The sequence below is a fragment of the Streptomyces sp. NPDC087901 genome (assembly GCF_044742205.1).
In the GTDB taxonomy this organism is placed as follows: domain Bacteria; phylum Actinomycetota; class Actinomycetes; order Streptomycetales; family Streptomycetaceae; genus Streptomyces.
Genome location: NZ_JBIUUC010000002.1, coordinates 225,563 through 340,905 on the forward strand (window position 1 = coordinate 225,563; position 115,343 = coordinate 340,905).

General features: G+C 70.1%; 93 protein-coding genes and 2 pseudogenes (2 of these 95 running past the window's edge). 56 read left to right on the top strand and 39 right to left on the bottom strand.

Going from position 1 to position 115,343, the window contains the following annotated elements; genetic code table 11:
* From ACIOEW_RS06590 to ACIOEW_RS06600, 3 genes are all read left to right on the top strand, one after another.
* Positions 1 to 403, top strand: the 3' portion of a protein-coding gene (locus tag ACIOEW_RS06590) for an ATP-binding cassette domain-containing protein (RefSeq protein WP_401961906.1). It extends 458 nt beyond the left edge of the window; 403 of the gene's 861 nt are visible here — the last part of the coding sequence; the start codon falls outside the window, past its left edge; the stop codon is at positions 401 to 403.
* Between the two features lie 175 nt (positions 404 to 578).
* Positions 579 to 1,742, top strand: coding sequence for an ROK family glucokinase (locus ACIOEW_RS06595; RefSeq protein WP_123527511.1), 1,164 nt, complete (start codon positions 579 to 581; stop codon positions 1,740 to 1,742).
* A 14-nt stretch (positions 1,743 to 1,756) separates the two neighbouring features.
* A complete protein-coding gene (locus ACIOEW_RS06600; protein WP_362548958.1) occupies positions 1,757 to 2,347 on the top strand; it encodes a hypothetical protein in 591 nt (196 codons plus the stop codon).
* A 305-nt stretch (positions 2,348 to 2,652) separates the two neighbouring features.
* On the opposite strand, the gene ACIOEW_RS06605 is transcribed toward ACIOEW_RS06600, so the two are convergent.
* The gene (locus tag ACIOEW_RS06605; RefSeq protein WP_401961909.1) at positions 2,653 to 3,879 is read right to left on the bottom strand and encodes a metallophosphoesterase; all 1,227 of its coding nucleotides are present in this window, start codon (positions 3,877 to 3,879) and stop codon (positions 2,653 to 2,655) included.
* A gap of 294 nt (positions 3,880 to 4,173) precedes the next feature.
* On the opposite strand from ACIOEW_RS06605, the gene ACIOEW_RS06610 reads away from it, so the two are divergent.
* From ACIOEW_RS06610 to ACIOEW_RS06655, 10 genes are all read left to right on the top strand, one after another.
* Entirely contained in the window at positions 4,174 to 4,818 is a 645-nt protein-coding gene (locus ACIOEW_RS06610) for a LysE family translocator (RefSeq protein ID WP_362548943.1), read from the top strand.
* Between the two features lie 461 nt (positions 4,819 to 5,279).
* Positions 5,280 to 5,624, top strand: a complete 345-nt coding sequence (locus tag ACIOEW_RS06615; protein WP_401961912.1) for a hypothetical protein — start codon at positions 5,280 to 5,282, stop codon at positions 5,622 to 5,624.
* A gap of 343 nt (positions 5,625 to 5,967) precedes the next feature.
* Complete coding sequence (locus ACIOEW_RS06620) at positions 5,968 to 6,156, top strand: hypothetical protein (protein ID WP_401961915.1); 189 nt, start codon at positions 5,968 to 5,970, stop codon at positions 6,154 to 6,156.
* Between the two features lie 95 nt (positions 6,157 to 6,251).
* Positions 6,252 to 7,112, top strand: a complete 861-nt coding sequence (locus ACIOEW_RS06625; protein WP_401961918.1) for a DUF4132 domain-containing protein — start codon at positions 6,252 to 6,254, stop codon at positions 7,110 to 7,112.
* Complete coding sequence (locus ACIOEW_RS06630; protein ID WP_401961921.1) at positions 7,109 to 12,301, top strand: hypothetical protein; 5,193 nt, start codon at positions 7,109 to 7,111, stop codon at positions 12,299 to 12,301. The genes ACIOEW_RS06625 and ACIOEW_RS06630 overlap by 4 nt, the downstream gene beginning before the upstream one ends.
* Positions 12,298 to 13,530 (top strand): AAA family ATPase, encoded by a 1,233-nt coding sequence (locus tag ACIOEW_RS06635; RefSeq protein WP_401961924.1) that lies wholly within the window; start codon positions 12,298 to 12,300, stop codon positions 13,528 to 13,530. Before ACIOEW_RS06630 ends, ACIOEW_RS06635 begins: the two co-directional genes overlap by 4 nt.
* A 3-nt stretch (positions 13,531 to 13,533) precedes the next feature.
* Positions 13,534 to 17,406 carry a DUF5682 family protein gene (locus tag ACIOEW_RS06640; RefSeq protein WP_401961927.1) on the top strand — a complete coding sequence of 1,291 codons (3,873 nt, stop codon included), beginning with the start codon at positions 13,534 to 13,536 and terminating at the stop codon, positions 17,404 to 17,406.
* Positions 17,403 to 19,319: a hypothetical protein gene (locus ACIOEW_RS06645; protein WP_401961929.1), complete on the top strand. Its 1,917-nt coding sequence runs from the start codon at positions 17,403 to 17,405 to the stop codon at positions 19,317 to 19,319. The genes ACIOEW_RS06640 and ACIOEW_RS06645 overlap by 4 nt, the downstream gene beginning before the upstream one ends.
* 854 nt (positions 19,320 to 20,173) lie before the next feature.
* On the top strand, positions 20,174 to 21,112 hold the full coding sequence (locus ACIOEW_RS06650; protein WP_401961932.1) for a universal stress protein: 939 nt from the start codon (positions 20,174 to 20,176) through the stop codon (positions 21,110 to 21,112).
* Positions 21,113 to 21,162: 50 nt separating this feature from the next.
* Entirely contained in the window at positions 21,163 to 22,065 is a 903-nt protein-coding gene (locus ACIOEW_RS06655) for a universal stress protein (RefSeq protein WP_401961934.1), read from the top strand.
* A 275-nt stretch (positions 22,066 to 22,340) separates the two neighbouring features.
* Here the strand turns inward: ACIOEW_RS06655 and ssuE are convergent, their stop codons facing one another.
* The 8 genes from ssuE to ispH form a co-directional block, all read right to left on the bottom strand.
* On the bottom strand, positions 22,341 to 22,892 hold the full coding sequence (ssuE, locus tag ACIOEW_RS06660) for an NADPH-dependent FMN reductase (protein ID WP_401961936.1): 552 nt from the start codon (positions 22,890 to 22,892) through the stop codon (positions 22,341 to 22,343).
* 66 nt (positions 22,893 to 22,958) lie between these two features.
* A complete protein-coding gene (locus ACIOEW_RS06665) occupies positions 22,959 to 24,290 on the bottom strand; it encodes an NtaA/DmoA family FMN-dependent monooxygenase (protein WP_401961940.1) in 1,332 nt (443 codons plus the stop codon).
* Complete coding sequence (locus ACIOEW_RS06670) at positions 24,287 to 25,975, bottom strand: dipeptide ABC transporter ATP-binding protein (protein ID WP_401961942.1); 1,689 nt, start codon at positions 25,973 to 25,975, stop codon at positions 24,287 to 24,289. The genes ACIOEW_RS06665 and ACIOEW_RS06670 overlap by 4 nt, the downstream gene beginning before the upstream one ends.
* Positions 25,972 to 26,823 carry an ABC transporter permease gene (locus ACIOEW_RS06675; RefSeq protein WP_401961944.1) on the bottom strand — a complete coding sequence of 284 codons (852 nt, stop codon included), beginning with the start codon at positions 26,821 to 26,823 and terminating at the stop codon, positions 25,972 to 25,974. The genes ACIOEW_RS06670 and ACIOEW_RS06675 overlap by 4 nt, the downstream gene beginning before the upstream one ends.
* The gene (locus ACIOEW_RS06680; protein WP_362548903.1) at positions 26,820 to 27,848 is read right to left on the bottom strand and encodes an ABC transporter permease; all 1,029 of its coding nucleotides are present in this window, start codon (positions 27,846 to 27,848) and stop codon (positions 26,820 to 26,822) included. Before ACIOEW_RS06680 ends, ACIOEW_RS06675 begins: the two co-directional genes overlap by 4 nt.
* A complete protein-coding gene (locus ACIOEW_RS06685; protein WP_401961947.1) occupies positions 27,845 to 29,404 on the bottom strand; it encodes an ABC transporter substrate-binding protein in 1,560 nt (519 codons plus the stop codon). The genes ACIOEW_RS06680 and ACIOEW_RS06685 overlap by 4 nt, the downstream gene beginning before the upstream one ends.
* Positions 29,405 to 29,540: 136 nt before the next feature.
* On the bottom strand, positions 29,541 to 30,785 hold the full coding sequence (locus tag ACIOEW_RS06690; protein WP_401961950.1) for a cytochrome P450: 1,245 nt from the start codon (positions 30,783 to 30,785) through the stop codon (positions 29,541 to 29,543).
* Positions 30,786 to 30,858: 73 nt separating this feature from the next.
* The gene (gene ispH, locus ACIOEW_RS06695; RefSeq protein ID WP_401961953.1) at positions 30,859 to 32,202 is read right to left on the bottom strand and encodes a 4-hydroxy-3-methylbut-2-enyl diphosphate reductase; all 1,344 of its coding nucleotides are present in this window, start codon (positions 32,200 to 32,202) and stop codon (positions 30,859 to 30,861) included.
* Between the two features lie 194 nt (positions 32,203 to 32,396).
* On the opposite strand from ispH, the gene dxs reads away from it, so the two are divergent.
* Together dxs and ispG are read left to right on the top strand one after the other, a co-directional pair.
* Positions 32,397 to 34,364 carry a 1-deoxy-D-xylulose-5-phosphate synthase gene (dxs, locus tag ACIOEW_RS06700; protein ID WP_401961956.1) on the top strand — a complete coding sequence of 656 codons (1,968 nt, stop codon included), beginning with the start codon at positions 32,397 to 32,399 and terminating at the stop codon, positions 34,362 to 34,364.
* A complete protein-coding gene (ispG, locus tag ACIOEW_RS06705; protein ID WP_362548888.1) occupies positions 34,361 to 35,518 on the top strand; it encodes a flavodoxin-dependent (E)-4-hydroxy-3-methylbut-2-enyl-diphosphate synthase in 1,158 nt (385 codons plus the stop codon). The genes dxs and ispG overlap by 4 nt, the downstream gene beginning before the upstream one ends.
* Before the next feature lie 11 nt (positions 35,519 to 35,529).
* Here the strand turns inward: ispG and ACIOEW_RS06710 are convergent, their stop codons facing one another.
* From ACIOEW_RS06710 to ACIOEW_RS06725, 4 genes are all read right to left on the bottom strand, one after another.
* On the bottom strand, positions 35,530 to 36,354 hold the full coding sequence (locus tag ACIOEW_RS06710) for an IclR family transcriptional regulator (protein WP_362548884.1): 825 nt from the start codon (positions 36,352 to 36,354) through the stop codon (positions 35,530 to 35,532).
* Positions 36,355 to 36,390: 36 nt separating this feature from the next.
* Positions 36,391 to 37,437, bottom strand: coding sequence for a polyprenyl synthetase family protein (locus ACIOEW_RS06715; protein ID WP_401962946.1), 1,047 nt, complete (start codon positions 37,435 to 37,437; stop codon positions 36,391 to 36,393).
* Positions 37,438 to 37,466: 29 nt separating this feature from the next.
* Positions 37,467 to 40,100 (bottom strand): cytochrome P450, encoded by a 2,634-nt coding sequence (locus ACIOEW_RS06720; protein WP_401961959.1) that lies wholly within the window; start codon positions 40,098 to 40,100, stop codon positions 37,467 to 37,469.
* Between the two features lie 378 nt (positions 40,101 to 40,478).
* Positions 40,479 to 41,915, bottom strand: a complete 1,437-nt coding sequence (locus tag ACIOEW_RS06725; protein ID WP_362548877.1) for an MFS transporter — start codon at positions 41,913 to 41,915, stop codon at positions 40,479 to 40,481.
* A 261-nt stretch (positions 41,916 to 42,176) separates the two neighbouring features.
* Between ACIOEW_RS06725 and ACIOEW_RS06730 the strand changes: the two genes are divergently transcribed.
* Positions 42,177 to 42,599: a helix-turn-helix domain-containing protein gene (locus ACIOEW_RS06730; RefSeq protein WP_362548874.1), complete on the top strand. Its 423-nt coding sequence runs from the start codon at positions 42,177 to 42,179 to the stop codon at positions 42,597 to 42,599.
* Between the two features lie 55 nt (positions 42,600 to 42,654).
* Positions 42,655 to 42,858 carry an FUSC family protein gene (locus ACIOEW_RS06735; RefSeq protein ID WP_401961963.1) on the top strand — a complete coding sequence of 68 codons (204 nt, stop codon included), beginning with the start codon at positions 42,655 to 42,657 and terminating at the stop codon, positions 42,856 to 42,858.
* 50 nt (positions 42,859 to 42,908) lie between these two features.
* Here the strand turns inward: ACIOEW_RS06735 and ACIOEW_RS06740 are convergent, their stop codons facing one another.
* A complete protein-coding gene (locus tag ACIOEW_RS06740) occupies positions 42,909 to 44,138 on the bottom strand; it encodes a TetR family transcriptional regulator (protein ID WP_401961966.1) in 1,230 nt (409 codons plus the stop codon).
* 65 nt (positions 44,139 to 44,203) lie between these two features.
* Positions 44,204 to 45,310 carry an XdhC family protein gene (locus ACIOEW_RS06745; RefSeq protein WP_401961969.1) on the bottom strand — a complete coding sequence of 369 codons (1,107 nt, stop codon included), beginning with the start codon at positions 45,308 to 45,310 and terminating at the stop codon, positions 44,204 to 44,206.
* Between the two features lie 142 nt (positions 45,311 to 45,452).
* On the opposite strand from ACIOEW_RS06745, the gene ACIOEW_RS06750 reads away from it, so the two are divergent.
* The 4 genes from ACIOEW_RS06750 (at position 45,453) to ACIOEW_RS06765 (ending at position 49,948) form a co-directional block, all read left to right on the top strand.
* Entirely contained in the window at positions 45,453 to 46,325 is an 873-nt protein-coding gene (locus tag ACIOEW_RS06750; RefSeq protein WP_401961972.1) for an FAD binding domain-containing protein, read from the top strand.
* On the top strand, positions 46,322 to 46,858 hold the full coding sequence (locus ACIOEW_RS06755; RefSeq protein WP_401961975.1) for a (2Fe-2S)-binding protein: 537 nt from the start codon (positions 46,322 to 46,324) through the stop codon (positions 46,856 to 46,858). The genes ACIOEW_RS06750 and ACIOEW_RS06755 overlap by 4 nt, the downstream gene beginning before the upstream one ends.
* Positions 46,859 to 46,863: 5 nt before the next feature.
* Positions 46,864 to 49,251 (top strand): xanthine dehydrogenase family protein molybdopterin-binding subunit, encoded by a 2,388-nt coding sequence (locus ACIOEW_RS06760; protein ID WP_401961978.1) that lies wholly within the window; start codon positions 46,864 to 46,866, stop codon positions 49,249 to 49,251.
* A gap of 61 nt (positions 49,252 to 49,312) precedes the next feature.
* Positions 49,313 to 49,948 (top strand): SRPBCC family protein, encoded by a 636-nt coding sequence (locus tag ACIOEW_RS06765; protein ID WP_401961980.1) that lies wholly within the window; start codon positions 49,313 to 49,315, stop codon positions 49,946 to 49,948.
* 701 nt (positions 49,949 to 50,649) lie between these two features.
* Here the strand turns inward: ACIOEW_RS06765 and ACIOEW_RS06770 are convergent.
* Both ACIOEW_RS06770 and ACIOEW_RS06775 read right to left on the bottom strand, forming a co-directional pair.
* Positions 50,650 to 51,186 (bottom strand): hypothetical protein, encoded by a 537-nt coding sequence (locus tag ACIOEW_RS06770; protein WP_362548854.1) that lies wholly within the window; start codon positions 51,184 to 51,186, stop codon positions 50,650 to 50,652.
* Between the two features lie 41 nt (positions 51,187 to 51,227).
* Positions 51,228 to 59,879, bottom strand: a complete 8,652-nt coding sequence (locus tag ACIOEW_RS06775) for a DNRLRE domain-containing protein (RefSeq protein WP_401962949.1) — start codon at positions 59,877 to 59,879, stop codon at positions 51,228 to 51,230.
* A 402-nt stretch (positions 59,880 to 60,281) separates the two neighbouring features.
* On the opposite strand from ACIOEW_RS06775, the gene ACIOEW_RS06780 reads away from it, so the two are divergent.
* The 3 genes and pseudogenes from ACIOEW_RS06780 (at position 60,282) to lepB (ending at position 61,908) form a co-directional block, all read left to right on the top strand.
* A complete protein-coding gene (locus ACIOEW_RS06780) occupies positions 60,282 to 60,827 on the top strand; it encodes a hypothetical protein (protein WP_401961983.1) in 546 nt (181 codons plus the stop codon).
* A gap of 240 nt (positions 60,828 to 61,067) precedes the next feature.
* Positions 61,068 to 61,253: pseudogene (locus ACIOEW_RS06785) on the top strand (hypothetical protein); the annotation flags it as partial.
* Between the two features lie 13 nt (positions 61,254 to 61,266).
* Complete coding sequence (lepB, locus tag ACIOEW_RS06790; protein WP_401961986.1) at positions 61,267 to 61,908, top strand: signal peptidase I; 642 nt, start codon at positions 61,267 to 61,269, stop codon at positions 61,906 to 61,908.
* On the opposite strand, the gene ACIOEW_RS06795 is transcribed toward lepB, so the two are convergent.
* The 4 genes from ACIOEW_RS06795 to ACIOEW_RS06810 all read right to left on the bottom strand — a co-directional run bounded on the left by ACIOEW_RS06795 (position 61,896) and on the right by ACIOEW_RS06810 (position 65,027).
* On the bottom strand, positions 61,896 to 62,615 hold the full coding sequence (locus ACIOEW_RS06795) for a hypothetical protein (RefSeq protein WP_401961989.1): 720 nt from the start codon (positions 62,613 to 62,615) through the stop codon (positions 61,896 to 61,898). The two genes, lepB and ACIOEW_RS06795, sit on opposite strands and share 13 nt — an antisense overlap.
* The gene (locus tag ACIOEW_RS06800) at positions 62,612 to 63,241 is read right to left on the bottom strand and encodes an RNA polymerase sigma factor (RefSeq protein ID WP_401961991.1); all 630 of its coding nucleotides are present in this window, start codon (positions 63,239 to 63,241) and stop codon (positions 62,612 to 62,614) included. The genes ACIOEW_RS06795 and ACIOEW_RS06800 overlap by 4 nt, the downstream gene beginning before the upstream one ends.
* Before the next feature lie 118 nt (positions 63,242 to 63,359).
* Positions 63,360 to 63,683, bottom strand: a complete 324-nt coding sequence (locus ACIOEW_RS06805) for a hypothetical protein (RefSeq protein ID WP_401961993.1) — start codon at positions 63,681 to 63,683, stop codon at positions 63,360 to 63,362.
* A gap of 432 nt (positions 63,684 to 64,115) precedes the next feature.
* The gene (locus ACIOEW_RS06810; RefSeq protein ID WP_401961996.1) at positions 64,116 to 65,027 is read right to left on the bottom strand and encodes a LysR family transcriptional regulator; all 912 of its coding nucleotides are present in this window, start codon (positions 65,025 to 65,027) and stop codon (positions 64,116 to 64,118) included.
* 291 nt (positions 65,028 to 65,318) lie between these two features.
* Between ACIOEW_RS06810 and ACIOEW_RS06815 the strand changes: the two genes are divergently transcribed.
* The 3 genes from ACIOEW_RS06815 to ACIOEW_RS06825 all read left to right on the top strand — a co-directional run bounded on the left by ACIOEW_RS06815 (position 65,319) and on the right by ACIOEW_RS06825 (position 67,725).
* Complete coding sequence (locus ACIOEW_RS06815; RefSeq protein WP_401961998.1) at positions 65,319 to 65,951, top strand: NADPH-dependent F420 reductase; 633 nt, start codon at positions 65,319 to 65,321, stop codon at positions 65,949 to 65,951.
* Positions 65,952 to 66,046: 95 nt separating this feature from the next.
* Positions 66,047 to 66,985 (top strand): SDR family oxidoreductase, encoded by a 939-nt coding sequence (locus tag ACIOEW_RS06820; RefSeq protein ID WP_401962001.1) that lies wholly within the window; start codon positions 66,047 to 66,049, stop codon positions 66,983 to 66,985.
* Positions 66,986 to 67,065: 80 nt separating this feature from the next.
* Positions 67,066 to 67,725 (top strand): NADPH-dependent F420 reductase, encoded by a 660-nt coding sequence (locus ACIOEW_RS06825; protein ID WP_401962951.1) that lies wholly within the window; start codon positions 67,066 to 67,068, stop codon positions 67,723 to 67,725.
* 598 nt (positions 67,726 to 68,323) lie between these two features.
* Here the strand turns inward: ACIOEW_RS06825 and ACIOEW_RS06830 are convergent.
* Positions 68,324 to 68,947 carry an NADPH-dependent F420 reductase gene (locus ACIOEW_RS06830; protein WP_401962004.1) on the bottom strand — a complete coding sequence of 208 codons (624 nt, stop codon included), beginning with the start codon at positions 68,945 to 68,947 and terminating at the stop codon, positions 68,324 to 68,326.
* Positions 68,948 to 68,979: 32 nt separating this feature from the next.
* Entirely contained in the window at positions 68,980 to 69,714 is a 735-nt protein-coding gene (locus tag ACIOEW_RS06835) for an SDR family NAD(P)-dependent oxidoreductase (RefSeq protein WP_401962007.1), read from the bottom strand.
* A gap of 139 nt (positions 69,715 to 69,853) precedes the next feature.
* On the opposite strand from ACIOEW_RS06835, the gene ACIOEW_RS06840 reads away from it, so the two are divergent.
* The gene (locus ACIOEW_RS06840; protein WP_362548839.1) at positions 69,854 to 70,465 is read left to right on the top strand and encodes a helix-turn-helix domain-containing protein; all 612 of its coding nucleotides are present in this window, start codon (positions 69,854 to 69,856) and stop codon (positions 70,463 to 70,465) included.
* Positions 70,466 to 70,784: 319 nt separating this feature from the next.
* Here the strand turns inward: ACIOEW_RS06840 and ACIOEW_RS06845 are convergent, their stop codons facing one another.
* The 4 genes from ACIOEW_RS06845 to ACIOEW_RS06860 all read right to left on the bottom strand — a co-directional run bounded on the left by ACIOEW_RS06845 (position 70,785) and on the right by ACIOEW_RS06860 (position 76,318).
* On the bottom strand, positions 70,785 to 71,369 hold the full coding sequence (locus ACIOEW_RS06845) for an NUDIX hydrolase (protein ID WP_362548836.1): 585 nt from the start codon (positions 71,367 to 71,369) through the stop codon (positions 70,785 to 70,787).
* Between the two features lie 342 nt (positions 71,370 to 71,711).
* Positions 71,712 to 73,046, bottom strand: a complete 1,335-nt coding sequence (locus tag ACIOEW_RS06850; protein ID WP_401962011.1) for a class I SAM-dependent methyltransferase — start codon at positions 73,044 to 73,046, stop codon at positions 71,712 to 71,714.
* A gap of 229 nt (positions 73,047 to 73,275) precedes the next feature.
* Positions 73,276 to 75,240 carry an ATP-binding cassette domain-containing protein gene (locus tag ACIOEW_RS06855; RefSeq protein WP_401962014.1) on the bottom strand — a complete coding sequence of 655 codons (1,965 nt, stop codon included), beginning with the start codon at positions 75,238 to 75,240 and terminating at the stop codon, positions 73,276 to 73,278.
* Between the two features lie 199 nt (positions 75,241 to 75,439).
* Positions 75,440 to 76,318, bottom strand: a complete 879-nt coding sequence (locus tag ACIOEW_RS06860; RefSeq protein WP_401962017.1) for a phosphotransferase — start codon at positions 76,316 to 76,318, stop codon at positions 75,440 to 75,442.
* Between the two features lie 410 nt (positions 76,319 to 76,728).
* On the opposite strand from ACIOEW_RS06860, the pseudogene ACIOEW_RS06865 reads away from it, so the two are divergent.
* A pseudogene (locus tag ACIOEW_RS06865) lies at positions 76,729 to 76,854 on the top strand (ABC transporter ATP-binding protein); the annotation flags it as partial.
* Positions 76,855 to 77,012: 158 nt separating this feature from the next.
* Here the strand turns inward: ACIOEW_RS06865 and ACIOEW_RS06870 are convergent.
* Positions 77,013 to 77,636, bottom strand: coding sequence for a TetR family transcriptional regulator (locus ACIOEW_RS06870; RefSeq protein ID WP_401962018.1), 624 nt, complete (start codon positions 77,634 to 77,636; stop codon positions 77,013 to 77,015).
* Between the two features lie 122 nt (positions 77,637 to 77,758).
* Between ACIOEW_RS06870 and ACIOEW_RS06875 the strand changes: the two genes are divergently transcribed.
* A complete protein-coding gene (locus ACIOEW_RS06875; RefSeq protein ID WP_401962021.1) occupies positions 77,759 to 78,751 on the top strand; it encodes an aldo/keto reductase in 993 nt (330 codons plus the stop codon).
* 55 nt (positions 78,752 to 78,806) lie between these two features.
* On the opposite strand, the gene ACIOEW_RS06880 is transcribed toward ACIOEW_RS06875, so the two are convergent.
* Positions 78,807 to 79,739 carry a helix-turn-helix domain-containing protein gene (locus tag ACIOEW_RS06880; protein WP_401962024.1) on the bottom strand — a complete coding sequence of 311 codons (933 nt, stop codon included), beginning with the start codon at positions 79,737 to 79,739 and terminating at the stop codon, positions 78,807 to 78,809.
* Between the two features lie 88 nt (positions 79,740 to 79,827).
* Here ACIOEW_RS06880 and ACIOEW_RS06885 point away from each other — a divergent pair, with 88 nt between their 5' ends.
* The 5 genes from ACIOEW_RS06885 (at position 79,828) to ACIOEW_RS06905 (ending at position 83,238) form a co-directional block, all read left to right on the top strand.
* Positions 79,828 to 80,223, top strand: a complete 396-nt coding sequence (locus ACIOEW_RS06885) for an MmcQ/YjbR family DNA-binding protein (protein ID WP_362548813.1) — start codon at positions 79,828 to 79,830, stop codon at positions 80,221 to 80,223.
* The gene (locus ACIOEW_RS06890; RefSeq protein ID WP_401962028.1) at positions 80,220 to 80,588 is read left to right on the top strand and encodes an MmcQ/YjbR family DNA-binding protein; all 369 of its coding nucleotides are present in this window, start codon (positions 80,220 to 80,222) and stop codon (positions 80,586 to 80,588) included. The genes ACIOEW_RS06885 and ACIOEW_RS06890 overlap by 4 nt, the downstream gene beginning before the upstream one ends.
* A gap of 100 nt (positions 80,589 to 80,688) precedes the next feature.
* Complete coding sequence (locus ACIOEW_RS06895; protein ID WP_401962031.1) at positions 80,689 to 82,002, top strand: replication-associated recombination protein A; 1,314 nt, start codon at positions 80,689 to 80,691, stop codon at positions 82,000 to 82,002.
* A gap of 261 nt (positions 82,003 to 82,263) precedes the next feature.
* Entirely contained in the window at positions 82,264 to 82,641 is a 378-nt protein-coding gene (locus tag ACIOEW_RS06900) for a VOC family protein (protein WP_362549211.1), read from the top strand.
* 114 nt (positions 82,642 to 82,755) lie between these two features.
* The gene (locus ACIOEW_RS06905) at positions 82,756 to 83,238 is read left to right on the top strand and encodes a DUF5959 family protein (protein ID WP_401962034.1); all 483 of its coding nucleotides are present in this window, start codon (positions 82,756 to 82,758) and stop codon (positions 83,236 to 83,238) included.
* Between the two features lie 521 nt (positions 83,239 to 83,759).
* On the opposite strand, the gene ACIOEW_RS06910 is transcribed toward ACIOEW_RS06905, so the two are convergent.
* From ACIOEW_RS06910 to ACIOEW_RS06935, 6 genes are all read right to left on the bottom strand, one after another.
* A complete protein-coding gene (locus tag ACIOEW_RS06910) occupies positions 83,760 to 84,002 on the bottom strand; it encodes a hypothetical protein (RefSeq protein WP_359713116.1) in 243 nt (80 codons plus the stop codon).
* 710 nt (positions 84,003 to 84,712) lie between these two features.
* Positions 84,713 to 85,084, bottom strand: a complete 372-nt coding sequence (locus ACIOEW_RS06915; RefSeq protein WP_399403134.1) for a DUF6193 family natural product biosynthesis protein — start codon at positions 85,082 to 85,084, stop codon at positions 84,713 to 84,715.
* Positions 85,085 to 85,092: 8 nt separating this feature from the next.
* Positions 85,093 to 86,988, bottom strand: coding sequence for an RHS repeat-associated core domain-containing protein (locus ACIOEW_RS06920; protein WP_401962039.1), 1,896 nt, complete (start codon positions 86,986 to 86,988; stop codon positions 85,093 to 85,095).
* Between the two features lie 123 nt (positions 86,989 to 87,111).
* A complete protein-coding gene (locus ACIOEW_RS06925) occupies positions 87,112 to 87,765 on the bottom strand; it encodes a hypothetical protein (protein WP_401962041.1) in 654 nt (217 codons plus the stop codon).
* Between the two features lie 37 nt (positions 87,766 to 87,802).
* A complete protein-coding gene (locus ACIOEW_RS06930) occupies positions 87,803 to 89,173 on the bottom strand; it encodes a S8 family serine peptidase (protein ID WP_401962044.1) in 1,371 nt (456 codons plus the stop codon).
* Between the two features lie 175 nt (positions 89,174 to 89,348).
* Entirely contained in the window at positions 89,349 to 90,587 is a 1,239-nt protein-coding gene (locus tag ACIOEW_RS06935) for a helix-turn-helix domain-containing protein (protein WP_362557655.1), read from the bottom strand.
* A gap of 172 nt (positions 90,588 to 90,759) precedes the next feature.
* On the opposite strand from ACIOEW_RS06935, the gene ACIOEW_RS06940 reads away from it, so the two are divergent.
* Both ACIOEW_RS06940 and ACIOEW_RS06945 read left to right on the top strand, forming a co-directional pair.
* Positions 90,760 to 92,178 (top strand): alkyl sulfatase dimerization domain-containing protein, encoded by a 1,419-nt coding sequence (locus tag ACIOEW_RS06940; RefSeq protein ID WP_401962047.1) that lies wholly within the window; start codon positions 90,760 to 90,762, stop codon positions 92,176 to 92,178.
* Positions 92,175 to 93,521: an MFS transporter gene (locus ACIOEW_RS06945; protein WP_401962050.1), complete on the top strand. Its 1,347-nt coding sequence runs from the start codon at positions 92,175 to 92,177 to the stop codon at positions 93,519 to 93,521. The genes ACIOEW_RS06940 and ACIOEW_RS06945 overlap by 4 nt, the downstream gene beginning before the upstream one ends.
* A 38-nt stretch (positions 93,522 to 93,559) precedes the next feature.
* On the opposite strand, the gene ACIOEW_RS06950 is transcribed toward ACIOEW_RS06945, so the two are convergent.
* Positions 93,560 to 94,054, bottom strand: a complete 495-nt coding sequence (locus tag ACIOEW_RS06950) for a sodium-independent anion transporter (protein ID WP_401962053.1) — start codon at positions 94,052 to 94,054, stop codon at positions 93,560 to 93,562.
* A 989-nt stretch (positions 94,055 to 95,043) separates the two neighbouring features.
* Between ACIOEW_RS06950 and ACIOEW_RS06955 the strand changes: the two genes are divergently transcribed.
* The 6 genes from ACIOEW_RS06955 (at position 95,044) to ACIOEW_RS06980 (ending at position 99,080) form a co-directional block, all read left to right on the top strand.
* A complete protein-coding gene (locus ACIOEW_RS06955) occupies positions 95,044 to 95,262 on the top strand; it encodes an HD domain-containing protein (protein ID WP_362554270.1) in 219 nt (72 codons plus the stop codon).
* A gap of 288 nt (positions 95,263 to 95,550) precedes the next feature.
* Positions 95,551 to 95,937, top strand: coding sequence for a hypothetical protein (locus tag ACIOEW_RS06960; RefSeq protein ID WP_401962056.1), 387 nt, complete (start codon positions 95,551 to 95,553; stop codon positions 95,935 to 95,937).
* A gap of 25 nt (positions 95,938 to 95,962) precedes the next feature.
* Complete coding sequence (locus ACIOEW_RS06965) at positions 95,963 to 96,268, top strand: tyrosine-type recombinase/integrase (protein ID WP_401962058.1); 306 nt, start codon at positions 95,963 to 95,965, stop codon at positions 96,266 to 96,268.
* 30 nt (positions 96,269 to 96,298) lie between these two features.
* On the top strand, positions 96,299 to 97,576 hold the full coding sequence (locus ACIOEW_RS06970; RefSeq protein WP_362554265.1) for an alpha/beta fold hydrolase: 1,278 nt from the start codon (positions 96,299 to 96,301) through the stop codon (positions 97,574 to 97,576).
* A gap of 13 nt (positions 97,577 to 97,589) precedes the next feature.
* Positions 97,590 to 98,252, top strand: coding sequence for an MBL fold metallo-hydrolase (locus tag ACIOEW_RS06975; RefSeq protein ID WP_362554262.1), 663 nt, complete (start codon positions 97,590 to 97,592; stop codon positions 98,250 to 98,252).
* A 48-nt stretch (positions 98,253 to 98,300) separates the two neighbouring features.
* On the top strand, positions 98,301 to 99,080 hold the full coding sequence (locus tag ACIOEW_RS06980) for an exodeoxyribonuclease III (RefSeq protein ID WP_401962060.1): 780 nt from the start codon (positions 98,301 to 98,303) through the stop codon (positions 99,078 to 99,080).
* 13 nt (positions 99,081 to 99,093) lie between these two features.
* Here ACIOEW_RS06980 and ACIOEW_RS06985 read toward each other — a convergent pair whose 3' ends face one another.
* A complete protein-coding gene (locus ACIOEW_RS06985) occupies positions 99,094 to 100,281 on the bottom strand; it encodes a Cmx/CmrA family chloramphenicol efflux MFS transporter (protein WP_401962063.1) in 1,188 nt (395 codons plus the stop codon).
* A 610-nt stretch (positions 100,282 to 100,891) separates the two neighbouring features.
* Between ACIOEW_RS06985 and ACIOEW_RS06990 the strand changes: the two genes are divergently transcribed.
* From ACIOEW_RS06990 to ACIOEW_RS07010, 5 genes are all read left to right on the top strand, one after another.
* Complete coding sequence (locus ACIOEW_RS06990; protein ID WP_362554253.1) at positions 100,892 to 101,332, top strand: DUF6278 family protein; 441 nt, start codon at positions 100,892 to 100,894, stop codon at positions 101,330 to 101,332.
* A 133-nt stretch (positions 101,333 to 101,465) separates the two neighbouring features.
* Positions 101,466 to 102,209, top strand: a complete 744-nt coding sequence (locus ACIOEW_RS06995; protein ID WP_362554250.1) for an amino acid ABC transporter ATP-binding protein — start codon at positions 101,466 to 101,468, stop codon at positions 102,207 to 102,209.
* A gap of 14 nt (positions 102,210 to 102,223) precedes the next feature.
* A complete protein-coding gene (locus tag ACIOEW_RS07000; RefSeq protein WP_362554247.1) occupies positions 102,224 to 103,135 on the top strand; it encodes a glutamate ABC transporter substrate-binding protein in 912 nt (303 codons plus the stop codon).
* A gap of 17 nt (positions 103,136 to 103,152) precedes the next feature.
* Complete coding sequence (locus ACIOEW_RS07005; RefSeq protein ID WP_362554244.1) at positions 103,153 to 103,797, top strand: amino acid ABC transporter permease; 645 nt, start codon at positions 103,153 to 103,155, stop codon at positions 103,795 to 103,797.
* Positions 103,794 to 104,666, top strand: coding sequence for an amino acid ABC transporter permease (locus tag ACIOEW_RS07010; RefSeq protein WP_362554241.1), 873 nt, complete (start codon positions 103,794 to 103,796; stop codon positions 104,664 to 104,666). The genes ACIOEW_RS07005 and ACIOEW_RS07010 overlap by 4 nt, the downstream gene beginning before the upstream one ends.
* Positions 104,667 to 104,805: 139 nt before the next feature.
* Here ACIOEW_RS07010 and ACIOEW_RS07015 read toward each other — a convergent pair whose 3' ends face one another.
* Entirely contained in the window at positions 104,806 to 106,047 is a 1,242-nt protein-coding gene (locus ACIOEW_RS07015; protein WP_401962067.1) for an Ig-like domain-containing protein, read from the bottom strand.
* 225 nt (positions 106,048 to 106,272) lie between these two features.
* Here ACIOEW_RS07015 and ACIOEW_RS07020 point away from each other — a divergent pair, with 225 nt between their 5' ends.
* From ACIOEW_RS07020 to ACIOEW_RS07040, 5 genes are all read left to right on the top strand, one after another.
* Positions 106,273 to 107,436, top strand: coding sequence for a lipid II:glycine glycyltransferase FemX (locus ACIOEW_RS07020; RefSeq protein ID WP_401962069.1), 1,164 nt, complete (start codon positions 106,273 to 106,275; stop codon positions 107,434 to 107,436).
* Positions 107,433 to 109,124 (top strand): murein biosynthesis integral membrane protein MurJ, encoded by a 1,692-nt coding sequence (gene murJ / locus ACIOEW_RS07025; RefSeq protein ID WP_401962071.1) that lies wholly within the window; start codon positions 107,433 to 107,435, stop codon positions 109,122 to 109,124. Before ACIOEW_RS07020 ends, murJ begins: the two co-directional genes overlap by 4 nt.
* A gap of 110 nt (positions 109,125 to 109,234) precedes the next feature.
* Positions 109,235 to 109,918 carry a response regulator transcription factor gene (locus ACIOEW_RS07030; RefSeq protein WP_362554229.1) on the top strand — a complete coding sequence of 228 codons (684 nt, stop codon included), beginning with the start codon at positions 109,235 to 109,237 and terminating at the stop codon, positions 109,916 to 109,918.
* A complete protein-coding gene (locus ACIOEW_RS07035; RefSeq protein ID WP_401962073.1) occupies positions 109,915 to 111,351 on the top strand; it encodes a sensor histidine kinase in 1,437 nt (478 codons plus the stop codon). The genes ACIOEW_RS07030 and ACIOEW_RS07035 overlap by 4 nt, the downstream gene beginning before the upstream one ends.
* Entirely contained in the window at positions 111,348 to 111,881 is a 534-nt protein-coding gene (locus ACIOEW_RS07040) for a hypothetical protein (RefSeq protein ID WP_401962075.1), read from the top strand. The genes ACIOEW_RS07035 and ACIOEW_RS07040 overlap by 4 nt, the downstream gene beginning before the upstream one ends.
* A gap of 332 nt (positions 111,882 to 112,213) precedes the next feature.
* On the opposite strand, the gene ACIOEW_RS07045 is transcribed toward ACIOEW_RS07040, so the two are convergent.
* On the bottom strand, positions 112,214 to 112,570 hold the full coding sequence (locus tag ACIOEW_RS07045; protein ID WP_362554221.1) for a MerR family transcriptional regulator: 357 nt from the start codon (positions 112,568 to 112,570) through the stop codon (positions 112,214 to 112,216).
* A gap of 294 nt (positions 112,571 to 112,864) precedes the next feature.
* Here ACIOEW_RS07045 and ACIOEW_RS07050 point away from each other — a divergent pair, with 294 nt between their 5' ends.
* The 3 genes from ACIOEW_RS07050 to ACIOEW_RS07060 form a co-directional block, all read left to right on the top strand.
* Complete coding sequence (locus tag ACIOEW_RS07050) at positions 112,865 to 113,770, top strand: NADP-dependent oxidoreductase (RefSeq protein WP_401962954.1); 906 nt, start codon at positions 112,865 to 112,867, stop codon at positions 113,768 to 113,770.
* Positions 113,771 to 114,231: 461 nt separating this feature from the next.
* Positions 114,232 to 114,879 (top strand): RNA polymerase sigma factor, encoded by a 648-nt coding sequence (locus ACIOEW_RS07055; RefSeq protein WP_362554215.1) that lies wholly within the window; start codon positions 114,232 to 114,234, stop codon positions 114,877 to 114,879.
* A gap of 77 nt (positions 114,880 to 114,956) precedes the next feature.
* Positions 114,957 to 115,343, top strand: partial view of a hypothetical protein gene (locus ACIOEW_RS07060; protein ID WP_401962077.1) — the 5' end (the start) only. Its footprint extends 438 nt past the window's final position; only the first 387 of its 825 coding nucleotides appear in the window; it begins with the start codon at positions 114,957 to 114,959; its stop codon lies beyond the right edge, outside the window.

Genomic DNA, 115,343 nt, shown 5'->3' on the forward strand with positions numbered 1-115,343 from the left:
CGACCAGCCCATCGGCACCCTGTCCGGCGGTGAGCGCCAGTGCGTCGCCATCGCGCGTGCCGTCCACTTCGGTGCCAAGGTCCTCGTCCTGGACGAGCCGACCGCGGCGCTGGGCGTCAAGCAGTCCGGTGTGGTGCTCAAGTACGTCGCCGCCGCCCGGGACGCGGGACTCGGCGTGGTTCTCATCACGCACAACCCGCACCACGCGTACCTCGTCGGTGACCGCTTCGTGCTCCTCAAGCGGGGCGCCATGGCGGGCAGCCACGCGAAGGGCAGCGTCACGCTGGACGAGCTGACCCGGCAGATGGCGGGCGGCAGTGAGCTGGAGGAGCTCAGCCACGAGCTGGAGCGTGCCCCGGGCCCGCCGGCCGGCCGGCCGGACGAGGACGACACCTCCGCGTGACCGTGTCCACAGCTGTTCCCGCCCGCCCGACGGGCCCGGTCTCCGGGCCTGCCGGGCGGGCGGCGGCAGGCCGGTTGCCGCACGGCCCCCGGCCGTCAGTGGCAGAATCGACTCCGGCGGGCACCGTCCGCCGCCGGAAGCACGACGAGCCGGCCCCCCAGACCATGCAGGGACGATGAGCACGTACCGCGACTTCACGCACCGCGGCTCCGCCCGCGCCACCGTCCTGCGGACCGTCGGCACCAGGGAGCGGCGCTCGCACCTCACCGCGCCGCGGGTCCCCACGGTCGGGATCGACATCGGGGGGACCAAGGTGATGGCCGGCGTCGTCGACGCCGACGGCAACATCCTGGAGACCCTGCGCACCGAGACGCCCGACAAGTCCAAGAGCCCCAAGGTCGTCGAGGACACCATCGTCGAGCTGGTGCTGGACCTCTCGGACCGCCATGACGTGCACGCGGTGGGCATCGGAGCGGCCGGCTGGGTCGACGCCGACCGCTCCAAGGTCCTGTTCGCCCCGCACCTGGCCTGGCGCGACGAGCCCCTGCGCGACGCCATCGCCTCCCGGCTCGTGGTCCCGGTCATGGTGGACAACGATGCCAACACCGCCGCCTGGGCCGAATGGCGCTTCGGCGCCGGCCGCGGCGAGGACCACCTCGTCATGATCACGCTCGGCACCGGCATCGGCGGCGCGATCCTGGAGGACGGTCAGGTCAAGCGCGGCAAGTACGGCGTCGCCGGTGAGTTCGGCCACATGCAGGTGGTGCCCGGCGGCCACCGCTGCCCCTGCGGGAACCGCGGCTGCTGGGAGCAGTACAGCTCCGGGAACGCACTCGTCCGGGAGGCCAGGGAACTGGCCGCCGCGGACTCCCCGGTGGCCCACGGAATCATCGAGCGGGTCAAGGGCAACATCCCCGACATCACCGGACCGCTCATCACCGAACTGGCCCGCGAGGGCGATGCGATGTGCATCGAGCTCCTCCAGGACATCGGCCAGTGGCTCGGCGTCGGCATCGCCAATCTGGCCGCCGCGCTCGACCCCTCCTGCTTCGTCATCGGGGGCGGTGTCAGCGCCGCCGACGACCTGCTGATCGGACCGGCCAGGGACGCCTTCAAACGGCACCTCACCGGCCGCGGCTACCGTCCCGAGGCCCGGATCGCGAAGGCGCAGCTCGGCCCCGAGGCAGGTATGGTCGGCGCGGCCGACCTCGCCAGGCTGGTGGCCCGCCGCTTCCGGCGCACCAACCGCCGACGCGTCGAGCGGTACGAGCGGTACGCCCAGATCTACGACCAGGCCGCCAGCACCATCCGTAACACGCGCAACACCCGCACTTCCTAGGGATCCCCACACCCATGACCGCAGCCGAGCACCCCGTCGTGCCGCGCCAGTCCCCGCCGCCCGGCGAGGGACCGACGCCCGAGGAACGGCGCCGGACTGTCCGCCGGCGCCTGATCACGGCGACCATCATCGTGCTGCTCATCGGCATCCCGGCCGGCTACCTGCTGATCTCCGCAGGACAGAGCCGCCGCTCCGGGCAGGACAAGGCCGCCGAGGCGGCGGCGCAGGGACTCCGCGAGGGCTGGCCGTCACGCATGCTCCGCCGGATCTTCGAGGTGCCGATCCCCATGGACGCCAAAGAGGTCCAGTACTACGAGACCAACAACTGGAAGGCCAGCCGGATGTACGTGCAGTTCCGCACGACGTCCAACGGCCTCGACCGGTTCCTGACCCAGGTGGGCACAGGACGTGCCGCCCTGGAGACGGGCAAGGTCACCGTGGGCGAGCGCGACACGAAGATCGCGGGCTGGTACTTCGGCGACGGCGTCTCGTGGGCGGGCACCACGCACACCAACAAGGACCCGCGGCCGACCCAGGACATCACCGTCGACATGACCGACCCGGTGGCGCCTGTCGTGTACGTCGTCTCCGCCGCGACCCCCTGACCCAGAGCCGACGGGCCGCTCGCACGGGCGCGACGCGGTAGGCCCGGGGCACGGTCGCGACCACCCGGCCCGGGCGGGGGCCTACCCGGCCGTCCTGTTCGCGCGGATCAGTGTCTGCTGGCCGTTGGCGACGACCAGGGCGAGTACGGCGAGAAGCTCAACAGCCTCACCGAGTCCGTCGCCCCGTCCAGGCTGGAGGGCGCCCCTGGGGCGGCTTTCCCGCCGCTGCCGTGACGCGTGACCCGGCCGCTGCCTTCCGGGAGCTCAAGGAGCATGACGGCAGGGACATCTGGCTGCGGCCCTGCTCAGAAGGGCTGTGTGGGAGGCCGCTGCGGGGAGCGGAGTACGAGCAGGGTGATCTCGCTTGGGGCGAAGACGCGGAACGGCGGGCCCCAGAAACCGGTGCCGCGGCTGGTGTAGAGGAGGGTGCGCGTGCCGTGGCGGCTGAGGCCTGCGAGGGCGGGCTGGTCGATGCGGACGAGGTGGTGGAAGGGCCAGATCTGGCCGCCGTGGGTGTGGCCCGAGAGCTGGAGGTCGATGCCGCCCGCTGCGGCTCGGTCGACGAACTTGGGCTGGTGGGCCAAGAGCAGTACGGGCAGGTCGGGGTCGGCGCCGTTCAGGGCCCCGGCGAGGTGGGCGCGGTGGCCGGCCAGGCCGGAGGACTCGGCTGTGACGTCGTCCACGCCGGCGACTACAAGGGTGTCGCCGCCGCGTTCGAGCAGCAGATGACGGTTGCGCAGCGGCTCCCAACCCAGCTCGTCCATCAGGTCGACCCAGCCCTGGGCCTCGCTGTAGTACTCGTGGTTTCCGGTGACGTAGACCCGGGCCCGGGTGGCTTGCACGGTGCCGAGCGGAGCGGCCTGGGCGCGGCGGCGTTCGGCCGTGCCGTCCGCGATGTCGCCGGTGTGGCAGACCAGGTCGGCTTCCAGGGTGTTGACCTTCGCGCAGACCCGGGCAGACCAGCGGGCGCGGTCGAGCGGGCCGTAGTGGGTGTCGGTGATGAGGACGACGCGGGTTCCGTCCAGTCCGGCTCCCAGTCGCGGCAGTTGAACGTCGAGCCGGCGTACCCGTGGTACCCGGCGGGCCTCGGCGTACCCCCAGGCGAGCAGCACGGCGGCTACGCCGAGGACCACCCAACTGACGATCCGGGCCCGGTTCTGCCCGTCGCCCACGCCGGCCACGGTCAGGGCGAGGCGCAGCAGGACGCCGAGCAGGACGGACCAGGTGAACAGGACCCAGCCGGCCCCAAGGAGGGTGTCTCCGATGATCGCCGCCCAGTCCTGCTGCCGCCGGCCGTGGCCGCGCATCATCGCGAGCGGCATGGCGACCAGACCGAGGACGAACAGGGCGGTGCCGCCCAGCGCCACGGGGAGCGGCCAGTGCTGGCCGGCGTGGAGCAGCACCCAGCAGGGCACAGTCCACAGCAGGACGGGGGCGATCAAAGGGATGTAGCGCATCAGGCGGCGCAGCCGACTCTCCTGGGCCGCATGCGCTGCACCCTCCGCGGACCGGGCTTCGCTGGTGTCGGTCACGTTTCCCCTCCTCGAGTAGCCGGACTGCCGGCGCGCACTGTACCCGGTCGCCCTGGTGACCTGCGTCGGAGATCCGTTGAACAAGTGGCGACCTCGTCGAGGATCTCGTCGGCGGTCCGGAAGAAGGGGCGCCTCAGGAACGGGGCCGGGGCCGGGGCGCATGAAGGCGCCGAGTGGCAAGGCCGTAAGCTGCAGCGGCGCGGTAGGCGCTGCGCATGCGTCGTACCCGTCCCCTTGCGGTCGGGTATCCCCGTTCCGTATCGGGTACTTGACGAACGACCTGGAGGTTGACCGGTGATCACTCTGACCGCAGTCGGAGGAGTCGCACTGGTCGAACTGGGCATGGCGCTCACTCCCGGGCCGAACATGATCCACCTTGCCTCCCGCGCGATCACCCAAGGCCGCAGGGCGGGTCTGGTCAGCCTCAGCGGGACCGCCGTGGGATTCGTGTGCTACCTGCTGGCCGCGGCTGCGGGCCTGTCCGCGTTGTTCGCCGCCGTGCCGGTGGCATTCACAGTGGTCAAGCTTGCCGGAGCCGCCTACCTGGCCTATCTCGCCTGGAGCATGCTCAAGCCCGGCGGCCGCTCACCCTTCGCCCCGGCCCAGGACCTGCCTCCAATCTCCGACGCCCGCCTGTTCTCGATGGGGTTGCTGACCAACCTGCTCAACCCCAAGATCGCTCTCATGTATGCAGCCCTGCTGCCCCAGTTCCTGGACCCGCAGGCAGGCCCGGCCTGGGGGCAACTGCTCCAGCTCGGTGGCGTGCAGATCGTCGTGGGGATCTCCGTGAACGCTCTGATCATGCTGAGCGCAGCGCGGGTGTCGGGGTTTCTGGCCGCCCGGCCCCGCGCCATGGCCGCCCAAAGGCTCACGGCAGGCGGCCTGCTCGGTGCCTTCGCGCTGCGCACCGCCCTGTCCCGCACTGCTGCCTCCGGCTGAGCCCCGGGCCTGCGTCTCGCCGTGACCTGCTCGCCGGTGCCGAGCGCGACCTCGGCGACCTCCTGACGCCGGCGGGCCGGGATTGGGCCTCCACACACCTGCCCGGCCACTGCGCTCCCGTCACAGCCGCCCTCGCCCGCGTTGTCGGCCTTCCCGCGCCGGCCATGCCACCTGAGGCGTCACGGCGGCGTTCCGAGCCGTGCGGTCCATCATTGAGGCGGGAATTCGCACCGCGCTCAGTCAAGGATGGCAATCCACTGGTGCAGGGCCCAGCTTCCGTCCGAAAGGGCCGGTTCAGGGCCGTGGCGAAGCCTCGGTCTCCCCGTCCACAGGACGTGGCGGCCCTTTGGGGGAATGCAGGTTCGTTTCCTCGCCATCCGTACGAGTGAAGCGCGGATGCAAGGTCCGATGACTGGGCAATGAGGATCACGGCAACGTCCCCACCAGCAGAAAGACCCACGATGCGTCTTCGCTCCGCTTTCACGGCCGTTCTCGGCGCCACCCTGCTCATCGCCGTCACCCCTGCTTCCGCCTCGGCCGCGACCGGACAGTTCCGCTACGACTACGTGACCATCGAGGGATACGAGGCCGTCGGCTTCCTCAACAGCCCGCCCAGCGGCGAGTGCCTCGATCTCCCCGGCGTAGGCCAGGACAACCCCCAGCCCGGTCACTCACCGAAGAACCGCACGGATGCCTGGGCGACGGTCTTCACCGAGCTCAACTGCGAGGGTGACTCCTTCATGCTCCGTCCGCACACCGGCGGGGCCTCGGAGCGGCTGAAGGTGCGCTCGGTCGTCTTCGGCTGACCCACCGCCACCCCGAAGAACTCGGTCCCCCGGGACCGGACGACGCTCCGGGGCCGACCGGCCCCGGAGCGGGCGCGGCAGCCGGGATGCGAGGCCCGGCGTGCCTCGGATCGTCGCTCCCGACACCGGCGTCCCGCGAGCCCCACGACCCGAGCCTCCTCGAACTCGGCCCGGGCCCGCACGGTTTCCCAAGGGCTGCTGTCCCGCAGCCCAGACCGTTCAGGCACTTGCCGGCCCATCTTGTTCGTCGGAGACGACCGGACGCTCGGGGCCGACCCGGCATTCGACCGGGCTCATCAACACGCCGCGGCCGGGACAGGACACCACCGCCACCGGCCGCAGCTTGAGCGGGGCTCCTGCCGCCGAGGGCGAGCCGACCGGCCAGGCCTGGCGCTCGGTCAGTCGCGCCGGCGCGTTCCGCGATGTCGCGGGCCTCGGCGGGATGGTGGGCACGGCCGGGCGGTTCGTTCTGGGGGCGGGCCCGTACGACGAAGCGGAGGCGCCCGAACTGATTGTCACTGGGGCCGCCTAGAGTTTCTCCCACTCGTCACGGTGCGTTGCCGCTGACGGGTTTCATCAGCGTGCCGCCGGTTCGGCGGCCGTCCGGAACAACGGGGAGAACAGCGCATGGGGTGGGTGCAGGCGGGCGACTACGAAGTCGCCCTGGAGGCCGGCAAGGTGGTCTGCCGCAACGGGAAGGGCCGACGGCTGAAGTCCGTCCCGGCCGGATTGAAGGACGACCCGGCGGTCATCGGGCTCCGGCAGTTGACCGAGTGGCTGGAGCGGCACGAACACCGGTGCCTGACCGACGTCGAGCAGTGGATGGTGCGTTCGTTGCCCGTCCCCACGGCCGTGCTCGCCCAGGTCTGGCCCGACCCGTCGTGGCAGGCGGCCCTGCGGGACGTGGTGGTCACCGGCGCGGACGGCGGGGTCGCAGGGTTCCTGCGTGATGTCGACCCCGACCGCGGTCTCGGCCTCGTCGACCTGGACGGCGACACGGTCCGCATCACGCCGGACGTCGTCAGCCTGCCCCACCCCGTCCTCCTCGACGACCTCGACGACCTGCGGGAGTTCGCGGTCGAACTGGAGGTGCGCCAGAACGTGGCGCAGTTGTTCCGCGAGGTGTGGCACCGCCCGCCGGGCCTCGCCCCGGACACCACATCCGTGGACACCTACGCCGGCGGCGCATTCAAGGAACTGCGCTTCCTGCACGGCCGCGTCACCCAACTCGGGTACCGGTCGCGCGGCGGATACGCGGTCTGCCCGGTCGTCGAGGACGGTGTCACCGCCGAAGCGCGCATCTGGATCGGCGAGCACGACGGATACGACGAGTACGGCACCGAGACGGGCCCCCTGGGCTGGACCGACCCTGCGGGGCGCGCGCTGACGGCCGCCGAGGTCGGCCCCGTCGCGTGGTCCGAGGGCATGCGCATGGCGGCGGCGCTCTACGCCGGCCGCGACGTGGCGGACGAGGAGCGGGCGGCATGAGCATCACGACGACGAACACCAACGCGAACACGACGACAGCGGGCGCGGCGTTGCTCCCGGCGCAGGCCCGGGGCGAGAGCACCTCCGCCGCCGAGGCCCGCGCGGCGGCTTTGCTGGACGCGGGCACGATCCTCCCGGCCGGCACCACCGACCGGGACGACGCCGACGCGCTGACTGCCCGCACCTACACACACCCCGCCCTCGGCGACCGCCCCGTGGTCCGGCTCGTGCCCGGCACGCTCGGCGAAGCCGAGGACCTGGCCCTGGAGTTCCTCGGGCTGACCCGGACCGCCGAGGCCCCCGTGGTGGGCCAGGTGCGCCGCGAGACACTGGGCTTCCCTGCCTGGGCGCTGGTCAACGACCCGGCCAACGGGCACCACGCCCTGGCCCTCGTCAAAGACATCGAGCGGCTCGGCCGACAGGCCAGGACCCGCGCCGGAGCGGCCAAAGAGGGCTTCGACGCACTCGGCAACCGGCTCGGCCGGGCCGTGCCCCACTTCCTCCCCACCTACTACGAGCAGGTGGCACGCCTCTTCCTCCAGGCCGAGAACACCACCTACGCCGCCTCCTTCTTCGGTAAGGCCCGCGAGGCCGAGCGGGTGCACGGGCTGGTCGTGGACGAGGACCGGCAGCGGGCCGTCTTCCTGGAGTTCGCCTTCGCCGGCGCGCTGACCGTCAAGGCGCTGCGGCAGTACGTGCGGGACTTGGTGGCCCGGCTCGCCCCGGCGGACGCCTGGGCGCAGTTCCGCCGTCTGCTGGTCGAGCGCTGCGCCGCCGGCATGCCGCCGTACGCGGCGCTGCCGCAGGACGTACGCGCGCTGGTCAAGGCCGCCGGGCTGGACCGCGAGGCCGCCGAACGCGATCTGGTGGCCGATCTGATCGGCTCCCCGGGAGTCGTCCGCGCCCCCGCCTCGTTCTGGGCGGCCTACCGCTCCGCGCTCATCGCCCTCGCCCGGCGGGACGCGGCCGTGCGGGGTCGGCTCCTCGGCTTCTTCCCGGAAACCTTCAGTGAGAGCGGCCGGGAGAAGGCCGGCGAATCCGACTGGCTGGCGCTGCTGGCCGAGTCGGGCGCCGAGGACCTGCTGACCGCCCTCCCGGACACCTCCGGCAACGGTCCTTCCGACTCCGCCGCCCCCTGCGATCCTTCCGTCTCCCCGGCGGACTGGCTCGCCCGCTGGGAGGCCCACCGACGGCGCCACCGGGCCACCGCGGGCCGCAGCCCGCGGACCCTCGACCTGGCCGCCCGGATGGCAGACCGGCTGCGCGCCGACGGGCGCCCCGTCGAGCTGTTTCAGGGCCGCTGGCAGCGCAACGCCGACCTGGACCTTCTCGACCTCTGCCTGGCCTCCGGCATCCCCGTCGCCGAGCCCGACGACCAGGACACGGGCGCGGCGCATTCTCCGGGCATCCCGGTCGGCCCGTGGCTCATCGACCAAGCGCCCGGCGCACGCGATCTCACCGCCGTCGCCGAACGCCCGGTCTTCCGCGCCCTTCTGAGCCGGAACGTCGGCGGCCTCGGCGACGGACACGGCCAGCGGCTGAGCGACGCCGGTATGGCGAAGCTGGCGGCACACCCGGTGCTCTCCGTAGTCCTCGGGGAGTGGCTGACCGACCGCGCCGAGGAGTACGCGGCAGCGCGAGGGCTTCCCGGGCTGCGTACCGCTCTCAACAGGCTCTCGGCGTTCCGCACCGTCGTCGCGGACGTCGCCCCGGAAGCCGTGCGACTCCTCGAGGCCCACGATGTCGTGCCGTTGCTCGCCTCCACCCTGCGTACCGGCGTCCTCGACGAACTGGGCTGGTCCGCGCTCGACGAGACCTACGCCGAACTGGCCGCCGAGGCCGCCGCCGCCACGGGTCAGCAGCGCCACCGGTCGAAGGACGTCGGTGTCACCGGTGCCTGGCCCGCGCTGATCCTCAACACGCTCGAACGGGCCGTCGTCGTCGGCCCGGAAGGCGTTCTGCTGCGGCACACCCTGCGGCTGCCCGCCACCGTCGACCACTGGCGACAGCTCGCTTTCCGTTACGTCGACGGCGAGTTGCTGGTCATCTGGTGGGAGGACGGCAAGCTGCACGGCTACTGGTCGCACCGTCCCTCCGAGGTGTTCACCGTCGGCGGCGAGCAGATCCCCCGCTGGGGCGGCTCCGGCCCCTCGGACGAGGTCTCCCTGCCGCTGCCCGGCGGCGGCCGCGCCACCGGTGGCAAGGCCCTGCACGCGGGCGACACCTCCCTTCCGCCTCAGCACGCCGTCATCTCCGACGGCACCGGTCTCTGGCGGGAGGGCCACCAGGGCACGCAGCGGGTGTGGCTGGAGTACGACCCGGCCGGCGGCACGCACGGCCGGGCATCCCTCCCCGCCTTCCTCCGCTCCGGGGTGCAGGACGGCACCCGGCTCCTCACCGACCACTGTCAGGTGCTGCCCCTCCAGCCCGGTCTGGAGACCACCCCGTTCGGCACGGACGGCACGGTCCTGGGCCGCTGGGTCCGCCATACGGTCACCGAGCCCGGCACAGCAGCCCCTGCCGACGGGCACCGGATCGTCGCGGGCACCCCAGACGGCCACACGGTCACCCTGCCGCACCCGCTGCCCGACGGCGGCTCCCCGGTGCCGCTCGGCGCCCTCACCCTGCCCGGCGGGTCGCGGCCGGTCGCTGCCCTGCACTACCGCTCCGTCGAAGCGCACCCGGCGGACACGGACGGCACCGGTGGCAGCCTGTGGTCCGTCACCCCCGGCTCCTCCGGCGGGAACGACGCGGCGGGCACCCCCTACGTGCCTCCCGTCGCTTACTGGCACGCCCTGCGCCCGAGGGACGAGCGGGGCTCCACCGCCCTGCGGAACCTGACGGACTCCCGGGCGGGAGAGCTGTTCAACGAGGTCGTCGACGCGGTCGCCCGGCACCTGGAGGCGTTCCGGGCTGTCGAGAAGTACACCGGGCCCTCGGCGCAGGAGCTGAGCCAGGAGGCCCTTGCCAGGGTGCTGCCCGAGGTGTCCGACGCACGGCTCCTCGCGGGCGTCACCGCGCTCGTCCGGAACGCGGTCGACCGGGCTGTCGCAGCCGTCCGGTACCTGGAACCGCCCAAGCCCGTGGAGCCGGCCACTCCCCGGAACACCGCGCGCACCCAGGGCATGTTCTTCGATCACGAGCCCGAGCACGCCGACGACACGACACTGCAGACCGCCTCTGCCTGGGACTCCGAGCGGATGCGGGGCGGTCGGTGGGGAGCCGGGCGCCGATGGACCGTGATCCGGCAGATCCTCGCCGTCAACCACGTCTTCGGCGGCGAGCCGGCGTTCGGCCCACCCATCCTGTCCACGGTTCCGTTCACTCCCGTGGACGGGTGGCAGCGGGACGAGTACACCGTGCCCGTTGACTCCCTGACCTGGACCGATCTCCTCGGCGATCTGCCCGAACTGGCCTACCGGGCAGCCTCGGCGACCACCTCCCCCGAGCACCGCACCGGGCTCCTCGTGTTCCTGGAGACCCTCGCCGCGGGCCCTCTGGCCGACCCGGCGGGCACCGTCCGGCAGGTGGAACTCGTCGAGCCGATCTCCCGAGGGGCGACCGGATCGGGACGCCCCGAGGCCGTGCACCGCCTCGGCCAGGTGCTGCGCAGGGGCGCCCGCACCATCGTGGTCCTCGCCGGCCACGGATGGAACTCCCGGAACGACGCGGTACGTTGGCTCGCCCTGGACCACGACCCGACCGGAGCCTTCGGCCCCGTCCCCGGCTTCACCCTGGACCACGAGAAGGTTCACCGACAGGGCATCGACCGCGACCGGCTCTCCCGGCTCATCGCCCTGGTACGGGAGCAGGGCCCGGCACCCTGGCGTCAGGAGGCCGCCGAGGCGTTCCACACGGCCACAGGCATCGGTCCCCTCCAGTCCGCCGCCCTGCTGTCGGCAGCCGTCGAGGAGCCCGGCGCCGAATCGCTCGCGCTCCTCGGGGTGAAGACGCGTGCCTTCGAGGCGGCCCAGTCCAGGCTGGACGCCCTGCCCCGTGACGACCGGCACGCCCTGCTCCAGGCACTGCTGCCCGCGGACCCGGCCGAGCTGTGGTCCACGGGCCCCGACGTCCGGGCCGCCGCCGAGGTCTGGCAGACGCGCCTGGCCTCCCTCGTCCGCGTCCCCGAGGAGCTGGACCTCGACCTGTCGGGCACCACTTCGGGCGCCGTCGACCTGATCCTCAACGCGGGCGCCCGGACCTGGCTCGCCCACGGCACCGATGTCCCGGACGGCACCGGCCGCCCGGGCCTGCGTCGGGCGGCCGCACGCGGCGCGGTCTCGTCGGCACTGACCGCCCTGCGCACCCTCGCCTACACGCTGCCGTACGGGCACCCCCTGCGGGCGCACCTGCCCGTCGGGCTCACCGCCTTGCGGGACCGCCTCGCCGACCCGGACCTGGTGCTGGACCTCGGTCTGGAATGGGCGGAGTCGGGGAGCTCGATCGGCCTCGTGGTCCGAGCCGCCTACGGGCTCCCCGAGTCCGGCGGTGCCGATGCCGACGGTCTGGTCCGGGCCGGCACGGCCCTGCTCCTCGCCCCCGGCTACGCCAACAACGAGAAGCTCCTGATCCGCCCAGCCGGTCTGGCGGGCCCCGACGACCCGGCGTTCGGCCTTGTCGAGGGCACCGTCAGCCACTACGGCACCTGGGATCTGCTCGCGCTGCGCACCCTGCTGGACGAGGAGACCGACGCGTTGGCCTCGGCGGGCACGCCCGACGGCTCCCCGCTCCACCCGGCCCAGGACCCGGCGCGTGCGGTGCCGGACCTGGTGACCGAAGCCGCGGACGCCCTCGGCCTGAGCGCGGACGCCGCCGCCCTCTACCTGATGCTGCTCGCCCTGCCCGACCCGACGGACCGCAACTGCGCCCGTTGGACCGAATGGAAGCCTGCACGGATCAAGAAGGCCCGGGCGGAACTCGCCGCCACCGACCTCGTCGTGGAGGCGAAGCGCTCCCGCGCCGGCCGCACCCTGTTCCTCCCCTGCGGCTGGCTCGAACGCGGCGCCCCCGGACTGCCGTTGGAGACCTGGAAGGAACGCCTGTACCCCGTGGCAGGCTCCACCCGGACCCTGCCCGACCTCCCTGTGCCCGCGCTGTTCGCAGCCGCCTGGGCACGGGTCCGCGGCGGCGACGCCCCCGCGTTCGAAGAACTGGACACCCGCGCAACCCGGAAGGGCCGCCGCCGATGATGAACGACACCACGACCACCACGACCACCATGGACAGCACCACCACGGGTGGCGTCCCGGACCAGGCGACGGCCCCCGGCCGGGAGCCCCGCCAGATCACGCTGCCCGAGGACCGGTACGCCACCGAGCTGGCCTTCCTCGCCGTCCACGACTCCGGGCCCCGCCCACCCGGCTGGCTGCTCACCCCGCGCGCCGTCGTCACCTTCGTGATGGGCAGCGCGGGCGAGGCACTGGGCCTGCCGAAGGGCGCCCGACCGGGAGCCGGGGTGCCGTCCCGCCTGGTGATCGAGCAGAAGTTCGTCGGCGAGCGCGCCCTGGTCGAGCGGTGTGTGGTCACCCTCGCCGGAGAGCGCGGGCTCCTCCTCGTGGGCGAACCAGGCACCGCCAAGTCCATGCTCTCCGAGCTGCTGTCGGCGGCAGTCTGCGGGACCAGCGCGCTCACCGTGCAGGGCACCGCGGGCACCACCGAGGATCAGCTCAAGTACGGCTGGAACTACGCCCTGTTGCTCGCCCAGGGCCCCACCGAGCAAGCCCTGGTGCCCTCCCCGGTGCTCGCCGCCATGACCCGGGGGGCCGTCGCCCGCGTCGAGGAGGTCACCCGCTGCCTGCCGGAGGTGCAGGACGCTCTCGTGTCACTGCTGTCCGAGCGGCGGATCGCGGTCCCCGAACTCGCGGGCGGCGAGGGCGCCCAGGTGTACGCGGCCCCCGGGTTCACCCTCATCGCCACCGCCAACCTGCGGGACAAGGGCGTCTCGGAGATGTCCGCCGCGCTGAAGCGGCGCTTCAACTTCGAGACAGTGGGCCCCATCGGGGACGTGGACGCCGAGACCGCGCTCGTGCGGCGCCAGTCGCGGGCGGCCGTCGAACGCGTGGGCGCCGCCTACCAGGTGGACGACGCGGTCCTCGAAGCGCTTGTCACCGCCTTCCGGGACCTGCGCGAAGGCCGCTCCGCGGAGGGCTGGGAGGTCGAGCGCCCCTCCACGGTGATGAGCACGGCGGAGGCGGTCTCCGTCGCGGGGGCTCTGGGCCTGGCCGCCGCCTACTTCCCTGGTGACCGGGACGTGCTCTCCCTCCTGCCCGGCCATCTGCTCGGCGTCGTCCGCAAGGACGACCCCGCCGACGCGGCACGGCTGCTGGGCTACTGGGACGGGCCGGTGCGCAGGCGCGCGGAGCAGGGGTCGGCCACTTGGCGGGCCCTGTGGGACCTGCGCGCGGTGCTGGAGAACTGACGGATGAGCGACTCGACCATCCCCGGGACGCGGTTCACCGTCGAGGTGTCGTCCGCCGCCGGAGCGCCGGCCGCTTCCCCGGCGCTGGGCCCGGCGGCCGGGCCCGCCACCGCGGAAGCCGCGGTGGCGGCCCTCGCGGCGACCGGCCCCGGGCTGCCGTTCCTGATCGGGGTGCGCCACCACGCGCCCTCGCTGGCGGCCGCCCTCCCGGCACTGCTGGACGCGGCGGCCCCCGACGTCCTCCTCGTCGAACTGCCCGCCGAGTTCCAGCCCTGGCTGGGCTGGCTCGCCCACGAGGAGACGGAGGCCCCGGTGGCGCTGGCCGCCGTGCCCGCCGACGGGCCCGGGACCGGCTCCGCAGGCCAACGGGGGCCGGCCTTCTATCCGTTCGCGGATTTCTCGCCCGAACTGGTCGCTCTGCGCTGGGCGGCGAGAAACGGGGTCCCGGCTGTGGCCTGCGATCTGCCGCTGGCCGACCGGGCGTGGGCGGGGGGCCGTCCGGACACCCCCGCCTCCGCCCCCGTCCCGGGCGCCGCCTCCGTGCCCGTGCCGGGCGAGGGGCAGGGACTGTCCGTCGCGCTCCGGTCCCGGCTCACCGGCCGGGACGGCGACGACCTGTGGGACCGGCTGGTGGAGGCCTTCGCGCCCGGATCGACACCCGAAGCGCTCCGCCGTGCCGCCCTGCTCACCGGCTGGGCCCTGCGCCACGAGGCCGAGGCTGGGGGCGGGGTGCAACGCACGGACCTGGTGCGCGAGGCGTGCATGCGCGGACACGTCGCCGAGGCCCTGGCGAACGGGCGGCGGCCCGCCGTGGTGGTGGGAGCCTTCCACACCCCGGCGCTGCTGCCGTCCGCCGCCGGAGGCCCCGCGCCGGACGCGCCGGCGCGTCCGGCGCGTCCGGCGCGTCCGGACACGTCCGCCGTACCCGAGCCCGGCGCGGACGGCCACGTGAACGGAGCTGCCGGGACGGCGGCGGAGTGCACGGTCTCCCTGATCCCGTACACGTACCCGCTGCTCGACTCACGGTCGGGCTACCCGGCCGGCATCCGGGACCCGGAGTGGCAGCACACCGTCCTGGACGCCGCCGGGGACCCGGTCGCGCTGCACGAGGCGCTGATCCGCACCGCGGTCCGCGTCTGCGCCGCCCTGCGCGAACAGGGCCACCCCTACGGTCCGGCAGAGGGCCGGGAGGTCGTCCGGGTGGCCGGTGACCTGGCCCGCCTGCGCGACCTGCCCGCCCCAGGCCGCGGTGAACTCCTGGAAGCCGTGCAGACGGTGCTGGGGCGCGGCGAGACCTACGGCACGGGCCGTGCCGTCGCCCGGGCACTCGAACGCGTACTGGTCGGAGCCCGCACCGGACGGCCCGCACCCGCCGCACCGCGCAGCGGACTGGGCCCCGCCGTCGAGGCCGAGACCGTGGCGCTCTCCCTCCCCGGCCCCGAGGACGCGCACGAGAAGACACCGCGCGACCTCCGGCTCGACCCGGCGCGCTCCGCCCTGGACCGGCGCCGCGAACTGCTGCTGCGCAGGCTGACGGTGTGCGGTATCCCTTACGGACAGGAGCAGGGGGTGACCGGTGCGGCGGGCACGGAAGGACTCACGACGCGCTGGCAGGTGCGGTGGACACCGGCGACGGCCGCGATGCTCACCGCGGCCGGGGCCCGCGGCGTCACCCCGGCCCAGGCGGCCGCGGGCGTGCTGCGGGAGCGGCATGCGGCCGAGCGCGCGGACGGCGGACCGACGGCCGCCCAGGTCGTCCGCGGCCTCACGGAGGCCGCCGAGTGCGGGCTCCCCGCCCTTGCCGACGAACGGCTGACGGAACTGGCCGTCGTACTCCCCGCGAGCGGCTCCCTTCCCGAACTCCTTGCCGGGCTCGACCTGCTGGATCGCATCCACGCCGGCCACCTGCCGGGCCTGGCCGCGCCCGACGACCCCTCGACCACGGACGCCACCGCCACCGCCGTCGTCTCCGCCCGTGGCACCCGCACCGCGCGCGCGGCCGAACTCCTGACCTCGGCCGCGGTCCGCCAGGTCGACGGCCTGACCGGTTCCGAGGAGCCCGAGGACGCCCGGGCGCTGCTCGAACTGGCCCAGCGGGCCGACCGGGTGGGCGGCATCCGGCTCACCGACGCCCTCGCCCGGCTGGCCGCCGACGGCACCCCGTTGATCGCCGCGGCCGCCGGAGCGGTCAGGGTGCTCACGGGCCACGAAGAGGCCGAGGCCTTCGGGGGGCGCGTCGCCTCCTGGGTGGACGGAGCCGTGGACAGCACCTCACGGGCCGCGCTCGCAGCCCGCCTCACCGGCGTCCTGACGGTGGCGGGCCCCCTCCTGACCGTCGGCGTCGGCGCCCTGGACCCGTTGCTGCACCGGGTCGTCGAGCTGGACGACACCGCTTTCCTGGCCCGGCTGCCGGCCCTGCGCGGTGGCTTCGACACCCTGAGCCCGGCCGCCCGGGACCGGCTGCTGGACACCGTCGAAGAGCGGCTGGGCGAACGGGTGGACACCCTTGACGCGGGCGATCCGGCCGAGCTGGCCCGCCTGACAACAGCCGACCTCGCGGCCCGCGAGCTCCTGACCGGCCTCGGCCTGCCCGTCCCGCCACCCGCGCACGACGACCGGTTCCCACCGCTGTCGGGCCATCCCACCGCTCCCTCCGCTCCCTCCACCGAGGCCGCACCCGCAGCACCCACCGCTCCCTCCACCGAGGCCGCACCCGCAGCACCCGCCGAACCCCCCACCGCGGCCGCGCCCGCGCGGACCCTCGCGCCCGCCGACCGGTGGCGGCTCGTGCTCGGCCGGCGCCCGGACCAACTGCCGGCCGCCGCCGGCCGCCTGGCGACCGCTCTGGACGAGCTATACGGCGCGGGACACGGCGAGGGATCCCGCAGCGGCCTCCCCGGTCACGGTGGCGGCTCCGGACCGCGCGGCGGCCGGGAGCCGTCATTCCCCGGCGTCCGCGAGTGGTCCGAGGAACTGGCCGCGCTGTTCGGCCCCGGCATCCGCGAAGAGGTCCTGGCCGCCGCAGCCGCGACAGGTCGGCAGGACGTCCTCGCCGAACTCGACCCAGCGGCCGCGACCCCCTCCGTGGAACTGCTCCGGACGATCCTGCGGTACGCCGGCGGCCTGCCCGAAGCCCGCCTTGCGGCGCTCCGGCCCCTGGTCCGCCGCTTGGTCGACGAACTGACCCGGCAGCTCGCCACCCGGCTGCGACCCGCCCTCACCGGCACGATGCTGGCCCGGCCCACCCGCCGCCCCGGCGGTCGGCTGGACCTGCCGCGCACGCTGCGCGCCAACCTGGCCACCGCCCGGCGGACGGCCGACGGAACGGTCCAGGTGATCCCCGAGAGGCCGGTGTTCCGCAGCCGCGCCCGCCGGTCGGCCGACTGGCGCCTGATCCTGGTCACCGACGTCTCCGGATCCATGGAGGCGTCCACGATCTGGTCCGCGCTGACCGCCTCCGTGCTCGCCGGGGTGCCGACCCTGAGCACCCACTTCCTGGCCTTCTCCACGGAGGTCGTCGACCTCACCGGCCATGTGCACGATCCCCTCTCCCTCCTGCTGGAGGTGAGCGTGGGCGGGGGCACACACATCGCCGCCGGGCTGCGGCACGCCCGCAGCCTGATCGCGGTGCCCACCCGCACCCTCGTCGTCGTCATCAGCGACTTCGAGGAGGGCGCACCACTCGGCGGACTGCTGTCCGAGGTGCGGGCCCTGGTGACCACCGGCTGCCACGTCCTCGGGTGCGCGAGTCTCGACGACGCCGGCCGGCCCCGCTACTCGACGGGCGTCGCCGGGCAGCTCGTGGCCGCAGGCATGCCCGTGGCGGCCCTCAGCCCACTCGAACTGGCCCGCTGGATAGGGGAGAAGACCGCATGAACGCCGCCCAGCTGCCACCCGTCGCGCCGGAGGTCACGGCCATGCTGGTGGAGGAGCTCTCGCCCCGGCTGCGCAAGCGGCTGGACGCGACAGTCACCAAGCTCGGCGCCCGCCCGACGCACCGTGACGGGGACACGGTGACCATCGCGGTCGACGACGAGACCGAGTTGCGGCTGCATGCCCCGGGGGGCGTGGTGGCGACGGCGGAAGCCATCACCTGCGGTTGCCTCCTCGCCCCGGCATGCGCCCACCGCGCGGCCGCCGCCTGCGCCGCTCCCGCGGCGGACCTGGCGCCGGAGCGCACCGACGAGCCCACAAGTGCGGTACCCGAACCCGCCTGCGCAACGGACCCCGCCTCCGCAACGGACCCCGCCCCCATCTCCGACCCCGCCTCCACCCCCGACTCTCCCGCCATCCCCGGCCTCACCCCCGACTCCGCCTCCTCGCCCGAGGTGGCGAGCTCAGCGCAGCTGGCCGCGGCCGCCGCCCTGTGGTCGGCGGGCGCCGCCGTGCTGGAGGCCGGAGTCGACGGGGCCGGTGCCGTCACCCAGTCGGCCATTCTCCGCGCCGCGCACACCGCCAAGCTCCGGTACCTGCCGCGCGCCGCGGGCGCTGCGCTGTCCGTCGTCACACTGCTGCGCGCAGCCCGCGCCGGGGACCCGTCCTACCGCACCGCCGACCTCGTCACGGCCCTGGCCGAACTCCTGGGCACCGCGCACCGAGTGGGGACGGCGTCCGGAGCGGAGCTGGCCGCAGTCAGAGGCCGCGCGCGCCGCCCCTACAGCCCGGACGGCTCGCTGCGCCTGTACGGCCTGTTCACCGAACCCGTGGTCACCGACTCGGGGCACGGCGGCGTCCGTACCTGGGTCGCCGGCTCCGACGGCCGCCTCTTCACGGTCGGCGACGTGGCACCCGGCGGCGTCGGACGCGCCCTGGGCGTGGCCGACCGGGCCGTGCGCCTGGGGGACAGCGCGCTCACCCATCGGGAGCTGGGCCGGGCCGGCCTGGCCGTCTCGGGGGCGACGGTCTCGCCGGACGGCAGACTGGGTGCCGGCAAGGGAGTCAAGGCCGTGACCGCCCGGGGCGCGGCGTGGACGGAGCTGCCGCTCGCCGCCCTGTGGGAGACGCCGCCGTCCGAACAGGCCGCCCGCGCGCTGCGGTCCACCTCCCGCTACTCGGACCCGGACGGCGGTGGCAGCGACCTGCTCTTCCTGGATGTCGAACTCATCGGCGCCGTACGGGAGTCGAGTGGCATCTGCCTGCTCGCGCGGTGCGAGGGAGGCATTCCCGTCCGGCTCACCGTCGCCGATGATGACCCCGCGCTGGCCTACCGCGACAACCTGATGCTGCTGGCCATGGCGCCGGGGGCACGGCTGAGGATCATCGGCCGCTTGGTGCCCTCCCTCCACCCCCGTCTCACCCTCCTGGCCTGCACGCACCCCACGGGCGAGGGCACGATCGACCTTGGCCTCGACCGCCTGCGCCGTGCCGACCTCCCGGACCCGGGTGCCCCCGTGCACCCAGCCCCGCCACAGCCCGGAGGGTCCGGCGAGCACTCGCCCCTGTACCTCCTGGAGCGCCGCGTCGAACAGACGGTCCCGGCAGGCCGCGCCGCCCTCGGCATGCTCGGCGACGTCACCGCCGAGGTCCGCCGCATCCGCCGCGCGGGCCTCCCCACGGCCGCCGGACTCCTCAGCGCCCTGTGCGCATCGGCGGCTCAACGCGAGCGCGACCTCTTCGGCCGCCTCCTCCCTGCCGACACGGACGGCTTCGCCACCTACTGGCTCACCGCCGCCCGTTACACAGCCGCCGTGGCCGAGTCCCTGTGCGCGGCCGCCTGGCAACCGACGCAGGAGGGCCAGGGGGCCGCGCCATCCGTCCCGGACCAGGGGCCAGGACGGGTCGTCGCGTAGACCGCCCGGTCCCAGCGGGTGCGGGTCCGGTTCCCGCCCTGTCCGTCCGGGAATACCGTCACCGATCAGTCTCGCGGTCATCGCCCTCGTCCTGGCAGGGTCCGTGGGGCCCGGCCTCGCCCGGCCCGCCCCGGCAGGTGCTGTGGAGCAGGCCGGCGAGCCGAGAGTCGCTTCCGGGACCGCCGAGCAGCCCGGCTCGCCACCTGTGATGGAGGACCAGCGAGGAGGCAGGGCACTTTCCGATGAGGCAGTACGGGCATATCGTAAAAATATGGTCAAAGTTAGCCGTAAGCGAGAAGCGTATGTGTGTCCAACCTGCAAACAGACCGTGCCGGCCGCAGTGCACCGCCACAAGACTCTCGGCATATTCGTCCCCGCTTGGGGCCCGGGCGCATGCCGGAACCACGAGTGCCCCGACTTTCAGCCGGACCCCAGCCATAAGCAGCCCCAGGCCCGGTAGCGCCATCGACGCGCGGCGGTGAGCGGCCTGTCCGGACCGCATCGGCGGCCACTCGGTACCGCCCCCGCGACCCAGGCTGCGGTCTGCTCGACGGCTCCCTCCGTCCTGCCGCGGATGCCCGCAGGAACCGTTCCGGAGAACGGCGCCCGGTGGCCTGGAGGGGAATGAGCTGAATCAGGGCCAAGGTCTCGGGGAGCCGGCGGCCGACTCGGCGCGGTCCTCGCCGACCAGATGCGCCACAGCCGTACGGCGCCTTGGTCCTGTGCCCCGGCGACCCTTGTCACTGCGGGGTTCGGGACGGCCTCGGATGTTGCTCCTCGGGGGCCGCCGTCCGCGTCGCTCAGGACGGCGAACAGACCGACAATGTAGGCAGACGCATGTACGAGGAGCCGTGATGCGTACTGACATGGTCGGCGCCGGTGAAGCCCCGAAGACAGTCGTAGGCGTGGACGGTTCGGAACATGCCAGAACTGCCGCGCTCTGGGGGGCGGCCGAGGCCGTCCGCCGTCAGCAGAGTCTGTGCCTCGTACACGCCGTCGACCTGGACCGCCTGGATCGCTTCGCCTCGTTCGAGACATCGCAGCACGTCCTGGAACACGGCCGCGGGCTGTTGCGAGGGCTGGCGGGAGAGATAGCACACCGCTTTCCCGCACTGGTCGTCGCGCTCGAACTCAGACGCGAAAGGCCGGTTTCCGCGCTCCACGCGATTGCCCGGCCGGGCGACACCGTCGTTGTCGGCAGCAGGGGCAGTGGTGGATTCGGCCCTCTCCTCCTTGGATCGGTGGGTCTCGGCGCTGTCGCCGGCAGCCGGGTGCCCGTGGTCGTGGTGCGGGGCAGGACCAAGCGGGGGGACGGCGTGCCGATCGTGGCCGCGGTCGTGGCCGCAGTCGCGGATGAACGGGACGCGGAATGGGTCGTCCAGGCCGCGCGGGAGGCGCCGGTTCGCGCAGGTGTCCTTCGGCTGCTGCATGTGCGGAGCACGCTGACGCGATCCGGGACCCGTCGCGACCTGTCGGACGAGGCCGGGCACCTCGACGGCCCGGGCCAACGGCTGCTGGCCGGTCTTGCCGACCGGATCCGGGCAGACCGGGACGGTCCGACCGTGCGCACTGAGGTCATCACTGCCCGGTCGGCCGCCGCCGGGCTGGTCGAGGCCAGCCGGGACGCGGACCTGCTGATCGTGGGGAGCCGTAAGCGGCGAACTGTCCCGCCGCTCGGGCTCGGGCATGTCGTTCACGCGCTGCTGCACCATTCCCACTGCCCCGTGCAGATCGTGCCCTACACGGGTGAGGCGACAGCCACGACCGGAAATCAGCTCGGGGACGACCGCTGACCTCGGCCCCAAAAGGAGGGTGCGTCGTCCCACCGCGTCGAGGAGGGACCATGCAGAACAATCGGCGAAGTCCGACTCTGGACGGGCCCGTGGTCGTGGGAACCGACGCCACGCCGGATGCCCACCGGGCCGTGCGCTGGGCGGCAGCCGAGGCCGACTCCAGGGGGCAGCCCCTGACCATCGTGCACGCCACCAGGACCGAATCGGGGCATCCTCATCTGTCCCGCAAGGGGATTCGGCAGGCGAAGGACCACGCCGTCGACGTGCTGGCCGAGGCGGAAGCGCTGGCAGGAGAGACTGCTCCCGGTGTCACCGTCGCGACGGCCTCGTGCCCGCACGAGACTGCGGCCTGTCTGCTCGGTCAGGCCGGTCAGGAGGGCACGGTCGTCGTCGGGACGCGCGGGCACGGTTTCCTGGGACTGCTCGTGGGCTCCGACGCCCTGCGGGTCGCGGCCCGCGCCAAGGTGCCCACCGTCGTGGTTCCCCCGTGTGAGCGCGACCGTCCGGCCGGGGTCGTGATGGTCGCCGCGCGGGATGACCGGGACCGTGAGGCAGTACGTCTCGCTGCGGATCTGGCGCTGCGCCGCGGAGCCCTGCTGCGCGTCGTCAGCGTGTGGATCTTCCTGGAGAACGTCGGCAGTATGGCGACGATGTTCGACGACCCGTCCGAACTCGCGGCCACCGAGAGCGCCGAAGTCGCGCGTCTCGTCGCGCGACTGCGCGAGGAGCGACCCGGCCTGGACGTCGCCCACAACGTCGTGCGTGCCGCATCGTCCGCCGCCGTACTGGTCGCGGCGACCGCGGAAGCGGACGCTGTGGTCATCGGCTCCCGCCGCAGGTCGCTCCCGGTCGGTGCGCCCCTGGGCCACGTCACCCACGCCGTACTGCACCACGCACACTGCCCGGTACTTCTGACCCCGCAGTCCGACCATGAACCGCCCGAACAGACGTGACCAACGGGGCCCAACAGCAAGGGGGCCCAATAACGCGTGCGCCGAAGAACGGGATCCGGGCAGGGTCGTGAGTGCCGGCCCGACGGGACGGCGGGCGCGGGCCCCGAATGGGCCTTCCGCACGTACACGCCCGACGTGGAAGGCATCGCGTTCTGTGTGAGCGCGGTTGTCTGTGACGCGGGGCTTGGCCGGCACCCTGGACCGAGATCACCACGATGCCCGACCCCGAGCCCTTGCCGCGGTCAACGAGGCCCTCGCATCGGCAGAATGACGTCTCACCCCGCGGGCAGTGGCTGCGATTCCGACTGCTCCAGCCTCAACTGCAGCGAACCCACGCATCGTTGGAGACGCGCGACCGCCGACGGGGTCAGTGGCTGCTCAGCTCCCGCGGTCACGTCCGAGTCGGCGAAGAAGGCACCCCTGGCGATGTGCGAAGCACCCAGGGATATCAGGACCGGACGCAGTGCGTAGTCCACCACCAGTGAGTGGGCCAGGGTGCCGCCGGTGGCGAGCGGGAGTACCGAGCGGCCGGCGAAGGCCTCCTGGGGCAGCAGGTCGAGCCAGCACTTGAGCAGCCCCGAGTAGCCGGCCTTGTACACCGGAGTGCCGATGACCAACACCTCGGCCCACTCGACCCGTTCGGCTGCGGCGCGCAGGCCGGGGGCGGCCGGATCCGCTCCTGTCAGTGCGGCCGCGGGCAGGTCGCGTACGCGGAGCAGGTCGGTCCGGTGTCCGGCCCGGGCCAGTGCGGCGGCCGCGGCCTCGACCAGTGCCGACGTGCGCGAGCGCGCGGTCGGACTGCCGGCAACGGCAAGGACGCGAGCCATGGTGATCTCCGATCGAGATTCGGTGCTGTGTGCTGGGTTGCGCGTGCCGGGTGGTGCGTGGGCTCGTCAGCGGATCGCCGCGGCGCGGCTGGCCGGGATCTCCAGACCGTAGTGGTCGCGCATGGTCGACCCGCGGTACTCGGTGCGGAAGAGGCCGCGGCGCTGCAGGACCGGCACGACGTGGTCGACGAAGGCCGGCAGCCCGTCGTCCATCACATCGGGCATCACGTTGAATCCGTCGGCCGCGCCACCGGTGAACCACTGCTCGATGATGTCGGCGATCTGCTCCGGCGAACCGGCGGCCACCAGGTGCCCGCTGCCGCCGCCCCGGCGCAGGATGTCGCGTACCGTCAGGCCCTCGTGCGCGAGCTGCGAGACCTTTCTGTGGTGTCCGTGTACGGGGTTGTAGGCACCGGTGAGCAGTGTCTCCGGAACCGGTTTGTCCAGCTCGAGCTCGCGCGGGTCGACCGTCAACTGTGTGGCGAGTCGGCGCAGTTGGTCGCTCCGGTCCTCCAGTTCGTCCAGGCGCTCGCGCCGTTCGAGGGCCTCGCGCTCAGTCCCTCCGACCGAGGTGGTGAGTCCGGGCAGGATCACGATCGAGCTGCCGTCCCGGCCCGTCGCGGCCACCCGGCGGCGGATGTCCGCCCGGTCGGTCCGCGCCGCCTCGATGTCGAGGGCACCGGAGAACACCGCGTCGGCGGTGGCGGCCGCCAGGGTCCGGCCCTCGTCCGAGCCGCCGGCCTGGAGGATCACCGGGTGGCCCTGTTCCGACGGCGGCAGGCAGAGCGGCCCCTCGACGGTGAAGTACGTTCCCTTGTGGTCGATCGGCCGGATGCGCGACATCTCGGCGTAGTGTCCGCTCTGCACGTCGGCCGGCACCGCCCCCGGTTCCCAGCTGGTCCACAACTGGCGCACCACGTCGACGAACTCGCTCGCCCTGGCATAGCGCTCCCGCCGGTCGGGCGGGGTCGGCACGAAGTTCCTGGCCACGTTGGGGGCGTAGGTGGTGACGGCGTTCCACGCGGTGCGGCCATGGCTGATCAGATCCAGGGCCTGTAGCCGGCGGGCGAGGTTGTACGGCTCGTTGTAGCTGGTGGATGCCGTGGCGATGAGCCCGATGTGCTCGGTGGCACGGGCGATCGCGGTGAGGATCAGGGTGGGTTCCAGAGCGTTGAACTGGGGGTGGGTGGTGATGTTCTCGACCAGACCGGGGATGTCGCCGAGGAAGACGGCGTCGAGAAGCCCGCGTTCGGCGATGCGCGCGGACTCGACGTACCGCTCGACGTTGATGAAGGTGAGCGGGTCGGCGCCGGGCCAGCGCCAGGAGCCGTGGTGGGTGCCCGTGCCCAACAGGTTGACATTGAGGTGGAGTTCACGGGTGTGAGGGCGGGCGTTCACAGTCTCTCCTTCGGACGCTTCGGACGCTTCGGACGGGACACGGCCGGCTGCGGTGCGGCATGCAGCAGGGCCTTGGTGTGTTCGTGCTGGGGGCTGGTGAAGAGGCGTTCGGTCTTGCCGGACTCCACGATCCGGCCGTCCTTCAGGACCAGGACCTCGTCCGCGATCTGCCGTACGACAGCCAGGTCATGGGTGATGAAGAGGTACGCGATGCCGAGCTCTGCCTGGAGCTCTTCGAGGAGGGCGAGGATGCGGGCCTGGACCGAGACGTCGAGCGCCGAGAGCGGCTCGTCACAGACCACGAGACGGGGTTCGAGCGCCAGGGCGCGGGCGATGGCGACGCGCTGCCGCTGCCCTCCTGAGAGCGTGGCGGGGCGCCGTTCGTGCAGGTGAGCGGGGAGCGCCACCCGGTCGAGCAGGGCGCGGACCCGGGCCAGTCGCGCGGTGCGGCCCTCCGTGCGGAAGACCCTGAGCGGTTCCTCGACGATTCGCTCGACGCTGAGCCGTGGGTCGAGTGCGGCGTACGGGTTCTGGTGGATCAGCTGGGCGCCGCGGCGCAGCGCACGCAGCTCGCGCTCGGGAGCCGCGGTGATGTCCCGGCCGTCGAACTCGATGCGCCCGGCGGAGGGCCTCAGCAGGCGCAGCGCAAGCCGGGCCGCGGTGGACTTGCCGGATCCGGACTCCCCGACGAGGGCGACCGTGCGTCCGACGGGGACGGTGAAGCCGACCCCGTCCAGGGCCCGCAGCGTACGCCCGCCGCTGCCGCCGGTGCGCGGCAGCGGATAGTCCATGACCAGGTCTTCGGCGACCAGGAGAGGGCGGGGCCCCTCGGTGGCCGCTTCGCGATCCCGGGCCACCGTGCGTCGCTGGTTCGGGGCGCCCGGTACGGCGTCGAGCAGCAGCCGCGTGTACTCGTGCCGGGGCTCCGCCGTCACCTGCTCGGCCGGACCCGCCTCAACGACCTCGCCGCCGCGCATCACGATGATGCGGTCGGCGCGCGCGGCGGCGACGGCCAGGTCGTGGCTGATCAGCAGCACGGCTGTGCCTGATTCCCGGCTGAGCTTCTGCAGGTGGTCGAGGATCCGCTGCTGCACCGTCGTGTCCAGCGCGCTGGTCGGCTCGTCCGCGACGATCAGCCGCGGCCGGCCTGCCAGGGCGATGGCGATGAGGGCGCGCTGCCGCATGCCACCGGAGAGCTGGTGCGGGAAGTTCCGTGCGCGTAGGGCCGGTTCGGGCATTCCGGCGAGTTCGAGGATGTCGGTCGCGGCGGCGGCGGCCTCCTTCCGCCCGGCCAGGCCGTGGATGAGCAGGACCTCGGCGACCTGGTCGCCGACCCGCTGCACCGGGTTGAGGGAGACCGCCGGATCCTGCGGGACCAGGGCGATGTCGCGGCCGCGGACCTTGCGCAGCCTCCGGTCGTCCAGGGCCGTCAGCTCCTCGCCGTCGAAGCGGACCGTGCCCGCCGTGATGCGGCCACCGGCCGGCAGCAGCCCGAGCAACGCGTGTGCGGTGGTCGACTTGCCCGACCCGGACTCACCCACGACGGCCACGGTCTCGCCGGCCGCGATGGTCAGGTCGACGCCGGACACCGCCTGGGTCGTACGGCCCCTGGAACGGTAGGTGACGCACAGGCCTCGAACGTCCAGGAGCGGTACGCACCTGCCGTCTGCGCTCTGCCCGGTCACTCCGGCTCCCCGCTCTCCCCGTCCAGGGCCCGCGCCACCCGGTTCGCGGCCAGCGCCACGAGTGCGACGCACAGTCCCGGCAGGGTGGTCAGCCACCAGGCGTCCGCCAGGTGGTCACGGCCCTGGGCCACCAGTGATCCCCATTCGGGGGCGGGTGGCGGTGCTCCGTATCCGAGGAAGCTCAGGGCGGATACCGCGAGCACGGAAGTCCCCAGACTCAGTGCGGCGAGGGCGAGTACCGGGCCCCGGGCGTTCGGCAGTACGTGCAGGGCCAGCACCCGGTGGCGCCCGGCGCCGTACGAGCGGGCCGCCTCGACGAACAGCGAGCCGCGTACCCGGAGCACTTCGGAGCGCATCACCCGGGCGAAGGCGGGGACGTTTCCGAACCCCACCGCGAGCGCGGTGTTCACCGTTCCGTAGCCGAGGACGGTGACCAGGGTCAGTGACAGGAGCAGGCCCGGAATCGCCAGGAGTACGTCCACGCCGCGCATGATCAGCCCGTCCACGGCGCCGCCGTCGAAGCCGGACACCGCGCCGAGCAGACCGCCTACGACGACACCCACCACCACCGCGATCAGCGCGGCCAGGAGCGACGGCGCGGCTCCGTGCACCATCCGGGAGAGCATGTCGCGGCCCAGCTGGTCGGTGCCGAGCAGATGCCCGCCACCGGGCGGGAGCAGCCGGTCGGCGGGGGCCACTTCGAGCGGGTCGCGCCCGGTGAACAGACCAGGGAGGACGGCCGCGCAGGCCGCGATCAGGAGGACGGCGGCCGACCACAGGAGGCCGGGGCGCAGCCGTCGGCGGGAGGCCCCGGCGAGGTTCGTGCCGGGTAAGGAGAGCAGCGTCATGGCGCGGCCACCTTCGCCGGGCCGGACCTCGGGCCGGATCCCGATCCCGAGCCCGACCCCGACCCCGACCCCGAGCCGGAGCCCGAGGTCACCCAGCCCGCGGCCCGCGGGTCGAGCACCGGGTGGACCAGATCGACCAGCAGGTTCACCGACACCACCACCAGCGCCGTCAGGACCACCACGGCCTGCACCACCGGGATGTCCTTGGCCCCCACAGCGGTCACGGTGACCCGGCCGAGTCCGGCCCGCGAGAACACCGTCTCCACGACGACCGCGTTGGTGAGCAACTCTCCCGTCAGCAGGCCGACCACGGTCAGCGCGGGCAGCGCCGCGTTGCGCGTGGCGTGCCGCAGATGCACCCGGGCCCGGCCCGCTCCCTTTGCCAGGGCGGTGGTGATGTACGGCTCGGAGAGCGTCCCCCGCAGGCTGCGCGCGAGCACCTGGGCGATCGCGGCCGCCGCGGGCAGCGCGATGGTGACGGCCGGCAGGACCAGGCTCGCCGCGCCCTCGTCGCCGGTGGCGGGAAAGAGGCGCAGCCTGAAGGAGAAGAGCTGGATGAGGATCAGGCCGACCCAGAACGCCGGCACCGACACCCCGAACGGCGGCGCCGCGAGCAGCAGTGCGCTCAGCCGGCGGCTGCGCGTATAGGTCGCGGCCAGTGCGAGACCGGCGCCGGCCAGGACAGCCAGCGGGAGGGCGACGAGCATGAGCTGGGCGGTCGGCGGTACGGCGGCGCCGATGATCCCGGACACCGGCGTGCCGGAGGCCACCGACTGCCCGAAGTCGCCGCGCACCACAGCGAGCAGCTGATGTCCGTACTGCTGAGCCAGCGGCTTGTCGAGGCCATAGCTCGCCCGCAGTTCGGCGATGCGCGCCGGGTCCACGGTGCTCTGCCCGGCCCCGCCGCCCGCCATGATCTCGACGGGGTCGCCCGGCAGCAGGTAGAGCAGGGCGAACGACAGGGTGAACGCCGCCCACAGCACCATGAAGGCCTGCAGTACGCGGCGCGCGAGGTAGTGCCTCACTTCGCCACCCAGGCGTCGTGCAGCAGGAGTTGGGCAGCGGCGTCCAGGCGGAGTCCGTGCACGTGCGGGGCGAGGCCGACGACCGTGGCGTACTCGAACACGGGCAGCGAGTAGGCGTCCCGCACGATGATCTGCTGCGTCTGCGCGATCTGCCCGGTGCGGAGCTTCGGGTCCCCCTGCACGGCCTGCGCGTCGAGCAGGCCGGGCAGCGGGCCTCCGGTGACGCGTACGGCGTTGAGGGCCTTCGGCGAGTAGTAGGCGCGCAGGATGTCGGGGTCGGGGCTGGTCGCGTTGGACCAGGACAGGTCGTAGTCACCGGACCGGTAGGCCTGCTGTCCCTGGCCGATGCCGTACTCCTTGAGCTTCAGCTCGACGCCCGCCTTCTTGAACTGCTGCTGGATCAGTTCCAGTGCGGTCCGCCCGGGCGCGAACCCGGTGAAGAAGTTGGCCTTGAGGGAGAGCCGCTTGCCGTTCTTGGTGCGGATGCCGTCGTCGCCGGCCCGCCAGCCCGCGCCGTCCAGCAGCTTGCGGGCGCCCGGGAGGTCGGTGGCCAGATCCACGCTCAGATCCGTGAAGTCGGCGGTGGAGCCCGCCAGAATGCTTCTCGCCGGCTTGAAGGAGGGGCTGAGGACGGTGTCCACCACCTCGCGGCGGTCGATGATCTTCTGCAGGGCGCGCCGGACGGCCACATCCTTGGTGAAGGGCCGGGACACATTGACGCCGAAGCTGTAGACGATGCCGGGATTGCTGCGGGAGAGCACGGTGAACCCGCTCTGTTTCAGCGCTGTTTCCTCCTGGGCCGAGACCCCGAACGTGCCGTCGACCTGTCCGGAGGTGAGGCTCCCGGACCGTACGCCCTGCTCCGGAACTATCTTCAGGGTGACCTGGTCGAGGCGGGCTGCGCCCTTGGCCGTCCAGGCCGCGGAACCCCAGGCGTATCCGGCCCGCTTCTTCAGGACCACCTCCTGGTCGGGTGTGAACCGGCCGAGTGTGAACGGGCCCGAGCCGACTACGGCCGCGCACCGCCGGCCCTGGTCGCGGGTGAGCCCGGAGGGTGCGAGGAGGCCGAGGGTGGTGGTCGAAGTGGCGTGCAGGAATTGAGCGTTGGGATGGTCGAACTCGACGCGCGCGGTGTGCTGGTCGACCACGGTCGTACGCCGGTAGCCGGCCAGGTAGTTGTTGCCGAGAATGGCCTTGGCGCCCAGCTTCACCACATCGTCGAAGTTGGCTCTGACGGCCTGCGCGTCGACGGGTTTGCCATCCGAGAAGGTGGCGTCGGAGCGCAGGTGGAAGGTGAACTGCCGGGCGTCGGGACGTACTTCCCAGGAGGTGGCCAACCAAGGCAGCGTCTTGCCGGTCTTGGGATCCTGCCCGGTCAGCGAGTCGACGAGCTGGCGGGCCGTGGACAGGCCGTCGCTGTTGCCGACCTGGTGCGGGTCGAGGCATTTGGGGTCGGAGCCGAGCGCGAGCACCAGGCTCCCGCCGGACCGGGGCTCGGCGTCCGAGGTCCGGCCGCTCACGGCCGGGTCGGCGGTACAGGCGGTCAGCGCGGCCATCAGCAGTGCTGCCGATACGATTGCGGGGCGGGCATACCTACGAGTGCTGACGGCAGTGCTCCTTGTCTGGAAAAGCTGCGGGTGAGCGCCTGTCGCCCAACCCCGGCCGGAGTCCGGCAACAGGCTCCGACGGTGGTCAGGACCGGGTGAGCGGAAGCTCCGACAGTGCGTGGAAGATGAAGCCGCCCGGCAGGTACTCCGGCTCGAAGCCGTCCCGAAGCCGCAGGTCGGGCGCCAGCTCGACCAGCGCCTCCACGGCGATCCTGGCCTCCAGCCGGGCCAGTGCCGCGCCCGCGCAGAAGTGCATGCCCTGGCCGAAGCTCAGGTGCCGGGGCAGCCCCTGACGGTCCAGGCGGAAGACATCGGGGTCGTCGACCCAGTCGGGATCCATCCCGGCAGCCGCGAACATCACCCGCAGCCGGGCCCCGGCAGGGAGCTCTGTGGCGCCGACGGTGACGTCCTCGGTGGTGACCCTCAGCGCACCCTGGACCGACGAGTCGATCCGTAGCGTCTCCTCCACGGCGGCGCCGATCAGCGCCGGATCGGCGACGACCGAATCCCACAACTCCCGGTTCTTCAAAAGCTGGTGGACGGTGTTGGCAATGAGATTGGTGGTGGTCTCATGACCTGCGGCGATCATGAAGCGGAGCGCCACCACAGCCTGGTCCTCGGTGCAGACCGGATCGTCGGACCGGCTGGCCCGGGCGAGCCCGGTGGCCAGGTCGTCCGTGGGCCGCTCGGTGCGCCGCGCCAGCAGATCGCGCAGATACGCCTCGTAGACGGGGACGGTCCTGGCCGCCTGCAGCTGCTGCTCCGGCTCCAGTGGGACGACCTGCAGGCCGAGCCAGGTGTCGTTCCACACCTTGACGGTGTCCCGGTCGTCGGCGGGGATGCCGATCAGATCGCAGATCACCGTGTACGGCAGCGGATACGCCAGCTGCTTGAGCAGGTCCCCGTGGCCTGCGTCGGCGAGCTCGCCGGCCAGCCGCCGGGAGATCTCCCGGATGCTCGGCTCCAGCCGCCGCAGGTTGCGCGGCGTGAAGTACTCGCTGATCAGGTTGCGGAAGCGGGTGTGGGCGGGCGGCTCGACGTTGTAGATGGCGTTCTGGAAGAACAGCGACTCGTCCAGGACCTGTTGGCTCTCGGGGCTGAAGGGATAGGACCCCTCCAGGTTGTGCCTGCTGGTGAAGCGGGCGGGATCGCGCAGCACGGCGTCCAGCTCTTCTCGCCCGGTGACGATCCACTCGTCGAACCCCTCGTGGTGCGCGACGGGCATGTCGCGGCGCCCCACCTCGTAGGCGGCATAGGGGCACTTGCGGTACTCGGCCGAGCCCGGGTCGAATATCTCGTGGACCGGGGGGTGCGGCGCTGGATCCGTCATGCGGTGACTCTCTTTCCCAAGTGCTTGGATTCCGTACGGTGGTGGGGTGCTGGGGCGGTGCGGACCGGTGCGCTCAGCCGGTGGGCTCGCCGAGGCCGCTAGGCAGACCGAAGGTGACCGTCTCCGTCGCGACCCGCACCTCCTGGGTACGGACCGGACCCAAGGCCTGCAAGCCCACGACGATCTCGTCCACGAGGGCGGGCGCGGCGGACGCACCAGCCGTGACGCCGATGGTGCCGGCCCCGGCGAGGAGGCCGAGCGGCACATCACCGAGATCCTCGACCAGCAGTGACTTCGTGCCTTCCGCAACCGAACGCTCCACTAGCCGTACCGAGTTGGAGGAGTTGGCGGAGCCGACCACCAGGACGAGATCCGCCTCGGCAGCCACTTCCCGCACGGCGTTCTGGCGGTTGGTCGTGGCATAGCAGATGTCGTCGGAACCCGGGCCTCGGATTCCGGGGAAGCGGTCGTGGAGCGCGGCGGCGACCGAGTCCGCCTCATCGGTTCCCAGGGTGGTCTGCATGACGTAGGAGGCGGCCCCCTCCCCGTCGGGGAGCGCTGCCACATCGTCGGCGGTCTGCACCAGTACGGTCCGCTCGGGTGCCTCTCCGATGGTGCCTTCGCTCTCCTCGTGCCCCGCATGCCCGATGAGGTAGATCCGGTCGCCACGGGCGGCGTACCGGCGGACCTCCGCGTGCACCTTGGAGACCAACGGGCAGGTGGCGTCGTAGACATCGAGGCCGCGCAGCTCCGCATCCCGGCGCACCGCGGGGGCGACACCGTGCGCGGAGAAGACGACCGTGGACCCCTGCGGCACCTCGTCGAGCTCCTCGACGAACACCGCACCCCTGGCCGCCAGATCCCGGACCACATGAGTGTTGTGCACGATCTCCTTGCGTACGTAGACGGGGTGCGGGCCACGGTCGAGCAGGCGCTCCACGATCTCGATGGCCCGGTCGACACCGGCACAGAACGACCGCGGCTCGGCCAGCAGGACGGTGCGCGGGCCGAGTGCCGCGCACCAGGCCTCGATCGCGCGGCCGACCGATCCGTCAGGATCCGCGTTGTAGTCGGCGTTCCCTCCCGCGTTCCAGTTCGCGGGTCCAGCGGTCAGCACCACCGCCGTCGGCCGGCCGGGAAGCGCGGCACGGAGCCCGGCCGCCACCACCGGCTCGCCCACCGGGACACCGAGTTCCGCAAGCGTTCCGGCCCGCACCCTGCGGCCGGCCCGGCGCAGCTCCCCGGTGAGCAGCGGGGCCGACGCGCAGGTCACCGTGGAGAACTCGGTGGCCACCAACACGTCACCCGGCCGGACATCGAGGCGCGACGACGTGACCGTGCCGGTCACCACCAGTGGTGCGGCAGTGGAACCGGCCGCCGTCCGCGCCGACACGTCCTTCGTCTCGTCCTGCGCCACAGAAACCGCCTCCTGTCTCGTGCTCGCATCGGATTCGGACGCGGCACACATTAGGCAGCGCCGCGACGGCCCGTCATCGCACCGTCCCGCCCGGCGGGACGGCCATTCGCCAACGACCCGTCCAAGGACCTGCAATGCCTCTACGCGCCGTGGCCGGCGCAGTTCCGCCCGGCGGAAGGAGCGGAAGGAGCCCCATGACTGTCCTGGAGAACATCCACAGTCCGCACGACCTTCGAGCGCTGTCCCCGAACGCCCTGCGCCGTCTCGGCGCGGAGATCCGCGAACTCCTCATCGAATCGGTGAGCAGCACCGGTGGCCACCTCGGCCCCAACCTCGGTGTCGTCGAGCTGACCATCGCCCTGCACTGCGAGTTCGACTCGCCACGTGACCGCATCGTCTTCGACACCGGCCATCAGACCTACGTCCACAAGATCCTTACCGGACGCGCGGCCGGCTTCGACCGGCTGCGTCGCCGCGGCGGTCTGTCCGGCTACCCGGCGCGCGAGGAGTCGCCGCACGATCTGGTGGAGAACTCCCACGCCTCCACGGCGGTCAGTTACGCGGACGGCCTGAGCAAGGCCCATCTGCTGACGGGCGAACCCGACCGTCAGGCCGTGGCGGTGATCGGAGACGGAGCCCTGACCGGCGGCATGGCCTGGGAGGCGCTCAACAGCATCGCCGCGGGCAACCGGCCGAACGTGGTCGTCGTCGTCAACGACAACGGCCGCTCCTACGCTCCTACGGTCGGCGGACTCGCCGAGCACCTCGACGCGCTGCGCACAGCCGCGACGTACGACAGCGTCCTCGACAGCGGCGGCCGGGCCCTGCGCAGCATCCCCGCCATCGGCGACCTGGCCTACCGCGGGCTGCACGGTGCGAAGGCCGGACTGAAGGACTTCACCACGCCGCAGTCGTTGTTCACCGGACTCGGCCTGAAGTACCTCGGCCCTGTCGACGGGCACGACCTGGCGGCGCTACGGCGTGCGCTGCGCAACGCCCGCAGGTACCAGGGTCCTGTGCTGGTGCACTGCGTGACGCGCAAGGGCGCCGGATACGCCCCGGCCGAGAACGACGAGGCGGACCGCTTCCACGGCATCGGCGTCCACGACCCGAAGACCGGCCGGCCGCTGCCCGCGCCGGCCAAGGTGTCGTGGACCTCGGTGTTCGGCGACGAGCTGGCCAAGGCGGGCGAGGAGCGCGAGGAGATCGTGGCGATCACCGCCGCGATGCTCAAGCCGACCGGCCTCGACCGGTTCGCCGCCGCGCACCCGGACCGGGTCTTCGACGTCGGCATCGCCGAGCAGCACGCCGTCACCTCGGCCGTGGGCCTCGCCATGGGCGGGCTGCATCCGGTGGTCGCCGTGTACGCCACGTTCCTGAACCGGGCCTTCGATCAGCTGCTCCTGGACGCTGCGCTGCACGGCGCGGGCATCACGCTCGCCCTGGACCGGGCCGGGGTCACCGGTGACGACGGGCCTTCCCACAACGGCGTATGGGATCTGGCGGTGCTCCAGGTGGTGCCGGGGCTGCGGATCGCGGCGCCGCGGGACGGTGCGACGCTCCGTGCCGAACTGCGGGAGGCGCTCGCCGTCTCGGACGCGCCGACCGTGGTCCGCTTCCCCAAAGGCGCGGTGCCCGCGGACATTCCGGCAGTCGGACGGTGCGGCGGGACGGACATCCTCGCCGAACCGGCCGCGCCCGCCGCACTCGGCGATTCCACCGACTCCGCCGATCCCGCCGCGCTCGTCCGGGACGTACTGCTCGTCGCGGTCGGTGCCATGGCCCCTCTCTGCCTCGCTGCGGCCGAACTGCTCACCGAGGTGGGCCTCGCCGTGACCGTGGTCGACCCGCGCTGGGTCAAACCGGTCGACAACTCCCTGCTGTCCCTTGCCGCCGAGCACCGTCTTGTGGCCACGGTCGAGGACGGCAGCAGGGCCGGCGGCGTCGGCTCCGCCGTCGCCCAAGCGCTGCGCGACGCCGACGTGGACGTGCCGCTGCGGGACTTCGGGACGCCGGCCCGCTTCCTGAACCACGGAACACGCCAGGAGGTCCTGGAGGAGTCGGGGCTCACGGCTGAACAGCTCGCCGCCGCGGTGGAGAAGGCCTGCCGACGGCTTCCGGTCGATGCGCCGCACCCCACGGAACGGAGTTCGCACTCATGACGGTCGCCCTCGGTCTGCCCGCCCTGCCGCCCCAAGCCCTGGCCACCCGCCGCCGTTCCCGGCAGATCATGGTCGGGAAGGTCCCGGTGGGCGGCGACGCACCCGTGTCGGTGCAGTCGATGACCACCACCCTGACCTCCGACATCAACGCCACCCTTCAGCAGATCGCCGAACTGACCGCAGCGGGATGCCAGATCGTCCGGGTCGCCTGCCCGTCCCAGGACGACGCGGACGCCTTGCCGGCCATCGCGCGCAAGTCACAGATCCCGGTGATCGCCGACATCCACTTCCAGCCCAAGTACGTCTTCGCGGCGATCGATGCCGGATGCGCGGCGGTGCGGGTGAACCCGGGCAACATCCGGCAGTTCGACGACAAGGTGCGCGAGATAGCACGGGCGGCGTCGGCGGCCGGTGTCCCGATCCGGATCGGTGTCAACGCCGGTTCGCTGGACCGACGGCTGCTCGCCAAGTACGGCAGGGCCACCCCCGAGGCGCTGGTGGAGTCAGCGTTGTGGGAGTGCTCGCTCTTCGAGGAGCACGGCTTCGGCGACATCAAGATCTCGGTCAAGCACAACGACCCGGTGGTCATGGTCAACGCCTATCGGCAGCTCGCCGCCGCCTGCGACTATCCGCTGCATCTGGGGGTGACCGAGGCGGGTCCCGCGTTCCAGGGCACCATCAAGTCCGCTGTCGCCTTCGGGGCATTGCTGAGCGAGGGCATCGGGGACACCATCCGGGTCTCCCTGAGCGCGCCCCCCGCCGAGGAGGTGAAGGTCGGTACCCAGATCCTGCAATCCCTCGGCCTGCGGCAGCGCGCCTTGGAGATCGTCTCGTGCCCGTCCTGCGGCCGGGCCCAGGTGGACGTCTACAAACTGGCCGACCAGGTCACCGCGGGCCTGGACGGTATGAAGGTACCGCTGCGGGTCGCGGTGATGGGCTGTGTGGTCAACGGCCCGGGTGAGGCCCGGGAGGCCGATCTGGGAGTGGCATCGGGCAACGGCAAGGGACAGATCTTCGTCAAGGGCGAAATCATCAGGACCGTACCCGAGTCGAAGATCGTGGAGACGCTGATCGAGGAGGCCCTGAAGCTCGCCGAGCAGCTCGAGGCGGACGGCGCGGAGCCCGGCGAACCGACCGTCGTCGCCGGGGCGTAGCCGCCGAGCCCTTACCGGCAGACGTGGCCGGGTACGACACCGGCCGCCAGCTCCCGGGCCGCGGTGTGCGCGGCCCGGCGAAGCTGGCGCGACGCCGCCTGTACGTCGAGACCGTGGGCGGGACCGGCGACGGCGATGACCGCGGCCACGGTGCGCGCGGAGCCCCAGACCGGGATGGCGACGCTGGTCACGTTCCGGGCGGGGCCGCCGAGATCGACGGCGATCCCGTCGCGCCGGATGCGTGCCAGTTCGGCGCGCAGCCGTGCGGGCAGCTCGTCACCGGCCTCGTCCGAGTGCGCGGCCAGGACCTTGCCCATCGCCGTCGTGTGGCGCGGCAGCACCGAGCCGGTCCTGATCGGGAGCGGTAACCCCCGGTGCCCGTGCAGGTGTTCAAGGCAGAGCACCCCGTGTTCGTGCTCCACCCCGAGGTGGACGGCGAGCCCGGTGGCCTGGAAGAGGTCCAGGAGATGCGGCAGCAGACGGTCCCTGAGTGCCAGGGCCCGGCCGCCGGAGGCCTGGCGGGCAAGGCTCAGCATGCGCGGGCCCAGCCGGTATCCGGCGGCCTGCCGGTCCGCGAGCCGTAGATCGGCCAGGACGCCCAGGAGCCGGTGCACCGTCGACTTCGGCAGGCCGGTGCACCGCGCCACCTCCGATGCACCGATCCAGTCGCCGTCCACGGGGAGCGCGCCGAGCACGAGGTAGGACTTCTCCACCACGTTCCGCGCCGCCGCCGGTTCCTGCCGGACCGCATCCGGTCCTGATTCGGGCCAGCGGGGTCCGGCCTCGGCCCCGGCCCCGGCTGTTCTCGCGGTTGTCGCGGTACCACGGTCGAGCATGTGAATCCCCCTGTTCTGTGCTGTGTGTACGGCGTCTCAGTGCGAGCGGTCGGCGACGAACCGTGCCAGTTCCGTCAGTTCGGCCGCGGCGGTGGGGTTCACGGCCGTGGCCTCGATGATCTCCAGGGCCTGCCGCAGATGCCCGTCGGACTGGTCCGCGCCGAAGGCCCGGCCGCCGACGTGGGCGATCAGGTCGGCGGCCCGCTGCAGGTCGAGGTCCCGCTCCGGTGCGTCGGGCGCGGTGTTCAGGAGGTGCCCGAGGAGTCCCGCGTGTGCCCCGCCGTCGACGGTGGCCGCGAAGACCACCGGCAGTGTCTTCTTGCGCCGCCGCAGGTCGCTGAAGACCGGCTTTCCTGTGACCAGCGGGTCGCCCCAGATGCCGAGCAGGTCGTCGATCGCCTGGAAGCCCAGGCCCAGGTGCCTGCCCGCCGTGGACATCGCGGCGGCGGCGTCGGGCCCGCCGCCGCCGAGCAGGGCACCGAGTCCGGCGGCGCAGGCGAGCAGCGAGCCGGTCTTGTCGGCGGCCATCGCGGTGTACTCGTCCACCGTCACCGCGTGTGCGCCGGCCCATGGCCGGCCCTCGAAGGAGATGTCCGCCGCCTGCCCCTCGACCAGTTCGATCAGCGCGTCGGACAGCATGGCCGCCGCCGCACCGGCCGTGGAGCCGATGGTGCTGAGGGCGAGTGCCAGCAGGGCGTCGCCCGCGAGGACCGCGGGGCCCACGCCGAACGCCTTCCACAGGGTCTCTTGGTGCCGTCTGCGTTCGTCGCCGTCCATGATGTCGTCGTGCACCAGCGAGAAGGCGTGCACCAGCTCGACCGCGACCGCCCCGGCCACCGCGTCCTCGGAGGAACCTCCGACGGCCTCGGCGCAGAGCACCGCGAGGGCGGGCCGTAGACCCTTGCCACCACTCCCGCCCCGGCGCACACCGTGCACGTCGCACCAGCCGAACGCGAACGACGCCATCCGCGCCACGCTCGGGTGCAACCGGTCGACCGCGTCGTGCAGCGCGGGCAGCACGAGGGTGCGGCAGCGCTCCAGGGACTCCAGTGCGTCAGGCAGAGCCGTCTGGGTCAGTCGCATCTGATCCGCCATGTCGTACGGGATCCCCTTCAGGCTATGTCGGACAGCACGAGGCCGTCCTGGCTCGGAGTCGGGTGCCGCGGACTGGGCACCATGAGCAGCGGACCGGTGCCGAGCGAGGCCTTGGGCACGGCCACATTGGGCTTCGCGCCCGGCGCGGGCCGCAGCCGCCAGCGCGAGGCGATGGTGGCGAGGGTCAGCGTGGTCTCGGCCTGCCCGAAGGCGTCCCCGATGCACTGCCGGTTGCCCGCGCTGAACGGCACCATCGCGCCGCGCGGCACCTCGCCGGAGCGTTCGGGCAGCCAGCGGTCCGGGTCGAACTGCCTCGGGTTGTCGAAGTGGACGGGATTGCGGCCCAGGGCGTACGGGCTGTACATCACGATGGTGCCGGGTGACAGCTGCTTTCCTGCCAGTTCGGTCTGCCGGGTGGTGGTGCGGGTGAGCAGCCAGGCCGGCGGGAACATCCGCAGCGTCTCGTTGAGTACCCGCCAGGTGTAGTCGAGCCGGGGCAGGTCTTCGAAGGTGGGGGCCCGGCCGTCCGCGAGGACCTCGTCGAGCTCCGCGTGCAGCCGCTTCTCCACCTGGGGGTGGGCGGCGAGCAGATGGAAGACCCAGGCCATGGTGTTGCCGGTGGTCTCGGTGCCGCCGATGAGGAGCGTCATGACCTGGTCGTAGATCTCCTCGTCGGTCAGGCCCGCACCGGTCTCCTCGTCCCGCGCGTTGACCAGGATGGACAGCAGGTCGCCGCGGTCGGTGCCGGCCTCGCGCTGTTCCTCGATGGTCTCGCTGATGACGTTGTGCATCCGTGACTTGACCGCCTCGTACCGCCGGTTCCCCGGGGTGGGCAGCCGCTCCTGCCAGCCGGTCGGCGCGACCATCCGCTGGTAGACGCCTCGCATGATGATCGGCATGCAGTACGCCACTTCGGGTATCGCCCGGTCGGCGACGGTGGTGGCGAACATCGTCCGTGCGGTGATGCGCAGGGTCAGGGCGTGCATGGCGTCGCTGACGTCGAAGGCCTTGCCGCTCTGCCAGCCCTCGATGACGTCCTCGACCTCCTCGCCCATCAGTGAGACGTAGCCGGGCATCCGGGAGGGGTGGAAGGCGGGCTGCAGCAGACGGCGCTGCGTGCGGTGGTCCTCCCACTCGGAGCTGACCAGGCCGTTGCCGACCAGCGCGCGCGCCTTCTCGAAGAGGGGGCCGCCCTTGTCGAAGGTGCGGGCCTCCAGGAGCACCCGCATGACGAGGTCCGGATGGCAGGCGAGGTAGGCCTTCTTGGGGCCCAGGCGGATCTCGACCAGGTCCCCTCTGGCCGGCAGGTCTTCGAGGAACTCCAGGGGGCGACGCCAGAGTTGGAGGGCGTGGCCAAGTGCGGGGACGGCGCCGGGTGCGGTCGCGACCCGGTAGGTGCGGTCCGTGGCCGGTCTGCGGGCAGGGGTACGGGACGACGCGGCGGCCCCGTGGTCGACCGGGCAGTGCGCGCCGGAAGCGGGTGCGGATGCGCTCTCCGCTGCGCTGCCGGATTCGTCGCCGGCCTTGCTCACGACGCCCTTCCGGCCGCCCACGCTCGTGAAGTCGGCCCCGGCCGTCGCCGCTGCGGTGGGGCGTTCCGGCTGGAACCGTACGATCGGAGCGTCCAGATCCAGCCAGCCGGACGTGCTGCCGTCCCACACCGATCCGTCACCGTAGTAGCGTGGCGTGAGGTACTCGAACTCCTGGCTGCCGCCCATCAGATGGTCGACTGCGGTGAGGTATTCGACGACATCGTCGCGGGATCCGAGCGGCCCGGCCAGCAGCGCGTCGCGCGTCTCGATGTACTTCCTCTCGTGGTGCTCGACCAACTCGCTCAGCCGGTGCACGGCGTCCTGGGGGCTGTGGCCCTCGCGCTCGGTCAGCACCCTGACCACCGTCATCTTGTCGTCCTGTGCCTGTTCCTTGCGCCAGGACAGCAGGTCGTTGATGATGATCATCTGGCGTCTGCAGTGGTAGTGCAATTCGGCCAGTTCCGGCAGGTGTTCACTCATGTCGACGGCTGCTCCGTACTCCGTCATCAGCTCGATGAAGTCGCAGCCGAAGCTCTCCAGGCGCACTTGGACACAGGCCTCGTAGTCGGGCACGCTGTCCGTCAGCTTGGCCTCGATCTCCGTGGTGCAGCCGCGCAGAAAGGCTTCCAGGCTCACGCCGAACCGCTTGACCTGCGCGGGAGACAGTCCGGGACTGATGCGCCGCCAAAGATCCTTGGCTGCGGTGCCGTACGCGATCTCCTGCGGGCTCGGGGCGTGGCCGGCCTGGCCCGCGGTGTCCCGCGCACCTCCGGTGAACTCGGCGAGAACGTTCCCGAAGATCCGTCGCGCCACCCCGCCGTCGGCCCCGAGGGCCGACCGGTCGGACACGGAGCTGTCGATGACCGTGACGTACTGGTACCAGTCGGCGATGTCGAGCGCGCGTTGGTCGCTCGCGCGGGGCACCGTCAGCGGCCCGTAGATTCCGTTGCGCTGACGGAGGAAGAAGAGGAGGTCGCTCTCGTCAGCGAAGCACACGGCGAGATTCTTGCGAATCCAGCCATTCGAAGCGATTTCGATCTGGGCAGATTTCGGGTGGTAGGCGCAGGGGAGCAGTCGCGGCAGCTCCGGGTAGAACAGGAAACGGGAATATGGTGACATGATCAACCTTTCTTCCGTCGCACAACTCTTCGAATGCTCCGTCACTGAAGAGGTTCAGGTCAATGACTCCCGGGCAACTTGGCCTATACCTACAAGGCGATGAAAAGGGAATTAAAGACTTCGCAAAGTGATGCATGTTCAACTATTTGATCGCCACACCCGCCCCCACCTCGGATGATGGGTGATTCCCTTGCAGTGTTCTGTGCCGAATCCGAGGGCGCGTTAATATAGTGGGAATTGTTGTTGCAAGCGCGAAACACTTGATTCATACGAGCTGGAAAGGTGACAGTGCTTTTCGGCCATTTGCTTGTTTCGTCTGGGAACACAGAAAGGCCCGACAGCTCGGCTGTCGGGCCTTTCTGTGTTCTTGCTGCGAAACTATGTACGCGGCTTCGTCTTGATCATTGTGGCCACAAGGATCAGAGCCACCACGACGAATGCGCTGCCGACGAGGAGCGCATTGCCGACCCCGTCGGCCATCGCGGTCGTGGCCGGCGCTCCGGTCGAGGCGTCATCGGCCCTGGCTCCGTACACGGTGACGAGCACGGCGAGCCCGAGGGCGCCGCCGATCTGTTGCATCGTCTGCAGGATGCCGGCGGCCACCCCGGAGTCGCGCGGCGCGACTCCGCCGAGGATCAGTGCGGTCAGGGGCATGAGGAAGGTGCCGATGCCGATGCCGACCAGGATCAGCGGCAGCAGCAGCCCGGCCGTGTACGAGGTGCCGGCGTCGAGCGCCGAGAGCCAGAGCACCCCGGCGAGGATCAGTACGAGTCCGGCGAGGATGAGCCGGCGGGGGCCGAACCTGGGCAGCAGCTTCGGGGTGGCCCTGGACATGGCGAACATGGCAAGCCCCATGGGCAGGAACCCGAGTCCCGCCTTCAGCGCGCTGAACCCGAGCACTTCCTGGAGGAATTGCGGAACGAAATAGAAGACGCTGAAGTTGCAGGCGAGCACCAAAAGCATGACTGCATATCCGGCACCGCGGAGGCGGCTGGCGAGCAGCCGCATCGGCATGATGGGATTCTTGATGCGGAATTGCGTGACGAGGAAGGTGGCCAGAAGGACCGCTGCGGCCACGAGCGATCCGATCGCCACCGCGTCGGACCAGCCTTCGGCCTCGCCCCTGATCAGTCCGTATACCAGTGCTGTCAGCCCCACCGTCGCAGTGAATGCCCCCACCACGTCGACGCGCCCGGGGTGCTTGTCGGGTGAAGTGATGAATTTCGGCGTGAGGGCAACCGCGGCGATTCCGATCGGCACGTTGATGAAGAGCACCCACCGCCAGGATGCCCATTCGGTGAGGATGCCGCTGAGGATCATTCCCAATGCCATGCCGAGGCCCGCGAGGGTCGAATAGACGGCAAGGGCTTTGTTCCGTGCGTTTCCCTCCTCGAAATTCGTGATGAGCAGGGACATCGCACCCGGTGCGGCGAACGCCGCACCGACACCCTGTGCCGCGCGGGCGGCGAGCAGCTGCCAGTCGTTCACCGCGAACCCGCCGAGCAGTGAGCAGACCGTGAACAGCAGTACGCCCGCCATGAAGGTGTTTCGGCGCCCGAAGATGTCACCGAGCCGGCCGCCGAAGAGCAACAGCCCTCCGTAGGCGAGCACGTAGGCGTTGAGGACCCAGGAGAGTCCGGTGGCCGAGAACCCTAAGTCGGCCTGGATCTGCGGGAGTGCGACGGTCATGGCGGTGGTGTCGACGACCACCATCATCTGACAGGACACGATGATGGCGAGGATGACGCCGGGATGCCGCACCGCCTGCCCGGCGGCACCCGCCACCGCAGTGGAGGAAGTCGTGGAGGAAGTCAACTCTGTTTCCTATTCGGTCTGTTGTGCTCCGAGTGGCGGTGTGGATGGGGATCGGACTCCACCGCCACCCCCTCAACGCACCGTAGATCTCTGACGGTTGGCTACGAACCAAAAGAGAGTAACACTTGAATGGGGGGCTGTGGGGGAGCGGCGGCGAGTCGTCGCGTGGGTGGGCGCTCCACCGCCGGCTCCCGGGGAAGAGTTACTCTCTTCGGGTACGTGCACACTCGGCAGCGCGCAGGACACCCGGAGGTGAGAGGCATGGCAGCTACGGCCACGGCGCGGCAGCGCGCCAAGGAGGACGCGCCGGACGGCGCGGCGGACAGCGCCTTCGTGAAGGACTGCCCGACCGGTCAACTGCTCGCGCGGGTCAGCGACAAGTGGGTCAATCTGGTCGTCAACGCGCTTGGCGAGCAATCGCCCATGCGCTACAGCGATCTGGGACGCAAGATCCCCGGGGTGAGCCAGAAGATGCTCACCCAGACCCTCCGCTCGCTGGAGCGCGACGGCATCGTGACCCGCACGGTGACGCCGTCGGTCCCGGTGCGCGTCGACTACGAGCTCACCGGGCTCGGCCACAGCCTCTGCTGTCTGCTCGCCGCTGTGAAGAACTGGGCGTCGAGCCACGTCGACGAGGTCGAAGGAGCAAGAGAGCGGTTCGACACGGCGCACGAAGGCCTCTGAGCGAACGCCTGGCGACGCGGCCTGTGAATGCGCCGGCTCAGTGCTGGCGGCGCCCGTGGTGGTGACCACGGGCCATCGCGCCGTTCAGCGCAGTCTGGGCACCCTGTCCGGACTCGTCATCACCGCGGGCATCATGGCCCTGCACCCCTCACAGGGCGTCACGATCGTCATCGCCGCCGTCGCGGTCGGCCTCGCGCAGCCTCTGCTGGCCAAAGAACTCTGCGCTGGCGATGCTCGTCCTGCAGGCGCCGAGCCCTGAGAAGAACTTCGTGGCGCACCGTCAAGCCCGAAACGCCGGAGGGAAATAAACTACCGACGCGACCGGCCCTCCAGCTTCTGCCCCAGAGCGCCGAGCAGCTCGGAGAGCCGGCGCCGGTCGGCCGCGCCCAGTCCGGCGAGCAGTTCCTGCTCCTGGGCCGACCGTGCGGCGAAGATCCGCTCGGCCAGTTCGAGACCCTCCGGGGTGAGACACAGCCGGATGATCCGGCGGTCGTCCGCGTCGCGTTCCCGCCGGATCAGACCCGCTGCCTCCAAACGGTCCGCGTGCTGAGTGAGACCACCCGCGCGGGCCGTGCCGGATGCCGCCACCTCGCCCATCGTCCGACGATAGGGCTCTCCTGCTTCGCGGAGGACGGCGAGCACGTCGTAGGCAGGCAGGCTGATGCCGTACTCCTGGACGGTCCTGCTGGTCAGCGCCTGATTGGCGGCGGCGCACTCGTTCAGCCGCGCGAACAGGGTTGCGGAGGAGTTGCCCGCCGCCTGCTCCGCCCGCTCCGGGCGAAGGCGCCCGGAGCGGGCGGGCTCCGAGGGCTGGGACCCGTCATGGGAGTCGCTCACACCACCCGGTTCGGGCGGGGGAGCGGTGTCGAGGGCGTCGCCGAAGGCGGTGGTGAGTACGTCTGTCAGCGCCGGAGCGAGCTCCTCGGTCGGGACGGAGGCCGCCGGTTCATGGGCGAAGAGATAGCGTTCCATGATCACGCCGAACAGGACGCTCCGGATGACAGCGGCGCGCGCCTCCGCGTCGGCCGAGTCGCCGAGCAGCCGCATGAGGGGTTCGCCGACCTGCTTCTCCAGGATCGTGCGCAGGAGCTCGGCGCTCGGAGGGTGACTGACGGCCGAGCGGATCAGTGCCGGCCAGGGATCGTCGGCCGGGAGGCGGTCCCACCGGTCGAGGTAGGCGCGGGCCAGAGCGGCGGGGAGTTCCCCTGTATCGGCGGCCGTGGCCGACAGCACGTCGCCGGTGACGCCCGATCCGCCACCCACCGCTTCACGGAACAGACCGTCCTTGGTGCCGAAGTACGCCATCACCAGGCCGGGTGTGACTCCCGCCTCGGCCGCGACGGCGCGTACGCCCACACCTCTGTAACCATGCGCGCCGAACAGTCGCCGGGCCGCTTCGAGGACCGCACGGCGATTGCCCTCCGGGTCATGGGAGCCGGGGCGGCGTTGTGCCGGCTGACCCGGCGGCCCTGCCTCCAGGCCGGTTCCCGGCGTGGGGCCCTTCGCCGACCGTCGACGGTCGTTGTCCTCTGGATGCACTTGGTCCACATTAAACGAGTGTTCAAATTGAACGGTCGTTCATAAAAACACCCGTTCAAAAACAGTCACGTTGCGTGTACCGGACCCGTCCGCAACGTGAGCGGCAGTGCGGTGCCGCCCCGCCTCACCGCCACGATCTCGGCCAGGATCGACACGGCGGCCTCCTCGGGGCCACGGCCGCCCAGGTCCAGCCCGATCGGTGAGCGGAGCCGTGCGAGTTCCGCGTCCGTCGCACCCGCCGTACGCAGTCGCGCCATCCGGTCCTCGTGTGTCCGGCGGCTCCCCATGGCTCCGACGTATCCGGCCCGGCTGCGCAGGGCGAGGGCGAGAACCGGCACGTCGAACCGTGGGTCATGACTCAGTACGCACACCGCGGTCGCGGCGTCGACCAGGTCCTCGTGGGCGCGGAACCAGCGGTCGGGCCGTTCGGCGACGACGTCGTCGGCCCGCGGGAAACGCTCGCCGGTCACGAAGGCGGGCCTGGCGTCGCAGACTGTCACCCGGTACCCGAGTGTGGCGCCGACGTCCGCCAGGGGCCGGGCGACCTCTGCCGCGCCGAAGATCAGCAGGCGGGGCCGAGGGGCGAAGGACTGCACCAGCAGCGCGCGCTCCGGCGCGCAGATCGCGCCGTCGGCCGCGCCGTCGATCGCGCCGTCCCCGCTGGCCACGAGCCCGTTGGCGCCGCGGCCGAGCATGCCCTCGGCAGCCAGGGCCGCAGCCCGGTCCGCACTCGGGTCGCCCAGTGATCCGGATACCCCTCCGCCGCCGACGGCCAGGCACCCTCTGCCGTCGACCGGAGTGACCAGAGCCACCGGCACGCCGGCCGCGACGTCGGCGGCGATCCGGCCGAGGGGCACGTTCGCGCCCACCTCGCGGACCAGCACCTCGATCGTTCCGCCACAGGTCAGGCCCACCGCAAAGGCGTCCTCGTCACCGATTCCCCAGCGTTCGAGCACCGGGGCCGCGCCCGCGAGCACGTCCTCCGCGATCGCGCAGACCTCGGCCTCGACGCAGCCCGCGGAGACGCTTCCGACGACACGGCCCCCCTCGGACACGAGCATCGAGGCGCCCGGACCGTGCGGGGAGGAGCCCCAGGTGCGCACCACGGTCGCCATGGCGAAGCGGATCCCGGAGCGTTGCCAGGCGGCTGCCTGGTCGATGACGTGTCGCATATAGCCCTCCGCGGGCTGTGAAGTTTCGGACGACCTCTTGCCAAGAAGAAACTTTAATGTAAATCATTTAAGGCGCTAGATAAATCCGTCCGTGTCGAATGCCACGGCGGGACGACGACACGAGAGGTCCGGTGGCAGCGGGTTGAAACCCACATCCTTCGACTACACAGCCCCGAGCACCGTCGGCGAAGCGGTCGCCCTCCTCGGTGACGAGGAGCGGGAGGCCAAGGTCGTCGCGGGCGGCCAGTCCCTGATTCCCATGCTGAACATGCGTCTCGCCAGACCCGGGCTGCTCGTGGACATCACGCGGATCCCCGAACTCGGCCGCCTCCATGTGGACGGGTCGGGCAACCTCCGCATCGGAGCCGCCGTACGGCAGGCCCACGCCGCCGCGGACAGCGCTGTACGGGGCGGATGGCCGCTCCTGGCCGCCGCGATCGGCCACATCGGACACCCTCAGATCCGTAACCGCGGCACCGTATGCGGCAGCCTCGCCCACCACGACCCGGCTGCCGAACTCCCCACCGCGGCACTGTCCCTGGACGCCGGCTTCGTGATCACCGGGCCGCGGGGCACTCGTACGGTCACCGCCGAGGACTTCTTCGTCGCCACCTTCTCCACGGCCGTCGAGGCGGACGAACTCCTCACCGAGGTCGTGTTCCCGCCGCCCCCGGCGCACCACGGCTGGGCCTTCGAAGAACTGACCCGCAGACACGGAGACTTCGCCACCGTCGGTGTGGCCGTCGTCCTGGAACGCGACACCGCCACGAACACCGCCCGCGCCGCCCGGGTGGTCTTCTGCGGCGCGGGATCCGTCCCGGTACGGCTGCACGCCGCCGAGGACGCGCTCGTCGGAAGCGACATCGACGAGCAGGCCCTCGCCGCCGCGGCACGCGCCGCACTGTCGGGCCTCGCCCCTGCCGACGACATCCACGCCACCGCCGAGTACCGGCGCGAGGGCGCCGCCCACCTTCTCGTCCGCGCCTGCACCACCGCCTGGGAGCGCTGCTCATGACCCCCTCCGTCCCCACCCCGCTCGCCGCGCGCACACCGCCGCTCGCCGAGCCCTCCGCCTGGCACGCGATCAGCCTCACCGTCAACGGACGGCCGGTCACCGCCCAGGTCGAGTCGCGGCTGCTGCTCAGCGACTTCCTGCGCGACCGGCTCGGTCTCACCGGTACCCATGTCGGCTGCGAACACGGGGTCTGCGGGGCCTGCACCGTCCTCGTCCACGACGAGCCGGTGCGTGCCTGCCTGACCCTGGCCGTGCAGTGCGACGGGGCCGAGCTCCGCACCGTCGAGGGCCTCGCCCCCGACGACGCCCCGCTCACCCCCGTGCAGCGGGCCTTCCACGAGTGCCACGGCATGCAGTGCGGCTTCTGCACACCCGGATTCGTCATGACGGCGACCGCCCTGACCGAGCAGCCCGAGCGGCCCGACAAGGAACAGGTCGCCGACGCGCTCAGCGGGCACCTGTGCCGGTGCACCGGCTACCGCAACATCCGCCGTGCCGTGTGCCAGGCACTCGACGAGCGATTCGGGAAGTGACCAGCATGTCCCACACTTCCGACCCTGCCCAGTCCGGCAGTGGCAGCTGGATCGGCCGTTCCGTCCCACGTGTCGAGGACGACCGGCTACTGCGCGGCAACGGCCGCTACGTCGACGACGTCGCCCTCCCCGGCGCCGTCGAGGCCGCCTTCCTGCGCAGCCCCCACGCCCACGCCCGCATCGAGTCGGTCGACGTGACCGCGGCCCTGGCCGCGCCCGGCGTCGTCGCCGTGTGGACCGGCGACGACGTGGCGGACCTGCCCGCGATGCTGAACAAGGAGGAACTGCGCACCCCGCCGGGCCTCGCCGAACTCCTGGACCCGCTGGTCCGGATGACCCCCATGCCCCTTCTCGCCCGCGAGAAGGCCCTCTACGTCGGCCAGCCCGTCGCCGTCGTCCTCGCCGAGAACCGCTACCTCGCCGAGGACGCCCTGGAACTCGTCGAGGTGCGGTACGCCCCGCTGCCGGTGCTCGTCGACCCCGAACACGCCCTGACCGACGGCGCGATCCGGCTGCACGAGGAGCTGCCGGACAACACCGCGGTCACCGTCGCCGCCCGCGTCGGTGACCCGGAAGAGGCGTTCGCCGGCGCGCACGCCGTGGTGAACGAGCGCTTCGACGCCCACCGTTACGTCGCCTCGCCGATCGAGACCCGCGCGATCTCCGCCCAGGTCGATCCGTACAGCGGCCGGCTGACCGTCTGGTCGGGCACCCAGACCCCGCACCGGCTCCGGGACGCCATCGCCCACACCCTCGGCCTGGAATCCGCCGCCGTCCACGTCATCGCGGCCGACGTCGGCGGAGGCTTCGGCCAGAAGGGCATCCTCTACGTCGAGGAACTCCTCATCCCGCACGCCGCCCGTCGTCTCGGGCGCCCCGTGCTGTGGCGCGAGGACCGCAACGAGAACCTCACCGCCTCCTCGCACGCCCGTGAACAGATCCACCGCATCGAACTCGCCGCGGACGCCGAAGGCCGCATCATCGCCGTACGCGACCGGATCACCGTCAACTTCGGCGCGTACAACATGACCGGCCTGGTCGTGCCGTACAACTCGTTGTGCCACCTCCTGGGCCCGTACCGCATCCCGAACGTGCACATCGATGTCGTCGGCGTGCTCACCAACACCACCTTCGCCACGCCCTACCGGGGCGCCGGACGCCCGGAAACGGTATTCGCCATGGAACGGGCCATGGACCGGCTGGCCGCGGAACTGGGCATCGATCCGGAGGAGTTGAGGGCCCGCAATCTGGTTCGGCCCGACGAGATGCCGTACGCGACCGGCCTGGTGGACCGCTCGGGCAGTCCGCAGTCCTACGACTCCGGGGACTTCCCCGAACTCCTGCGCCGAGCCGTCGCGAAGGCCGACGTCGAGCTGGTACGCGAGCGACAACGCGAAGGCGCCCGCGACGGCAAGCGCGTCGGCATCGGATTTGCCATGTACATAGAGGCAACCGGCCTCGGGCCGTTCGAGACCGCCCGCATCGACATCGCCCCCAGCGGCCGGGTACGGCTCGCCATCGGCGCCCCCTCCCAGGGACAGGGGCATCGCACCTCGATGGCGCAGATCGCCGCCGACGCCATCGGAGTGCCGCTCGATGTCATCGACGTGGTCGGCGGCGACACCGATGCCACCCCGTTCGGCGTGGGCACCATCGCCAGCCGTGCCCTGGTCAACGCCGGCAACGCCACCCACCGGGCCGGCCGGCTCGTCCGCGAGAGGATCGTCGAAGCGGCTGCCCGGCGCCTCGGGGTCGCGGCGGACGGCCTGGACCTGAGCGATGGCGTCGTGCGGGCCAAGGAGCAGGGAGGCCCGTCCATCAGCCTGGCGGAACTGGCCGGGAAGGCACCGCTGCCCGGCATCCCCGAACCCACCGACGGCCGGCACGGCACCGAGATCAGCGAGACCGTGCACTTCCGCCCACCGGGTTTCGCGGTCGCGAGCGGAGCGCACGCAGCCGTCGTCGAGGTCGACGAACACACCGGCGAGACCGAGATCCTGCACTATGTCGTCGTCCACGACGCGGGCAACATCGTCAACCCGATGATCGCGGAAGGGCAGGTCACCGGCGGCATCGCGCAGGGCATCGGCGGAGCGCTGTACGAGGAGATGATCTACGGCCCCGACGGTCAGCCCCGCACCGGCACCTACATGGACTACCTGGTGCCCACCTCCTCGGAGATCCCCGACCTCGACATGGACGAGATCTTCACCCCGAGCCCCATGAACGACCTCGGCGTCAAGGGACTCGGCGAGGGCGGTGCGATCGCACCCCAGGCGGTACTTGCCAACGCCGTCGAGGACGCGCTGCGCCCCTTCGGTGCGGTCGTACGCCGCGGCCCCCTGTCACCGAGCCGGGTGCGCGCGCTGATCCGTGCGGCAGCCGACGCCTGAGTCCGCCCGACACCTGTACCGGCTCCGCATCCAAAGCCGGCCGCCCTTTGATTGGACAACCATGCAACTGGACCACTCCTTCACCGTCCCCGCCGGCCTCGACGACGCCTGGAAACTCTTCCAGGACCTCGACCGGGTCGCGCCCTGCATGCCCGGCGCCGTACTGGACACCCTCGACGGCGACTCCTTCACCGGCCGCGTCAAGGTCAAGGTCGGCGCGGTTCAGATGAGTTACCGCGGAGAGGGGACCGTCACCCGCGACGGATCCGCCCGGTCGATGTTCCTCGACCTCAGCGGAAGCGAGACCCGGGGCGCGGGAACCGCGTCGGCCAGGGTCACCGCGACGCTGAGCGCGGCTCCGGCCGGCACGGTGGTGCGCGTACGCACGGACCTCGACATCACAGGCCGGCCGGCGCAGTTCGGCCGGGGCATCATGACCGAGGTCGGCGACCGCATCGTCCAGCAGTTCGCCACCCGGCTCGAAGAGCTGTTGCGGGATGCCGGTCCTGGCTCGTCGCCGACGCCCACGACGAGCGCCACGGAAACCCTCCGGGGCAGGCTCGGACCCGAGCCGGAGGCCATCGATCTCGGCGCGGCCGCGCTGCCCGTCCTGCTCAGGAAGGCTGCGGCACCCGTGGCGGCCGTGCTGTTCGCAGTCGTGGTGATCAAGGCGCTGAGGCGGCGTTCTCACAAGTGAAACCCGGCGGCGCAGCCGCGCCCCGAGCCGGACTCCTCCCCTCCTCGCGCGGCTCCACCGCTCGTCCCTGCGCTACAGGTTCAGGCATGCTGCCGATCGATCGGCACGATCTGTCCGTGAGGGCTTCGGCGTGCTGACCACCCCGCGTCGGCCGGGGGATCCGTTCCGGTCGTCGGCGGGCCGACTTGCCGACTGCGGCCATGACGCGCGGGCCTGACCCTGCGCATCGAGCATCTGAAGACGGGCGGCCTGATCGTCCGTGAGGGGGATGCGGTCAACCGCAGGGTCGCTACTCGCACGTCACGGACAAGGGCCTCGCGACGACGGACATCGCGTCGTGGAGCATTTCTGGTGTGTGCTGATCCGGCCTCTCCACCCTGCCCTCGCAGACTCCATCCATCACGGGCGATGGGCCGGCGACCAGTGCCGTGTTTCAGGTCCAGCGGGCCGTGCTGCCGCATAGAAGGACGGCGGTGCGTCGGACGTCCCGCCCGTACCAGTGCGGCGAAGTCCCGTGCCGGCGAGCGGCAGCCTCCCCTTCCCGACCTGGCGAGGGAGGCCCTCGCCGACTTCAGGGCTCGTCCACTCCGCCTCACCGATCGTTTCCCGGCAGGGCGCCAACCTGACATCGCAGGCGTCATTGCCCGCCCGGGATGAACCGGGCGGGCAGCGGAATCGAACGGTCCGGTCGGCGGTCAGGATCAAAGCGCCCGGTAATAGGGCGAGGGGATCGACGATGCGACACCGAAGGGCGCGAATTCAGCCTCCGTGAGAACGCGGCAGACGAACTCCGAGGCCGACATGTCGAAACGCTGAAATGGCTCCAGCGGGTCCACGCGGGCCATCACCGGCCATGTGGCCGGGTCCTGTGCCGTGTTGGCCAGCCAGTAGTACTCCTCCTCGATGAAGGAGTAGCCCCATTGCACAAGACCCGTTCCTGAATTTCCTTCATCCGCGCCGAGAAGGCCGGCGGGGTCGAACATCCGCCGGTTGTCCGGGTTCGTCGATACCGACTTGAGCAGTGTCGCGTGGTTGGCGCGCACCGACTCCGAATCCTCGTTCGCCTCCAGGACCAGGAGATGGTCGCTGAACGCGCCCCAGGGCGCGAAACGCCGACGCAGTTCCTTGAAATCATCGGGGAGAGGGGTGCCCAGGAATTCCTCGGTGCCGGACCAGTCGGGTTCGCCGACTTCGCCGTCCCAGCCCGTGACCGTCACCAGGCGTTCGACCCATTCCATGTGCACCCCTCCACGCGACTTACATACTGACTACGCCTTTGTCAGGGCCTGTTCCAAATTGTCTGATCGACAATTCTGGCCCCGGTGGACGTATAGGCGGTCATGGTAACACCGAGCGGAATGGGATTGCTATCGCTGCCCCATACCGGAACGGAGGAGTAGTAGACGGTATTTCCCGCGGCGATAGAGTCTGCGATCTTCTGCTCCTGTGTCGACATCTCCGGGGAATTCGCAGTGCGGTACAGCGGGACCAAATTGCGCCGGTCCGTGCCGCTGCCTCCGAGCTGACGGGCGAGAAGGTGTCCGCGGTTCATCTGGGGCTTGTTCCCCAGCTTGAAGCCGGGCGGCGCGTTCTCGAAGAATCCCGGTGTGGACGGGGGCCAGGGCGCGTTGCTGCCCATGATCTCCGTGTCCGGTGTGTTCAGCATCGTGTTGCCCTCCTTGTCCGTGTAGTTGAAGCCACCGGCGGTGAGGCACGCGTAGGCGCCCTGGGCCCTGCCCTGCTTGTCGAGCGGCGCGTAGTACGTCATGCTCTGGCCGGCCGCGCAGTCGTCACGGGTGAACGGGAACAGGGTGTCGGCCGGCTGCCACTCCTTCTTGGAGTCCGGCTTGAGGAGCAGTCCCTTGTTGTAGTCCGGGGTGTCCCCGGGGTCCGACTCGACGCCGTTGGGCGCGGTGGGCGTGTTCCACCCGATGCCGTTGAGGAAGACTTCGACCGCGGTGAACACGCCCTTGGGCGCCTTCGTGGCGACCTTCGCGCCACCGGAGAAGAAGTTCTTGATCGGGTCGAGCCAGTCGTGGCCGTCGAGCTCGGTCCGGCTCACCGGGTTGCCGCCGGTGAAGGCGTACCGGTTGCCCGTGTAAGGGTCCGCGCCGAGACTCACGTCGGCGAGGGCTCCGTTGTACATGTCACGGGTGGTGAACCGATTGAGCCCGGGGCTGTAGTCGCGGAACCCCATGTCGTACGTACCCGACTGGGCGTCCCAGCGCTTGGCGTTGTAGCGGTAGGGGTTGTACTCCTCCTTGGTGGGGTCGGCCGCGTCGGGCTTGTCGATACCGGTGAACTCGGAGTCGTCGTTGGTGCCGTAGGCGGTGTAGCCGTACGTCGCCTTCGAGTCGCCGTTCTCGTCGGTCAGCGTCTCGACGTCGGTGCGGCTGTTGTAGCCGTAGTAGCCGTCTTCGGTCGTGCCGTCGTCGTTGTGCTTGATCTGCGACAGACGCTCGCCCCAGGGGCTGTACTGGTACGACTTGGTCAGGTCGCTGCCGACCTTCTCGTCCAGTACCTCGTTGGACAGGCCGAGGTAGTCGAAATCGGTCGTCTTGCCGTCCGACGTCTTTGACGAGGTGCGGTCGAGCGGGTCGAAGACGTAAGTGGTGGACTTCAGCGCCCCCGTGGTGTCGGCCTTCTGGGACTCCACGACGTGGTCGAACCCGTCGTAGACCTTCCGGTCGATGACCTTGCCACCGCTGGTGGTGGTTTCCTGACGGCCGAACGGGTCGTAGGTGTAGTTCGCCGTGCTTCCGTCGCTGCTCGCGGTCAGCAGCCTGTTGCGGTCGTATTCGTAGGTGGTGGTGACGCCCTTGACGGTCTGGCCGATGACGTTGGCGTTGTCGTCGTGGACGTACGTCTCGGTGCCGGCCCCGGTGCCGGTCTTGACGGACTTGGCGAGCCGGTCCACGGGATCGTAGGTGTAGTCCGTGGTCGATGACAGGTATGCCGAGCGGTTGTCGGCGTTCATCTTCTTCGTGAGGTCCTGCGCCTTGTTGCCGTTGGCGTCATAGGCGTAGGTGTGAGAGGAGACGAGGGTGCCGTTGGGCTTGTTCTCGGTGGTGGTCTTCGGCGCGGCGTCGGCGTAGTACGTGTAGTCGACGGTGTTGCCGTTGCCCTTGGTCTCCTTCAGCTTGAGGCCGCGGTCGGTGTACGTGTACGAGGTGACCTTCGGATCGGCGTCCGTGGCCGTCTTGCCGACCGTCACCGTCCTGACCAGTTCCCGCAGGTCGTAGCTGTACTTGGAGTACTGGTCGGGGTGGGTGACCGTGTCGGCCTGGCCGTTGGCGTCGTACGTGTACGTCGTGGACTTCTTGTCCTGTCCGGCGAGCGCCTCGGTGACCTTCGCGACCTGGTTCAGGCCCGTGTAGGAGACGGTGTAGGCGTCGATCTTCGCGGTGGACGACGTGTCGTCGATCTTGGTCAGGTTGCCGTTGAGGTCGTAGGTGTAGGCGTAGTCGTGCTTCTCGTTGTCGCTCTCGCCGGCGGTGCTGCGCACCAGCTTGACGCCGTCCGCGACGACGGTCCCGGCACTGTTCTGGTCCAGCCTGAGCTTGGCGTCCTCACCCTGCTCGAGGGTGTAGGTGCCGAGCCCCACCCAGGTGCCAGTGCTTGCGTTCTGGTCCTTGGTGACAGCCGGTTCGGTGGTCGTGCCGTGGGTGAGCGTGTACTTCGCCGCGGTGGCGGCTCCGGTCACCTTCGGGTACTTCACATACGCCGTGTAGCTGCCGTCCTTGGGTATGTTCAGCGTCCAGGTGTAGGCGTCGGTGCCCGCGCCGGCCGCATGGGTGCGGTGGTCGTAGCCGTGCTGCCCGGCGGCGTCCGCCGGTGTCCAGGTGCCGGTGGAGGACGTGTTCTGGGTGTCGGAGTTGTCGACCAGGACGACTGCCTGGCCGACCGGGACGCCGTCGTCCGCTCGGTTCTTGAGCGACCCGTCCGGGTAGTACGACCACGTCATGGTGCGGTTGGCCGAACCCTCCGCCGCCGAGATGGTGCGGGTGGCCTGCTTGCCCAGCTTGTCGTAGTCGAAGTCCGTGACGATCGACCACGGGTCGGTGGACTTCTTCACCCAGCCGTTGTCGAAGTAGTCCTGGGAGGTGTCGTTGCGGATGCTCTCGCCCTCGGACGGCGGCATCGACGTCTTGGAGACGCGGCCCACGGCGTCGTAGTCCGTGCGCGTGTAGACGTTCGGGTCCTTGTAGCGGCTGTCGGCCGGATCGTAGGGCTGGTACTGCTTGACCGGCCGGTTGAGGGCGTCGTACTCGGTGCGGGTGACATAGTCGTCGGCCGCGGCCGTGGCCGTGCCGCGCGGCGTGGTCACCCTGGTCGCATTACCGACCTGGTCGTACTCGTACTTCGTCGCCCGCGTCTTGGTGCCGTCGTAGGGCGCCTTGACCTCGGTCCTCTTGCCACGCTCGTCATAGGTGACGGTGGTGGACCGGTTCTCCTTGTCCGTCGTGGAGAGGGTCAGCCCGTCCTTGTCGAAGGTCTGCGTGGTGAACTTCCCGGCCGCGTCCGTGACCTGGACGACACGGTGGTTGAGGTCGTAGTCCTTCTTGGTGGTGTAGTCGGTGGTGTCCGCGGTGGCGTTCTTCTTGGGGTCGACGACCGTGGTGACGTTGCCGACCTTGTCGTAGACGTAACTGACCTTGTCACCGGCCGCGTTGACCGCCGAGGCCAGCTGGTAGATCTCGTCGTAGTAGTTGGTGGCGATGTAGTCGGTGGCGTCCGACGTGGTGGCCGTGCCCTTGGGCTCGGTCGTGGTCTTCAGGTTGCCGACCTTGTCGTACGTGTACGTCGAGGTGCGCGGGCTCGTGTTGTTGTTCGCCGGCGCGGACGCCGACGTGATCTGGTCCGCGCTGTCGTACACCGCGGTCGACACCGCCCCGTCCGGCGCGGTGGTCTTCGTGGTGTTGTCGTTCGCGTCGTACACGGGTGCCGGAGCCGTGATCAGCTCGCCCGCGTTCTGGTCCTTGGGAACCGTGCTGACCAGCGGACGGCCGTAGACGTCATAGGTCTGCGTGGTCTTCTTGCCCAGTGCGTCGGTGACCTCGGTGACCTGGCCGCGCTCGTCGTAGACGTACGTCGTCGACTTGTTCAGCGCGTTTGTCATGGTCTTCGGATAGCCGGTGGGACCGAAGTCGCTGTTCGTCGAGGCATGCCCGTTGGCATCCGTCGTCCTGGCCACCTGGCCGTAGGCGTCGTACTCGTACGCGGTCGTGTAGTCCCCGGCCGTCGCCGTGGCGACGCCCTTCGGGTCCGTGACCGTCTTCAGGTTGCCGAACGAGTCGTACCCGAACTGCCACTTGCGGCCCTCGGGCGACGTCTTCGTGAACAGGTCGGCCGAGAAGCCGTCGAGGCGTGTCTGGTACGTGTACTGCTGCGAGTCCGCCGGATAGGTGCCCGGCGCGCAGTCCGAGGGCGGCGGGACGCCTGCCTTGTTGCTCTCCGGATTGCGCGACCACAGCGGGAAGCCCGTCTTCTGGTCGAAGCAGTAGGCGGACTTGGCGCCGTTCGCCTCCTCCAGGTATGTGACGTTGTTGTCGGCGTCCCACGCCATCTTGGTGGCCTGCGACTTCGCGTTCGTCGTCTGCACCGGGCGTCCGAAGTCGTCCGTGACGAACTTCGTCGCGTGTGACTCGGCGTCCGTCACCGTCGCGTCGGTGAACTTCGCGTTCGTGGCGTTCACCGCGTACGAGAAGCCCGTGCCACCGGCGAGGCGGTCGGTGACGGTCTTCGTCCACCAGTGGTACTTCGGGTCGTCGCCGGTCGAGGGCGCGTAGTACGCCATCGACGTCGCGTTGCCGCGGGGGTCGGTGGCCTTGACCAGCTTGACGTTCTTGTTGCCCTGCGTGGCGTCGTAGGTGAATGTGAAGACCTTCGGCTGCGCCGATCCGTCACCGTCCACGAACTGGCCCAGCAGGCCCTTGTCCGTGTAGTAGAAGGAGACCTTGCGGCCCGAGATGTCCGTCATGGACTTCACGTGGTCGTAGATCTTGGAGTTGCTGAGCTTCGTGCCGGTGACCTTGGCACCCGTGTCGTCGATGTAGTCGTACGACGCGTCGCCCTTCTTGTAGTAGTCGACCGTCAACGACTGACGTGACGCCGGGTCCGTGATGTACGTGAGGAACTTCGTCGGCTTGTTGTTGGACTTGCGCTCCTCGTACGTGTACGTCTGCGTGTTGCCGTTCTTGTCGATCGCAGACGTCATGTAGCCGTCGCAGCCGAACAGGAACCGAGTGCCGTCAGGGCGCGTCAGCGTCCACGCGTCGGGGACCGGGTCCTTGTTCGGGGTGCAGTCCAGGCCCGACTTCATCGTGACCTTGTAGTGAACGCCCGCAGGGGCCTTCCATGTGCCGTCCGGCTGCTTCCGGAAGACGTGCGTGGTGCCGTCCCCGTCGGGGAGGCGGATCTCCGTCGGGCTGGGGTTGGGGTGGAAGTCCAGCGGGGCGCCGAGCCGGACCGGCCCTGCTGCCTGCGCCGACCAGCCCGCGCCGGACACCGTGTCCGAGGTGTCGAGGGAGTTGTACGAGAACCGTGCGAACGTGGTCAGGCCGCGGCCCGGGTTCGTGAAGGCGTTGTACGACCAGACGGAGTTGCCCGCCGCCAGATTGTTCATCACGGTCGAGCCGGCACCCGTGTTCTTGCCCGTGTACGAGTAGAACTTCTCCAGGCCCAGCGCGTTGGAGGTGGGATCCTCCACCGCCACGTTCTGCTTCAGCGAGGGAATGCCGCCGGTTCCGGCGGACAGCCAGGTGCTGTCGGAGACCTTCTGGATGTCCCAGCCCAGTACGTACTCGGTGCGCTTGTTGCCGGAGTCGGAGTTGATCGGCGTACTGACCTGGGCCTTGACCGTCGTGGACGCCGCCGGGGCGAGGGCCGGGACCGCGGTCTTGACCTGGTTGCCGCCGTTGGTGACGTCGGTCCCGTCGGGGAGCTTCCAGGTGTACGACAGGACCCGCTCACCTGCCGCCCACGCCGCGGACGTGGTGTTGGTGACCGTCATGTCCACCGTGTACGTGGAGTTCGGCGTCATGCGGGCGGGTGTCTGAGGCGCGTAGTACGTGTTCTCCGTGGTGGCGTCCACGTAGATGACGCGCAGCAGCGGGCCGAGCTGCTGGTCCTCGCCCTCCGAGGCGAGGAACAGGGTGCGCTCCTGCGGTCCGGCGGTCGTCTCGTCCTTCAGCTTGACGAGGGCGCCCTTGTTGCTGGTCGGTGTCCTGACCCAGCCCTGGGTGAGGGAGGTGGCGTCCCACCAGTGGCGGCCGACCTCCTCGACCTGTGCGACGGTGTCGGAGACGGTTCCGGAGAAGTCACCGCCCGGTGCGGTCCAGGCGGTGCCGGCGGCGGCACTGTTCCACGTCGATGTCGTCTCCGCGAAGTCCTTGGTGAGGCCGTGCAGTTCGTAGATCGCACCGTCGGTGTCCGTGGTGGTCTCCGCGCCCCACATGTACAGCTTGGACTCGAGGACGGTGGCCGTCGGCGGGATGGAAGCCGTGGGGAACTTCAGGGCGGTGCGGGTCTTTCCGTAGGTCCCCGAGTTGTTGCCGACGCTGAGCCACTTCTGGCCGACGCCGAAGGACTGGATGGTGTCCTGGTTGGTGGTGGGCTGCTGGGAGGAGAGCGTGGTGTCGGTGACCCCGCCGGCCGTGCCCTGGACCAGCTTCATCGTGCGGCCGGACTTGGGAACGCCGACCACGCGGGTGGGCGACCCGATGACCGAGCCGTCCTTCGTCTTCACCGCGATCTGGTAGTAGTACGTGCGGCTGATCTCCTCCGCCGAGGTCGGGGGAGTCGGCGTGGCGGTGGTGTCGGTGTAGGCGGTCGCGGCCTTGTCCACGGGGGCGACCAGTGTCGCGGCGGACGGGGTGAACACCTGCTGCGTGGAGCGGTGCAGCTGGTACTCGACGATGTCCTGGCCGGTGTCGCCGGACTTGTTGGAGTACGCGGACCAGCTCAGCTCGGGGCCGGTGTCGTGGACGACCGTCGGGGAGTTCAGCGCGGAGCCGATCTTGCCGTAGGTGATCGTGAGCCGCGGGAAGCCGGCCGTCTCGTCGCCGTACGTGGAGCCGTCGCCGGCCTCGTAGCGGGGGCCGCCGGTCAGGGTGCCCGCTACGGTGTCGTCCTTGGCCTGGAGCACGAACCCGTGGTTGACGGCGGTGCCCGAGAGCCACTTCTGGACGGTGTCGGTCACCGGGAACTTGTGCCACGCGTTGTACTCGCCGGTGTTCTTGACGATCTGGGCAGGGTTCACCAACCGGATCGAGTCGGCAATGTTGCGCGTGGTGGACGATCCGGTGTCGCCCAGGACGACCTTGCCCTCGTTGCCCCGGGCGAAGTAGTACTGCGTGCTGTTGACGGTCTTCCACGCCGCCGCGGTACCGGTCTGGTCGACCGTGCCGGTCGCGGTGCCGTCGCGGTGACTGATGGTGTACGGGGCGGCGGTCGCCGCGTCGGATGCGGGCGGGAAGTGCGCCTCGACGCGGTAGGACGCGGTCTCGGGTATCTGCGGCTGCCACGCGTACGTCTCGCCGGTGGCGGAGTTCTTGTTGTATGCGTAGTCGTCGCCGGTGGCGGCACCGCCTGTTGTAGCGGCCTTGGGCCACTCGCCCACCGCGGCCGTGCCGGCGTCACCGTCGTCGATCTGGTATGTGGTTCCTGACAACTCGCCGGAAAGGGCGCTGGTGTTGGACCAGTTCGCCGTCGACTCGTCCCAGGCACCCGTCGCCCGGTGCGCCTCGATGGTGACATCGTTCGCGTTGGTGGTGTGCGTCTGGTCGTAGTACATCTCCAGACGCGCCGTGTCGATCTTCGTCCCGGTCGGGATCTCGCTGATCGGGAACTTGATCAGCGAGCGGGAGATACCCGTGTCGGTCTTGCCCGCGGACAACTTCCAGGTGTTGTTGAAGTTTGCCGAGGGCTGGTCGGACAGGACCATCGTGTCCTGCGACTGCGCGGCCGTCGGCATGACGGTGATCGTCGGATCGATGGTGACCGGGTACTGGCGCTTGCCCGACGCCAGCCACTTCGCGTCCGGCGTGATGACGATCTTCCAGTCGTCACCGTCCCGCACCAGCCTCTGACCGACCCGGGAGCTGTAGGTGAGCCCGTAGGGCGAGGAGGCGTCCTTGCGGGTGTCCGTCATGTACGCGGCCGGGATCGTCATCACCGGCGTGTTCGGCAGCTCGCCGTACAGCGCGATGGACCCGTCCTTGCGGGCCTTCGGTGTCAGGCCGCCCGCGTCCAGGGTGAAGGTGTACGACACCGGCCCGGTGGGTGCCTCGGACAGGAGGATGTTCTCTTTCACATGGCCCGGGCCCACCTGGTACTGCAGATCTGCGCCACCCGCAGCCACGTCCTCGTACGTGACCGTGGAGCCCTTCGCCGCAGGGCTCACCGACTTCGGTTCCGCGCCCTCCAGCCCCAGGGTGACAGCGGGGCCGTCCTCGCCGGCCTGGAACTTCAGCAGCTTTCCGGGGTCGGAACCGAACCAGCTGCGAGCCGAATTGGACGTGTTGGAGAAATCGAATCCCTTGGCGTCCGTGGTGGATACACCGGTGTCGATCAGCTTCCAGGACTTCGTCTTTCCCTTGCCGGCCTCGTACCCGGTCGGCACCGCCGAAACCTCGGCCTGGACACGGCCGTCCGACAACTCCCAGAACCGTGCGTGCTCGGTACGCCGAGACGCCAGTTCCTTGACGCGGCGGGCCGAGGCGGATTCCTTCCCCTTCGGCAGCTTCTCACGGCTGGGGACCGCCAGCTTTCCACCCGCCGACGGCTGAGACGCGCCGTCGCCGTCGTCGTCGGAGAACCATCCCTTGATGGTGTCGACCACACCCTTGCCACTGTCGTGGCCAGGGGATGAGGCCGGAGCCGCATAGGCGAGCTGGGGCAGCCCCGTACTCACCACTGCGGCGACGGCCATGCAGGAGACGAGTCTCCCGTATCGGACTTTCACGTCCTGATTCCCTTTCCATTACGGCGCTCCGCGCCCCCGCGCGCGAAAGGCTGGGCGCCAGGGGGAAATGCGGACACGCCGAACCGCCGGTCGGCTCGGGCCGACCGGATGCATGATTGGGCCCACCTGTGAACACGGCGTTCACCCGGGCGAGTTGTCGCTCGGCGGAGGCGGGTGATGTCTAGTCACCGAAATGCATGCACGTCAAGCCACGGCACAATGCGGACAGTTGACCCCGGATTTCGAGGGTGATTCGCCCGCTATTTCCTTGCAGTGGAATTGCGGGCTGCACCTGGGGTATAACCGCCCAGCCCGCGGCTGAGCAATAGCGCGGAGTCGAACAACGCCTCAGGAAAGCCGGGACGCCGCATGCCACCGATCGAAGAGCCGGAATCCTCGGCGACGGACCGCCCGGCGCCGGATCCCGCATCCCTGGAGGCGGAACCGCCGCAATCCGGGAGCGCGGCCGGCCGGCGCGTCGACCGGCGCGGCGTGGCCGTCGGGGCCCTGCTCCTCGCCGCGTGCGCCGGCCTCGTCTTGTACGGAGTCCTCGACACCGAGGAGCGGAGCGCCGAACCGAAGCGGCCGACGGCTGCGGTGACGTACGAGGTGACAGGTGAGGGAACCGCCGACCTGACCTATCAGGCCCGCAGTGAATCCGGAACGGCCGTCGTGGCCCGCCGGGTCTCCCTGCCGTGGAAGAAGACCGTGCGCGTCCCGTTGGGCAAGTCGCCCATCGTCACCATCACGCTCGATGCCGAGGGCGGGCAGGCCCGTTGCTCCCTCGCCGTGCGCGGACGGCACGTCCAGACCGCGACCGCCTACGGCTCGTACGGGCGCGCCACCTGCCAGGGCGAACTGCCGGGCCCCGAGAACACCACCGACGTGGTTGAGCCGGCACTGGGAGAATCATGAAGCCCTCCATCCCATCCCGCGCCCCGCGTACCTCGGTGTGGCGGCGACCGTCGTGCTGAGCTCTGCCGCGCCGACCGCCGGCCAGCCCGCCGCATCGAGCACGTCGCCCACGCCCGCTCGCACAGGCACCGTGCACACCGTCGCTGTTTCCGCCTCCGGCCGGACCCGCCACACCCTGACCGCCCGTGACTCCGCTCCGTTCCGGATGCTCGGCGTCACCTGGTCAGACTCGGAAGCAGCACACAGTACGCAAAGGCACTGGTCATCAACTTCAACCGCCGGCCTGCCACTCCGGGACGCTGAGCCGGGATCTTCCTTCATGTCAACGGGAGCGGTGCGACGGCGGTTTGTGTCTCGGTACCGCGCGCCACGATGGACAGGATCATGGCCGCGCATCGCCATCGGCTGACGTGTCGGTTTGCATAGTGACGGAGAGATGATGAGCGATATCCAACGCCCGTACGCCGGTCGCCGACTGCTGGTTACGGGGACGGTCCTGGCGGTCCTGGGGGCCCTCACGGCTGCCGGGGCGTTCTGGTCGGTTCTGGGTGCCTACACGGTGGTCACGGCCGGAGGAGCGATGGAACCCACGTACCGCGAGGGCGACCGTGTCACGGTCGAGCGATCCAGTGGCAACGACGTACGGAGAGGGGACGTCGTGCTCTACAGCGTGCCGGACCGCTACAGCGGGCTGCCGGTCCTGCAGCGCGTCATCGGACTCGGTGGCGACCGCGTCGTCTTCGCCGACGGGACTCTGACCGTCAACGGAACGTCGGCGGACGAGCCCTATGCGAAGGAGGCGGATGCCGGGTTCAACACGGCACCCTATGACGTGAAGGTACCGGCTGGACGCATGTTCCTCCTGGGCGACAACCGCGAGAACTCGAACGACTCGCGGTACTTCCTGAGCGAGAACTCCGGCACCGTTCCCACCGCCGCGGTCCAGGGCCGCGCACTCGAGAGCGGCGGCGCCCCGGTCAAGCTCGGACTGGCCGTGGTGCTCGGCGTGCTGGTCACCTTTGGTGGCGGCATCTGCGTTCTTGCCGGCCGGCGGACGCGCCGGGCCGGCTACGGACGCTGACCGGCGCCGGCGGTGTGCTCCGCGCTCCTGCCTGGTGAGGGAGAGGCCGCCGGGCGGTCCTTCGACCGCCCCGTCGCGGGCGTCCCCGCCGACTTCCCGGGCGCCGAACGAGCAGCGTCGTCCGCACCGGACAACGCGGCACAGTAGGCACCCACCGCGTCGTCTCCGCCCGCGGCTTCCGCCAACTGCCGGAAGGCCGCACCTTGGTGCTTGCCGTTGCCCCTGGCCCACGCGTGGCACAGCGCGACGCGGTTGCCCGGTGCAGGATCGTGGGACGTGGCCGAGCCCGAGGGCGTGGGTGCCGGTGACGAGGTGGTCCGGTCCGGCCCCGCACCGGTGCTGCCAGGAGTGCGCGGAGCATGCACCTCCGGCCGGGGTCCAGGAGTTTCGGCCGGTGCGAGCGGATCCGGTATCACGCCTGTGCCGGCGGCCAGTGCCACCCCGCCCACCGTCACTCCGCCGAGGACGAGACCGAGAGCCGCCCGCAACGAAACACGGAGGGGAAAGCCGCGGCGGACCGGACGCCAGTCGTCGCGCCTTCGGCGCCTGAGCGAGACGGTCCCCGTCGCCGCGCTGCCGGCCTCCCGGAAGGCCACGAGCGCCCGCTCGACACCCGCCGGTCCGACATCGCCTCGCACAGCATCCGCGAGCGCCTCGATCCCAGGTGTGACGAGCGCCGGATTCGTTTCTTCCGCCTTGCGGCTCATGTCTCATCCTTCACAACGCCCCGCGCCGCATCTGCCGCCCCCTCCGGGCCGCTGCCCGAACTCAACTGCTCCGCCAGCCGCTTCAACCCGCGGTAAGCGGCCGTCCGCACCGCGCCGGGCCGCTTACCCAGTACTCGCGCCGCGGCAGGTCCGTCCAGACCCACCACCACCCGCAGCAGAACAGCCTCCGCCTGGTCGGGCGGGAGCTCGCGGAGCTGTCCCAGCGCCCGCTGTGTCGACAACGACTCCAGCACAGCATCCACCGTGTCGCTCCGCCCGGGCAGTTCCAGGACATCCTGCTCGATCAGAGACGTACGAGGTCTTCGCCTCTGCTTGCGAAGGTGGTCCAGGGCCCGGTGGCGCGCGATGGTCGCCGTCCAGCCGCGGAATCCCGCGCCATCGCCGCGAAATCGCCCCAGGTCCCGGGCGATCTCCAGCCAGGCATCCGATGCGACGTCCTCCGCGTCGTCCCCGACGAGCCCACGCACGTATCCGAGGAGTCCCGGATGCACCAGCCGGTACGCCGTTGCGAACCCGTCCTCATCCCCCCGCTGAGCAAGCGATACAGCCATCCCGAGCTCTGCGTCGTACGCCTGCGTATGACGCCGGTCCCCGCCCCTGCCCACACGTGCCTCTTCGATCGTCCAGCATGCTGCCCCTCGTTCTTCTGCGTCCTGGCACACAGAAATGTCACAGCAAGCGGAAGCACCGCTTCACCGGCCGCCCCCGGAACGGGATGTGAGCTCACCGCGCGGCCTTCATCGGTGCGCGGCCATGGAGCAGGAAGTACATCTGTTGCACGGACTCCTCCTGGCCGGCCACGAACCGCTTGGCCACCTTCCCGATCGGATTCCATACCCGCCCGTCAGGCATCCGGACACCCACCATCTGACCGAAAAGCTCCTGCTGGGCCCGGTCGAAGTCCACCCACTGTGCGCCGGCCCTCCGGACGAACACCTCGCCCGCGTAGGCGCCGAGCCAGAACAGCTCACGTGCCACGTTCCGCTGCTCCGGCCCGGTGCCGCGGAGCCCATCGGTGATGCGGTCCACCACACGGAGGCTCGCCACCGAGTAGTCCAGGGGCAAGCGGTTCCGCGCTGTCACCCGCCTTACGAACTCAGCCACCCCCACGCGCATCTCACTGGCAGACAAGAGACGTCTCTGTTCCCCACCCGAACCCACCGCAGCCCCCAGCTGTCATCTCCGGGAGCCTCATGCGGACGCCCGGCGGGGGACCTCTTTCGGTCCCTCCCCCAACCAAGCGAAGGCGTGCCCGTAATCGTCACTGCGACGACCGGCATCCGCCGGACGGGCACCTGCGGTTACCCGGTGGGGAGCCGGGAGGTGGGTGGGTGGCCGTGCAGGATCAGGAACGGGATGCCACCGAATTGGTCGCCGTGAAGACGGGACACCACCACCGCGTCCACCTCGGCCGGGTCCAGACCCTGCTTTCGCGTGACGAACAGGCTCTGCCGGCGCTGCTGTTGTCAGTCGGACTGCTCAACCCTGCTGTGAAAGGGCCTCGCCTCCGAGCTGCCACATTTCATAGTTCCCGCATTCTGCCGTGATCTCGGCCGTCGCCTGAGCCGCAGCGAAGAAGTCATCGACCACCGGTGACGTGCGCGATGCCGCCATCGCGAGGCACACCTGGTCGGGCGCCAGATCCGGGACGGGCACATAGATGACGTCCGGATGTGAGTGGAACACCGTCGCCGAACGGGCCAGGAACGAGATGCCCCGGCCGGCCGCGACATGCTCAAGCGTCTCGTCCACCCCGCGTACCAGGTACCCGGCGTTGGGGTGCGGCCGTCTGGTGGGCTGCGTGCTCGGGTCGGCATGCCAGACCAGCGGTTCGCCGGCCAGGTCGGCCTCGGTGACCTCTTCCTTGCCGGCCAACCGGTGGCCGGCGGGCAGCACCGCCATCCGCGGCTCGGTGTACAGCGGGGTGACGCGCAGGCCGGCTTCGTCGATGGGCAACCGCACATAGCCGACGTCGATGCGGCCGTCGAGCAGCATCGCGGCCTGGTCGTCCGATTCGATCCGCTGCACGTCCACGACCACGTCCGGGTGCCGGGCCTCGAACGCCCGCGCCGCCGGGATGACCGGGATGCCGGCCCGGAAGCCGACCATCAGCCGTCGGCTGCCACGGGCGGCCACGGACACCCGGCGGCGGACCGCGTGCGCGGAGGCAAGCAGCGGGCCGGCGTCGGTCAGCAGTTGCCGGCCCGCGTCGGTCAGTGCAACGCCGTGGCGATCCCTGGTGAACAGCGAGGCACCGAGATCCTGCTCGAGCGCGCGGATCTGCCGGCTGAGCACCGGCTGCGCGATATGCAGCTCATCGGCGGCGCGGCCGAAGTGCAACCGGTCGGCCACGGCGACGAAGTAACGCAGTTTGCGCAGGTCCAGATCCATGGCGCCTCCCGGTCCGGTGATGCCTCCAGGGTATCACCACGGCCTGAAGAAGTATTGGACGCTCATCCGGGGCAATGGCAACCTGAATAAGTACCTGATGGGGCCTCAGTGAATTCAGCACCGGAATTCAACATCGGAACTTGGCAGCAGGACCCAGTCCCAGAATGAGCACATCGGGAATGAGCGCCACCTATCGCTGCATTCGACGGCGTCGACGACACAACCGTCAGCAATGGCGGAGTGAGCATGGCGTCCTATCCAGCTCCACAGCTCCAGAAAGCAGACACATCAATGAGCAGCATCAGCATTATCGGCCTGGGGAACATGGCCCGCGCCCTGGCCGCCCGGGCGCTCGCCGGCGGCAACGCCGTCGAGATCATCGGCCGTGACCCGGCCAGGGCCAAGGAGTTGGCCGGCGCGCTCGGCGGCGCCACCGTCGGGACGGCCGGCACCGCCCCGGCCGGGGACATCGTTGTCCTCGCCGTGCCGTACGCCGGCGCGGCGGCGGTGGTGAGCGAGTTCGGGGACGCACTACAGGGCAAGGTCATCATCGACGTCACCAACCCCGTCACCCCCGACTTGAAGGGCTTCGTCACCCCCGGCGGCAGTTCCGGCGCGCAGGAGATCGCGAAGGCCGCCCCCGCCGGCGCGCATGTCGTCAAGGCGTTCAACACCCTGTTCTCCCACGTTCTGGCGGCCGGCCCAGCCGAGGGTCGCCCATTGGACGTGTTCATCGCCGGCGACGACGCGCAGGCAAAGGCACGCGTGTCAGCGTTCATCGAGAGCCTGGGGCTGCGCCCGATGGACACCGGGGAACTGCCGATGGCGCGGGCCCTGGAGAACGTCGGCCTGCTGGAGCTGGGCCTCATCACCCACTCCGTCAAGCACACCAACTTCTCCCTCGGCGTCACCATTCTCAGTTGAGCGCACCGCACCACCACTTCTCGCGCCACATCACGCCAGTTGATCTACGGCACGTGAAGAACAGCCCCTCCACCTACCCTCGAGAGGACAGTAGGATGCGCGTTTTCGTCGCAGGTGGGACCGGCCATTCCGGTTCGTACATCATCCCCGAGCTCATCGCCGCCGGGCACGAGGTCACCGGCCTGGCCCGGTCGGACACGGCCGCGGCGGCGGTGTCCGCGCTCGGCGCGAAGGTGCGTCGCGGCGACCTCCAGGATCTTGACAGGCTCAGGGAGGCGGCCGCGGACTCCGACGGCGTCATCCACGTCGCGCACAGGCAAGAGCTGCTTCCGTCCGGAGGGATCGACGCCGTGGCCGCCGCAGAGCTCCCGATCATGCTCGCGTACGGCGAGGCACTGGCGGGAACCGGAAAGCCGCTGGTCGCGGCGGGGAGTATTGGCTCGCCCGGGCAGCACCTGGGCCGGCCGGCCACCGAAGCGGACCCGGCCCTTCCCGGCGGCGATGAGTACAAGGGCACCCTGCGGGTTCGTAACGCCGTGGAAACCGCCGTAATCGGCCTCGCCGAGCGGGGAGTGCGGTCTTCGGTCGTGCGGGTTGCCAACATCGCGCACAGCACGACCGACCGTGCCGGCTTCCTCCCCACGCTGATCGCGCTCGCGAAGGAGAAGGGTTTCGTCGGCTATCCCGGAGACGGCGCGAACCTGTGGAACGCCGTGCACGTCCGCGATGTCGCCTCCTTGTTCCGCTTGGCGCTGGAGAAGGGGCCGGCCGGCAGATACTGGCACGCGGTCGGGGACGGGGCCATCCCGTTCCGCGAGATCGCCGAGGCCATTGGCAGCCGTCTGGGACTGCCCACCGTGAGCGTTCCCGCGGACGTACTGATGGTGCCGGGATACTTTGGGTTCCTCGCGAACATAGTCACGCAGAACTACCCGGTGTCCAACCTCACCACCCGCCGGACCCTCGGCTGGGAACCCGCTCAGCCCAGCCTGCTCGCCGATTTGGACAACGGCCATTACTTCTCCGCCGGCTGACGGCAGGGCCGCTGTCGCAACGAGTCCGGCAAATGCCAAGGGTTCGGCTCTTCTGGAAGGACGCTGAGAATATGACGACTGTGGGATTCGTCGGTAGCGGATATATCGGCAGTACCCTCGCGCGGCTCGCCGTCGAGGCAGGGCACCAGGTCGTGCTCAGCAACTCGCGCGGTCCCGAAACGCTCGCGGACAAGGCCGCGGAGCTGGGGCCGCGGGCGTCCGTGGCGACGAGCGGGGAGGCCGCGGCGGCCGGTGAAATCGTCGTTGTCACGGTGCCGGTCAAGGCATTCCCCGACTTGCTCGCCGCGCCACTGGCCGGGAAGACGGTCATCGACACCTGCAACTACGGCCCCGAGCGTGACGGACACATCCCCGAGCTCGACAGCAAGTCGCTCACCTCGAGCGAGTTGCTCCTGCGGTACATCCCGGACGCCATGCTCGTGAAAGCGTTCAACAACATCTTCTTCAAGCACCTGCTGTCACTCGCCCGCCCGGCGGGGGCGGCCGACCGCTCGTACCTGCCGATCGCCGGGGACTCCGCGCCGGCGAAGGCGGCGGTGACCGAATTCATCGAATCCATCGGGTACGGCGTGGTGGACGCGGGACCTCTGGCCGATAGCTGGCGGCAGGCGACGGGCACGCCGGTGTGGGGGACCCCGTACGGGCCGTACTCGAACGAGAAGGGCCAGCCGGTCGGCAAGGACGCCATCCGCACGGCACTGGCCACCGCAACGCGGTAACCGCCGCGGAGTTGCTCTGTTGTATGCCGGGCATAGTCGGCAAGGCCGTAGCTCAGCCTGGCAGGGCGGGTGCTCTGCTGATGCGGGTACCCGCCCTCGTCGGCGGACCACCTGGCGACGGGGTCGAGGTACTCCTGCTCCTCGGGTGGGACACCGGCGGCGTCGTAGGCGGCCGGGCCGACGATCGCCATCAGGTGGATGCCGGCCACGGTTTCGGGGTGGGCCTCGCCGAGTGGCTGGGCGCTTGCCGTTCTTGTCGGCGGGGTTCTTAGGGCGCGTGTTGGGACGGTGGCTCGGGCCGTTCATTTGTGGCTGGCAGCTGGTGTCGATCAGCGGTCGGCGAGCAGGCCGCCCGTGACGGTGGGGATGATCGTGGCGGACCACTCCGGGCTACCAGAGGCCCCCTTGCTTCGTCCGGCTCAACCGCCAATATCATCGCCCCGCTTGGCGTGGCCGGCTTCCCTCTGACTTCGTGGCATTGGCTCCTGTGCCGGTGGGTCGGGACTTCGAACACCTCCCTCCATAGCGGGCCCGGCTATGGGGAGTGTGAAACGAAGCTTCAGTGGCGAGTCATCGCGGGTATCCGTCAACCGTTCGCTCAGACGGGAAGTTCGGCGATGCTGAGAGCGAAGTCCAAGTTCCCCACCCCGTGGTTGGCGAGGCCCACCGTGACCACGCCCGCTCCTTCCAGCCAGTGCGCCATTTTCAGGCCGCCGACGTCCAGCGGGCGCAGCCCGAGGCTCTCGACGAACGCCTCCACGCTTGCCTTGGCCTGCGCACTGTCGCCGGCGATGAAGACGTCCGGCCGCCCCTTCTCCAGGACATGGCGGAAGACCGTGTTGAACGCCTTCACCACGCTGGCGTCGGCCGGTGCCACCTTGGCGACTTCCTGCGCGATCGAGGTCTCCTCGCGGTGGGCCAGCCCGTCGAACGTGGAGTTGAAGGGATTGCTGATGTCGACGATGACCTTGCCCGCGAGAGCGTCTCCGTACTGGGCGACGACCGGCACGACTCCGTCGTACAACAGGGCCACGATGACGAGGTCCCCAGCCGGTGCGGTGCCCCATTCTCCCGTCGTGGCGCCGCCGCCGAGAGCCTTGGCCAGGTCAGCGGCCTTGGACTGATCGCGGCCCATGACCTCGACGGTGTTGCCGCCCGCTATCGCCCGCGCGCCGATGGTGCGGGCCATGTTCCCGGTGCCGATGATGCTGATGCTGCTCATGAGATGTCCTGCCCTGGTTGTGGTTGGTCGGTTCAGATGGCGGTGGTGCCGCCGTCGGCGACGAGCTCCAAGCCGTTGACGTAGCTGGAGTCGTCGGAGGCGAGGAAGAGGGCGGCGGCGGCGATTTCGTCGGGGCGGCCCATCTGGCCGCGGGGGATGAGGGACTCGAACTGGCGCTTGGTGGCCTCGTCGAAGAGTTCCTCCTGCTTGGCGGTGGCGACCTGGCCGGGGGTCAGGATGTTGACGCGGATGCGGCGGTCCTTGAGCTCGTTGAGCCACACGCGGGCCCATGCCTGCTGGACGGCCTTGCTGCCGGCGTAGACGCTCCAGCCGGGGAAGGCGCCGAGGGAGGCGTTGGAGCCGGTCATGAAGATGGAGCCGCCGTCGTTGAAGAGCGGGAGGGCCTTCTGGACGGTGAACAGGGTGCCTCGGGCGTTGAGATGGAACGCGGCGTCGAAGTGGGCCTCGGTGATCTCGCCGAGCTGGGCGGGCTCGCCCCCGCCGGCGCTGGCCCACAGCACGTCGAGGCTTCCCTTCTCCCGCTTGACGGTGTCGTACAGGCGGTCCAGGTCGTCCAGGTCGGCGGCGTCACCCTGGACGCCGGTGACGTTGCGGCCGATCTGCTTCACGGCCTCGTCCAGGGCGTCCTGGCGGCGGCCGGTGATGAAGACGTGCGCTCCCTCGTCGACGAACAGCTTGGCTCCTGCCAGCGCCATGCCGGTGGTGCCGCCGGTGATGACCGCGACCTTGCCATCAAGCTTTCCCATGGTCATTCCCTTGGGTCGGTGGTGCCGTGCGCACCTGGCGGCGTTATGTACACCGCTCTGTGTGCTTACGGTATCGGGCAGGCGGCCGGGGTGCAAACTATGTACACCGGTCGTTACCAAGCTGCGGTACGATGGACCCATGACGGAGTTGGAGAAGGGCCCCACGGGCCGCCGCCGCGGCCGGGGCGCCCGCGAGCGCATCCTTGGCGCGTCCCAGCAGCTGTTCCGCGAGCAGGGCATCAACCGCACGGGCATGGACCAGCTTTGCGCGGCGGCCCAGGTGTCCAAGCGCACGGCTTACCAGCACTTCACCGGCAAGGACGAGCTCGTCGCCGAGTACCTGCGCCGGTTCGACCCCTCCGTTCTGTCCGGCGTGTTCGACCGCACCGACCTCACGCCCCGCGAACGGCTCCTCGCCGCCTTCGACATCCCCCCCACCACCCCCTTGTGCCCCTACATCGCCGCCGCCGTCGAACTCCACGACCCCCAACACCCCGCGTCCCAGTACGCGCGCGACTACAAGAAAGCCGTCGCCGAGCGGCTCGCCGACACCGCCCGTGAAGCCGGCGCCGTCGACCCTGAACAGCTCGGCGAGCAGCTCGCGTTGCTCATCGACGGCGCCGCGGCCCGCACCCGGGTCCTCAACGCCGACGCCTTCCCCGCCGCCGCAGCCATCGCCGCCGTCCTCATCGACAACGCCATCCCCACCGCAGCCGGCGATGACCGGCGACCGGAGGAAGCGTCAAGTTGACTTGGCCGCCGTCCTGGGTCACTTGGCAGTCAACGCCGCTCCGCCCCACCCTCGCCGAGTCCTGCAGCGCCGAGGCCATCGCTCCGGCCACTGACATGGGCGATCTGGAGACCGTGAATTGGTCGCAACGCAACAGGACTGGGATGTACGGCAGACTCGCCGCCGGTCCGATCACCTGCGACGAACTCACGACGAAGGCCACCGCACAGAGGTGAAGCAGGGTGAGGAAGTCCAGAGCGGCGCCTGCGGGCATGGTGGCCATCGCCATGCCGCTGACGGTGGCGGCCGCCACGAGGATCGGACATCAGGACGATCGTCATCAGCCTTCCCAGTCCCAGGATTCGAAGTGTGCCGCTGAGCCTGTGCGACGGGCTTCCACCACCGCCTCCAGCCGGGCGAAGTCCCGTTGGGGCATGAGCGGTCGCCACTTTGACATGGGCAGGACGCGGGCTTCGTCGTGTTCGGCGGGATCGAGGGTGAGGGACTTGATCTCGTCACAGGTGAGCCGGCCTCCCTCGAAGACGAAGCCGATTGTTGCGTAGGGCCACTCCGCCCCCGGCTGGCCGAAGACCGAGGCCAAGAGTTTGGCTTGACCCCGAAAGGCGATTCCGGTCTCCTCCTGGCACTCCCTCAGCGCCGTCGCCCAAGGCCGCTCGCCCGGATCCATCGTTCCGCCGACGAACTGCCATGGATGGGTCTGCGAGTAGACCGCCCTCAACTGCAGGGGATTGTCATGCTCGTCGGTGAAGAACAGACACGCGAACGCCGTCGCCTTCAACACCGTCTCGGCATACTGCTCCGGAGGCAGCCATTTCGGGCCCCTGTCCGGTACGCCAGACCTCACGTGTGGCCGCTGCTCATGAGTCGGAGGATTGATCAACAGAATCTGCCCCTTCTGAGCCATGAAGGCCACCTGCGAAGTCGACGAAAACGCTGCTTGCGTCCGACTGCCCCCGGGAGGCATCTGCCGAAAGCCGGACCGGGAGGTTCGAGCCCGTCCTCTCTCGGCCCTGGACGTGTCGGAGCCGGTCTGTCATACGGGATCGGGTCGCTGGGCTATTGGCCTCGCGGACAGGCGCAGCCACCACGTCCTCGTGCGGACCGTCCAGGTGCACGGGCGGAAGGTGCCGGAGGCCGGCCGCACAGACCTCGCCGGCTCGTCGGGACAGGAGGACTTCCGGAGCACGAACGCCCTCGCGGCGCAGGATCAGGTGGACGTTGAGTGGCTCGCGATGGCGCTGTGGGCTCATGTGGCGCTCCCCGAGTGGTGTTTGGACGTGACACGGGTGCGGTGGCGCACATGGAACAGGCGGTACGACACGTGGTTGTCGCGGTCAGGGGAGTCGAGGACATCGATGCCCTCGACGCGCAGCCCGTACTCGACGAGCAGGTCCTCCCAGAGCTCCGGGGTGAGGACCCACATGTGCACGGTGAGGTCTCCGCCGCCGGCCAGAGGCAGGACCTCGGGCCGGGCGGCCAGGGACGTGCTGGGACCGTCACCGCGGCTATTCGTGTGCAGAGTGGTGAAGCACAGGCGTCCATCGGGCTTGAGTGCTGCCGCCAGGAACGGAAGGAGCCGGTGGGGGTCGATATAAGGGATTCCGCCGATGGAGTAGATCACGTCGTACGGTTCCGCAGACCGCAGATGATCAACGGCGTCGCCCAGGAGCAGTCGCAGTCCGTTCAGTTCACAGTACCGTTCGCACGCGCGCCGGTGCTGCTCAGGTGAGGAGTCGATGGCGTCCACCACCGCTCCGTGCGCGCGTACGAGGTGTGCGGCGTGCTTGCCGATGCCGGAGCCGAGGTCGAGGACGCGTCGGCCGCTCAGGTCGCCGAGGACCTCCACCCCTGGAGCTTCTGGCCAGGCGGCCCAGGAGATGCGATCGACTTCGGGGATCTCGGTTGCTCTCACGATGTGGTGGGTGCCGTACGTGGTCCATGCCTGAAGGTTCTTCTGCTCACTGTCCAAGTTGGCTTCCACATAGCGTTGTTGGAAGGGGGAAGCTGGTGCGGTCCCGTCCCGATGTGGACCACGCAGGACCAGGAGGGCCACGCCCTCGTGGTCGTGGCGTTCTGCAGCGGACCAGCCGGCCTGCAATTGGGTGAGCTCGTCCTCGTCGAGCGCGATGCCGCGTCGCTCGGTCGGCGTGTCCGCGGCAAGCGGGGTGATGAGCACGAGGGCTCCACCCGGCCGAATGCGTTGGCCGAGGGAGAGCAGCGTCCGGTCGCGGGTGTTGAGGAACGGATAGACGAACCGCAATGTGATCACGTCATAGCCGTCGGGGTGCAGCGGCTCGGTGTTGGCGCTTTCGATATCGCCGAGCAGCCACCGGGCAGTCTCCCCGTGCCGGGCCGCCGCCTCGGCGAGGGCGGTCTCGGACCAGTCGACGGCGTCGACGCAATAGCCGATCGAGTGCAGGTGGGCTGCCAGTTCACCCGTCCCGCACCCGACGTCGAGGGCCCTGCCGTTGGCCGGGGCCGGCACATGGGCGGTCAGCAGCGACCGCTCGGCGTCGCGGAGCGGGCGATAGCGGCGGCCGTCGGCGTAGCCGCGTTCCCATTGCCTCTGTGTGGTGAACATGTGCGGGGCACATCCTTCCCGTCTTGGAAGGTTCCAGGCGGCAGGGCAGGGGGCTGTGCCCCCGCCTGTAACGGCATGAGCTCTGTTCCGTGTGAAGGGTCAGGTGCGTGGACCGGACTGCTGCGGCCGAGGAGGTCGAGCGTGTGGGCGAGCGAAGGATCGGCCTCGTCGACGGCGAGCCCGGTCCCGTGGTGGGAGGCCGACATGGTGTGCGTTCCGGAGGGTGGTGTCATGCGGAGTCCGGGACGGTGGGGGAGGTGGGGTGCGGGATCCTGCCGGCGGGGGCGTACTGAGCGGCTTGTGCGTCGAACATGGCGGCGTAGCGGCCCCGGGCGGCCATGAGCTCGTCGTGGCTGCCCTGCTCGGCCAGGTGTCCGCGGTGCAGGACGTAGATGCGGTCGGCGTGGCGGACGCCGGACATGCGGTGGGTGACGAGTACGACGGCCCGGTGCGGGGCGGCGAGGCGGCGGATGCGGTCGAACGCCTCGATCTCGGCCTCGGGGTCGAGTGCGGAGGTGGGTTCGTCCACGATGAGGACACTGTCCGCCTGCGAGGTCGAGCTACGCCAGTGAGTGCGGGCGAGCCCGACCTTCTGCCATTCACCACCCGAAAGCTCGATGGCTCCCCGGAACATGCGGGCCAGCAGACTGTGCAGGCCGTCGGGGAGTCTGGCGATGACAGGACCGGCGCCGGCGTAGTCGACGGACGGCTGCAGGTCCTCCTGAGTGGCGGGGTGTCCGGGGCGGCCGATCCGGATGTTCATCGCGGCAGTCACCGGCCAGCGTTGGAAATCCTGGGTGAGCAGCGCGACGCGCTCGAAGACCTGGGCGCGGTCGAGAGCTGCGATGTCCGCGTCGCCCCATCTCAAGGCCCCGGCCTGGGGCACGAGCAGACCCGAGAGGACCTTCATCAGCGTGCTCTTGCCGGAGCCGTTCTCCCCGACGACGGCCGTGACCGACCCCATGGGCAGTGTGAGCGACACACTGTCCAGTGCCGGGCTCTCACGGTCGGGATAGGAGTAGGTGACCTTGTCGAGAACGATGTGCCCGACCCGGTCGGGAACGTCCGCGCCGCCCTCGGGGATGGCGCGCCGGGCGGCCTGGGCGAGAAAGCGGGAGTGATCCCGGACGTACAGGGACTCCTCGTGCAGCTGGTTCACGTTCATCACCAGTGCGCCCAGGCTGGCCGAGCCGGAGCGGACCGCGACGACCGCCGTACCGGCGACGGCCAGACTCATCCGGCCGCTCGTGACCAGCCAGAACATCGCCCCGTACGTGGCCGCCATCGCCAGTCCGGACAGCGCGGCAGCGACCCACTCCGTGAGCGCCTTGCTGGAGGCCAGCCGCTCCTGCTCGGCCTCGGCAGATTCAGCCATGCGCCGGTACCGGCTGAGAAGGAAGCCACCGACGGCGTGAATACGCACTTCCTGGGCCGCGGTGCGCTCGGTGAGCAGGTTGCCGATGAGACGGCTTGCCCGTACGTGCTCGATCCAGCTCATCACCGACACGTAGCGCTCCTGCGCCACACGCATGGCGCCCCAGCCGCGTGGGGCCGCGATGAGGATCAACAGGGGGAGCAGGGCCGGGTGCAGGACGGTGAGGACGCCGGCCGTGGCCATCAGGGAGATGGTGCTGTTCAGTGCGGAGACGCAGGCGCCGATCATGCGGCGGGCGGATCCCGGGCCGAACTGGGCGACGTCGACGAGCCTGCGGAAGTCCGGGTCGTCGATGGCTTCCAGCTCGACGGAGGCGGCGGCGGCCAGGTACTGGGTGGTGGCGATCCGCTCGACGATCGGTTCCAGTCGTCCTGCCCGGGCGGTGGACCACCCGGCCAGGGCTGAGTTGACGACAGCGATGGCTGCGGCGGCGGCGAGACCGGGCAGAAGGGCGTGCAGTCGCTCGGTGGCGTTGCCGGTGCCGCCGAGCAGTGCGTGCATGACGGCGTTGATGGCGAGCAGGCCGACGGCGGCGGCGATGCCCTGTCCGATCTCACTGACCGCCACGGCGACGAGTGCACGACGGTCGGCGTTCCAGGCCATGCGTAGTGTCGCGCCGACCAGGGCGGGCATGGAGCGGAGCGCGGACACCATGGTCAGGTCGAGTGTGGCGTGCTCGTGTTGGGACCAGCCCATGTCGTAGCGCAGCGGCCCGCCGAAGAGTTCCTGTTCGGCGTCGGAGACCTGTGGTTCTTCCATTTTCACCGGTCCGAATAACCGTTTCACGGAGTGCCTCCTGAGCTCGGCCGGTCCAGTGCCCTCCGGAGGTGCCCTCCGACGATTGTGAGCTGTCCAGGTGTGCGTGCCGCATCGGGCTGCCTGCGCACGCAGCGGGCGGATCCGTTGGGGCGCAGCAGGACCTGGGCGGCCCGGGCGATCGGCAGGTGACGCTCGTCGGTCATCGCCACCTCCCCTCCTGGGTGAGGCGCTCGACTGTTCGTCGGCCGCGGGCAGTCACACGCTCGTCGCCGTGGAGGGGGCCGTACGCGAGCGCGCTGGCCGCGTCAGCAGCAGCGAAGGACACCAGTGCCTGCTGCTCGATGTCGGAGAGGGGGCGCCCGTATCCGGCGAGCAGTGAAGTGCCCAGCTCTGGAAGGTCCGGCCAGACGGTGGTGGCGAGCTTCACGAAGTCGGCGACGAGCGGTCCCGGGGTACTGCGCTCGTAGTCGATCAGGGCGCAACGCCGGCCGGTCCAGATGATGTTGCGTTCCCAGAAGTCCCCGTGGCGAAGTCCGCAGGGCAGAGGGCCGATTGCGGGGAGGGCGCTGACGATGCGGCGGAGCATGTCGGCCTCCGTGACGGACAGGTGGTTGCCGGCAGCGGCGATGTGCTTTTCGAGGCCGGTGACTGTGGCTTCGATGACGGCTCCTGCCTCGGACTGTGCCCTGCGGCTCGGGAGTACATCGTGGAAGCGACGCAGGAGTTGGCCGGCCTGCCTGTGAGCGTCACGCCGCCGTGCAAGCGATTGCTCGCACTTGAGGGGCTCTCCGTCCACGGCGGTGAGGATCAGGGCGAGCAGCTCAGCGCTGCTGTCTCTCATGGCAGGGGCACCGGCGTGGCCGAGTTGTGGAACGGCTTCGCGGTAGGCGCGGGTCTCGCGGGTGTAGAGAATCGGATCGGGTGCCACCTTCACGAAGTGGCGGCCGGCTCGACTGGCCACCTCCCACACCTGTGAGTTCGTCCGCGGATGAGAGGCGTCGCGAACGACCTGGATCGGTCCCAGAACCGATTGCACCCACCGGGCCAGTGCCCCTGAGAAGCCGGAGGGTCCAGTCATGCCCGGTACCTCGTTTCCGGTCGGGACCCGGCGGTGAGGAACCCGGCACAGTCGGCAGCGCGGCGAGCGAATGCATCCGGGCAAGGAACAGAGCCTTCGAACGCAGGATGAACAAGTGCCGGATGGTGCAAGCGATGCATGGGTGCTCCTCGGAGGTGATGCGGACAGGTGATCGGGTAACTAGGTCTTTCCTGTCGCCGTCACGGGTACGCAGGGGCGAAATCTAGAACCTGATTTCGAATAGCCGGGCGACCCTTGATGCGGCTAGGGGCGCTGTGCCGTGATCCTGCGTTCGACCACTCCTGTGGGTGTGGGTACCGCTTATGGGGGATTGCGGAGAACGGCCGGCCAACGAGGGTGTCGAAGAGGTCGAGTTCACCCGGGATCCGGGTGAGGTGGCAGGGGTACCGATCACGGCGCTGACGGGGCGCAACGGCTCCGAGAAGTCCTCCCTGCTGTGGGCGTTGCAGGGGTCCGGGCCGCGCAGGGCCGGCAGCGTGCGCGTCACTGGCGAGGGACCGGCGCGCGATCCGCACGCACGGGTCGCCCGTGCCTGCCCCACCCGGCACCTGTTCCCCTGGCCCAGGGGCGCTGATTCGTCAGCAGGATGCGCCCATTGGTGAGCGGCAAGGCCGGCCGACGCCGCTACCGTTACGGGAATGTTCGGGCAGGGCGGACGCCGGTCCGGGGGACGTCAGTGCGCTCGGGGGAAAAGCCGCTCGACAGCGGTGACTACCGCGGCGCGGCGGGCGGCGGTGGTGGGGTCCACGGCGTGTGCGGCGGCGGCCTCGCTGTGTTCGGGCTGTGCCGCCCAGGTCGTGGCGATCTGGTTGACCAGGGCGAGGGCGTCGGCCGGGTCCCAGGAGGGGTCGAGCTGTCCGGCCTGTTGCGCCTTGCGGAGTTGGTCGATCTTGCGGGCGATCAATGCCTGGGCGTGATCGTCGGCGGCGGCTGTGGTGTCCGGCAGTTCGAGGCGGCCCCAGGTGATCAGGCGGTGGTGGTCCGGACGGGCGACGAAGTAGTCGAACAGACGGCCCGCGTATCCAGGGAGGTCGGACGGGTCCAACTGGGTGGCCTCGGCGATGACGACGTGCTCCCGTGCAGCGACGTCGGCATAGAGCGCATCTTTGCCGCGGAAGTAGGCGTAGACGCGTTCTTTGCTGGTCCTGGCGAGTTTGGCGATGCGGTCCACGCGGGCGCCGGCGATGCCGTGGCGGGCGAACTCCTCCATGGCGGCGGTAAGGATGCGCTCGCGCGTGGTGTCGCCGCCGGAGGCGGTGGGCGCTGCGGTCTGGCCTGAGTCGCGGGACGGGGACATAACCCCAGGATAAAGCACCGAACCGTTCGGTTTGGCATCCAGGCGATCGACACGTAGAGTCAAACAGAACAGTTCGGTTTGGCCTCTGGGTGAAGCCGGCGACACATTGAGGGAGTGAACTCATGCAGCACCGCAATCTGGGCTCTCAGGGTCTGCGCGTCTCGGCGCTCGGCTTGGGGATCATGGGCATGTCCATGGGCTACGGCGCCTCGAACGACGACGAGGGCATCGCGACCATCCGCCGCGCCCACGAAGTCGGGATCGACTTCTTCGACACCGCCGAGCTGTACGGCGCCGGTACCGGCAGCAACGAGACCCTCTTGGGCAAGGCAGTCAAGGACTTCCGCGACGAGGTGGTCCTCGCCACCAAGTTCGGCTTCGACATGACCGCCCAGCTGCACAGCCCCGGCTTCAACAGTCGCCCGGAAAACATCCGCAAGGTCGCCGAGAACAGCCTGCGCTACCTGCAGAGCGACCACATCGACCTCTTCTACCAGCACATCTCCGACCCCGTCGTTCCGGTCGAGGAGGTCGCCGGCGTGGTCGGCGACCTGATCGCCGAGGGCAAGGTGAAGTACTTCGGTCTGAGCAACGTCGGCCCTCAGTACATTCGCCGCGCCCACGCCGTCACCCCGGTCTCCGCGCTCCAGTACGAGTACTCGCTCTTCGAGCGGGAGGTCGAGGAGAAGATCCTTCCCGTTCTGCGGGGACTCGGCATCGGCCTGGTGCCCTACTCCCCGCTCGGCCGCGGCTTCCTCGCAGGACAGGTCAAGCCCGCGAGCGAATACCCCGCGGACGACATGCGCAGCTGGGACGAGCGTTGGCAGGGCGAGAACTACACGTATAACGTGCACGCCATCGAACAGCTCAAGAATCTGGCCGACACCAGGGGCATCACTACCGCCCAGCTCGCGCTGGCCTGGCTGCTCGCCCAGGGCGAGGACGTCGCGCCCATTCCCGGCACCCGCAGCACCAAGCGCCTTGAGGAGAACGCCGGCGCCGCCGACGTCCAGCTCTCCGCCGCCGATCTGGCCCGCATCACTGAGATCCTTCCCCACGGCTCGGCAGGCAGCCGCTACCCCGCTGCGATGCTGTCCAGTTTCACCACTGACTGACCACGCCGGGGGGCATCGCCTCCTGACGGGCAAGGGGGCCTGCGCCGCGTTTCCGTCACGCGTCGGTCCTCACTGCGCGAGCCGCGAAGGCGGCCGGGGTGAGACCGGTGCGGTCGCGGAAGAAGCGGCCGAAGTTCGCGGGGTCGGTGAAGCCGAGGTGGGCGGCCACGGACCGGGCATCCCATTGGGCGTTTCCCAGCAGGCGCCGGGCTTCGAGCAGGCGCCGCTCGCCGATGAGCTCACGCACTCCCTTGCCGGTGGCGTCCCGGGCGGCGCGGCTGAGGGTGCGGACCGAGCAGCCGAGCAACTCGGCGTAATCCGCAGCCCGGTGCAGTTCGCGGAAGTGCAGCTCCAGGGCGCCCGTGAACCGTCCGTAAGTGTCACCACGGCTCGTGCCGGCACTCATGTCGGCGGGGGTGGTCCCGGGGGCGTCGGCGAGGCGTAGCAGCAGTGATTCGAGCAGACTGCGGCGCAGAGCGTGGTGAACATCGAGAGGTCGGCGCCCGAGTGCGCGGTGTTCGTCCAGAAGCTGGAGTGCAGTCTGTCCGAGCCAGGCGGCGTCGTCGGGGTGCGGGCTCAGCACGGCAGGAGCCTCGTGTGCGGTGATCGGGGCCAGCACGCGGGCGATGTCGGGCCGCAGCACATCCGGTTCGAACAGGATGAAGGGGCCGCGGGCGGCGCCGGGCGGATGCCAGTACTGCGCGTGCCCCGGGCGCACCCACAGCCACTGGCCGGGGGCGACCGTCCGTGTGAGGTGGTCGACGTCGTGCCGCAACTCGCCCTCGGTGACGGCGATGAGGTAGTGGAAGGTGGCACGGCCCGGACGAGGCGGGTTCCACGGCCAGTCGTCGTGCTGGGCGAAGAAGTCCTCGACGGTGCTCACCTCAAGGCCGTACGGGGTGCCGACCGGGGGCTGGAAACCGTACAACGGGACCACGGCCGGTCCGACCTGTCCGCTCGGGCTGGGGTGTCGCTTGTCGACCATCACGTGTCCGCAGCCTACTGCCCCATTTGTCGGCATCGGAGGAAGGATGGGGTGTGCCACCGCGAGCACCCAGTGAGGAAGGCAACGCCCCATGAACGGAACCACCCTGCACAAGACCGCCGCCGACTGCGCCGAGGAGGTTCCCGGAGCCCAGCTGGAGCATCCCTTCGGCCCCGGCTGGGAGGTCTTCAAGGTGCGCGGCAAGGTGTTCATGCTGATGACCGAGGTCCCGGGGCGTCCCGTCGTGATCCTCAAGGCGGACCCCGGTGAGGCCCACGCCCTGCGGGAGCAGTACAGCCACATCACCCCTGGTTACCACATGAACAAGAAGCACTGGATCACGCTGGAGGGCGGGGACGGCGTCGACGAGGAACTCGTCAGAGAGCTCGTCACCGACTCATACCGACTCGTGGTCGCTCACCTGCCCAAGGCCGAGCGGCCCGTCGACCCGCACACCTACGGCACCGGCACGCGGGCGGCCCGGTGAGCGCGGCCGGCGACCGGCTCCAGGACACCGCCCGCCAAGCGGCCCTCGCGCTGCCCGGGACGGACCACGGTTACCCGTTCACCAAGCACCTGGACGTGTACAAGGTCGCGGGCAAGGTGTTCCTGATCGTCACCGAGGACCCGGACGAGCAGATCATCACGGTCAAGTGCGAACCCGAACACGCCCGCGCGCAAGTACGTGGCTACGTCTCGATCACACCGGGCCGCTACCTCGACAAACGGCACTGGATCTCGCTCGGACCGGGCCCCGGCATCACCAAGCGGCTGGTCACCAACGCAGTCGAGGATTCCTACGACCTGGCCGTCGAGCGGATGCCGCGACGCGACCGCCCCCGTACCCGATGAGCACCGCGAGCGCGCCCACGAGCCGCTGAACCCACGCCTGTCACTGCCCCGTGCAAGGCTCGCCACGCCCGCACACCTCCGCCTGCGATCCGAGAGACCGATGGAACCGACCGAAGCGACCCTGCCGCTCTTCGACGAGGAGCCCGCCCGGCCACTCGCCGACCGCCTGCGCCCCACCCAACTGAACGATGTCGTCGGGCAGGACCACCTCCTGGCCCCGGACGCCCCGCTGGGTCGCATGGTCGCGTCGCAGCGCCTCGGCTCCGCCATCCTGTGGGGCCCGCCCGGCGTTGGGAAAACGACCATCGCCCGCCTCCTCGCGGACGGCAGTAACCTGGCCTTCGAACCGGTGTCGGCCACCTTCTCCGGCGTGGCCGACCTGCGCAAGGTCTTCACCGCCGCCCGCAGCCGGCGCACCATCGGCCAGGGCACTCTGCTGTTCGTCGACGAGATCCACCGCTTCAACCGCGCCCAGCAGGACAGCTTCCTGCCCTACGTCGAGGACGGCACGATCACGCTGATCGGCGCCACCACCGAGAACCCGAGCTTCGAACTCAACGGCGCCCTCCTCTCCCGCACCCAGGTCCTCGTCCTCAAACGCCTCGACGAAGCCGCCCTGTCCACACTCCTCGACCGTGCCGAGGACCTCACCGGCCGCCGGCTGCCCCTGGACGACGACGCCCGCAGCGCCCTGATCGCCATGGCCGACGGCGACGGCCGCTACCTCCTCAACATGGCCGAACAGCTCCAGGCCCTCCCGGACCCCGGCGCCCCCCTGGACACGGCCGCGCTCGCCCACCACATCCAGCAGCGCGCCCCGCTGTACGACAAGGCGCAGGAGGGCCACTACAACCTGATCTCCGCGCTCCACAAGTCGATGCGTGGCTCCGACCCTGACGCAGCCCTGTACTGGCTCGCCCGCATGCTCGACGGCGGCGAGGACCCCCTGTTCGTGGCCCGCCGCCTGGTCCGCTTCGCGAGCGAAGACATCGGCATCGCCGACCCGCACGCCATCCAGCAGGCCCTCGCCGCCTGGGACGTGTACGAGCGACTCGGCTCCCCCGAGGGCGAGTTGGCGATCGCCCAAGCCGTTGTATACCTCGCCACGGCCCCCAAGTCCATCGCCGTCTACCGCGGCTTCAACGAGGCCCACCGATCCGCCCGCCGCACCGGCTCACTCATGCCGCCCGCCCGCATCCTCAACGCCCCGACCCGGCTGATGAAGGACCTCGGCTACGGCAAGGACTACCAGTACGACCCCGACACCACCGACGGCTTCTCCGGCGCCGACTACTTCCCCGACGGCATGGACCGCGAGGCGTACTACCAGCCCACCCGCAACGGCTACGAAGCCCAGATCACCGAACGCCTGCGCCACTGGGCCGTTCTGCGTGCCCGCCGACAACGCGGCTGACCCGGACAGGTGGGCACCGCCCAGAGTCAGCACACAGCAGATGTCGTGCACCATCCGCATCCAGCATTCGCTCCGACACAATGAAGCTCCGCCATCCTGAAGTGGCTGGTCAGCGGGGTGGCGTGACCTCGTTACGGAGTGTTCGTGCTGGTCGTGGGCGGCAGCCTGTGTTGTAGATCGTCCGGCGGGGTGGTGCCGCCGATGAGTTCACCGTCCTCGAACGGTCTACCCAGCGACACGATCGTTCTCGACAGGAGTGCCATGTCCACCATCCAGCCAGTGATCCTGACTGCCGCCACGGACGTTCTGCTCGGCTTCTATACGCAATTGTTCGGCGCTGAGGAAATCTTCCGGGTACCGGCGGAAGGCCCGGCCTTCTACCTCGGCCTGCGCATCGGCGACACCGAGCTCGGGCTGGTGGCCAAGGAGAACCCGGGGACCGGGGCGGCGCCGCGGATCCTGCTCAGCATCGGTGTCGACGACGTCGACGCGACGCTCGCCCGGGTGAAGGCGCTCGGCGGCTCGGTCAGCGGCGGCCCCAACGACATGCCGTGGGGACAACGCGTCGCCCACATCAAGGACCCCGACGGCAATCCGGTGAACCTCACTCAGCCGAACCCGGCCGGTGAGGGACTGTGAAACGTTCGGTGTAACGCCCGACCAGCCGCCGCATGACGATCATGGTGCTCTCAGTGGACGCAGAGCCCACACCCGTCGGAGTCATTCCTGAGCGCCTGCCGTAGGTTCCCGGCCATGGACACGAACACACACCCCGATGCAATTGAGCTGATCCGGCTGGCCGACCTCACCCAGAGCATCAGCGTTCGCCTGCGTTCGACCGAGCCCACCCTCGAAACTCCGGCAGTACGGCACTACGACGCGGAGGTCATCATCACCAGCGGCTTCGTGAACGGAACTGTCCACCTCGGGTTCGACTCCGAGGACCTCTCATACTGGGGCCGGCTTCTCGGCGCCATCGAGGAAGCCGAACAGGAGGCCGACCTCGACGAGCCCTTCACGGCGGACTGGCCCCAATCAGGCCGCACCGCCTACCTCCGCTTCATCGCCGAAGACCCCTACGTGGTCGAAGTCCACGACGGCACCAGCACCCAGATCATCGTCTCCGTGCCGCTTGACATGGGCGAAGAGTGGATAGCCGAATCCAGGGAGCGTCTGGAGGCGGCCCGCGCCGCTCTTGGTGTTGGCACAGAGGATCACCCTGGCGCACGTCCCTGACCGCGATCTCCCCCTCGCACCACACTCCTACTGCTTGACAACGACGATTGGGAATCAGTCAGTGAGTTTCTGGCCGCTCGTTCCTGTGTTTCGGAGCTGTCGGCGGTATGTAGCCGTCCCACCGGTGTCCGCCACAATGGTCGGGCAGGCACCGCAGGCATCTGTGCCATGCTGCGAGAACCATCTGCAATCACGGCGGATGGCACACGTCGGCAATAGGCCCGGACGCCCCTGACGATGGTGTCGTGCGGTAGGACCCCCCAGCACGTGGTCGATCACCCCGCATCCATCGCCGGTCCACTGTGAGCAAGCCTCTTCGATGCAGGGCTGGCTGAAACGGTACCGACGCTCTGGTTGTCCCGCTTCTTGCAGCTGTGAGGCGAACGCAGAGTCCATCACGACGGGCATGGGCAGGTAAGCCAGTCGGCCTTGGCCCGTCATCACACCGATAATCGAGCCGCTCTCGTGACAGGGACCGCTCGGGCACGCCCGTGTCTTCCTGCCCTCCGCGACTGCCGGTGTCATTGCTGGAGCTCCTGCTCTGCCGCCACCCTCTGAAGCTCTGTCATCAGATCGGGTCGAGGAATGCCGTGCCACCAGACGTTGTGTCTCACCGGAACCGTCAGGGACTCCTTCGGCAGAAGCTCACCCAGCGCCAAGGCGCCGGCCTGTGCCACCGCACGGCTCACCCGCTCCTCCTGCTCCGCAGTGAGTTCGACATCGGTGAGAACGAACTTGAACTCATGCCTGCTGTTGCCAGTCACAACGCCTCCGTTGTCGCCACAGGCGATTAGCGCCCAGTGTGAGCCGGACTGCCATCCATTGCGACAGTGCCCGTCCCCTCGACCCTAAGAACAGCAGACCGAACTCGCCACACACCTCATACGAGTGGGTGACGACGCGAGGCCCCCAGAGGATCCCCCTACCGAACGAGACCCGTGTGCTATCCCGGAGACAGGAGAGCCGGACCGGCGGCGCTGGCGTGTCCCACCGCCCATCCAGGTATCGGTTCCTTGCCGAAAAGAGAGCCCCCCATAACACCCCCGTGCACCGGTCCCGCTGCGCTGGCTCGGCGGTAATCAGCAGAGGGGCAAAATTCATCCGCTGAAGGAACCGACCGCACTCCTTCTCCCGGCCGACCACACGCCTGCGAGCACCCGGATGCCATCCACAATGGCGGGGTTGACAATGGAATGAAGGCACGTTTCAAGAGATTGGAGCGACGACATGCTATGGGTGGCAGGCGGGGTAGCCGCCGCAGCAATCGGCTACGGAGTGTACAGGGCATACCAGGCCGTTCAGCGAAACCAGGCCCGTGAGGAGTTCAAGTCCACGGAAGGTGCGGATGGAGGCTCCCTCCTCCCCCAGTAGATCCGCTGACACGCAGGCTTCGCTGCAGGGTCCGAATCGCGCGCCGTGCGAGTTGGGGCGAGGGAGCCCCTCACGCCAGCGCTCGTCCGCGACGCCGCTGGGCTCAGAGGTCGTCGGCTGTTCCGTCGATGGCGGGGCCGGTCCCCTCCGGGAGGTTGGCGACGATCAGCTCAATGGCCTCCTCCAGAGTCTCGGGCTCGCCGAGCACGGTGTGGTCGGAATTGCGGATCACCATGAATCCACCACCGGCACGGCGGAACAGGGCGCCCACATCGCGGGTCCAGGGGGAGCGAATGCACCGGTGGAGGTACAGGGCGCCGTGGCTGACCATCGGGGACAGTTCCCGCAGGCGGGGATGGGCGTGGGCAGCCCGGGGCATGGCCGGGTCGATCAGATCTTGGTCGGATTCGAGGATGACCTTCCATTTCGCTGCGACAATGTCCGCGGCTCGCATACGGTCCTCTTCATCGGTCATGCGGTGCCTCATCTCTTTCCGGGCTTGGGTGTTTGTATTTCGGGAATGTCAGGCTTCGGGACCTTGATTTCTTCCTTGCCCGAGTACCAACGTATTTCCTCCCAGGGGCGCCCGAGCGGCGGGTCGTCGCCGTACTCCATGCTGGATTCGTACATCCGCACATTGCGAGCGACGATGCTCATCTCCCAGGCCATGCCGTGACCGTCGGCCGGAAGGTTATTCGGGTTGGTGGTGTACGGCTGTCCGGTCCGGACGGCGGTCTGGAAGGCGTCCACGATGGTCTCCGGGGTGTTCCAGTTGCCGTACTCACCACGGCTGTTGGGCATCCCGTCGAGGGTGATGGACAAGGTGGTGTCACGGTCGCCCACAGCGGCCATCACGTTCGTCATCCACACGGGTCCGGACGCTTCGACGTCGGCGTAGGCCCTCCCGTTGTACGTGTGTGCTCCCGGGTCGCCGTTGGCGCGCAGGTGCTCGGCCAGCGAGTTCGAGGCTTGGGTGCCTTCCTGGTTCACCCTCAGCACCACACTGTGGCGGTGCTCCCCGCTGCGGTGCGGGCACCCGGCCAGCCCCAGCGGGTCGATCGAACCGGTGGGGTTGTCGACGTAGGTGACCGCGTTCGGGGCGGGGGCCAGACCAAGGGGATCGGGGGAGAGGTAGCGGCCGGACTCGGGGTCGTAGTGGCGGTGGCGGTTGTAGTGGAGGCCCGATTCGGGGTCGAAGTACTGGCCCGGGAAGCGCAGCGGGGTGTACGCGCGGGCGCTCCGGTTCCACGAGGTGGTGCCCCACAGGGTGGTGCGGGTGCGCCACGCCACGCGGCCCTGCTCGTCGAGGAGTTCACGGGGCGTGCCCACCAGGTCGGTGATGATCGCGAAGAACCGGCGGTCGGTCTCCGCCCGGTCCAGGAGCCGCCGCTCCACCTGGCTCACCGGCTGCACGCCGTTGTGGTCCCAGGTGAGGGCGACGGACTCCGGGGAGCCCGCCACGGAGGTGGCCTGTTCGCAGAGGACGTCGCCGTCCCAGGTGAAGGTCACCTCCTCGACGACCGTCGCCCCGTCGTCCGCCAGGCGCTGCTTGGCGGTACGGCGCCCCAGGGCGTCGTAGAGGTAGCGCCAGCGCGTGCCGTCCGGTGTGGTGACCGAGACCAGGCGGTCCTCGGCGTCCCAGCCGTAGCGCCAGGTGTCGGGCTTGCGGGAGAGACGGGCCTTCTGCCGCAGGACCACCCGGCCCTGCGCGTCGTACTCGTACCGGCAGCGGCCCGCCCGGGTCATGCGCGTACCGGTGTACTCGCGCTCTCCGGTGGCGCCGTCCGCACCGGGCCAGGAGGCACTGGTCTGGTTCCCGGCCTCGTCGTACGCGTACCGCTCGGACCAGTTCTCCGCGGTGACGCCGCTGACCCGGCCGTCGCCGGTGACGTCCAGCCGCTTGCGGCCGCCGGCCGGCTCCTCGACCGAGGTGAGGTGCCCGTCGGCGCGGTACGCGTAGGAGCGGCGCTGGAGCGTCCGGTCGTGCGGGGTGCGGACCTGCTGGTCCACCAGGCGGCCCACCGGGTCGTACACCATCTCGACGGTCAGCGCGTCGCCGATGCGGCGTGACGTCTCGCGGCCCGTCCCGTCGAACGCGAAGGCCACCCGGCGACCGGAGGTGTTCAGTTCGGCGCCGGGACCGGCCGGGAAGGACCAGCTGCTGACCGCCCCGGAGGGGGTGGCCCGGCGGGTCCGCCGCCCGGTCGCGTCATAGGTGTTGCTCAGTTCGCGTCCGTCGCAGACCTCGCGGAGCACCCTGCCCGAGCTGTCGCGGACGTAGGACAGCGCGCTGCCGGGGGCGGTCGCGGAGGCGAGGCGGCCGTGGACGTCGTAGGCGAAGCGGGTGTGCGAAATCCCCCCGTGCGCAGCAGTGTTCACTGAGTGCGTGTGCGAACAGGATCTCATCCTGAGGGCGTGAGCGCCTCGGAGTAGTTGGGGGTCGGGGCGTCGGGACGTGGGTGCTTCGGTGCCTCGGTGTGGGTGCGTGCTCGTGCTCAAGCCTCAGGAGCCCGCGACGCGCTCCATCGATTCCCGTACGGCGTCTCTCAGTTCCTGGTGCACGGCGGTGGCGGCGGCGACCTGCGGGGAGTCCGACAGATCGGCGGGGTCCTTGAGCGCGGGGTCGAGGGAGTAGTCCTCCAGCAGGGAGAAGACCTGACCGAAGGCGCTGAGGAGCGGGTCGCGGAGTCTTTCCCCGTTGTCATGGGCGGCCCGGCGGGCTGCCAGCCAGCCGCGCGCGAAGGTGGCGCCGTCGATGGCCCCGGCCGTGAAGTCCCGCACCAGGCAAACCTGGTGGGATACGGAGGTCCCGTCGGGAACGTTCCGTACGTGTGCCCAGGCGTGGTGCCGGGGGCTCAAGTCAGCTGCGACCGAGCGCAACTCCGGCCACCGATGAGCTACGGCCCGCGCGTAGCGCGCGAAGCGGGCCCGTCCCCCGTCCACCCCCTCGGGTGGCCCCCTGAGGAACCACGCAGTGCCCGCCACCAGCGCGTAGCCGGTGCGGGCGAACAGGACCGCGCCCCGTAGGTCCGAGGCAGCCAGGAGCACGCGGGGAGCGCTTCCGACCAGGTCCGATGCCATGACGTTCGGCGCCTCGACGTCCTGCGCCTCCGGCCGTCGGACCCGGCCGGCCGTCGCCGGCCCGCCTGCCGTCATCACCAGCACCCCGTCCGCGCCTCCCGCCCGGCAGCCTTCAGCGATACGCCGGACGAGCGAGCCGTCCACGTGGGTGCCGGCGGGTCTCGGTGGAGAGCTCCACCGTGGTGGCGACGTCCGCGGTGTTGGAGAGGGTGACCTTGCGGGTCTCCTTCTCGTAGCCCGACTCCTGCCACTCGATCAGACCGAAGTCCGCGGAGCCGCCCGTCTCCAGCTTCGGGTCGAGGGCGGCGGGGATGTCCACACGTCCGTTGCCCTGCTGGTAGACCGTCTGTCCGGGGATGACCTTGGCGTGCCCGGTGAGGGCCGCCTTGATGCGCTGGCCGCTCCAGTCGGGGTGCCGCTGGGCGAGGATGGTGGCGGCGCCCGCGACGTGCGGCGCGGCCATCGAGGTGCCGTTGGCGGAGGTGTAGAACGCGTCGACCGGCGTGCCCATGGCGGTGCCCGCCGCGCGTGCCGCGACGATCCCGACACCCGGTGCGGTGATCTCCGGCTTGATCGCACTGTCCCCGATGCGCGGGCCGCGGCTGGAGAAGCCGGCGAGGACGTCGGACTTGTCGACCGCGCCGACGGTCAGCGCCGAGTCGGCGGTGCCCGGACTGCCGATGGTGGTCGCACCAGGGCCGGAGTTGCCGGCGGAGACGACGAAGAGGGTGCCGGTGGAGGCGCTGAGCCGGTCGACGGCCTCGGTCATCACGTCGTCGGGTGACGCCGCAGGGCCACCGAGACTCATGTTGACCACGTCGGCGCCCTGGGTGGCGGCCCACTCCATGCCCTCCAGGATCCAGGAGAACTGGCCGCTGCCCGCGTTGTCGAGCACCTTGCCGACGAGCAGGTCGGCACCGGGGGCGACGCCCTTGTACTTCCCGCCCGAGTTGGCCCCGCTGCCCACGATGGTGGAGGCGACGTGCGTGCCGTGCCCCTGGCCGTCGGACGCGGTCAGCCCGGGTTCGAAGCCCTTGGTGACCGCGATGTTGTCCTTGACGTCCGCGTTGGTCAGGTCGATCCCGGTGTCCAGTACGGCGACCTTGGCGCCCTTGCCGTCGTACCCCTTGGCCCACGCCTCGGGGGCGCCGATCTGCGGCACGCTCGTGTCGAGGGCGACCTTCGCCCTTCCGTCATACCAGAGCTTGGCGACCCGGGCCAGGTGCAGTTCCTGCATGCGGCGCAGCAGCAGAACCTCCCCGGCGATGTCTGGCGGGGACGCGATGAGCTGGGCGGGTTCTCCGGCAGTCCGGGTGAGCAGCCCTTTCGCGACCAGTCCCTCCAGTGCCCCGCTCACCACCGCCCCGGGGAGGTCGGGCAGCCCCGGAAGAGGGTCGAACTCATCGGTCGGGGAGGGGCCGGAGCGCACCAGGGCGACATACAGTTCCGCCTCGTCGTCGGTGAGTCCGAGGGCTTCCAGCATGGTGCCTCCTGTCTCTCGTCAGGGTGAGCCCCAAGCCTCACGCGACAGGGACGCGTCCTCAACCTCGCCTCTGCCACGGCCGCCACGGAGTAACGGCGCTGTAACTCGCCGCGCGCTTCTCACCCGAGCGAGGTGATCTACGCCGACGGCGGCCGAGCTGGTGGTGCGACTGCTGTCACGCCGGCACGTTGCCGCGCAGCAGCAGTGCGGCCAGTGCCAGAGCGTTTCCGTGCGGAGAGGAGATGTCGAGGCCGGTGAGTTCGGTGATTCTGGCCAGTCGGTTGTCCACGGTGTTGGGGTGCAGCCCGAGGCGGCGGGCGGTGCTGCGCCGGTCGTGGCGATGTTCGAGGTGGACGCGCAGGGTCTCGATGAGTTCGGGCCGGTCTCCGACAGGGTCGAGAAGGGCGGCGATGCGGTCGCTGCTCTCGTCGCGGCGCGAGAGGTGGTACTCCAGCAGGATGTCGTCCATGCGGTGCGGGCCGGCGGGTCGTCCACAGGCGCGTGCGACCCGGACGATGTCGGTGGCGGTCCTGGCAGCAGCCGGGACGTCCCGGGGACTCGCAGCGGTGACCGCGGCACATCGCACATCGGGGCCGCAGACCTGCCGGAGCCGGGTTGCCAGCTTCTCGCAGGCGCGGGTGCCGTCCGTGTCGTCGACCCGCTGCGGAGCGATGACGTGACCTCCGTCGCCGCTGAGCAGCGACACCGCCTCGGTGCCGAGTACGCGGTCGAGCACGGTCTGGATGCGGCGGACCTGGCGGCGGTCCGCGACGGCAGGGGCCGCCGGGTCCTGACCGCGAGGTACATGCAGGTGAACGACGAGAGAGGGCCCTTCGAGGCCCAGCTCCTCGAAGGCCCGCGTGGGAGGCAGGGAACCGTCCAGCAGGCCGCGTACCAGAGAGCGGTGGTGCTCGCGGCGCTCGGCGAAGAGCGCGGCCTGTTCATCGAGGTAGGTCTCAGCCACGGCACCGATGATGGCCTCGTGACCTTGCAGGAGGAAATCGACTAGTTCGATGAGTGCGCCTTCCTCTCCGCTGGTGGCCTCCTCCCGGAGCGTTTGCCACAGGACATAGACGCCCGTGGAGTGGCTGCGGAGAAGCGTGTGCAGGGGCATGCCTTCGTCGGCGCGCTGGGCAGCGCGTTCGCGGAAGAGGGTGTAGTCCCCGGCGCGGCCCTGGGTGTCGCGTACCCGGCGCAGGAAAAGGCGCAGTCCGTTGCGGACCGTCGCGGCGATCTCCACGTCCTTCACATCGGCGGGGAGTTCGGTGTATCCCGGCAGCTGTTCGAAGGTCTCGCGGGCCATGCGGCGGGCGAGCTCGTTGACTCGGCCCTCGCACCGGGCGGCGAGCGCCTGCGCGGCGGGTGACAGCGCCGGATAGGCGCCGTGGGCTTCGGATGGTGGAACGTTCGGCACCGGGGCGATCCTCCGTGAGGGCTGTGATCCGTCACAGTCAATATGGCATTCGATTGTGAAAGCGGCGGATATCCCACCGGCAGGCCGCGACGCAGACTCTACGGAGATCAGCGGGCCACCGCAGGGGGCGGGAAGGGTAGCCCCCAGCGTGACGTAGGAGGAGCCGGACACTATGACGGAACACAATTCCAGCGGTTACATGGAGTACGCGGACCAGGTCTGGTCCGGCGAGGAGTCGCTGCTGGCCCACTTCACGGGGAAGTTCGCCGCCGGCGGTCTTGTCCCGGTCGGTGAGCGGACCGGGTTCTTCCCCGCCTTCGCGAACGTGGCGGTGTTCGACACCGGGGACGGCCTGGTGCTGATCGACTCGGGCGACTTCCGTACCGCGTCCCAGCTCCATGAGTCGGTCCGCGGCCACTCGTCGGCGCCGGTGAGCACGGTGGTGTACACGCATGGCCATGTGGATCACGTCTTCGGCGTGGGGCCCTTCGACAGGGAGGCCGCCGAGGCCGGCGTGGGGCGCCCCGAGGTCGTCGCGCACGAGGCGGTGGCTGCGCGTTTTGACCGCTACCGGGAGACGGCCGGTTACAACACGTGGATCAACCGGAGGCAGTTCGGCGTGCCCTCCCTGGTGTGGCCGGAGGAGTACCGCTACCCGGACACGACGTACCGCGACCGGCTGACCGTGCGCAGGGGGGACCTGACCTTCGAGCTGGTGCACGCCCGCGGTGAGACGGACGACCACACCTATGTGTGGATCCCAGAGTTGCGGACCCTGTGCACGGGCGATCTGTTCATCTGGAACTCGCCGAACGCCGGCAACCCGCAGAAGGTGCAGCGCTACCCGGTGGAATGGGCGAAGGCACTGCGCGACATGCAGGACCTCGGAGCGGAGGTGCTGCTCCCCGGGCACGGTGTGCCGATCCTGGGCAACGGTCGTATCAGGCAGGCACTCGGCGACACGGCGGAGCTCCTGGAGTCCCTGTGCGACCAGACGAGGGACCTGATGAACGCCGGCGCGCGTCTTGACGAGGTGCTGCACGGTGTGAAGGTTCCGCCGGGCCTTTTGGACAAGCCGTATCTTCACCCGGCGTACGACGAGCCGGAGTTCGTCGTCCGGAACCTGTGGCGCCTGTGGGGCGGCTGGTACGACCAGAACCCGGCGAACCTCAAACCCGCCCCCGAATCCGCGCTGGCCGCCGAACTCGCCGACGCGGCGGGTGGTGCGCAGGCGCTGGCGGACCGGGCGGAGCAGTTGCTCGGCCGCGGGGAGCTGCGGCTGGCGGCGCACCTGGCCGAGACCGCCGCGCTGGCCGCACCGGCCGACCGCGAAGTCGCCCGGATCCGGGCCGAGGTCTTCGCGCGCCGGGCCGAGCGCGAGACCTCGACGATGGCGCGCGGCGTCTTCAACTGGGCGGCGGCCGAATCCGCCGCCGTGGCGGCGGGCACGGACGTCGCCACCGAACTGACGCGCAGTGACGAGGGGCGGCGACGGGCCGCAGGAGCCATCAGCGTGGGCGTCGTCGACGACGACAGCTGCGGATGCGGCGCCCCCGCGGACGCCGGTGCCGAGCAAGAAGTGCGACCGTGAAAGCAGTCACCGTCGCGGCGCGGCGTACGGTCCCGGCAGATCCGGCACCCGGCGGTCGGCAGGCATGGACGACCACCTGGCTCCTGCTGGCGTTCATGGTGGTGAACTTCGCCGACAAGGCCGTCCTGGGACTCGCCGGGCCGGAGATCATGAAGGAGTTCGGTCTCAGCCGCCAGGAGTTCGGCGTGGCCCAGGCCGCCTTCTTCAGCCTCTTCTCGCTGTCCGCGCTGGGCGTTTCGTTCCTGACCCGCAAGGTGCGCACATCGGTGCTGCTCCTCGTGATGGGCCTGCTCTGGTCGGCCACCCAGCTGCCGATGCTCTGGGGTGCTGCGGGCTTCGGGACACTGATCGTCACGAGGGTGCTGCTCGGCATCGCCGAGGGGCCCGCGGCGCCGGTGGCGGTCCACCATGTGCACGGCTGGTTCGAGCAGCGGGAGCGCACCCTGCCCACGGCCATCCTCATGGTGGGCGCGGCGGCCGGCGTCGCGGTGGCAGCACCCACCCTCGGGGCGGTGATCTCCCACTTCGGCTGGCGCTGGGCCTTCGGGGCGGCGGGCATCGCGGGACTGTTGTGGGCGGCGGTCTGGACCGTCAAGGGCAAGGAAGGGCCGCTGGCCCCGCCCGTCGGCCGTGCGGCACGTGCGGCCGACTCGGAATCCGAGGCCGCGGAAGTACCGCTGCGGGCGGTCTTCCTCTCCGGCACGTTCATCACCGCAGCCCTGGGTGCGTTCGCGGCCTACTGGGTGATGAGCGCCAAGCTGACCTGGCTCCCGGACTATCTCCAGACGGTGGTGGGCTGGGACCTCGGGCAGGCCGGTGCCGCGGTCGGTGGGGGTGCTGTGGCCAACGGTGTGGTCCTGCTGGCGCACGGGCTGCTGGCCCGCCGGGCCGCCCGGCGCGGTACCGGAGGAAGGCTGCCGGCCGGCGCCGGTGCCGGTCTGCTGCTGGTGGCCTCGGCGGGTGCGGTGACCGTGTTCGCCACCGTCGACGCGCTATGGATCAAGGTCCCGATGATGTTCGGCCCCATGGCGGTCGCCCTGGTCATGATCACTGTTGCGCAGACGGCGATTGCCCGGATCACGCCGCCCTCCCAGCGCGGAGTCGTACTCGGCGCCCTCGTGGCGGTGTTCGCCCTGGGTGGCGTGGTGTCGCCCCTGGTACTCGGCCGGATCGTGGACAGTGCGGCGACAGCGCCGGCCGGCTACGAGAACGGCTGGCTCGTCACCGCCGCCCTGCTGATGATCACCGGCATCCTGGCTGCCCTGTTCATGCGCCCGGAAAGGGACGCCAGGCGCCTCGGTGTCCCGGAACTCGCCTCCACCGGCGTTGCCGTCAGTCACTGAGTGGCGCCCTGCCACGCCCGGCAGCGCGGGTTCCTGCCTCACACCGGTCCGCCGGTCGCCGCCGAGGCGGCGTCGTCCACGGTGAGGTGGCGGCCCCGCGGGCCGAGGCGGTCCGCCAGGGCGTGCCGGGTCAGGTCCCGTTCGGCGCGTGCCCGGACATGAGCCAGGTGCAGGGCGATGTCCTTCCTGGCCAGTTCCTCTCGCAGCTCGTCGAGTGCGTCGAGGACGGGGATCCCGAGGCGGTAGCTGCCGGTCAGGTCCAGGACGACGGCTCGCGGGGGAGGAGTGGTGCGCTCGACCTGGTCGCGGACGGCGAGGCGGACGCGGTTGACGTTGCCGAAGAACAGGCTTCCGTCGGGCCGCACGGCGAGTACGCCGGGGGTCGTGGCGGCGTCCGGGTGCTGTGCCGTGTCGGCGTACAGACGGGTTCCGGGCAGGCGCCCGAGGACCGCGACGTTGCGGCGGCTGGCCGCGGCGATGAACAGGACGAGGGAGAGCGCCACGGCGAGGAGCAGCCCGGGCCTGCAAGGCACCGACCACCGGACCGCGCCGGCTCACCTCCGCTCGCGCGGAGAGGACCCCTGACCCCGAAACGGGAGAAGCCCCGGAGCAGGCTCACCTCCGCTCGCGCGGAGAGGACCTCACGCTCAAGGCACTCGACCAGACCCTGCGTGGTTCACCTCCGCTCGCGCGGAGGCCATGGCGATTCATCCCCGGCCAGCTGCTCTGCGTGGGATCACTCCTACTTGCGTTGGGAGCACCGGCGCCCATTTCTCTTAGCGTGACGAGACGCCAACTCATTCCCGCTCGCGCGTGTGTGGAGCACGGTTACGCTCTTCACGTTTCAAGGAACGGACGCAGAGACTACGCGCCCCCGCAGTTCGTCGTGCACCACCGGCGCACACCCGCTCGCGCGGAGCCGACTTCACGGGGAGAGGGCGTGGAACCTGTACCAGCCGTTGGGGTGGCTTCGTTCGCGCGGAGAGGATTGCCAGGCGGGAGGGAAGGCGTAGCTGGAGTGGGGGACACATCGCCGTGCCGAGGCAGCCGGCCAGCGGGGGTATCGCCAGCATGTAAAAGGTGACGGACCCCTGGGATCCGTCACCGTCGGCTCAGAAGAGCCAGCTGACGAGTTCGCTGATCAGGGCACGGAGTACCGCGCTGACCACGACGCGTGATACCTCGAGGAGGACCTTGCGTCGCAGGACGAACTTGTGCAGGAACCGCGACATTGCATCTCCAGGCGCAGACACAGCCGAGGTGGCGCCACATCCCTCGAGAGGGTCGTGCGTTCATCTCGATGCCCCGTGGCTGGAGAGCCAATGGCATTCTGCGCACCCCCAGGGAGGCGTGAGCAGTAAGTACTCTACGGGTTGACCAAGTTGGTGTGTCTGCGGTTGTCCGATTTCCCTCCGTCGGTCTTCGCGGGGACGAGGCAAGGCGACGAGGCGTTGCCGGGCCAGGCCCTTTCTGCCGCGTTCTCCTGAAGCACACCTGCACCGAACCCGTGACAAGGAGCACTATGGCCCTGGACTCCCGCCTCTGGGGCAAGGCTGCCGGGTTGGGTACGGGCGCCCGCGGTGCAGGGCACACGCATCCTTTGATCTGTCACCTGTTGGACACGGCGGCCGTCGCTGAGGTCGTCTGGGATGAACTGCTGACCGCGCACCAGCGGAGCATGGTGGCGGCGGCGTCCTTCGGGTCCTTCGAAACCCCGTGCTCTCCGCGCGAGCGTAGGTGAGCCGGGGGCGTACGCCTACCTGTGGATGCACTCGCCGTGCTCTCCGCGTGAGCGGAGGTGAGCCGGAGCCGCTGTTGCGCGGCGCGGCACTACCGGATCACTCTGGATAGGTGCCGAGGAAAGCTCGGAAACATCAAGCTCCAAGAGCTGACCGAGGAAGATGTAGAAGCGTGGATGCTCTGGTCTCTAAAGGCCGGTCGCGTTCGTGGGTCAATAGCTGGATCGAGTCTCGGAGTAACCAGTGTGGACATGAGTCTTGCTCGGCTCAAGGACGTTCTGAATCGCGCCGTGACTAAGCGGCTCGTGACAATGAACGTGGCATCGGAACTGAGCACCCCGCGTAAGGCCCGAAAGGCTGAGCGGAAGACCAAGGCTCAACTGGTTCCGTGGAACGTCACGGAAGTCCACACGTTCGTAGGTCACGTGAAGAGCGACAGGCTTTACGCTCCGCTCCTCTTGTCGCTCATGGGTCTCCGTCCGGCGGAAGTCGTTGGACTCCGTTGGTCGGATATCGACCTGACCACTGCCGCGCTCACCGTGGCCAACACCCGGACCATGATGGGGAACAAGACAGTGGTGGAGAAGGACACCAAGTCCATGGCAGGGGAGCGCGCTCCCTCTGCCTCTCCCGGTAAAGGAAGCCTTGAAGAGGTTCAAGGCTCTCCAGGCGGCTGAGAAATTGGCTCTGGGGGAGGACTGCTTGGACTCCGGCTACATCTGCGTGAATGAGGCCGGAGAGGTCCACACGACCAAGCAACTCCGCACCCGTGCGTACAAGCTCATGGAAGAGGCGGAATTGCGTCGTGTGCGCCTTTACGACGCTCGTGCGTCGTGCTTCACCTACCTGGCCAACCATGGGGTGCCGGATCACTTGCTGGCACGATGGGCGGGGCACACCAACGTCAAGACCACCAAGCGTTGGTACGTGAAGCCGGACGTAGAGGATCTTCGTGGAGCCGCTACGACATGGGGCGGTCTTCACAGTGCTCAGGAGGGGGGTGTGTGAGACGGCTGTGAGACGTGGGAGCGTAGGACTGTGAGCCAGACAGACAACAAAACGTTGAAATACCAGGTAGATGGGCCAGAGGACGCACCTGTGTTGGTGCTCGGACCAAGCCTCGGTACCACATGGCACATGTGGGACCGGCAGATACCCGAGCTCACCCAGCACTGGAGAGTCTTCCGCTACGACCTCCCGGGACACGGCGGCGCGCCCGCGCACCCCGCCACCGCCGTCGGTGAGCTCACCGACCGGCTGGTGGCCACCCTCGACAGCCTCGGGGTCCAGCGCTTCGGGTACGCGGGCTGCTCCATCGGCGGCGCGATCGGCGCCGACCTCGCGCTGCGGCACCCGCACCGGGTCGCCACGCTGGCGCTGGTCGCCTCCTCGCCCCGGTTCGGCAGCGCCGACGAATTCCGCCAGCGCGGGGTGATCGTCCGCACCAACGGGCTGGAGCCGATGGCCCGCACCGCGCCGGAGCGCTGGTTCACGCCGGGCTTCGCCGCCGCGCAACCGGCCATCGTCGAGTGGGCCGTCCAGATGGTGCGTACCACCGACCCCGGCTGCTACATCGCGGCCTGCGAGGCACTCGCCGCCTTCGATATCCGGACCGATCTCGGCCGGATCGGTGTTCCCACGCTCGTCCTGGTCGGTGCCGAGGACCAGGTCACCGGTCCCGGCGATGCCCGGACCCTGGTCGCGGGCATACCCGACGCACGGCTCGCCCTCGTCCCGGGCGCCTCCCACCTGGCCCCGGTCGAGCAGCCGGGAGCCGTCACCGACCTCCTGCTCACGCACTTCTCCACGGCCTGGCAGGACACCCTGGCCGCCATTCCCGTGCCCTCGTTCGTGCCCAGGCTCTCCGCTCCCGTGCTGCCCGTCGCGGAGCTCACCGCCGGCACCGCGCAGCCCGAGGCGGAAACCGGTGGGCGCGCCGATCCGTACGGGCCGGGCATGAAGATCCGCCGTGAGGTGCTCGGTGACGCACACGTCGACGGAGTCATGGCCGCCGCCGACGACTTCACCGGCGACTTCCAGGAGTTCGTCACCCGCTACGCCTGGGGTGAGGTCTGGAGCCGGGAGGGGCTGGACCGGCGCACCCGCAGCAGTGTCACGCTCACCGCTCTGGTCGCCTCCGGACACCTGGAGGGCCTGGCAGCCCACGTCAGCGCCGCCCTGCGCAACGGACTCACCCCGGCGGAGATCAGGGAGGTGCTGCTGCAGACCGCCGTGTACTGCGGGATTCCCGCTGCGGGTGCCGCTTTCACGATCGCCCAGTCCGTGATTCAGGCCGAAACGACGCCGCCCGCGTAGCAGGATGGGCCGTATGAACGTCCAGAATCCCGAGCCGCTCGCGCTCACGCTGACCAAGCAGTCCCACTCCTGCATCCGACTGGAGAAGGACGGGCGCACGCTCGTCATCGACCCGGGCGGGTTCTCCGAGCAGGACGCCGCGATCGGCGCCGAGGCGATCCTGGTGACGCACGAGCATCCCGACCACTTCAACGAGGAGCGGCTTCGGGCCGGTCTGGAGGCCGACCCGGCGGCCGAGATCTGGACGCTGCGCAGCGTGGCCGAGAAGCTTGCGGCGGCGTTCCCGGGACGCGTCCACACCGTCGGAAACGGCGACACCTTCTCGGCCGCCGGGTTCGACATCCAGGTGCACGGCGAGCTCCATGCCGTGATCCATCCGGATCTCCCGAGGGTCACGAACATCGGCTTCCTGGTGGACGGATCCGTCTTCCACCCGGGCGACGCCCTCACCGTGCCCGAGCGGCCGGTCGACACGCTGTTGGTCCCGGTGATGGCCCCCTGGAACAAGATCTCCGAGGTCATCGACTACGTGCGTGAGGTCAAACCGCGCCGCGCCATCGACATCCACGACGCGCTGCTCACCGATCTGGCCCGCCCGATCTACGACACCCACCTCGGCAACCTGGGCGGCGCCGACCACGCCCGGCTGGCCCCGGGAGAGTCGACCGGCGTGTGACGGGCGCCGCCCCGGCCCCTGTCAGTGGGAGCCGCTAGGTTTACGTACATGCGCATCGCCACCTGGAACGTCAATTCGATCACCGCCCGCCTGCCGAGGCTGCTGGCCTGGCTGGAGAGCACCGGCACGGACGTGCTGTGCATCCAGGAGACCAAGTGCACGGCCGAGCAGTTTCCGGCCGAAGCTCTCCGTGCGCTCGGCTACGAGTCCGCGGTCAACGCCACGGGTCGGTGGAACGGGGTGGCGCTGGTCTCCCGCGTGGGCCTGGCCGACGTCGTGACGGGGCTGCCCGGCGGCCCCGAGTACGACGGCGTGCAGGAGCCCCGGGCGATCAGCGCCACCTGTGGCCCGGTCCGTCTCTGGTCGGTGTACGTGCCCAACGGCCGCGAGGTCGAGCACGAGCACTACGCGTACAAGCTGCGCTGGTTCGAGGCGCTGCAGAAGGCGGTGGCGGCGGACGCCGCGGGGGCGCAGCCGTTCGCCGTCCTCGGTGACTTCAACGTGGCCCCGACCGACGAGGACGTCTGGGACCCGGCCCTCTTCGAGGGTGCCACCCATGTCACCCCCGCCGAGCGGGCCGCCCTCGCCACCCTGCGCGACGAGGGCCTTGCCGATGTCATGCCCCGCCCCTTGAAGTACGACCGTCCGTACACCTTCTGGGACTACCGCGAGCTGCGCTTCCCGAAGAACAAGGGCATGCGCATCGACCTCGTCTACGGCAACGCCCCGTTCACCGCCGCCGTCAAGGACAGCTACGTGGACCGCGAGGAGCGCAAGGGAAAGGGCGCCTCCGACCACGCCCCGGTGGTCGTCGACCTCGAACTCTGAGTACGGACCCCGCTCAGGCGCCCGCGCGGGGCGCCTGAGCCGTACGGTCCACGGTCCCCAGCAATTGGCGCCTCGAAGCGGCTGCTGCCGTCCCGAGCGCCAGGACCATGAGCATCGCGCTCACCCACAACGGCGACCGGAAGCCGAACCCCGCGCCGATCGCCAGTCCGCCGAGCCAGGGCCCGAGCGCGGCGCCCACGTTGAACGCCGCGGTGGCGAACGAGCCGGCCAGGGTCGGCGCACCGTCCGCCAGCCGGAACACGTGCGAGATCATCGCGGTTCCGGTGCCGAACGCGAGCATGCCCTGGACGAGGACGAGCGGGACCACCGCCACCGGGCTGCCGGCGCCGGCCGCGAACAGGGCCCAGCCGGCGGCCAGAGCGGCCAGGCCGGCCGCGGTCAGCGTGACCGGACGGGAGTCGATGATCCGACCGCAGACGGCGACCCCGATGAACGAGCCCACGCCGAACAGCGCGAGCAGTGCCGGCACCCACGCGGCACCGAGTCCGGTGACGTGCCGGGCGACCGGTTCGAAGTAGGAGAACGCGCAGAAGGTCGCTCCCTGGACGAGCGCGCTCGTCAGCAGGGTCAGCAGCAGCCGGGACCCTGCCAGGATCCGCAGTTCGGCGTACGCGCTCGGCAGGGAGACCGCCGGCCGTCCCGCCGGAATCGTCGCCGCGATCACGGCGATGGCCGGCAGGGCGACGAGGGCCACGGCCCAGAACGCCGCACGCCACCCCCACTGCCCGCCCAGCCACGCCCCGGCGGGCACCCCCGCCACACAGGCGACGGTGACACCACCGACCACCACGGACGTGGCCCGCGCCCTTGCCGCGGGTCCGGCGAGGGCGACCGCGGTGACCAGCGCGACGGCCCAGAAGCCGGCATTGGCCACCGCCGCGACGACCCGTGTCGCGAGCAGCACCCCGTAGCTGGAGGTGACCGCACCGACGGAGTGCACGGCGGCGAAGACGCAGAGGAAGGACAACAGGGCGCGACGGCGCGGCCAGTTGCGGCCCAGGAGGGCCATGGCGGGTGCCCCGAGCACCATGCCCACGGCAAACGCCGAGGTCAGCAGACCCGCGTCGGGAATGGAGACATGCAGGTCCTCGGAGATGCCCGACAGCAGACCGGACAGCATGAACTCGGAAGTGCCCTGGGCGAATACGGCGAGCCCGAGAGCGTAGACGGAAAACGGCATGAAGAACCCCATGGGACGGTTGATGGACAGAACCGGTCGGGGATGCGGGCCGCACCCGCTCGTGACGACGAGCGACAACGCGGCAGATCGGCATAAACGGCCACAACAGGTGCCAACGGTCACAACAGGCACCAACGGCCACATGGTCGCAGCGCTCACGGCCGGGACACGGCACAGCGTTAGCAGGACCGTGGGGTACGGACCCTGGAGTACGGACCGTGGCAGACGGCCGTCGAGTCCGGATCGTGGAGTGCTGGGGAGAGCTGTGCCCGTGCGCAATGCCCGGCGCGACCCGCATCGCATGGGTCCGGGGGCGGCAGCGCGGCAGCCCTGACGCAAGAAGTCGGTCAGGCGCGGACGCGGGAAGCCACCGGGGACCGGTGGCTAGCGTCTGTCGGACTCGGGGCTGCTCATGAGGGGGAAACTACCAGCCCGCGGCCCGGCTTCTCCACCCCGTTCCCTCTGGTCGCATCTCGCCCTCCGGTCCGTGTGTTCCCCGGGCGGGAGCGTGTCCGGGTGAACGAGGGGCGTATGCACGGTGGTCAGCACTCGAACGACAGGCCGCGCGCCCTGTGGTGCGGATCCGGGCAGGGATGGGACCCTGACTGGTATGAACATCCCTTTCTTGGACAACTGGCGGAAGCGTCACGACGGAACGCGGAGGGCGGGGCTCGCGGCCGCCGTCGAGGCTGACCCGGAAGGCGTGGCCGAAATGCTCGCCGAATGTGAGCTGCTCCGCGTCCGGGTGGGGGAGAGAGGTCTCGAACTCGACGACAGTCCCGCCTCGTTGGCGGCGCTCGATCAGTTGCCGCCGCGCTGGCGCGACGATCCGGAGGAGTTGCCCTGGCTGGGCAATGATGCGGGGCTCTACCTGGGCACGGTTCTGGTGCGCAACGTCACCGGTGCGCTCTGGCACATCTGGCCGAGCGGCCAGCCCGTGGTGCGCCTGGCTTCGGGGCGTGAGATCGATGTGGTCGAGGCCGGTCTGGACTGGGCGATGACGGGCAGCCCCGAGCTTTCGCAGGTGTACTCGGAGTCGGCCGAGGGATGACCTGGAGCCGCACGCACCGCGCGACGAGATAAAACGCCTTATGCCCCATTTACGCGTGTCGGGTGTGAAGTCCCTTTCCGGGGTGGATAGTTTGCGCTGACCTCGACATAGCGATAATTGGGTAGGGCAGCGTATGGCCGTCGATCCGTTGATCGAGCTGCGTGACGTCAATAAGTTCTACGGAAAGTTGCACGTACTGCAGGACATCAATCTCACCGTCGGCCGCGGGGAGGTGGTAGTGGTCATCGGCCCCTCCGGCTCCGGGAAATCAACGCTCTGCCGGACCATCAACCGGCTTGAGACGATCGAGTCCGGCCGCATCTCCATCGACGGCAGACCCCTTCCCGAGGAGGGCAAGGGCCTGGCGCAGCTGAGGGCCGAAGTCGGCATGGTCTTCCAGTCGTTCAATCTGTTCGCGCACAAGACCGTGCTGGCCAACGTCTCGCTGGCGCAGCTGAAGGTCCGCAAGCGGAAGAAGGACGAGGCGGACCGGCGGTCCCGGGAGCTTCTGGAGCGTGTGGGGCTCGTCGGTCAGGCCGACAAGTTCCCCGCCCAGCTCTCCGGCGGCCAGCAGCAGCGCGTGGCCATCGCCCGCGCCCTCGCCATGGACCCTAAGGCGCTCCTCTTCGACGAGCCCACCTCGGCCCTCGACCCGGAGATGATCAATGAGGTGCTGGAGGTGATGCAGCAGCTCGCACGCGAGGGGATGACCATGGTCGTCGTCACCCACGAGATGGGCTTCGCCCGCTCCGCGGCCAACCGGGTCGTCTTCATGGCCGACGGCCGCATCATCGAGGACCGCACCCCGGAGGACTTCTTCACCGCTCCGGAGAGCGACCGCGCCAAGGACTTCCTGTCCAAGATCCTCAAGCACTGACGGGAGGCCCTGTGTTGCGTACGAGAAAAGTACTGGCCGCCTGTGCCGGCCTCCTGCTGGCCGTCCTTGCCGCGGGCTGTGGCAAGGACGGCAGCCCGCCGGTGAAGGGGCCGCAGCCCGAGGCACTGCCGGTCTACAAGGTGGACACGTCCTTCCGCCTGCCGGACTCCAAGACCTGGACCAACGCGAAGAAGCGCGGATATCTGCGGGTGGGGGCCAAGGAGGACCAGCCCTACCTCGGCGAGAAGGACCCGGCCACCGGCATCTACTCCGGTTTCGACATCGAGATCGCCCGGATGATGGCGGCCTCGCTGGGCTTCGACCCGAAGACGATCAGGTTCAAGACCATCGCCTCCGCCAACCGCGAGACCGCCCTCCAGAACGGGCAGATCGACTACTACGTCGGCACCTACACCATCAACGACATGCGCAAGAAGCTCGTCGGGTTCGCCGGCCCCTATTTCATGGCCGGTCAGGGGCTGTTGGTCCGCACGGACGAGAACGACATCCACGGGCCGCAGGACCTGGCCGGCAAGACGGTCTGTTCGGCTGCCGGTTCGACCCCGTACCAGCGGATCGCCGCCGACTACCCGAAGGCGAAGCTGGTCGCCTACGACACGTACTCGATCTGCGTCGACAACCTGCTGACGTACCAGGTCGACGTCGTCACCACCGACGACGCGATCCTGCTGGGATTCGCCGCGAAGGCACCGGACGAGATGAAGGTCGTGGGCAAGCCCTTCTCCGAGGAGCCGTACGGCATCGGGGTTCCGCGCAGCGACAACGCGCTGCGGTTCGCGCTCAACGACGCGCTGGAGGCCAACGAGAAGAACGGCAACTGGAAGAAGGCCTTCGAGGCGACGCTCGGGCTCTCCGGGGTGCCCGCGCCGAAGCCGCCGCCCATCGACAACTACCCGGCGACCTGAGGGGACGGCCACGACACATGGACGTACTCACCGACAACTTCTCGCTCTACGGCAAGGGGTTCCTCGGGACCGTCGAACTGACCTTCTACGCCTCGATCCTGGCCCTGGTCCTCGGTTTCGTCATGGCCTCCTGCCGGGTGGCGCCCGTCGGCTCTCTCCGGGTGCTCGGCACGGTCTGGGTGACCGTGCTGCGCAACACCCCGCTGACCCTGCTCTTCTTCGCCGTGCTGCTCGGCCTCCCGCGCTTCGGCCTGGTCCTGCCGTTCAACGTCTTCGCGATTCTCGCCCTCGGCTGCTACACCTCCGCGTTCATCTGCGAGGTGCTTCGCTCCGGCATCAACACCGTGCCCACGGGGCAGGGCGAGGCGGCGCGGAGTCTGGGCATGACGTTCGGCCAGACTCTCGGCAACGTGGTGCTGCCGCAGGCGTTCCGTTCGGTGATCCCACCGGTCGGCTCGACGCTCATCGCGCTCGCCAAGAACTCGGCGATCGCCGGGGCGTTCAGCGTCACCGAACTGCTCGGCACCTACAAGACCCTCAACGAGCTGGGTTACAGCATCATCTGGACCTTCGTCTGGATCGCGGTCGGGTACCTGATCATCACTCTGTCCATCAGCGCGATCTTCAACCTGATGGAAAAGCGCTGGGGAGTCGCCCGATGACCGCACACTCCGTCCCCAGTGCGACCGCGCTCTACGACATCCCCGGTCCGCAGACCCGAAAGCGGCACCTCGTCTACGGGATCGTCTCGACGATCCTGATCCTCGCCCTGGTCGGCTGGGTCATCTATCTGCTCTTCGACACCGACCAGTTCACCAGCGCCAAGTGGACTCCCTTCGAGTACAAGGGAATTCAGGAACTGCTGTTGCGCGGGCTCGGCAACACCCTGAAGGCGTTCGCCTACGCCGCAGTGCTCTCGCTGGCACTCGGGGCCGTACTCGCGGTGGGGAGGCTCTCCGACCACCGGCCGGTGCGCTGGGTGGCGACCGTCCTCGTCGAGTTCTTCCGCGCCATGCCCGTCCTGGTGATGATCTTCTTCATCTTCGTCGCGCTGAAGGTGCAGCCCCTGCCGGCGCTGGTCGCCGGACTGACGCTCTACAACGGCTCGGTGCTCGCCGAGGTGTTCCGTACGGGCATCAAATCGGTGGAGCGCGGTCAGGGCGAGGCAGCATTCGCCCTGGGCATGCGCAAGACGCAGGTCACGACCTTCGTCCTGGCCCCGCAGGCGGTGCGTGCGATGCTTCCCACCATCATCAGCCAACTGGTGGTGGCGCTGAAGGACACCTCGCTGGGATACCTGATCACCTACGAGGAGTTCCTCCACGCAGGGAAGCTCATCGCGTCCAACCTCGACTACGATCTGCCCTTCATTCCCGTGGTGATGGTGATCTCGCCGATCTACATCGGGATGTGCATGCTGCTCTCCTGGTTCGCCACCTGGGTGGCGAAGCGGCAGCGGCGCAACCCGAAGACGGAAGGGACGGGCGTCGCTCCGGCCGAACCGGGGACGCTGATGCCGGGAGCGCAGTAGCCGGGACCTGCCGCGAGGCAGACCCGGGGAGCGGTACCCGTCCGGCAGCAGCCGGTGATCACTTCGCGCACACGGCACGGACGCCGATGAGGGTCCGTGCCGGGCGGGGGGAAGGTCAGCTGCGTGCCGGGCGTTGCCGTCAGCCGAGAGCGCTCCTGGTCCGCCAGTCGGCCCAGGAGACGTTCCACGCCCCGTAGCCGTTGCCCTCCGCGACCGTGCCCTTGGCGTCCGCGCCGGTGATCTCGAACGGGTCGCCGACGTGGGCCTGGCGGTAGAGGGAAGCGGCGTCGGCGTCGCTCATCCCGACACAGCCGGAACTGTGGTTGGCCACTCCGAAGTACGCGGCGTTCCACGGTGCGGCATGGGCGTACATGCCCGACCACGTCAGCCGCATCGAGAAGTCGACCATCTTGTCGTAGAGGTCGCCGAGGCCGACCGTCTCGGAGCGCATGTTGATCGTGCCCTCCTTCGCCATCAGCACGGCCGTGCCCCGCCAGGACGCCCTGTCGCCACCCGGTGTGCCCGCGGACATGGGCACGTCCATGACCGTCCTGCCGTCCCGCTTCAGCGCCAGCCGGTGACGGTCCAGGTCGACCTTGACCACCTGGCTGCTGCCGACGGTGAACGTCGTCGCGTAGTCACGTACGAACCAGCCGCCCGAGGGACCCGAGTCGACGCCGTTGAGATCGGCGTCGAGCGTGATACGGGTGCCGGACTTCCAGTACTCCTTGGGCCGCCAGTCCACGCGGTCCCGGCCCGAGTAGTCCCGCAGCCACCCCCAGGAGCCCTCGGTGCTGTTCGAGGTGGAGACCTTGAGCGCCTTCTCGACCGCTGCCCTGTTCTTCACCGGGTGGTCGAACACGATGGACAGCGGCTGGGCGATGCCGACCGTGGTGTTCTTGCCGGGAGCCAGCGTCAGCTTGTTCACCCGGTCGGCCGCCGCGGTGGTGAACCCCGCCGTGTCACTGCCACCGCCGGTGTCCTTCGCCTCGACGCGGTACGTGGTGCCGGGCGCGGCCACACGGTCGGACGTCCAGGTCCTGCCGTCCGTGGACAGGCGGCCGGTGAGGGCGTCGCCACCGTCGGCCGAGACCGTGACGGCACGCAGCTTCCCGGCGGCCAGTGTCACCGTCACCGGCTTGCCCGCAGCGGCTGCGGCGCCGCGGAGGTTCACCGAGATCCGGGTGTCCGCAGCCTTCGAGGGGCCGGCGTCCTGCTCCTGGCCCGCGTCATGGCCCGAGGCCGCGGCGCCGCCGGAGCAGGCCGTGAGCGTGGCGCCGAGCAACGCGGTGCCGGCGATCAGGGCGAGCCGGGCAGGACGGGCGGGCGGCGCGTTCCGGGCGGTGCCCCGAAGGGCGGATATGAGAGGAGCGGGGATCAACGGAAAAACCTCCTGGGCCTTGCTCTGTCGTCTGTGGAGAGGCATTCACCGGAGCCTAAGTTCCGCGAATCCACGGAAAAGCGGGAATGCGGTGTGTGACAAGGAACGCAGCGCAACGGTCATCGTCCGGTCACATCCGGCGCGCAGCCCGGTCATGGTCCGCTGTGAGCATCCTGTGCAGCCCCGCAGAGCAGACCGCGGGGCCCACGAGGGAGGGCCACGGACATGTCAGCGCTGCTCGCGACCGGAGAACGCAGCCGTGATCAGGAACTGCGGATACGCGGACTCACTGCCCCCGAGCACCGGGCACACGTGGCCACGCATGCGGACGCGAGCTTTCTCCAGTACCCGTCCTGGGCCGGCGTGAAAGACCAGTGGACGTCGGAAACGGTCGGCTGGCTGGATGATCACGGTGAATTGGCCGGCAGTGCGCTGATTCTGTACCGGCAATTCCCGGGCACCCGAAAGTACTTCGCCTATATCCCCGAAGGGCCGGTGGCGGACTGGGCCGATCCCGGAATCGACCGCTGGCTCCGGCCTCTCATGGCCCATCTCCGCGGCGCGGGGGCGTTCGCCGTACGCATCGGACCGTCCCCGGCCTACCGCCGCTGGGACACCGCCCGCCTCAAGGCCGCCACCGGCCCCGGCCGCACCGTGGGTGACGTACTGGCGAGCGAGGTCGACCCGCTCGGCGCGGCCGTGGCCGACCGGCTCCGGGCCCGCGGCTGGCGGCGCTGCGGCGGGGACGGCGACGACGCGGACGCCCAGCCCCGGTACGTCTTCCGGGTGCCCCTCGCCGGACGGACCCCCGACGACCTGTGGTCCGGGCTCAACCAGGAGTGGCGCCGCAACGTCCGCCGCGCCGGCAAGGCGGGGGTGCGCATCGTCACCGGGAGCGCGGCCGAACTCCCCGAGTTCCACCGCCTGCTGCGGATCACCGAGGAACGCGACGGCTTCCGGCTCGGCCGCTCCCTGGCCTACTACCAGCGCCAGTACGCCGTCCTCAACGCCGAACAGCCCGGCCGGATGAAACTCTGCCTCGCCGTGCACCAGGGCGAGATCCTCGCCGCCCACACCATGATCAGCACCGGGCACCGGGTCTGGTACCAGACGGGCGCGTCCGCCGACCACCGCCGCGAGGTCCGCCCCAGTAACGCCCTCCAATGGCAGATGCTCCTCGACGCCCAGGCCCAGGGCGCGGAGGTGTACGACATGCGCGGGGTATCCTCCACCCTCGATCCCGACGACCGCCCCTTCGGGCTGCTGCGCTGGAAGTTCGGCACCGGAGGACAGGTCGTGGAGACCCTCGGAGAGTGGGAGACATCGGTGGGCGGAGCCGCCAACAAGGCGCTGTACCGGGCGTTCCAGGCCTACCTGGCGCACCGGTGACGGCCGCGGACGCGACCACCGGCACGGTCGTCCCCGAACAGCGCGAACGGCAGGGCTCCGCCTCGGTGCTGCGCAGCGGCGCCGTCATGGCCGCCGGGTCCGTCGTCTCACGGGCGACGGGGTTCATACGCTCGGCGGTCGTCGTCGCCGCCCTCGGCACCGGACTGCGGGCCGACGGCTACACGGTCGCCAACACCGTCCCCAACATCCTCTACATGCTGCTGATCGGCGGCGCACTCAACGCCGTCTTCGTCCCCGAACTCGTCCGGGCCGCCCGGGAGCACACCGACGGCGGGGCCGCCTACACCGATCGTCTCCTGACCCTCTGCACGGTCGGACTGCTCGCCCTCACCGCGCTCGCCGTCGTCGGCGCCCCGCTGATCATCTCGGTGTACGCGCCCACCTACGACGACGGACAGGCCGAGCTCACCATCGCGCTGGCCCGCTACTGCCTGCCGCAGATCCTCTTCTACGGGCTCTTCACCCTCCTCGGACAAGTACTCAACGCCCGCAACCGGTTCGGGGCGATGATGTGGACCCCCGTCCTCAACAACCTCGTGATCATCGCGGTGTTCGGGCTGTACCTCTGGACGGCGGTGGGCTCGGACGGCGAACTCACCTCCGCCCAGGCGCAGTGGCTCGGCTGGGGGACCACCGCCGGGATCGCCGTGCAGACCCTCGCCCTGGTGCCGGCACTGCGCGCCGCGAAGTTCCGCTGGCGGCCGCGGTTCGACTGGCGCGGCAGCGGACTCACCCGTCCGTTGCGGGCGGCCGGCTGGCTCGTCATGCTCGTGCTCACCAACCAGGCCGCCTACTGGGTGGTGACCCGCCTCTCCACCGCCACCGGCCAGCACGCGGCGGACCAGAACCTGGCGGGCGGCGCCGGCTACACCGCGTACAGCTACGCCTTCCAGCTGTGGGTGGTGCCGCAGGGGATCGTGACCGTCAGCCTCGTCACCGCACTGATGCCACGGATGAGCCGGGCGGCCGCCGAGGGCGATCTGCCCGGGGTGCGGCGCGACATCTCGTACGCGCTGCGGACCTCCGCCGCCGTGGTGATCCCGGCCTCCGCCGCCCTGTTGGCGCTCGCCCCGTGGGTGATGGGAGCGGTCTTCGGATACGGACGCACCGGCCCGGCGGACATCACCGTCATGGCCGGCATGATGGCCGCCTTCGCACCGGGACTCATCGCCTACTCCGGGCAGTACGTCCTCTCCCGCGGCTTCTACGCGATGAGCGACACCCGCACCCCCTTCTTCCTCAACCTGGTCATCGCCGCGCTCAACGCGGGCCTCTCGGTCGCCGCCTATCTGCTGCTGCCCGCGCGCTGGGCGGTGACGGGCATGGCGGGGGCGTACTCCGTGGCCCTGTTCGCCGGGTTCACCGTCACCGCGTGCGTGCTGCACCGCAGGGTCTCCGCGTCCGGGGCGCGGACGCCCTCGCTGCTGCGCTCGCCGGGGGTGGGGGCGCACGCCCGGCTGGTGGCCGCGTGCGTGCCCGCGGGGCTGCTGGCGTACGTGGCGGCCCGCGCCGTCGACACGGACGGACCGGGACTCGGGGACTTCGCCGCGGCGGGGACCGGAGTGGTCGTCCTCTTCCTGGTGGTGGCACTGCTCGCCCGCCCACTGCGGCTGACCGAGGTCGCCACCGCACTGGCCGCCGTCCGGAGCAGGCTGCGGCGCGCCTGAGGCGGAACCCTGCCCGTCCGCACCTGCGGAGCGGGCAGGGCGCACTCGAAACACAACTCCACCCGCTCACACTTCCGAATCCACTCCTTGACCGCTGGGATACTGTCGCCATGCCTCGCGTGCTGCTGATCGAAGACGACCCCTCCGTACGGGAAGGCGTCGAGCTGGGGCTGCGCAGGCGCGGGCACGAGATGCGGACCGTCGGGACGGGCGAGGCAGGGCTGGCCGCCCTGGACGAGTTCCGGCCCGAACTCGTCCTGCTCGACCTCATGCTGCCGGGGATGAACGGCGTCCAGGTCTGCCGCCGCATCCGCGAGACCAGCCAGCTGCCGATCATCATGCTCACCGCACGCGGCGACGACTTCGACGTAGTCGTGGGACTGGAGGCCGGCGCGGACGACTACATCGTCAAGCCCGCCCGTACCGAGGTCATAGAGGCCAGGATCCGCGCCGTGCTGCGCAGGCTCGCCGAACCCGCCGGGCGCAGCGGCGTCGAGACCCACGGCGCACTGACCGTCGACCGTGTCGGCCTCGCCGTCGCCAAGGCGGGGGAGCGGCTGCTGCTCGCCCCTTCCGAACTGAAGCTGCTGCTCCACCTGTCGGCCTCGCCCGAACAGGTCTTCAGCCGTCAGCAGCTCCTCGAATACGTGTGGGAGCACAGCTACCACGGCGACGCCCGGCTGGTCGACGCGTGTGTGCGCAGGCTGCGGCAGAAGATCGAGGACGTGGCGGGAAGCCCCCGCTACATCCAGACCGTCCGAGGCTTCGGCTACCGCTTCGGACCCCTCGGATGAAACTGTTCGCCGCCCGGTTCGGCCTGCGCACCCGGCTCATAGCCGCGTTCCTGTTCGTCGCCGCGGTCAGCGCCGCCACCACCGCGACCCTGACCTACCGCGAGGCCCGCTCCGCGATCCTGCAGCAGGCGCAGGACACCGCCGTCGCCCAGTTCCGCGACCGGATCACCGCGCGGGGCGTCGACCTTCCGCCGGACGGGGCCGGGCTGCGCGACATGTGCCTCTCCCTGGCCCGCGACGGCAAGTCGCACACCTGGACCGTCTTCGCCGAGTACGGGGACCTGCGGATCTCCTCCTCGGACCGGCCGACCTCCACCGTGATCACGGACCGGCTGCGTGCGGCGGCCCGGAACAACAGTCACGGCTCGTTCCAACGGGTGGTCAAGGACGGCAAGCCCTGGCTGACCGTCGGCATGCCGACCCTCTTCAACCGCGGCGACGGCCCCCAGCCCACCGGCCTCGTCCTCTACGCCGTGATGCCGCTCGCCACCGAGGAGGCCAACGTCGCCGCCATGGTCACCGCGGCCCGCGACGGCGCCCTGCCCGCCCTGCTCATCGCCCTGGTCCCCGCGCTGCTCGCCGCGCGCAGCGTCCTGCGTCCGGTACGTGAACTGCGCCGTGCCGCCGCCGGCATCGGCCGGGGCGAACTCCACACCCGCATCGCGGTGCGCGGCTCCGACGAAATCGCCGAACTGGCCTGGACGTTCAACGAGTCGTCGACCAAGCTCCAGGAGTCCGTCGAGGAGCTCCGCCAGGCCGAGGAACGGGCCCGGCGCTTCGCATCGGACGTCTCGCACGAGCTGCGCACCCCGCTCGCCGGCATGCTGGCCGTCACCGAGGTGCTCGACGAGGACGCCGCCGGGCTGCGCCCCGACACCGCGGCGGCCGTCCGGCTGATCAGCGCGGAGACCGGAAAGCTCGCCACGCTCGTCGAGGACCTGATGGAGATCTCCCGGTTCGACGCCGGGGCCGCCGATCTCCACAGCGACGAGGTGGACGTGGCCGAGACCATCCGCAAGACCCTTCAGGCCCGTCACTGGGACGACCGCGTCCGTACCGAACTCCTGGAGGGGGTACGGGCATTGCTCGACCCGCGCCGCTTCGACGTGGTCGTCGCCAACCTGGTCGGGAACGCACTGCGGCACGGGACCGAGCCCGTCACCGTACGCCTGCGAACCGGACGGCGGGACGGAGCGGCCCGGCTGGTGACTGAGGTCGAGGACAGTGGCCCGGGCATCGACCCCGCGGTCCTCCCGCACATCTTCGACCGCTTCTACAAGGCCGACGCGGCGCGCACACGGTCGACGGGCAGCGGACTGGGCCTCGCGATCACCCGGGAGAACGTCCGGTTGCACGGCGGCACGGTCCATGCCGCGAACGGGCCGGCCGGCGGCGCGGTGTTCACCGTCGAACTGCCTTTGGAGGGCCGGTGAGGAGCAGGCGGGCGCTCGGCGCGCTGTTGCCCCTGGTGCTGCTGGCCGCCGGATGCGGGATCCGGGCGACGGAGGTCGTCGAGGCGGGCGAACCCGCGCTCGTGCAGGTCGCGCCCGCCGGAGACCTGGGCACGGTCCTGTACTTCGTGTCCTCGTCGACGGCGGCCCGGCTGATGCCGGTCGTGCGATACGCCGCGCCGTCGGGCGAAGGCACCGGGTCGGGTACCTACGGTGAGGGGCCGCCCGCCGGCGCGATCAGGGCCCTCGACCTGCTCTTCGACGGTCCCACCGGAGCGGAGCGAGCCGCCGGTCTCCGCTCCGAACTGCCCAACGACCAGGTGAAGATGGGCATCGAGCTGAGTGCGCAGGGCGTGCAGGTCACGCTGGACACCCCGGTCACCGGACTCTCCGAACCCGCACGTCAGCAACTCTTCTGCACCGCCGCCCAGGCCCGGACCGCCGACCGGAGCGAGGCGGTGACGGTGACCGGCACCGACGGCGTCATCGGACCGGCCCGGTGCACCGCCTGACGGCGCGCCAGGAATGTCCCTCAAGCTGACCGGCTCCCGGTCCTGCTCTGCTCGATCCAGCCGCGAGGGCCGCCCGGACCCTTGCTGTCCGCTCGTGGATGTCGTCCGGTCGGAGAGGTTGCGGCTGACCGGTCCTGCGGTGTGCCTGCGGTGTGCCGGCACCGTGGTCAGTCGCGGCCTGCCCTGCCCACCGCTGCCCGGCGTGTGTCCGGGGTAGCGAGAGTGACGAACGCTGTTTCGGCGGCACCCGGATACGCCCGGGGTTTCCCGTGGCCGGCCGGCGCCCGGCAGATGCCGGACAGCTCGGGGCCCCACCCCTCGCAACGGGTTGATCAGTCCTGCGCCACGTTCGCCGCGGTCACATTCTCGATCACGCGGCCGAGTCTGGTCCTGGCCCGGGTCAGGTCCTGGATGCGTGCGGCGATGCGGTCGCGTTCGATGATGAGCTGGTCGAGCATGGCGGGGGTCGCGACGCCGGTGCTCACGCACGGCAGGAGGTCGACGACGGTACGGCTGGAGAGGCCGGCCGCGAAGAGGTCCTGGATGAGCTGGACCCGCTCCAGGGCTTCGTCGGGATAGTCGCGCTGCCCACCGGGCGTCCGCGCCGATTCCAGGAGCCGCTGTTCCTCGTAGTAGCGCAGGGCCCGCACGCTGACCCCTGACCGCCTGGCGAGCTGTCCGATGCGCATGACGCGGGGCACTCCCTTCCCGCTCGTACCTCACGTTGACGTCAAGTTCAGGCTAGCAATGCCGGCTCCCGGGCGAGCCCTGAGGTCGATCGAACCGTTGCCGGCGCCGAGATCCCTCGTAGTGGCGCAGGCCCCACGCTCACCCCCGCCTGCTCGGCAACGTCACCCATCCGCGCCTGCCTTCCTCCGGCCGGGCGGAAGTCGCGGCTTGCACCTCACGTCAACGTCAGGTTCTAGAGTGACGAGCGTCGGATGAACACGTCATTCCGGCCCGTCGAAGTAAGGCAGACCATTATGCGCGCAGCCCGGTTCCACGAATACGGCGGAGTGGAGAGCCTGGTGATCGAGCAGGCCCCCGACCCCCACCCCGGACCCGGTGAGATCCGTGTCCGCGTCGCGGCGGCCAGTGTCAATCCCATCGACTGGAAGTTGCGCGCCGGCGCCCTGCAGCAGCTGATTCCCCTGGAGCTGCCCGCCATTCCCGGGCGCGACGGCGCCGGTGTGGTCGACGAGATCGGCGACGGGGTGCAGGGGATGAGCATCGGCGACCGGGTCTTCGGACTGGGCGGTGTCACCGGGGCGACCGCGGAGCTGCTCATCCTCTCGGCCTGGGCGCACACCCCCGCCACGTGGAACGACGAGCAGGCCGCTGGTGCCGGTCTCGCGTCAGTGACCGCGATGGGTGGACTGAACGCGCTCGGCTCCCTCGCGGGGCGCACCCTTCTTGTCGAGGGCGCCGCCGGAGGCGTGGGCAGCGCGGCTGTCGAGATCGCGGTAGCGCAAGGTGCCACTGTGATCGGGACAGCCAGTGAACGCAACCACGAGTTCCTCACCGCACTCGGCGCCGTTCCCACCACCTACGGCCCCGGCCTCGCACAGCGCCTCACCACTCTCGCTCCGCACGGCGTCGACATCGTGCTCGACACCGCGGCCTCCGGTTCCCTGGACGATCTCGTCGCGATCACAGGTGACCCGAAGCGCGTCGCGACGGTCGCCGACCACGCGGGCGGGCAGCGCCTGGGCACGCATGTGGTCAACGCGGAGAACGACTCCACCCTCCTGTCCGCGGCGGCGGAACTGGGCGGGCAAGGCCGCTACACACCTCGTATCGAACAGGCCTACCCCCTGGAGCGGATCGCCGACGCCCACGCGCACGCCGAGCGCGGACGCACCCGGGGAAAGATCGTGATCTGCATCTGAACAGGCCGATCTGCATCTGAACAGGCCCACGAGGTAGGTGACTCCGCAACGTGCGGGCCTGCGTGGCGAGCGTGCCCTCGATCGGTACCGGCGAGCGGGCGGTCCGGGGCCGGGGGATCTCCACGGCGCCTCGTCAAGCAGGCCGCCCCCACTCGGGCACCGCACGTGGCACATGAGCCGTCGTCCATGGAGCACTGGACCCAAGCCGGGACATGACGTCACGTCACACCCGCGACCGGCGAACCGGACCGACGCCTTCACACTATGGAGACTGCCTTCCCCGCGCCAGGTTCGGTGCTCGAGCCTCTGATCAGCGATCCACCAAAACCCTCCCGCATCCATGGATGGGTTCGCCCGCGCGGTGCCCGACGCTGACCCCTTCGCAGCAGGGCCGGAGCGGCCCGTAGAAACGGAGCTGACTCAGTGGGAACCTTCGGCCGGTTGCCGGACACGTATAGAGCATGGAACTGAACGACGCTGGTCCCGCCGTAGCGGTCGGAGGGATATCTGACCGTGAGCTGTGGGCGAGGGCCGTCGACGGCGACCGGGAGGCGTTCGGCCGGATCTTCGACCGTCATGGGAAGACCGTCTACAACCACCTGTTCCGGCGCACGGCCGACTGGTCCGAAGCTGAGGACCTCACGTCGACCGTGTTCTTGCACGCCTGGCGACGGCGGTCGGAGACGGTGCTGGACCGTGACTCGGCACTGCCGTGGCTGCTGGGCATCGCAGACCGCCTGCTGTCGAACACCAGACGGCGGCTGAGGCGGGCCGAGGCGTTGCTGCGTCGGCTCGTCTCGCATGACGAGCCGGTGGGCGACCATGCGGATCGCGTCGCCGGCCTGGTCGACGACGAGCGTCGCATGTCGGAAATCCACCGGGCGTTGGCTCGGCTGCCGCGCCACGAACGCGACGTCGTCGAGCTCTGCATGTGGTCGGGCCTGGATCAGCAGGCAGCTGCGGCAACGCTGGGGGTGGCGGTCGGAACCGTGAAGTCCAGACTGCACCGTGCGCGGCGGAGACTGGGGGCCGACCTCCTTTGCGGAGCCGCGGTTCCCGCGTCGTTCAGTTCGATGAATCCCGTCAACGCGGAAGAGGTCGCACGATGAATCACACGCAGGGCATTCCTGCGGCTCCTTCCGATCGTGATCTGCCGAACCACCGGCGGACCCGAGAGGAGCTACTGATGAATATCGACCCAGAGACCAACCGTGCTTCACTGCGACGCAGGTGGGGTGTGCCGCTGGGCGTCGCCACCGGCGTTGCGGCGATGAGCGTCGCGGCCGTGGCCGTCTTCAGCGGGATAGGGGATGCCGAGCCGCTTCTCGCCGACCCCGCCGGAAACCCGTCGGGCGCCGCCGCGTCACCGAGTCCGAGCACAGCTCACGGCTCCACGTCGGGCGGAGCCGGCTCGTCGTCGTCCTCGGCTCGCGCGAGTTCCGCCCCGAAGGAATTCTCGATCACCAGCCGGACGACGACCCCGATCGACGCCGGGACCGTCGCCAAGATCCTGGCCTCCTGCCTGGGCCCGGACGCATCGCGATTCCACGCGGTGGTCGCGGTCCGCGCACCC

Coding starts and splice junctions, on each gene's coding strand:
- ACIOEW_RS07020 (WP_401962069.1), top strand. CDS start 106,273: ATGTCAGCGCTGCTCGCGACCGGAGAACGCAGCCGTGATCAGGAACTG.
- ACIOEW_RS06745 (WP_401961969.1), bottom strand. CDS start 45,310: ATGCGACACGTCATCGACCAGGCAGCCGCCTGGCAACGCTCCGGGATC.
- ACIOEW_RS06615 (WP_401961912.1), top strand. CDS start 5,280: ATGCGTCTTCGCTCCGCTTTCACGGCCGTTCTCGGCGCCACCCTGCTC.
- ACIOEW_RS06630 (WP_401961921.1), top strand. CDS start 7,109: ATGAGCATCACGACGACGAACACCAACGCGAACACGACGACAGCGGGC.
- ACIOEW_RS06915 (WP_399403134.1), bottom strand. CDS start 85,084: ATGACCGATGAAGAGGACCGTATGCGAGCCGCGGACATTGTCGCAGCG.
- ACIOEW_RS06995 (WP_362554250.1), top strand. CDS start 101,466: ATGGCCGTCGATCCGTTGATCGAGCTGCGTGACGTCAATAAGTTCTAC.
- ACIOEW_RS06900 (WP_362549211.1), top strand. CDS start 82,264: ATGTCCACCATCCAGCCAGTGATCCTGACTGCCGCCACGGACGTTCTG.
- ACIOEW_RS06940 (WP_401962047.1), top strand. CDS start 90,760: ATGACGGAACACAATTCCAGCGGTTACATGGAGTACGCGGACCAGGTC.
- lepB (WP_401961986.1), top strand. CDS start 61,267: ATGAGCGATATCCAACGCCCGTACGCCGGTCGCCGACTGCTGGTTACG.
- ACIOEW_RS06600 (WP_362548958.1), top strand. CDS start 1,757: ATGACCGCAGCCGAGCACCCCGTCGTGCCGCGCCAGTCCCCGCCGCCC.
- dxs (WP_401961956.1), top strand. CDS start 32,397: ATGACTGTCCTGGAGAACATCCACAGTCCGCACGACCTTCGAGCGCTG.
- ACIOEW_RS07055 (WP_362554215.1), top strand. CDS start 114,232: ATGGAACTGAACGACGCTGGTCCCGCCGTAGCGGTCGGAGGGATATCT.
- ACIOEW_RS06975 (WP_362554262.1), top strand. CDS start 97,590: ATGAACGTCCAGAATCCCGAGCCGCTCGCGCTCACGCTGACCAAGCAG.
- ACIOEW_RS06840 (WP_362548839.1), top strand. CDS start 69,854: ATGACGGAGTTGGAGAAGGGCCCCACGGGCCGCCGCCGCGGCCGGGGC.
- ACIOEW_RS06830 (WP_401962004.1), bottom strand. CDS start 68,947: ATGAGCAGCATCAGCATCATCGGCACCGGGAACATGGCCCGCACCATC.
- ispG (WP_362548888.1), top strand. CDS start 34,361: ATGACGGTCGCCCTCGGTCTGCCCGCCCTGCCGCCCCAAGCCCTGGCC.
- ACIOEW_RS06895 (WP_401962031.1), top strand. CDS start 80,689: ATGGAACCGACCGAAGCGACCCTGCCGCTCTTCGACGAGGAGCCCGCC.
- ACIOEW_RS06770 (WP_362548854.1), bottom strand. CDS start 51,186: ATGGAATGGGTCGAACGCCTGGTGACGGTCACGGGCTGGGACGGCGAA.
- ACIOEW_RS06820 (WP_401962001.1), top strand. CDS start 66,047: ATGCGCGTTTTCGTCGCAGGTGGGACCGGCCATTCCGGTTCGTACATC.
- ACIOEW_RS07010 (WP_362554241.1), top strand. CDS start 103,794: ATGACCGCACACTCCGTCCCCAGTGCGACCGCGCTCTACGACATCCCC.
- ACIOEW_RS07030 (WP_362554229.1), top strand. CDS start 109,235: ATGCCTCGCGTGCTGCTGATCGAAGACGACCCCTCCGTACGGGAAGGC.
- ACIOEW_RS06715 (WP_401962946.1), bottom strand. CDS start 37,437: ATGCGACTGACCCAGACGGCTCTGCCTGACGCACTGGAGTCCCTGGAG.
- ACIOEW_RS06985 (WP_401962063.1), bottom strand. CDS start 100,281: ATGCCGTTTTCCGTCTACGCTCTCGGGCTCGCCGTATTCGCCCAGGGC.
- ACIOEW_RS06815 (WP_401961998.1), top strand. CDS start 65,319: ATGAGCAGCATCAGCATTATCGGCCTGGGGAACATGGCCCGCGCCCTG.
- ACIOEW_RS06685 (WP_401961947.1), bottom strand. CDS start 29,404: ATGGCCGCGCTGACCGCCTGTACCGCCGACCCGGCCGTGAGCGGCCGG.
- ACIOEW_RS06775 (WP_401962949.1), bottom strand. CDS start 59,879: ATGGCCGTCGCCGCAGTGGTGAGTACGGGGCTGCCCCAGCTCGCCTAT.
- ACIOEW_RS06645 (WP_401961929.1), top strand. CDS start 17,403: ATGAACGCCGCCCAGCTGCCACCCGTCGCGCCGGAGGTCACGGCCATG.
- ACIOEW_RS06765 (WP_401961980.1), top strand. CDS start 49,313: ATGCAACTGGACCACTCCTTCACCGTCCCCGCCGGCCTCGACGACGCC.
- ACIOEW_RS06655 (WP_401961934.1), top strand. CDS start 21,163: ATGCAGAACAATCGGCGAAGTCCGACTCTGGACGGGCCCGTGGTCGTG.
- ACIOEW_RS06730 (WP_362548874.1), top strand. CDS start 42,177: ATGGCAGCTACGGCCACGGCGCGGCAGCGCGCCAAGGAGGACGCGCCG.
- ACIOEW_RS06885 (WP_362548813.1), top strand. CDS start 79,828: ATGAACGGAACCACCCTGCACAAGACCGCCGCCGACTGCGCCGAGGAG.
- ACIOEW_RS06795 (WP_401961989.1), bottom strand. CDS start 62,615: ATGAGCCGCAAGGCGGAAGAAACGAATCCGGCGCTCGTCACACCTGGG.
- ACIOEW_RS06760 (WP_401961978.1), top strand. CDS start 46,864: ATGTCCCACACTTCCGACCCTGCCCAGTCCGGCAGTGGCAGCTGGATC.
- ACIOEW_RS06635 (WP_401961924.1), top strand. CDS start 12,298: ATGATGAACGACACCACGACCACCACGACCACCATGGACAGCACCACC.
- ACIOEW_RS06595 (WP_123527511.1), top strand. CDS start 579: ATGAGCACGTACCGCGACTTCACGCACCGCGGCTCCGCCCGCGCCACC.
- ACIOEW_RS07035 (WP_401962073.1), top strand. CDS start 109,915: ATGAAACTGTTCGCCGCCCGGTTCGGCCTGCGCACCCGGCTCATAGCC.
- ACIOEW_RS06930 (WP_401962044.1), bottom strand. CDS start 89,173: ATGCTGGAAGCCCTCGGACTCACCGACGACGAGGCGGAACTGTATGTC.
- ACIOEW_RS07045 (WP_362554221.1), bottom strand. CDS start 112,570: ATGCGCATCGGACAGCTCGCCAGGCGGTCAGGGGTCAGCGTGCGGGCC.
- ACIOEW_RS06845 (WP_362548836.1), bottom strand. CDS start 71,369: ATGGCTCAGAAGGGGCAGATTCTGTTGATCAATCCTCCGACTCATGAG.
- ACIOEW_RS06855 (WP_401962014.1), bottom strand. CDS start 75,240: ATGGAAGAACCACAGGTCTCCGACGCCGAACAGGAACTCTTCGGCGGG.
- ACIOEW_RS06810 (WP_401961996.1), bottom strand. CDS start 65,027: ATGGATCTGGACCTGCGCAAACTGCGTTACTTCGTCGCCGTGGCCGAC.
- ACIOEW_RS06835 (WP_401962007.1), bottom strand. CDS start 69,714: ATGGGAAAGCTTGATGGCAAGGTCGCGGTCATCACCGGCGGCACCACC.
- ACIOEW_RS07005 (WP_362554244.1), top strand. CDS start 103,153: ATGGACGTACTCACCGACAACTTCTCGCTCTACGGCAAGGGGTTCCTC.
- ACIOEW_RS06955 (WP_362554270.1), top strand. CDS start 95,044: ATGGCCCTGGACTCCCGCCTCTGGGGCAAGGCTGCCGGGTTGGGTACG.
- ACIOEW_RS06650 (WP_401961932.1), top strand. CDS start 20,174: ATGCGTACTGACATGGTCGGCGCCGGTGAAGCCCCGAAGACAGTCGTA.
- ssuE (WP_401961936.1), bottom strand. CDS start 22,892: ATGGCTCGCGTCCTTGCCGTTGCCGGCAGTCCGACCGCGCGCTCGCGC.
- ACIOEW_RS06780 (WP_401961983.1), top strand. CDS start 60,282: ATGCCACCGATCGAAGAGCCGGAATCCTCGGCGACGGACCGCCCGGCG.
- ACIOEW_RS06990 (WP_362554253.1), top strand. CDS start 100,892: ATGAACATCCCTTTCTTGGACAACTGGCGGAAGCGTCACGACGGAACG.
- ACIOEW_RS06980 (WP_401962060.1), top strand. CDS start 98,301: ATGCGCATCGCCACCTGGAACGTCAATTCGATCACCGCCCGCCTGCCG.
- ACIOEW_RS06675 (WP_401961944.1), bottom strand. CDS start 26,823: ATGACGCTGCTCTCCTTACCCGGCACGAACCTCGCCGGGGCCTCCCGC.
- ACIOEW_RS06755 (WP_401961975.1), top strand. CDS start 46,322: ATGACCCCCTCCGTCCCCACCCCGCTCGCCGCGCGCACACCGCCGCTC.
- ACIOEW_RS06625 (WP_401961918.1), top strand. CDS start 6,252: ATGGGGTGGGTGCAGGCGGGCGACTACGAAGTCGCCCTGGAGGCCGGC.
- ACIOEW_RS06690 (WP_401961950.1), bottom strand. CDS start 30,785: ATGACGGATCCAGCGCCGCACCCCCCGGTCCACGAGATATTCGACCCG.
- ACIOEW_RS06850 (WP_401962011.1), bottom strand. CDS start 73,046: ATGTTCACCACACAGAGGCAATGGGAACGCGGCTACGCCGACGGCCGC.
- ACIOEW_RS06905 (WP_401962034.1), top strand. CDS start 82,756: ATGGACACGAACACACACCCCGATGCAATTGAGCTGATCCGGCTGGCC.
- ACIOEW_RS06720 (WP_401961959.1), bottom strand. CDS start 40,100: ATGTCACCATATTCCCGTTTCCTGTTCTACCCGGAGCTGCCGCGACTG.
- ACIOEW_RS06875 (WP_401962021.1), top strand. CDS start 77,759: ATGCAGCACCGCAATCTGGGCTCTCAGGGTCTGCGCGTCTCGGCGCTC.
- ACIOEW_RS06710 (WP_362548884.1), bottom strand. CDS start 36,354: ATGCTCGACCGTGGTACCGCGACAACCGCGAGAACAGCCGGGGCCGGG.
- ACIOEW_RS06860 (WP_401962017.1), bottom strand. CDS start 76,318: ATGACTGGACCCTCCGGCTTCTCAGGGGCACTGGCCCGGTGGGTGCAA.
- ACIOEW_RS06925 (WP_401962041.1), bottom strand. CDS start 87,765: ATGACGGCAGGCGGGCCGGCGACGGCCGGCCGGGTCCGACGGCCGGAG.
- ACIOEW_RS06870 (WP_401962018.1), bottom strand. CDS start 77,636: ATGTCCCCGTCCCGCGACTCAGGCCAGACCGCAGCGCCCACCGCCTCC.
- ACIOEW_RS06640 (WP_401961927.1), top strand. CDS start 13,534: ATGAGCGACTCGACCATCCCCGGGACGCGGTTCACCGTCGAGGTGTCG.
- ACIOEW_RS07050 (WP_401962954.1), top strand. CDS start 112,865: ATGCGCGCAGCCCGGTTCCACGAATACGGCGGAGTGGAGAGCCTGGTG.